The 99,531-nt window shown below is 66.7% G+C and carries 83 protein-coding genes, 1 tRNA gene, 6 pseudogenes and 1 riboswitch; of the genes and pseudogenes, 36 read left to right on the forward strand and 54 right to left on the reverse strand.

The genetic code is table 11. The features are described from left to right. The 9 genes and pseudogenes from NFW30_RS10755 to NFW30_RS10795 form a co-directional block, all read right to left on the reverse strand. Nucleotides 1–216: transposase (locus NFW30_RS10755; protein ID WP_295372065.1), on the reverse strand; the 216-nt coding region annotated here is incomplete at its 3' end. 229 nt (nucleotides 217–445) lie between these two features. Further along, nucleotides 446–670 carry a hypothetical protein gene (locus NFW30_RS10760; protein WP_295372068.1) on the reverse strand — a complete coding sequence of 75 codons (225 nt, stop codon included), beginning with the start codon at nucleotides 668–670 and terminating at the stop codon, nucleotides 446–448. Nucleotides 671–2,430: 1,760 nt separating this feature from the next. Beyond that, nucleotides 2,431–2,766, reverse strand: a complete 336-nt coding sequence (locus tag NFW30_RS10765) for a helix-turn-helix domain-containing protein (protein WP_295355798.1) — start codon at nucleotides 2,764–2,766, stop codon at nucleotides 2,431–2,433. Nucleotides 2,767–2,841: 75 nt separating this feature from the next. Next, complete coding sequence (locus tag NFW30_RS20060; protein WP_363322096.1) at nucleotides 2,842–3,174, reverse strand: BrnT family toxin; 333 nt, start codon at nucleotides 3,172–3,174, stop codon at nucleotides 2,842–2,844. Nucleotides 3,175–3,233: 59 nt separating this feature from the next. Continuing rightward, nucleotides 3,234–3,671 (reverse strand): DUF29 domain-containing protein, encoded by a 438-nt coding sequence (locus NFW30_RS10775; protein WP_295355799.1) that lies wholly within the window; start codon nucleotides 3,669–3,671, stop codon nucleotides 3,234–3,236. A gap of 969 nt (nucleotides 3,672–4,640) precedes the next feature. Continuing rightward, nucleotides 4,641–5,075, reverse strand: coding sequence for a type II toxin-antitoxin system VapC family toxin (locus NFW30_RS10780; RefSeq protein ID WP_295355800.1), 435 nt, complete (start codon nucleotides 5,073–5,075; stop codon nucleotides 4,641–4,643). Next, nucleotides 5,072–5,338: a DUF2191 domain-containing protein gene (locus NFW30_RS10785; RefSeq protein WP_295355801.1), complete on the reverse strand. Its 267-nt coding sequence runs from the start codon at nucleotides 5,336–5,338 to the stop codon at nucleotides 5,072–5,074. Before NFW30_RS10785 ends, NFW30_RS10780 begins: the two co-directional genes overlap by 4 nt. Before the next feature lie 51 nt (nucleotides 5,339–5,389). After that, nucleotides 5,390–5,611 (reverse strand): annotated as a pseudogene (locus NFW30_RS20065) (GDP-mannose 4,6-dehydratase); the annotation flags it as partial. A gap of 154 nt (nucleotides 5,612–5,765) precedes the next feature. Beyond that, nucleotides 5,766–5,993, reverse strand: a pseudogene (locus tag NFW30_RS10795) (GDP-mannose 4,6-dehydratase); the annotation flags it as partial. Nucleotides 5,994–6,014: 21 nt separating this feature from the next. Here NFW30_RS10795 and NFW30_RS10800 point away from each other — a divergent pair. Further along, a complete protein-coding gene (locus tag NFW30_RS10800) occupies nucleotides 6,015–6,236 on the forward strand; it encodes a hypothetical protein (RefSeq protein ID WP_295355803.1) in 222 nt (73 codons plus the stop codon). Here NFW30_RS10800 and NFW30_RS20070 read toward each other — a convergent pair. After that, nucleotides 6,225–6,344: pseudogene (locus NFW30_RS20070) on the reverse strand (DUF3368 domain-containing protein); the annotation flags it as partial. The gene NFW30_RS10800 and the pseudogene NFW30_RS20070 overlap by 12 nt on opposite strands. A 71-nt stretch (nucleotides 6,345–6,415) precedes the next feature. Between NFW30_RS20070 and NFW30_RS10805 the strand changes: the two are divergent. Then, a complete protein-coding gene (locus tag NFW30_RS10805) occupies nucleotides 6,416–6,970 on the forward strand; it encodes a hypothetical protein (RefSeq protein WP_295372071.1) in 555 nt (184 codons plus the stop codon). A gap of 80 nt (nucleotides 6,971–7,050) precedes the next feature. Here the strand turns inward: NFW30_RS10805 and NFW30_RS10810 are convergent, their stop codons facing one another. Beyond that, a complete protein-coding gene (locus NFW30_RS10810) occupies nucleotides 7,051–7,362 on the reverse strand; it encodes a type II toxin-antitoxin system VapC family toxin (RefSeq protein ID WP_363322098.1) in 312 nt (103 codons plus the stop codon). A 128-nt stretch (nucleotides 7,363–7,490) separates the two neighbouring features. Between NFW30_RS10810 and NFW30_RS10815 the strand changes: the two genes are divergently transcribed. Further along, entirely contained in the window at nucleotides 7,491–7,865 is a 375-nt protein-coding gene (locus tag NFW30_RS10815; RefSeq protein ID WP_295355872.1) for a hypothetical protein, read from the forward strand. A gap of 1,398 nt (nucleotides 7,866–9,263) precedes the next feature. Here NFW30_RS10815 and NFW30_RS10820 read toward each other — a convergent pair. The 14 genes and pseudogenes from NFW30_RS10820 to NFW30_RS10885 all read right to left on the reverse strand — a co-directional run bounded on the left by NFW30_RS10820 (nucleotide 9,264) and on the right by NFW30_RS10885 (nucleotide 21,568). Then, nucleotides 9,264–10,307 carry a DUF4351 domain-containing protein gene (locus NFW30_RS10820; protein ID WP_295372073.1) on the reverse strand — a complete coding sequence of 348 codons (1,044 nt, stop codon included), beginning with the start codon at nucleotides 10,305–10,307 and terminating at the stop codon, nucleotides 9,264–9,266. Continuing rightward, nucleotides 10,304–10,816 (reverse strand): hypothetical protein, encoded by a 513-nt coding sequence (locus tag NFW30_RS10825; protein WP_295355806.1) that lies wholly within the window; start codon nucleotides 10,814–10,816, stop codon nucleotides 10,304–10,306. The genes NFW30_RS10820 and NFW30_RS10825 overlap by 4 nt, the downstream gene beginning before the upstream one ends. A 1,237-nt stretch (nucleotides 10,817–12,053) precedes the next feature. Beyond that, the gene (locus NFW30_RS10830) at nucleotides 12,054–13,022 is read right to left on the reverse strand and encodes a DUF4351 domain-containing protein (RefSeq protein WP_295355807.1); all 969 of its coding nucleotides are present in this window, start codon (nucleotides 13,020–13,022) and stop codon (nucleotides 12,054–12,056) included. A 92-nt stretch (nucleotides 13,023–13,114) separates the two neighbouring features. Further along, a pseudogene (locus tag NFW30_RS10835) lies at nucleotides 13,115–13,321 on the reverse strand (DUF29 family protein); the annotation flags it as partial. Between the two features lie 85 nt (nucleotides 13,322–13,406). After that, the gene (locus NFW30_RS10840; protein WP_295355808.1) at nucleotides 13,407–14,390 is read right to left on the reverse strand and encodes a DUF4351 domain-containing protein; all 984 of its coding nucleotides are present in this window, start codon (nucleotides 14,388–14,390) and stop codon (nucleotides 13,407–13,409) included. A 239-nt stretch (nucleotides 14,391–14,629) separates the two neighbouring features. After that, nucleotides 14,630–15,045 (reverse strand): annotated as a pseudogene (locus tag NFW30_RS10845) (DUF86 domain-containing protein). Further along, on the reverse strand, nucleotides 15,030–15,419 hold the full coding sequence (locus NFW30_RS10850) for a nucleotidyltransferase domain-containing protein (RefSeq protein WP_295355869.1): 390 nt from the start codon (nucleotides 15,417–15,419) through the stop codon (nucleotides 15,030–15,032). The pseudogene NFW30_RS10845 and the gene NFW30_RS10850 overlap by 16 nt, the downstream one beginning before the upstream one ends. 498 nt (nucleotides 15,420–15,917) lie before the next feature. After that, nucleotides 15,918–16,256, reverse strand: coding sequence for a MarR family EPS-associated transcriptional regulator (locus tag NFW30_RS10855; protein ID WP_295355809.1), 339 nt, complete (start codon nucleotides 16,254–16,256; stop codon nucleotides 15,918–15,920). A gap of 275 nt (nucleotides 16,257–16,531) precedes the next feature. Then, entirely contained in the window at nucleotides 16,532–16,930 is a 399-nt protein-coding gene (locus NFW30_RS10860) for a type II toxin-antitoxin system VapC family toxin (RefSeq protein ID WP_295355810.1), read from the reverse strand. A gap of 3 nt (nucleotides 16,931–16,933) precedes the next feature. Beyond that, nucleotides 16,934–17,179, reverse strand: coding sequence for a hypothetical protein (locus NFW30_RS10865; protein ID WP_295355811.1), 246 nt, complete (start codon nucleotides 17,177–17,179; stop codon nucleotides 16,934–16,936). A 173-nt stretch (nucleotides 17,180–17,352) separates the two neighbouring features. Further along, nucleotides 17,353–18,804 carry an MBL fold metallo-hydrolase gene (locus NFW30_RS10870; RefSeq protein ID WP_295355812.1) on the reverse strand — a complete coding sequence of 484 codons (1,452 nt, stop codon included), beginning with the start codon at nucleotides 18,802–18,804 and terminating at the stop codon, nucleotides 17,353–17,355. Beyond that, nucleotides 18,782–19,828: a GDP-L-fucose synthase gene (locus NFW30_RS10875; protein WP_295355813.1), complete on the reverse strand. Its 1,047-nt coding sequence runs from the start codon at nucleotides 19,826–19,828 to the stop codon at nucleotides 18,782–18,784. The genes NFW30_RS10870 and NFW30_RS10875 overlap by 23 nt, the downstream gene beginning before the upstream one ends. Before the next feature lie 12 nt (nucleotides 19,829–19,840). Next, complete coding sequence (gene gmd, locus NFW30_RS10880; protein ID WP_295355814.1) at nucleotides 19,841–20,965, reverse strand: GDP-mannose 4,6-dehydratase; 1,125 nt, start codon at nucleotides 20,963–20,965, stop codon at nucleotides 19,841–19,843. A gap of 84 nt (nucleotides 20,966–21,049) precedes the next feature. Next, nucleotides 21,050–21,568, reverse strand: a complete 519-nt coding sequence (locus NFW30_RS10885) for a transcription termination/antitermination NusG family protein (RefSeq protein ID WP_295355815.1) — start codon at nucleotides 21,566–21,568, stop codon at nucleotides 21,050–21,052. A 213-nt stretch (nucleotides 21,569–21,781) separates the two neighbouring features. Here NFW30_RS10885 and NFW30_RS10890 point away from each other — a divergent pair, with 213 nt between their 5' ends. The 10 genes from NFW30_RS10890 to NFW30_RS10935 all read left to right on the forward strand — a co-directional run bounded on the left by NFW30_RS10890 (nucleotide 21,782) and on the right by NFW30_RS10935 (nucleotide 32,476). Further along, entirely contained in the window at nucleotides 21,782–23,230 is a 1,449-nt protein-coding gene (locus NFW30_RS10890) for a TolC family protein (protein WP_295355816.1), read from the forward strand. Continuing rightward, nucleotides 23,227–24,420 (forward strand): efflux RND transporter periplasmic adaptor subunit, encoded by a 1,194-nt coding sequence (locus NFW30_RS10895; protein WP_295355817.1) that lies wholly within the window; start codon nucleotides 23,227–23,229, stop codon nucleotides 24,418–24,420. The genes NFW30_RS10890 and NFW30_RS10895 overlap by 4 nt, the downstream gene beginning before the upstream one ends. Beyond that, on the forward strand, nucleotides 24,420–25,124 hold the full coding sequence (locus NFW30_RS10900; RefSeq protein WP_295355818.1) for an ABC transporter ATP-binding protein: 705 nt from the start codon (nucleotides 24,420–24,422) through the stop codon (nucleotides 25,122–25,124). The genes NFW30_RS10895 and NFW30_RS10900 overlap by 1 nt, the downstream gene beginning before the upstream one ends. Further along, nucleotides 25,118–26,338, forward strand: a complete 1,221-nt coding sequence (locus NFW30_RS10905) for an ABC transporter permease (RefSeq protein ID WP_295355819.1) — start codon at nucleotides 25,118–25,120, stop codon at nucleotides 26,336–26,338. The genes NFW30_RS10900 and NFW30_RS10905 overlap by 7 nt, the downstream gene beginning before the upstream one ends. A 60-nt stretch (nucleotides 26,339–26,398) precedes the next feature. Beyond that, nucleotides 26,399–26,920 carry a gamma carbonic anhydrase family protein gene (locus NFW30_RS10910; RefSeq protein WP_295355820.1) on the forward strand — a complete coding sequence of 174 codons (522 nt, stop codon included), beginning with the start codon at nucleotides 26,399–26,401 and terminating at the stop codon, nucleotides 26,918–26,920. Nucleotides 26,921–27,132: 212 nt separating this feature from the next. Continuing rightward, nucleotides 27,133–27,381 (forward strand): chaperone NapD, encoded by a 249-nt coding sequence (locus NFW30_RS10915; protein ID WP_295355821.1) that lies wholly within the window; start codon nucleotides 27,133–27,135, stop codon nucleotides 27,379–27,381. A gap of 7 nt (nucleotides 27,382–27,388) precedes the next feature. Then, a complete protein-coding gene (gene napA, locus NFW30_RS10920; RefSeq protein WP_295355870.1) occupies nucleotides 27,389–29,911 on the forward strand; it encodes a nitrate reductase catalytic subunit NapA in 2,523 nt (840 codons plus the stop codon). Between the two features lie 133 nt (nucleotides 29,912–30,044). Next, nucleotides 30,045–31,022, forward strand: coding sequence for a ferredoxin-type protein NapG (gene napG / locus NFW30_RS10925; RefSeq protein ID WP_295355822.1), 978 nt, complete (start codon nucleotides 30,045–30,047; stop codon nucleotides 31,020–31,022). Continuing rightward, the gene (gene napH / locus NFW30_RS10930) at nucleotides 31,019–31,921 is read left to right on the forward strand and encodes a quinol dehydrogenase ferredoxin subunit NapH (RefSeq protein ID WP_295355823.1); all 903 of its coding nucleotides are present in this window, start codon (nucleotides 31,019–31,021) and stop codon (nucleotides 31,919–31,921) included. The genes napG and napH overlap by 4 nt, the downstream gene beginning before the upstream one ends. Nucleotides 31,922–32,008: 87 nt before the next feature. Then, nucleotides 32,009–32,476, forward strand: coding sequence for a nitrate reductase cytochrome c-type subunit (locus tag NFW30_RS10935; protein ID WP_295355824.1), 468 nt, complete (start codon nucleotides 32,009–32,011; stop codon nucleotides 32,474–32,476). Between the two features lie 91 nt (nucleotides 32,477–32,567). On the opposite strand, the gene NFW30_RS10940 is transcribed toward NFW30_RS10935, so the two are convergent. Genes NFW30_RS10940 through rnr form a run of 3 tightly spaced genes read right to left on the reverse strand, consistent with a single transcriptional unit; the run spans nucleotide 32,568 to nucleotide 38,155 of the window. Continuing rightward, the gene (locus NFW30_RS10940; protein ID WP_295355825.1) at nucleotides 32,568–35,414 is read right to left on the reverse strand and encodes an AMP-binding protein; all 2,847 of its coding nucleotides are present in this window, start codon (nucleotides 35,412–35,414) and stop codon (nucleotides 32,568–32,570) included. 9 nt (nucleotides 35,415–35,423) lie between these two features. After that, complete coding sequence (gene napF, locus NFW30_RS10945) at nucleotides 35,424–35,924, reverse strand: ferredoxin-type protein NapF (protein ID WP_295355826.1); 501 nt, start codon at nucleotides 35,922–35,924, stop codon at nucleotides 35,424–35,426. 2 nt (nucleotides 35,925–35,926) lie between these two features. Next, nucleotides 35,927–38,155 (reverse strand): ribonuclease R, encoded by a 2,229-nt coding sequence (gene rnr / locus NFW30_RS10950; protein ID WP_295355827.1) that lies wholly within the window; start codon nucleotides 38,153–38,155, stop codon nucleotides 35,927–35,929. Between the two features lie 39 nt (nucleotides 38,156–38,194). Between rnr and NFW30_RS10955 the strand changes: the two genes are divergently transcribed. The 5 genes from NFW30_RS10955 to NFW30_RS10975 all read left to right on the forward strand — a co-directional run bounded on the left by NFW30_RS10955 (nucleotide 38,195) and on the right by NFW30_RS10975 (nucleotide 42,283). Next, nucleotides 38,195–38,281, forward strand: a tRNA-Leu gene (locus tag NFW30_RS10955). A 370-nt stretch (nucleotides 38,282–38,651) separates the two neighbouring features. Continuing rightward, nucleotides 38,652–40,205, forward strand: a complete 1,554-nt coding sequence (locus tag NFW30_RS10960) for an acyl-CoA carboxylase subunit beta (RefSeq protein WP_295355828.1) — start codon at nucleotides 38,652–38,654, stop codon at nucleotides 40,203–40,205. Nucleotides 40,206–40,229: 24 nt separating this feature from the next. Beyond that, complete coding sequence (locus NFW30_RS10965; RefSeq protein WP_295355829.1) at nucleotides 40,230–40,562, forward strand: hypothetical protein; 333 nt, start codon at nucleotides 40,230–40,232, stop codon at nucleotides 40,560–40,562. A 13-nt stretch (nucleotides 40,563–40,575) separates the two neighbouring features. Then, complete coding sequence (locus NFW30_RS10970) at nucleotides 40,576–40,977, forward strand: acetyl-CoA carboxylase biotin carboxyl carrier protein subunit (protein WP_295355830.1); 402 nt, start codon at nucleotides 40,576–40,578, stop codon at nucleotides 40,975–40,977. A gap of 97 nt (nucleotides 40,978–41,074) precedes the next feature. Continuing rightward, nucleotides 41,075–42,283 (forward strand): sodium ion-translocating decarboxylase subunit beta, encoded by a 1,209-nt coding sequence (locus NFW30_RS10975; RefSeq protein WP_295355831.1) that lies wholly within the window; start codon nucleotides 41,075–41,077, stop codon nucleotides 42,281–42,283. 126 nt (nucleotides 42,284–42,409) lie between these two features. On the opposite strand, the gene phaR is transcribed toward NFW30_RS10975, so the two are convergent. Both phaR and phbB read right to left on the reverse strand, forming a co-directional pair. Beyond that, complete coding sequence (gene phaR, locus NFW30_RS10980; RefSeq protein ID WP_295355832.1) at nucleotides 42,410–42,988, reverse strand: polyhydroxyalkanoate synthesis repressor PhaR; 579 nt, start codon at nucleotides 42,986–42,988, stop codon at nucleotides 42,410–42,412. Nucleotides 42,989–43,254: 266 nt separating this feature from the next. Further along, nucleotides 43,255–43,998, reverse strand: a complete 744-nt coding sequence (gene phbB / locus NFW30_RS10985; protein ID WP_295355833.1) for an acetoacetyl-CoA reductase — start codon at nucleotides 43,996–43,998, stop codon at nucleotides 43,255–43,257. Nucleotides 43,999–44,184: 186 nt separating this feature from the next. On the opposite strand from phbB, the gene NFW30_RS10990 reads away from it, so the two are divergent. Next, nucleotides 44,185–44,397 carry a hypothetical protein gene (locus NFW30_RS10990; protein WP_295355834.1) on the forward strand — a complete coding sequence of 71 codons (213 nt, stop codon included), beginning with the start codon at nucleotides 44,185–44,187 and terminating at the stop codon, nucleotides 44,395–44,397. A 108-nt stretch (nucleotides 44,398–44,505) separates the two neighbouring features. On the opposite strand, the gene pgeF is transcribed toward NFW30_RS10990, so the two are convergent. Both pgeF and rluD read right to left on the reverse strand, forming a co-directional pair. Beyond that, complete coding sequence (gene pgeF / locus NFW30_RS10995; RefSeq protein ID WP_295355835.1) at nucleotides 44,506–45,357, reverse strand: peptidoglycan editing factor PgeF; 852 nt, start codon at nucleotides 45,355–45,357, stop codon at nucleotides 44,506–44,508. Between the two features lie 54 nt (nucleotides 45,358–45,411). Next, on the reverse strand, nucleotides 45,412–46,545 hold the full coding sequence (gene rluD, locus NFW30_RS11000; protein WP_363322097.1) for a 23S rRNA pseudouridine(1911/1915/1917) synthase RluD: 1,134 nt from the start codon (nucleotides 46,543–46,545) through the stop codon (nucleotides 45,412–45,414). Between rluD and NFW30_RS11005 the strand changes: the two genes are divergently transcribed. After that, entirely contained in the window at nucleotides 46,544–47,338 is a 795-nt protein-coding gene (locus NFW30_RS11005) for an outer membrane protein assembly factor BamD (RefSeq protein ID WP_295355836.1), read from the forward strand. The two genes, rluD and NFW30_RS11005, sit on opposite strands and share 2 nt — an antisense overlap. Nucleotides 47,339–47,363: 25 nt before the next feature. On the opposite strand, the gene NFW30_RS11010 is transcribed toward NFW30_RS11005, so the two are convergent. Genes NFW30_RS11010 through NFW30_RS11020 form a run of 3 tightly spaced genes read right to left on the reverse strand, consistent with a single transcriptional unit; the run spans nucleotide 47,364 to nucleotide 54,529 of the window. Further along, nucleotides 47,364–49,781, reverse strand: a complete 2,418-nt coding sequence (locus tag NFW30_RS11010; RefSeq protein ID WP_295355837.1) for a serine/threonine protein kinase — start codon at nucleotides 49,779–49,781, stop codon at nucleotides 47,364–47,366. After that, nucleotides 49,778–51,121 (reverse strand): DNA recombination protein RmuC, encoded by a 1,344-nt coding sequence (gene rmuC / locus NFW30_RS11015; RefSeq protein ID WP_295355838.1) that lies wholly within the window; start codon nucleotides 51,119–51,121, stop codon nucleotides 49,778–49,780. The genes NFW30_RS11010 and rmuC overlap by 4 nt, the downstream gene beginning before the upstream one ends. Before the next feature lie 27 nt (nucleotides 51,122–51,148). Next, nucleotides 51,149–54,529, reverse strand: coding sequence for a DUF748 domain-containing protein (locus tag NFW30_RS11020; protein ID WP_295355839.1), 3,381 nt, complete (start codon nucleotides 54,527–54,529; stop codon nucleotides 51,149–51,151). Between the two features lie 105 nt (nucleotides 54,530–54,634). Here NFW30_RS11020 and NFW30_RS11025 point away from each other — a divergent pair, with 105 nt between their 5' ends. Continuing rightward, entirely contained in the window at nucleotides 54,635–55,036 is a 402-nt protein-coding gene (locus NFW30_RS11025) for a response regulator (RefSeq protein WP_295355840.1), read from the forward strand. Between the two features lie 162 nt (nucleotides 55,037–55,198). Here NFW30_RS11025 and gloB read toward each other — a convergent pair whose 3' ends face one another. After that, on the reverse strand, nucleotides 55,199–55,960 hold the full coding sequence (gloB, locus tag NFW30_RS11030; RefSeq protein WP_295355841.1) for a hydroxyacylglutathione hydrolase: 762 nt from the start codon (nucleotides 55,958–55,960) through the stop codon (nucleotides 55,199–55,201). A gap of 27 nt (nucleotides 55,961–55,987) precedes the next feature. Between gloB and NFW30_RS11035 the strand changes: the two genes are divergently transcribed. From NFW30_RS11035 to nosD, 4 genes are read left to right on the forward strand one after another with little or no spacing between them, the layout of a single operon-like run. Continuing rightward, on the forward strand, nucleotides 55,988–56,710 hold the full coding sequence (locus NFW30_RS11035; protein ID WP_295355842.1) for a class I SAM-dependent methyltransferase: 723 nt from the start codon (nucleotides 55,988–55,990) through the stop codon (nucleotides 56,708–56,710). Further along, complete coding sequence (rnhA, locus tag NFW30_RS11040) at nucleotides 56,703–57,164, forward strand: ribonuclease HI (RefSeq protein ID WP_295355843.1); 462 nt, start codon at nucleotides 56,703–56,705, stop codon at nucleotides 57,162–57,164. Before NFW30_RS11035 ends, rnhA begins: the two co-directional genes overlap by 8 nt. A gap of 23 nt (nucleotides 57,165–57,187) precedes the next feature. Further along, on the forward strand, nucleotides 57,188–57,907 hold the full coding sequence (gene dnaQ / locus NFW30_RS11045) for a DNA polymerase III subunit epsilon (protein ID WP_295355844.1): 720 nt from the start codon (nucleotides 57,188–57,190) through the stop codon (nucleotides 57,905–57,907). A gap of 14 nt (nucleotides 57,908–57,921) precedes the next feature. Next, complete coding sequence (gene nosD / locus NFW30_RS11050) at nucleotides 57,922–59,181, forward strand: nitrous oxide reductase family maturation protein NosD (protein ID WP_295355845.1); 1,260 nt, start codon at nucleotides 57,922–57,924, stop codon at nucleotides 59,179–59,181. 37 nt (nucleotides 59,182–59,218) lie between these two features. Here nosD and NFW30_RS11055 read toward each other — a convergent pair whose 3' ends face one another. Then, nucleotides 59,219–59,608, reverse strand: a complete 390-nt coding sequence (locus tag NFW30_RS11055; RefSeq protein ID WP_295355846.1) for a hypothetical protein — start codon at nucleotides 59,606–59,608, stop codon at nucleotides 59,219–59,221. A 162-nt stretch (nucleotides 59,609–59,770) separates the two neighbouring features. After that, nucleotides 59,771–60,055 carry a hypothetical protein gene (locus NFW30_RS11060; RefSeq protein ID WP_295355847.1) on the reverse strand — a complete coding sequence of 95 codons (285 nt, stop codon included), beginning with the start codon at nucleotides 60,053–60,055 and terminating at the stop codon, nucleotides 59,771–59,773. Nucleotides 60,056–60,284: 229 nt separating this feature from the next. Between NFW30_RS11060 and NFW30_RS11065 the strand changes: the two genes are divergently transcribed. From NFW30_RS11065 to NFW30_RS11100, 8 genes are all read left to right on the forward strand, one after another. After that, a complete protein-coding gene (locus NFW30_RS11065) occupies nucleotides 60,285–62,177 on the forward strand; it encodes a U32 family peptidase (RefSeq protein ID WP_295355848.1) in 1,893 nt (630 codons plus the stop codon). Between the two features lie 18 nt (nucleotides 62,178–62,195). Further along, the gene (locus tag NFW30_RS11070; RefSeq protein ID WP_295355849.1) at nucleotides 62,196–64,043 is read left to right on the forward strand and encodes an NAD(P)H-dependent oxidoreductase subunit E; all 1,848 of its coding nucleotides are present in this window, start codon (nucleotides 62,196–62,198) and stop codon (nucleotides 64,041–64,043) included. Continuing rightward, nucleotides 64,040–66,901: a formate dehydrogenase subunit alpha gene (gene fdhF, locus NFW30_RS11075; RefSeq protein WP_295355850.1), complete on the forward strand. Its 2,862-nt coding sequence runs from the start codon at nucleotides 64,040–64,042 to the stop codon at nucleotides 66,899–66,901. Before NFW30_RS11070 ends, fdhF begins: the two co-directional genes overlap by 4 nt. Next, nucleotides 66,891–67,766, forward strand: a complete 876-nt coding sequence (locus tag NFW30_RS11080) for a formate dehydrogenase accessory sulfurtransferase FdhD (RefSeq protein WP_295372078.1) — start codon at nucleotides 66,891–66,893, stop codon at nucleotides 67,764–67,766. Before fdhF ends, NFW30_RS11080 begins: the two co-directional genes overlap by 11 nt. A gap of 120 nt (nucleotides 67,767–67,886) precedes the next feature. After that, nucleotides 67,887–68,441 (forward strand): PEP-CTERM sorting domain-containing protein, encoded by a 555-nt coding sequence (locus NFW30_RS11085; protein WP_295355852.1) that lies wholly within the window; start codon nucleotides 67,887–67,889, stop codon nucleotides 68,439–68,441. A gap of 345 nt (nucleotides 68,442–68,786) precedes the next feature. Then, a riboswitch (cobalamin riboswitch) is annotated at nucleotides 68,787–68,995 on the forward strand. 9 nt (nucleotides 68,996–69,004) lie between these two features. Further along, a complete protein-coding gene (locus NFW30_RS11090) occupies nucleotides 69,005–69,328 on the forward strand; it encodes a TonB-dependent receptor plug domain-containing protein (RefSeq protein ID WP_295355853.1) in 324 nt (107 codons plus the stop codon). A 20-nt stretch (nucleotides 69,329–69,348) separates the two neighbouring features. Next, complete coding sequence (locus NFW30_RS11095) at nucleotides 69,349–69,804, forward strand: TonB-dependent receptor plug domain-containing protein (protein ID WP_295355854.1); 456 nt, start codon at nucleotides 69,349–69,351, stop codon at nucleotides 69,802–69,804. A gap of 254 nt (nucleotides 69,805–70,058) precedes the next feature. After that, nucleotides 70,059–70,646, forward strand: a complete 588-nt coding sequence (locus tag NFW30_RS11100) for an ABC transporter substrate-binding protein (protein WP_295355855.1) — start codon at nucleotides 70,059–70,061, stop codon at nucleotides 70,644–70,646. A 155-nt stretch (nucleotides 70,647–70,801) separates the two neighbouring features. Here NFW30_RS11100 and NFW30_RS11105 read toward each other — a convergent pair whose 3' ends face one another. The 3 genes from NFW30_RS11105 to NFW30_RS11115 all read right to left on the reverse strand — a co-directional run bounded on the left by NFW30_RS11105 (nucleotide 70,802) and on the right by NFW30_RS11115 (nucleotide 72,209). Continuing rightward, entirely contained in the window at nucleotides 70,802–71,239 is a 438-nt protein-coding gene (locus tag NFW30_RS11105) for a type II toxin-antitoxin system VapC family toxin (protein ID WP_295355856.1), read from the reverse strand. Then, nucleotides 71,239–71,490, reverse strand: coding sequence for an AbrB/MazE/SpoVT family DNA-binding domain-containing protein (locus NFW30_RS11110; RefSeq protein WP_295355857.1), 252 nt, complete (start codon nucleotides 71,488–71,490; stop codon nucleotides 71,239–71,241). Before NFW30_RS11110 ends, NFW30_RS11105 begins: the two co-directional genes overlap by 1 nt. Nucleotides 71,491–71,690: 200 nt before the next feature. Continuing rightward, the gene (locus tag NFW30_RS11115) at nucleotides 71,691–72,209 is read right to left on the reverse strand and encodes a PEP-CTERM sorting domain-containing protein (protein ID WP_295355858.1); all 519 of its coding nucleotides are present in this window, start codon (nucleotides 72,207–72,209) and stop codon (nucleotides 71,691–71,693) included. Between the two features lie 242 nt (nucleotides 72,210–72,451). On the opposite strand from NFW30_RS11115, the gene NFW30_RS11120 reads away from it, so the two are divergent. Then, nucleotides 72,452–72,646, forward strand: a complete 195-nt coding sequence (locus tag NFW30_RS11120; RefSeq protein ID WP_295355859.1) for a hypothetical protein — start codon at nucleotides 72,452–72,454, stop codon at nucleotides 72,644–72,646. A 172-nt stretch (nucleotides 72,647–72,818) separates the two neighbouring features. Here the strand turns inward: NFW30_RS11120 and NFW30_RS11125 are convergent, their stop codons facing one another. From NFW30_RS11125 to NFW30_RS11185, 13 genes are all read right to left on the reverse strand, one after another. Next, entirely contained in the window at nucleotides 72,819–73,514 is a 696-nt protein-coding gene (locus NFW30_RS11125) for an RNA ligase family protein (RefSeq protein ID WP_295355860.1), read from the reverse strand. Then, the gene (locus NFW30_RS11130) at nucleotides 73,511–74,050 is read right to left on the reverse strand and encodes a hypothetical protein (protein ID WP_295355861.1); all 540 of its coding nucleotides are present in this window, start codon (nucleotides 74,048–74,050) and stop codon (nucleotides 73,511–73,513) included. The genes NFW30_RS11125 and NFW30_RS11130 overlap by 4 nt, the downstream gene beginning before the upstream one ends. After that, a complete protein-coding gene (locus NFW30_RS11135; protein WP_295355862.1) occupies nucleotides 74,047–75,426 on the reverse strand; it encodes a DUF3696 domain-containing protein in 1,380 nt (459 codons plus the stop codon). Before NFW30_RS11135 ends, NFW30_RS11130 begins: the two co-directional genes overlap by 4 nt. A gap of 167 nt (nucleotides 75,427–75,593) precedes the next feature. Further along, nucleotides 75,594–76,742, reverse strand: coding sequence for an HNH endonuclease (locus NFW30_RS11140; RefSeq protein ID WP_295355863.1), 1,149 nt, complete (start codon nucleotides 76,740–76,742; stop codon nucleotides 75,594–75,596). Between the two features lie 6 nt (nucleotides 76,743–76,748). Then, a complete protein-coding gene (locus NFW30_RS11145) occupies nucleotides 76,749–77,345 on the reverse strand; it encodes a DUF4276 family protein (protein ID WP_295355864.1) in 597 nt (198 codons plus the stop codon). Further along, entirely contained in the window at nucleotides 77,342–78,544 is a 1,203-nt protein-coding gene (locus NFW30_RS11150; RefSeq protein WP_363322099.1) for an AAA family ATPase, read from the reverse strand. Before NFW30_RS11150 ends, NFW30_RS11145 begins: the two co-directional genes overlap by 4 nt. Nucleotides 78,545–78,582: 38 nt before the next feature. Further along, complete coding sequence (locus NFW30_RS11155; RefSeq protein WP_295355866.1) at nucleotides 78,583–82,443, reverse strand: N-6 DNA methylase; 3,861 nt, start codon at nucleotides 82,441–82,443, stop codon at nucleotides 78,583–78,585. A gap of 7 nt (nucleotides 82,444–82,450) precedes the next feature. Further along, entirely contained in the window at nucleotides 82,451–83,902 is a 1,452-nt protein-coding gene (locus tag NFW30_RS11160) for an ATP-binding protein (protein WP_295355867.1), read from the reverse strand. Nucleotides 83,903–84,099: 197 nt separating this feature from the next. Beyond that, nucleotides 84,100–86,928, reverse strand: a complete 2,829-nt coding sequence (locus NFW30_RS11165; protein ID WP_295372081.1) for a helicase-related protein — start codon at nucleotides 86,926–86,928, stop codon at nucleotides 84,100–84,102. Between the two features lie 3 nt (nucleotides 86,929–86,931). Continuing rightward, entirely contained in the window at nucleotides 86,932–92,244 is a 5,313-nt protein-coding gene (locus NFW30_RS11170; RefSeq protein ID WP_295349803.1) for a DEAD/DEAH box helicase, read from the reverse strand. Nucleotides 92,245–92,344: 100 nt separating this feature from the next. Next, nucleotides 92,345–94,633, reverse strand: a complete 2,289-nt coding sequence (locus tag NFW30_RS11175) for a VWA domain-containing protein (protein WP_295349804.1) — start codon at nucleotides 94,631–94,633, stop codon at nucleotides 92,345–92,347. 16 nt (nucleotides 94,634–94,649) lie between these two features. Further along, complete coding sequence (locus tag NFW30_RS11180; protein WP_295349805.1) at nucleotides 94,650–95,459, reverse strand: CbbQ/NirQ/NorQ/GpvN family protein; 810 nt, start codon at nucleotides 95,457–95,459, stop codon at nucleotides 94,650–94,652. 87 nt (nucleotides 95,460–95,546) lie between these two features. Next, nucleotides 95,547–96,926 carry a ribulose-bisphosphate carboxylase gene (locus tag NFW30_RS11185; RefSeq protein WP_295349806.1) on the reverse strand — a complete coding sequence of 460 codons (1,380 nt, stop codon included), beginning with the start codon at nucleotides 96,924–96,926 and terminating at the stop codon, nucleotides 95,547–95,549. 301 nt (nucleotides 96,927–97,227) lie between these two features. Between NFW30_RS11185 and NFW30_RS11190 the strand changes: the two genes are divergently transcribed. Together NFW30_RS11190 and NFW30_RS11195 are read left to right on the forward strand one after the other, a co-directional pair. After that, a complete protein-coding gene (locus NFW30_RS11190; protein ID WP_295349808.1) occupies nucleotides 97,228–98,574 on the forward strand; it encodes an ATP-binding protein in 1,347 nt (448 codons plus the stop codon). An 8-nt stretch (nucleotides 98,575–98,582) separates the two neighbouring features. Continuing rightward, a pseudogene (locus NFW30_RS11195) lies at nucleotides 98,583–99,531 on the forward strand (hypothetical protein); the annotation flags it as partial.

Here is a 99,531-nt window from a genome sequence, read left to right on the forward strand (position 1 = left end):
CCCACCCCGCCGTTCGCCCAGATGGCCCTCGTTCCACACAAAACGGAGTAAACCCTCTTCGATCCGACTCTCCCTCTGTTCCGCCAGTTTGCGGAACACTTCCCCGAGGTGGCGACGCAGCTGCTCATACAGCGTACGCCGTCGGCACTTCGGGATGAACACTACGTGATATTTGCACTCCCACTTCGAGTGGCTTAGGCTTTCAGACTCGTCCATCGGGATTCTCCATAGTCGTGTGCTTGGCGGCTCACGGCTTGAAGTTTCCTGATGGACTCCCTGAAATGTCAAACTTCTCCAGTCCCCCGGCAGAGCCGGGGGATTACCCGTTTTTGGTTCAGGTTTTATGCCGTCCGAGTGCGGAGGCCCTGGGCGGCGCCGGAGGATCTCAAAGCAGCACTGGCGCTTGTCGGAGTCTTCGTCCAACGAGTAAACGACAATATTGGTATCAGCGAAGAACCTTGCGGTCATAGCACTCGTCCCGATGGTATTGTCCCGACCAAGCGCACGCGTGCTTCACAAATTCCGCCCAATCTGCCGCCTCGTCGCCCTCGGCGGACTCAGCCGTCCGGTGTTTGGACTTCAGGTAACCCACAAAGTCGAGCACTTCACGCAACTCAGCTTCGGGAAGGCTACGCACTTGCTCGAAAACCAGTTCTGCCACGCTGTTCATGTGACCTACCTCGCCATGCACTTTTCTTGAGTTTAACCACTTCCGTCGGGTTCTTCAGCCCACCAGCCTGGAGCATGCCGAGTTTTTGGCGGCGGAGTTGACGAAATCTCTGACGGAACATTGTACGCCGGTGGCGATGACGAAGCCTTTGCGCTGGATTGCCGCCAGCAGAGGCGGCATCCTGCAAAGCCCGGATTTCTCCAACGAAGGTCTCCAAGTGATCGACGCTGGAACATACGGGCCCGTATATGAAATACCTTCCAGCACAGAGCCCACTCACCAACCTCAGCTGGCCTCGGTCATGGCGCGAGGCTGCGCGGTCAGCAATTGGGGCGGCGCCAGAAAGCCCTCATTCCCGCGCAAGCGCGAACGCACTGTGGATAACCCGTTTCCATACCGTCATGCCTCAGTGTCACCCTCGTCAGCCAGGAATGCACACACTCGCGGTCGTTACCGGCAGACTACACCGGCGCGCCCCGCTTCTACGGCGGCGAACTTGACGAAAACTGGACGACGAACTGCCGACTGCTGTGTAATAAAGGTGACAGTATTTGGAATTCATTCCAGAGACCAGCCCGCTCACCAAGCGCTTCGAGCGGAGTCTGCGAATGGATCACCCGGGTCTGGCACGCCTCGTCGCCGAAGACGCGCCTGACCGCTTCCATGGCTACCGGCGCCTGCGCGGTCGCCGTCGCCCCGTGGCGAGAGGGTTGGTAAACAGGGTCCGGCCCAGCGCTTTGCCGAGGTCGTCGGTGTTGGGCTTGAATGCCAGTCCCCGGACGGGAACATGGCGTCCGTTGAGTCGCCGAAGCAGGCTCTCCGGGCAACAACAGCATACTCTCACCGCTTATCGAGGTGTTCGGGCGCCCAAGCATCCAGTTGCTCCACCGTCGCCGCCACAAGCCGTCGGTGCGCCCACTCCGGCAGCGGCCCGAGACGGTGCTCGAACTGGCGTCTACTACGGCCCTGCTCCGGTCCGTGCCTTGCAGGCCGGCAATTGCCCGCCGTCCTCCCGGCGTCTGCCAGCGCGCGCTCGCGGGCACGCTACCGCCATGCCCGAATGCGCTGGCATCCAGCAGACTGGTCGTCCTTCGTTCCGTGCACAGCGACCGTGACGGGTCGCGGTTCGCTTCGAAAGGGCTCGCAGCGCGCGGCCCTTGCGGGGAACCGCCGTTCGCGCCCGAATGGCCGGTCGCGCCTGGTCAACGCCAAGCCACACGGCGAGCGCACCGACGTGCGACTGCCCCGGGATGATCCCAGTGCCCGGTCCGGTGGCGTGTGAATTGCTTCACGGTTGCCGCAGCCCTGCACTGCCAAAAAAGGGGACGGTATATGAATTCATTTCAGAGACCAGCACTCTCCGGTCGGTTCGAGCGCAGTCTGCGGGTGCCTCACGCGGATCGCCACTGCCTTCATGGCGACCGATTCGTACGCGGTCGACCCGCAGTGCGAAGGGGTCGGCGAGCAGCCTCCGGCTCAGCACTTCAGGCCGGTCGCCGGTGTTCGGCTTGAACGCCAACGTCCAGGCGGCAACATGGCGTCTCTCGAGGTTGCCAAAGCATCGTCCGTTCCACGGACGAAAAGCATACAGTCACCGTTGCCACGCAGCACTTGCGGATCCTGGCCGTGCGGCTCGATGATCAGTCGCACTTGATGGCCATGGCACCGTCCTCGTTGTGAGGACAGAGCACGGGACTACCCTCGCCGGGCCCGCTGGATGCACCCATGTCACGATCATCGCCAATCTGGAAACCATGGTTCTACTCGAGTGCGGCCAGCGCCAGCTCGGGTGCCTTGTCCAACACTTTGAACAATGCCTTTGCCGCACCTGCCGGGGAGCGTTTGCCTTGTTCCCAATTGCGGATGGTCTCGACAGAGACATCAATACGTCGCGCAAACTCGACCTGGCTGAGACCAAGGCGCGTTCTGACCCTGCGTGCGTACCGGGCCGCATCCAGCCGGGCTTCGGATTCATCCGCCGCGCGCTGTGCAGCGATGCTCTCTTCAGTCGTGGCGTCCACACGTGCCGGGTCGATACGCCCAAGTGTCGGCCCATCCGCAGCGGCGGCATCAATCGTCACTCGAACCATTTCCATAGTACCGAACCTCACGCTGGTTGGCCTCGCGCGCCGAAATGATGCGCATGGCGTCATGACGAGGGGTGTAAACCACTACAAAAATCGCTGCTCGATCGCACCGATCACCCGATGGCGTTTCTCGCCATGGCTGTATCTGGTATCGGCCTGCACCATTCGATCGGGATCAAAGAACACCTGCGCCGCGTAGGCAAAATCAAGACCGCGCTCTCTGAAGCACAAGTCGCTCGTTGCTTCATCCCACTCAGCGACAAGGGGGACAGTATGGGAAATACCTCCCGAAGAGGAGTCAGCCTGAAAAGAACCAGCAGATCTATGGTGGATAAGAGTCGTTACCGAAGCATCGTACCGTCCAGGGAACAAAAGCCTAGCGCAACCGTTTCTCGGTCCACCGCTGGTACTGCGCAAGCCTCTGTCCGCCTGCTGACGTGACTGCGCCAGGGATCGGCTGGTCGCAAAGAATGTCTTCAGGCGTCCGGTAACCAGCCCTCATTGAGGACTTCTTCTTCCATCGCCCACGGACAGGCCTCGGGAAAGCAATCAAGGCCGCTTTCCCCAACCGCTTGCGCAACAGCCTTCGCCCACACCATCTCAAGCCATCGAGTTTCCTGGAGCTTGGGGGTGAGGCTTGGGGCGTCACTCAGTCCATAGGCAATCTCCTTGCGCTGCGCGAGGATGGTCTTTTCCCAACTGGCTCCCCGCCGCTCCGGCTGATACCGCCACTTGAGCAGATGAGCCATGAGAACCGACATCCGGCTCGCCAGTTCGCGCTGTTCGCTCTTGCCCACGTCTTCGATTTCCTCCGCGAGGTGGTCGCGGTCGAGCAGCTCCAACCGCCCAGCACGAAGAAGGCTGGCCTGCTCGTTTGCCCATGCCACGATATCGGTTTCGTACCTGGTGGTCATATCGACCTCCCAATGAAGTGCCAATGAAGGTGACAGTATATGAATTCATTCCAGAGACCAACCCGTTCACCAGGCGCTTCGATCGGAGTCTGCGGATGGCCAACCTGGACTAGGCACGCCTCGTCGCCGAACACGCGTTGGGCCGCTTTCCTGGCGACGAGCACGTGCGGAAAAACGGGGACAGTATAGGAAATGCCCTCGCTGGATTCGTCTCAAGGGTGCGAGTGATTTGGCCCTGTTGACAGCGGTTGGAAAATCGACACAGCAGCAGCGGACAGCGGCCTGCATGTAGTGCGCCAACAAAAAGGGCGCACCGGGTCATTCACTTCGATCCCGGGCCCTCGCCCAAGTGCAGGGCAACCCGACTGATCGTAACCAATCACCCCCCTACCGAGACGGCGGGCAAAGGCGGCATCGGTAGTCCCTGGCGGCCGGCCTGAAGGGCGGCGGTGAGGTAATCCCAAGCGGACGCCTTCCTTGCGCGACAAGTGTCGATGATGCTGGCGAGCAGCGCAAACGCTCGAGTTCCTTGCTCGCTGCGGGTACCGAAGCTCAGGCGACGAGCGATGCAAGAATAGTTTACTGTCACCGTTTCTCCAGACCTCGGTCATGGCGCGAGGTGTCGGGGGTTGTGAAGGATTGGGGCGGCGCCAGGAAGCCCTCATTCCCGCGCAAGCGCCAACGCACTTCGTGACCCGTTTCCGTACCGCCGTGTCTGCAGACGCGCCAAGCCGTTTCCCTGGCGACGGGGTCGAACGCGGTCGCCCCTCGTGGCGCCCAGGAGGGTTTCCACTTCGGTGGGGCGCAAGTAGCGGGGGTGTCGACCTGGACGATGCATGACTGGCCCTCTCCCCCGGCCCCTCTCCCAGAGGGCGAGGGGGAATTCTGGAGGCGTCGCATCAGCGCGGAACCGACCAGACCCCGATGGCCGGCGACGTAGATCTTGGCGTGTGTATCCATGGATGTAGGTCAGCGACCTGCAAGCGGGTTGACGTGTTTCAATCCCGGGAAACGTCGGAAATCGTTGTCCGCGGAATAGATGCTGTAACCCTGCTCCAGGGCCAATGCGGCGATATGTGCATCGGTGGTCAAGTTGCCCGACATGCCGGTCTGGACCAGCAAATTTCGCAGGACTGCCCAATGCCCGGCACCCGGCCCTACCAACCTGACGGCAGGCTGATCAAGCCATTCGTCGATATAGGCAATGGCGGATTCCGGCGACATGGGTTTTGCGAACACCCTGGGGTTCGTGCAAATGCGCAGGAATGCCAGCAGCACGACCAGCGGAATACCGACCACCGCCGCGCCCGAGAGGGTCTCTTCCCACCAGGCCCTCGCCTGCTTGTGCTGGGGCAGGTCGCTGTTGACCGCATAGATCAACAGGTTGGCGTCCACCAGTATCACTTGCGCTGCTCCAGCTTGGCACGGATCGCGTCATCCTCAAGGCCATCTGCCAGTTGCAGCGCCTTGACCAGATCGATAGCCGCCGAAGGGGCCCCGAGGGAAACCGGCTTGAGGCGATAGGGCTTGAGACGCGGGGTGATTGGGCCCTGCAAACCCGCCAGCAAGGCTTCGTTAACCACTTGCTTGAAGGGCTTGCCCGCTTCTATGGCACGCCGCTTGAGTTCGTTGGCCAGACCATCTTCAATCGTCAAGGTTGTGCGCATCACTATGCCTCATCAATAGCATCAAGACATCATATCACAAGGGGGCGCCGCCTACTCGTCGTAATCCATGGCCTTGTAGCCGTGCTTCTTGACGAGTTCGTCCCGTTCGGCGGACTTGAGGTCTTCCCGCACCATCTCGGCCACCAACTCGTCGAAGGTGGTCTTCGGCACCCAGCCCAGCTTGGCCTTGGCCTTGGCGGGGTCGCCCAGCAGGGTTTCCACTTCGGCGGGGCGGAAGCATCTCGGGTCGACGGCGACGATGGGTAGGGGCTGGGTTGCCGGCGGTTGCCGGCTCCGCTTTGCCTTCTCGCAATGACGGCTTGCGGGGTTTCTGGGGTGGCCGCGCTTTTCGCAATGACGGCTTGCTGGGTTGCTGCGGTGGCTTCGCCGCCTCGCAATGACGAATTGACCCAATAGCCTTTTTCCCCTCAACGCCCTGGCCTTCCCAGCGGATTTGCATGCCCAGTTCCTGGGCGGCGGCGTTGACGAAGTCCCGCACGCTGTATTGCACGCCGGTGGCGATGACGAAGTCTTCCGGCCGGTCCTGTTGCAGCATGAGCCACTGCATCTCCACGTAGTCCTTGGCGTGGCCCCAGTCCCGCTTGGCGTCCATATTGCCGAAGTAGAGGCAGTCTTGCAGGCCGAGTTTGATGCGACAGAATAAAGGGGACAGTATATGAAATACCCTCGCTGGATTCGTCTCAAGGGGGCGAGTGATTCTGCCCTGTTGAAAGCGGTTGGGAAATCGATACAGCAGCAGCGGACAGCGGCCTGCGTGCAGTGCGCCAACAAAAGGGGCTCCGGGGTCCTCGCCCAAGTGCAGGGCAACCCGACTGATCAGCCCGGCATTGTAGTGGATGCCTTGTTGTCGCAGCGCTTGCGCGGCTTCATGGAATGACTGGATCAGGCCAGCCGACTTGGCTTTGGCAAGCACACCGAGCGTGCCTGTCACGTTAAGCCCAAGATACTCGGCGATGCGGCGGCCCTGGCGCTCGTCGATGGTCACTCTGAATAGAGGGAATAGAGGTGACAGTATATGAAATTCATTCCAGAGACCGGGAATAGAGGTGACAGTATATGAAATTCCTTCCAGAGACCGACCCGCTCAGCAAGCGCTTCGAGCGGAGTCTGCGGATGGATTACCTGGCTCAGGCGCGCCTCGTCGTCAAAGACGCGCCGGGCCACTTCCATGGCGACCAGCCCGCGCGAGGTCGCCGTCGCTTCGTGGCGAAGAGGTTGGTAAGCAGCGTCCGGCCCGGCGTTTTGCCGAGGTCGTCGGTATTCGGCTTGCATGCCAGCCCACGGACGGCAACATGGCGTCCGTTGAGTCGCCGAAGCATGCCCTCCGTGCAAGAACGGCATACCGTCACCGCTTCCCCGAAGCCGCGCGACAGCTCGACGGACTTCGGCAGGCGCAACACGCTTCTCTATCCGGATGATGCGGCCGACCGTGTTGGACTCTGCAGCCAGTTCACGGTCGCTGCTGGCGAACTGACGCGGCGTTCGAGCGGGTCAGGCCTGGAGGACAGGTCGGGCTTGTCCCGGTACGAGGCGCGTCAGGACACCGGTGCCAAGTGGCTCTTTGACAACCTCGGCTGCAGTCGTTGCCGATGCGTGCGTCGCAACTTCTGATTCTCGTACCGAGTCCATGGAGCGTGCGGCAGGCAGGCCATCCTGCCTGGTCAGCCGCAGTCAGGGTGCGATCAGCGGCCTCAACGGAGCAGATGCCCGGCGAGTTCGGCATCCAGGGGAAACCTGTCATCCATGGAAATGAGTGTCGCTTCGTGCGTCAGTGCCGTCGCGACAATCAGTCGATCCTGCGGGTCGCGATGATGTTCGGCAAGCTGAACGGCAAGGCGGGCAACGCGTGGGGTGATCGGCAGCAGCCGGATGCCCGAACCATCGAGCGCTTTCTCGAACCACTCCTCTTCTGCACAGGGCAGGCCGATTCGGCCATGGTGTGCCGACCAGGCGACTTCGAAGCAGGAAATGGCCGAAACACCGACCGGCTCAGCACTTTCGATACGCTCGGTCTACGCCGATTGGAGGCGCATTTGATCCTCATCGATCCACCAAAGCCAGATGTGCGTGTCGAGAACGATCATCCAGGCAGCTCCCAGTCGCTTTCGGGAACGCTACCGAGAATATCGCCATGGATTTGAACTCGGCCGGCAATGTGCGGGTGGGGACTCCGACCGACCGCAACCGCTTCATCGGCGGCGAGGACAATGATTTCGACGCGGCGGTTATTGAAGGCATCGGGCAGTTCAATCAGCACATGCCGATCCTTGACCTGCTCAAACAGTCGTTCCACTTGCATGTGATGCTCTCCAAACTCCACCGACATAGAGGTGACAGTACATGGAATTCATTCCAGAGACCAACCCGCTCACCAAGCGCTTCGAGCGGAGTCTGCGAATGGATCACCTGGGTCTGGCACGCCTCGTCGCCGAAGACGCGCCGGGCCGCTTCCAGGGCGACCGGCGCCTGCGCGGTCGCCGTCGCCCCGTGGCGAGAAGGTTGGTAAACAGTGTCCGGCCCGGCGCTTTGCCGAGGTCGTCGGTGTTCGGCTTGAATGCCAGCCCCCGGACGGCAACATGGCGTCCGTTGAGTCGTCGCAGCAGGCCCTCCAGGCAACAACAGCATACCCTTACCGCTTATCGAGGTTTTCGGGCGCCCAAGCATCCAGTTGCTCCACCGTCGCCGCCACAAGCCGTCGGTGTGCCTACTCCGGCAGCGGCCCGAGACGGTGCTCGAACTGGCGTCTACTGCGGCCCTGCTCCGGTCCGTGCCTTGCAGGCCGGCGATTGCCCGCCGTCCTTCCGGCGTCTGCCAGCGCGCGCTCGCGGGCACGCTACCGCCATGCCCGAATGCGCTGGCATCCAGCAGACTGGTCGTCCTTCGTTCCGTGCACAGCGACCGTGACGGGTCGCGGTTCGCTTCGAAAGGGCTCGCAGCGCGCGGCCCTTGCGGGGAACCGCCGTTCGCGCCCGAATGGCCGGTCGCGCCTGGTCAACGCCAAGCCACACGGCGAGCGCACCGACGTGCGACTGCCCCGGGATGATCCCAGTGCCCGGTCCGGTGGCGTGTGAATTGCTTCACGGTTGCCGCAGCCCTGCACTGCCAAAAAAGGGGACGGTATATGTATTCATTTCAGAGACCAGCACTCTCCGGTCGGTTCGAGCGCAGTCTGCGGACGCCTCACGCGGATCGCCACTGCCTCCATGGCGACCGATTCGCACGCGGTCGCCCCGCAGTGCGGAGGGGTCGGCGAGCAGCCTCCGGCTCGGCACTTCAGGCCGGTCGCCGGTGTTCGGCTCGAACGCCAACGTCCAGGCGGCAACATGGCGTCCCTCGAGGTTGCCAAAGCATCGTCCGTTCCACGGACGAAAAGCATACAGTCACCGTTGCCACGCAGCACTTGCGGATCCTGGCCGTGCGGCTCGATGATCAGTCGCACTTGATGGCCATGGCACCGTCCTCGTTGTGAGGACAGAGCACGGGATTACCCTCGCCGGGCCCGCTGTGTAATAAAGGTGACAGTATATGAATTCATTCGACAGACCAACCCGTTCACCAAGCGCTTCGAGCGGAGTCCGCGGATGGCCAACCTGGATCAGAAACGCCTCGTCGCCGAAGACGCGTTGGGCCGCTTCCGTGGCGAAAAGGTTGGTAAGCAGCGTCCGGCCCGGCGCCTTGCACAGGTCGTCCGTGTTCGGCTTGAACGCGTGTCCCCAGACGGCAACATGGCGCCCGTTGAGTCGCCGAAGCATGCCTGCCACGCAAGAATAGTATACTGTCACCGTTTCTCGCAGTCAGCCAGGTGCGCTTCGTCGATGCTCCCTTCTTCGCGTACAGCCACCCGTCGCGCCGCCGCATGCGCCAGACCACGCCGGCTTCGCTTTCGCGAAGGTCGTCCGTGACGTCAGTGATCCTTGAAGACCTCTTCCAGCGTCGTGGCGTCCAGGATGTTCTCGGCCCATTGCTCCAGTTCTTCGACGGTGGCGGCGTTCAGCCGAGCCAGTGTCTCCGCGCTGGGCGGGCCGAAGCGGCGCGTGAGTTGGCGTTCGAGGAGCGCAGACTCCCCTTGCCGAATGCCTTGCTGCATTCCTTGCCGAATGCCTTGCTGCATTCCTTGCCGCATGCCTTGCTGCATGCCTTGCTGCATTCCTTGCTGCATGCCTTGCTGCATGCCTTTCTCAATGCCGATACGTTCTACCGAGGTGATGTAGGGCATGGCTCGGTTCCTCTCCAGTTGTTCGATGTCTTGCCAGAGTTGATTCTGCAGCTCTTTGGGCACTTGCATCATCCAGTCGATGACGCTGAACAGGTCAATGATGCGTTGCTTGTCCCAGTTGCGTTCGTAGAGCAGTTTGGCCAGCCGCCATTTTGCAGCAAGCCTTTGCCCGTCGTCGCCCTTGGTTTGCTGGGTTAGCAGGTGAGCGGCAGTAACCAGGGCGAAAGGGTTGGGGTCGACCAGCAGCGCCTGGGCTTGCGGCTGGTAGTCGAGCAGCTTTGCCGCGGGAAAATCGAGGTAGTGCCGGCAACCGAAGAGTTCATATCCATAGCTTTGCGGCTTCCAGCGTGGACGGTCGTCGGCAAGAACGGCGAGGCTGGCGATGGGGCGTCGGTATTTGTCGTAGAGACGGTAGTTGTACGTAAAGAGACGCTCGGCGAAGTCGCCGGCTGGGTCGCCCTGCACTTCGACGTGGACGTACACCCAGTGTTCGCCGCCGTCGTGGGTGGCGACCTGGACGAGTTTGTCGAGGAGCCGCTTGCCGAGTTCGGCATCTCTGACGATCTGGGCGAGTTCCTGATCAAGGAAGGTGTAGCCGCGGTTCCAGTCGATCTGCCGATGCGCGTCTGGAAAGTAGAACGCGATGAACTCGGGAAAGTAGCGCGTGACGGCGTCTTTCCAGGGAGTGTCGTAGTCGTCGTTGGCGACGGCGGGCTCGAGGGGCGGGTTCATCGTGCGGAAAGGGGGGAGAGGATATGCATTTCCTCTGAGAATAGAGGTGACAGTATATGCAATTCATTCCAGAGACCAACCCGCTCACCAAGCGCTTCGAGCGGAGTCTGCGGATGGATCACCTGGATCAGGCGCACCTCGTCGCCGAAGACGCGCCGGGCCGCTGCCGTGGCGACCAGCGCGTGCGCGGCCGCCGTCGCCCCATGGCGAAAAGGTTGGTAAGCAGCGTCCGGCCCGGCGCTTTGAACAGGTCGTCGGTGTTCGGGTTGAACGCTAGTCCCCGGACGACAACATGGCGTATGTTGAGTCGCCGAAGCATGCCCTCCACGCAAGAATAGTTTGCTGTCACCGTTTCTCGGCGTGGTGGGGAGTGAACGGTTACCGGTGATGACCTGGACGCTGATCACCGGCCGGCGCCGGAGGATCTCAAAGCAGCACTGGCGCTTGTCGGAGTCTTCGTCCAACGAGTAAACGACAATATTGGTATCAGCGAAGAACCTTGCGGTCATAGCACTCGTCCCGATGGTATTGTCCCGACCAAGCGCACGCGTGCTTCACAAATTCCGCCCAATCTGCCGCCTCGTCGCCCTCGGCGGACTCAGCCGTCCGGTGTTTGGACTTCAGGTAACCCACAAAGTCGAGCACTTCACGAATAGAGGTGACAGTATATGAAATTCATTCCAGAGACCAACGCGCTCACCAAGCGCTTCGAGCGGAGTCTGCGGATGGATCACCGGGATCAGGCGCACCTCGTCGCCGAAGACGCGCCGGGCCGCTGCCGTGGCGACCAGCGCGTGCGCGGCCGCCGTCGCCCCATGGCGAAAAGGTTGGTAAGCAGCGTCCGGCCCGGCGCTTTGAACAGGTCGTCGGTGTTCGGGTTGAACGCTAGTCCCCGGACGACAACATGGCGTATGTTGAGTCGCCGAAGCATGCCCTCCACGCAAGAATAGTTTGCTGTCACCGTTTCTCGGCGTGGTGGGGAGTGAACGGTTACCCGGCAGCGGCCCGAGACGGTGCTCGAACTGGCGTCTACTACGGCTCTGCTCCGGTCCGTGCCTTGCAGGCCGGCGATTGCCTGCCGTCCTCCCGGCGTCTGCCAGCGCGCGCTCGCGGGCACGCTACCGCCATGCCCGAATGCGCTGGCATCCAGCAGACTGGTCGTCCTTCGTTCCGTGCACAGCGACCGTGACGGGTCGCGGTTCGCTTCGAAAGGGCTCGCAGCGCGCGGCCCTTGCGGGGAACCGCCGTTCGCGCCCGAATGGCCGGTCGCGCCTGGTCAACGCCAAGCCACACGGCGAGCGCACCGACGTGCGACTGCCCCGGGATGATCCCAGTGCCCGGTCCGGTGGCGTGTGAATTGCTTCACGGTTGCCGCAGCCCTGCACTGCCAAAAAAGGGGACGGTATATGAATTCATTTCAGAGACCCGCACTCTCCGATCGGTTCGAGCGCAGTCTGCGGGTGCCTCACGCGAATCGCCACTGCCTCCAAGGCGACCGATTGGCACGCGGTCGCCCCGCAGTGCGAAGGGGTCGGCGAGCAGCCTCCAGCTCGGCACTTCAGGCCGGTCGCCGGTGTTGGGCTTGAACGCCAACGTCCAGGCGGCAACATGGCGTCTATCGAGGTTGCCAAAGCATCGTCCGTTCCCCGGACGAAAGGTATACCGTCACCGTTTCTCGAAGTCTTGACGTGGCCCTGCGACGTCGCAGCACGATGGGGTGTGCTGGATGGGGTGTGCTGCTTCTTGCTACTGCGGGCGCTGATCGAAGACTTCGTCCAGGGACTCGGCATCGAGCACCTTGATCGCCCATTCTTCCAGTTGATCGACATCGGCGGTGCTCAGCCGAACCTGGACCGCATCGGGGAGCGCGCCAAAGCGACGCGCGAGCAGGCGTTTAAGGAGGGCAGCCTCACCTTCCTGCCGGCCTTCCTGCCGGCCTTCCTGGCGGCCTCTCTCGACTCCGAAGCGTTCTGCAGAAGTGACGTAAGGCATGATGACCCTCCTTTCCAGTGTGTAGACTTCCTGCAGCAGTCGTTGCTCCAGATCTGTCGGCAGCCGCATCAGCCAGTCGATGACCGCGAACAGATCGATGATGCGCTGCCTGTCCCAATTGCGCTCGTAGAGCAGCTTGGCCAGCCGCCATTTTGCCGCATAGCGCTGTTCCGGGTCACCCTTGGTGCGCCGGGTAAGAAGGTGAGCAGCGGTGACCAGTGCGAAGGGGTTGGAGTCTTCAAGCAGGGGCTCGCTCTGGTTGGCGTAGTCGAGGAGCTTGACCACGGGAAAGCGGATGCCGACCTCGCAGCCGAACAGTTGATAGCCAAACCCGTCCGGCTTCCAGTTTTCGCGTTCGTCGGCCAGCACGGCCAGACTGGCAACCGGACGACGGTAGCGGTCGTAGAGGCGGTAGTTGTAGGTGAACAGGCGCTCTGGAAAGTCGGCATCCTGCTGGCCCTGGACTTCGACGTGGATGTAGACCCATTGCTCACCTCCGGCGCGCGTCGCGACCTGCACCAGACAGTCAACCAGACGCTTGCCCAGTTGGGCGTCCTGCACCACCTGGGCGAGTTCCTGTTCGAGGAAAGTGTGCGGCAGTTGCCAGTCGATCTCGGCGTGGGCACGGGGGAAGTAGAAGGCCATGAACTCCGGGAAGTAGCGTGTCAGGGCTTCTTTCCACGGGGTGTCGTAGTCATCGCTGGGGAGAGTCGGCTCTTCCATGGGTCAGAGACAGGCGTGGCGAAGGTGATCGAGGTCGGTTCGCCAGCCGGCTGACTCACTCATGCGCCTCGTTCGCCCGAGGAATCCGGCTCCTACGGGAGGCTGGCGTGGCTCGGTGGCCCTTGGACCATCTCCTGGCGCGGCGCGAGGAGGGTCTTTTCCCGACTGGCTTCCCGCCGTTCCGGCAGGGGTCGCCACTTGAGCAAATGGACCAGAAGAACCGACATCCGGCTGGCAGGTGCGCGCTGTTCGCTCTTGCCCACGTCTTCGATTTCCTCCGTGAGGTGGTCGCTGTCGAGCGGTTCGAACCGTCAGGCACGAAGAAGGCTGGCCTACTCGTTTGCCCATGCCACGACATCGGTTTCGTACTTGGTGGTCAAATGCTCACTGATCCTTGAAGACCTCTTCCAGCGTCGTGGCGCCCAGGATGTTCTCGGCCCATTGCTCCAGTTCTTCGACGGTGGCGGCCTGCAGCCGGGCCCGTGTCTCCGCGCTCGGCGGGCCGAAGCGGCGGCTGAGTTGGCGTTCGAGGAGCGCAGACTCCCCTTGCCGAATGCCTTGCTGCATGCCTTGCTCCATGCCTTGCTGCATGCCTTTCTCAATGCCGATACGTTCTACCGAGGTGATGTAGGGCATGGCTCGGTTCCTCTCCAGTTGTTCGATGTCTTGCCAGAGTTGATTCTGCAGCTCTTTGGGCACTTGCATCATCCAGTCGATGACGCTGAACAGGTCAATGATGCGTTGCTTGTCCCAGTTGCGTTCGTAGAGCAGTTTGGCCAGCCGCCATTTTGCAGCAAGCCTTTGCCCGTCGTCGCCCTTGGTTTGCTGGGTTAGCAGGTGAGCGGCAGTAACCAGGGCGAAAGGGTTGGGGTCGACCAGCAGGGCTTCGGCTTGCGGCTGGTAGTCGAGCAGCTTTACCGTGGGAAATTCGAGGTAGTGCCGGCAACCGAAGAGTTCATATCCATAGGTTTGCGGCTTCCAGTGTGGACGGTCGTCAGCAAGAACGGCGAGGCTGGCGATGGGGCGCCGGTATCTGTCGTAGAGACGGTAGTTGTAGGTGAAGAGGCGTTCGGCGAAGTCACCCTCCTGGCCACCTTGCACTTCGATGTGCACGTACACCCAGTGTTCGCCGCCGTCGTGGGTGGCGACCTGGACGAGTTTGTCGAGGAGCCGCTTGCCGAGTTCGGCATCTCTGACGATCTGGGCGAGTTCCTGATCAAGGAAGGTGTAGCCGCGGTTCCAGTCGATCTGCCGATGCGCGTCTGGAAAGTAGAACGCGATGAACTCGGGAAAGTAGCGCGTGACGGCGCCTTTCCAGGGAGTGTCGTAGTCGTCGTTGCCGACGGCGGTCTCGAGGGGCGGGTTCATCGTGCGGAAAGGGGGGACAGGATATGAACTTCCTCAAGAGAAGAGCACCTTGACGGCGCCCGCCGCCTGCTTGCCGTCCTTGTGCGTCATCGTGGGGCACCCGGAGGGCGAGAGCTTCAAATAAAGGTGACAGTATATGAAATACCTTTGGTGAGTTGCCGGTGCCGGAACGTGTCCCGCTGCTGCCTGACGATCTCACTGTCGCGCGCGGTGACGCAGGCATGGCCGCGCGCCACGGATCAGAGTCGTTCCAGATTCACGATGCAGGCGGCGAAATCCCGGAAGTCATTCAGGTTCCGCTGACAAATGCTGTGCACGATGTGCCAGTCAATGGCGTCGTAATTGTGGAGGCGATGCTGCGGAATCCGACCGCCTTCTTCATGCGGATGGCCAGGAGCGGGCTGATTAGGCCAAGGCTTGCGAGAGCTTCAAAGCTTTGCCCCATGGTGCTTGGCGCGGGGACGTCGCGGCTGGCGATCAAGTGGGCCGCCAGATCGACGAAGACTTGCACGGCGCGGGTCAGATTCAGCGTGATGATGTCCTGGGCGTCAACATCACGCTCCAGGCTTGCCGCATCAAGCGGGCATTTCTCCTTCACCCTGAGCAGAAAGCGGCGGAGGGACTCGAGCTTCTGCTCGACTACCTGCCGATCCATGCCCGCCTCCGTTCGGCCAATATGCGGCTACGATAGGGCCCGAAATCCGCCTCATCGAACAGGTGCCGGCGCAACAGGTCGGCGTAGCGTTCATCGCTTCCCAGGATGCGGCGCCCATGCGCAAGGATTTGGCCGAGCAGCGGCTCGCCGGTGCGAGTCAGGTCAATCAGATCGACCGGCCGGCCGACATGCTCCGCAAGATCGGCGATCAACGCCATCCTGGCATCGGCGCTCAACGGCCTGTCATCCGCCACCGCCAGGTCGAGGTCGCTGTCCGGTCGAGCCGCACCCCCTGCCAGTGAGCCAAACAGTACCGCCAGCTTGACATGAGGGTGGCGGCGCAGCACCGAGCCAATCAATTCGGTCGTGGTCATCTGCGACAAGGGGACTGCATGCTCGATTCTCCTGAGAACACCATCAAACACGGCACTTCGAAAGTCGATCAGGGGGCACGGCATGGGAACTGTGTCCCTCAACAGGGGCAACGGGCGAAGCTGGATCGATTGCGGCAACCTTGCCTGCATGCCCCGGCAATACCGTGACAGGATACCGAATGGGCCACGTGACGAGCCGGGTCGTTACCTTCTCGGGCCGGTCGACATGGCGTCAAACCTGTCCATGTCCAGCCGGCGCGCGCCACCACGGCGACCAGCGCGTGTCCGGAGTCGTCAAACGGGGAACCGAAGAACCGGGTGCGCGCCTGGATGTGCTGGGGGCCAGGCGACGACAGCTTCCTGCGCCGTAGCCCGCAGGCACGCTACCGCCATGCCCGGATGCTCGAGAGCATTCAGCACGCTTTGCCTTTCATCCGGCCGGGAGCGGTCGCCTGCGACTCCTGTCCCGACGTCGCGGAACGGCAACCGGCCACCAGGTCAGCGGCACTCCTCGTGAACGCCCAGTTCGGCACGCATGGCGTCGATCTCGGCCTTCACGGCCAGGTACTCCTGCTCCTTGCGCGCCAGGTAGTTGCGCGTGAGCTGCAGCTTGGCACTGATGCCTTCCGGCGTCAGCAGGTAGGCATACTTCGACTTGTCCTCGGCGCGCAGGAAATTGCCGGCCTTGATGTGGCCCTTGTCCAGCAGCGCCCTGAGCAGATAGTTGACCTTGCCGAGGCTGACCCCGAGTCGTTCGGCAAGCTGTCGCTGGCTGATCGCCGGCTCGGCGTCGACGATCTTGAGGATGCGCAGCTGAGCCTGTTCCGCCGGAGTCATGTTCGCCGTTCAATGGGTGAACGCGAATGATAAGGCCATCACGAGGGCTGGACAAGATCCACCGTGCCCGCGGAGAACTCGCTGTGGCGGTTTCAGTGCCACTGCGGGTCGGCGCCCGCCCCGCACGCGCCACCACGGGGGCCACCCGTCTTCGAGCTTCCGGGTTCGTGGATCGGGATGCCATCCGCTGTTGAAGACGCGGTACGGGGCGCTGCTGGTTGTCGGGTCGGACTGTCCGCGATCGAAGTCCTGCTCGCCGGTTGGCAGCCGATCTTCTAGGGAAGCATGCTTTCATCAATCTGACCGGCAAGGGTGATGAGCCGCTTGTCGACGGTCAGCAGTCGGCAGCCGTGCCGACGCGCCAGAATGACGTAGAGCAGGTCGTAGACCGGGTGGCTGTAGCGGATGGCGGCCGACAAGGCCTCGGTGGCGAGCGCGTCGTCCGCTTCGAAAGCGTCCACCAGGCCGACGGCCTCGCTATAGCGAGCCAAGGCCGTGTCTTTCCCCAAATCGCCGCAACGGACGTATTTCCAGAGCGTATTCGCAACTTCAGCATGAAACAGAGAGGGCGCGATGACCAGTCGGCCTTGTCCAAGTTTTTCGATCAGGGCCGGCGCAAGATCAGTCCGCAAGATGATGTGGGCAGCGGCGGAAGCATCCAGGACGATGCGCATCGACTAACGGTCGCGGTCTTCGCGAAGCATTCGTTCAGGCGGGACGGAAAGCGCCCGGATACCGGCGGTCGCGATGTCGAGGCTGATTTCTTCCAGAATCTGTTGCCGGCGCCCACTGACGGTGCTCTCCGTTGCCCTGCGAAGCGCGATCAGCGCCTCCTGCGCCAAACTCCGGTGCGACTGTTCAGCGCGAAAAGCCAGCGCTTCGTACAGGTCTTCTGGCAGATTGCGAATTTGCAGGGAGGGCATGATCAGGGTCCGCGAATGAACGACGTTTCATTATAATGCATGCATCGTCATGAAGACTTCTTTCTTCAGGCTGCTCCAACGGTCAAGAGGGAGCAGTATCTGTATCGTCTGAAAAGTATCCTGTCACCGTTTCCCCGGGCCACCGGCCCGGCTGGCGACGCCGGCGCGGGCGATCACGGCACCAGCACCTCGATGCCGGGATGTCGCTCGCGGATCGCCGCCGCCAGCGTCCGCTTGGCGAGATCTTCGCCATGCACCAGGCGCACCTGCCGCGGCGGCCGGCGCATGCGACCGATGAAGTTGAGGAGATCCTTCTGGTCGGCGTGCGCGGAGTAGCCACCAAGCGTGTGCACCGCGGCCCGGATCGGGTAGCGCTGGCCATCGAGATCGACATGGCCGCCCTTCGGGCCGTAGCGCTGGATGTCGCGGCCCGGCGTCCCCGCCGCCTGGTAGCCGGTGAAGAGGATGTCGTGGCGCGGATCACCGAGCATCGCCTTGAGGTAGTTGACGATGCGCCCGCCGCTGCACATGCCGCTGGCGGCGATGACGACCACCGGCCGGGCGGTCCGGGCCAGGTACTCGACCGCACGCAGGTGGGTGGCATGGTCGTCGATGGTGGTCAGTTGCTCGAAGTCGAGCGGATGGCGGCCGGCGGCGAGCTTGCGCCGGGCTTCGGCGTCCCAGTGCTGGCGCAGTTGCATGTAGCCATTGGTGAAGTCGGCGGCGAGCGGCGAATCGACGATGATGTCGAGGTCCTCCCAGCGGACGCCGGGCGCGGCGGCGCGCTGGCGATTGCGGTGGATGATCTCCTCGAGTTCGTAGAGCAGTTCCTGCGTGCGACCGATGCTGAAGGCCGGGATGAGCAGTGCCCCCCTGTTGCCGAAGGCGTGTTCGCAGACCGCCTGCAGCCGCTGCCGGCGGTCGCGGCGGCTGTCGTGGCAGCGATCGCCGTAGGTGCTCTCGAGGACGACGACGTCGGCCGCGTAGGGCGACTGCGGCGCCGGCAGCAGGGGCGTGTGCGGCGCGCCGAGGTCGCCGGAGAAGACGATCCGCTGCCGCTCTCTGCCCTGTCGCAGATCGCATTCGACGTACGCCGAGCCGAGGATGTGGCCGGCCGGCGAGAGCTTGATGCGCAGTTCGACCTCGCCGTCGATGACGGTCTGCCACTCCTTGTACGGCAAGGCGACGATCTGCCTGCGGATCTGCTCGAGAAAGCGATCGGCGAGCGCGCGCTCGCGCGTGAAGCCGACCTTGACGGCATCCTCGAGAACCAGCGGCAACAGCTTCGCCGACGCTTCGCTGCAGATGATCGGCCCGCGATAGCCGGCGGCGAGGAGGTGCGGCAGGCGCCCGACATGGTCGATGTGGACGTGCGTGACGACGAGGGCGCGCACCCGGCCGACCGGGAAGTTGACCGCGAGGCGCTCGGCACTGGCGCCCTCGCGCGAGGTCTCGGCACCCTGGAAGAGACCGCAGTCGATCAGCAGCGACTGCCCGTCGGCGAGACTGAGCTGGTGGCACGAGCCGGTGACGCCATCGACCGCGCCGTGGTGGCTGATGCGCCAGGCGGGCTTCGACTCCTGCCCGGCGGCCAGCAGCGGTTCAGCGTTGCAGGAAGTCGGCATAGGCCTGTCGCAGGCCCTCTTCGAGCCCGATCCCGGCACGGCAGCCGAGCGCGTGCAGCCGCGAGACGTCGAGCAGCTTGCGCGGGGTGCCGTCGGGCTTGCTCGGGTCGAATTCGATGCGGCCGCCGTAACCGACGACCTGCGCCACCGTTTGCGCGAGTTCCCGGATGCTGAGATCCTCACCGGTACCGACGTTGATGTGCGACAGCATCGGCTGCGTGTGGGCGTCGTAGATCGCCTTGTCGAGGTTCATCACATGCACGCTGGCGGCCGCCATGTCATCCACGTGCAGGAACTCGCGCTTCGGCGTACCGGTTCCCCAGAGCGTCAGGCACGGCGCGAGGCCGGCATTGCTGGTGCCGTTCAGCTGCTGCCGCAGCTCCTCGGGGATCGGCCCGTTGCGCGCCTCGTCGCGCGCGATTCCCGGCCAGTCGTGTGCCGCCGCGAGCTTGGCGAGGTGCAGCTTGCGGATCATCGCCGGGATGACGTGACTGTTCTGCAGGTCATAGTGGTCGCCGGGACCGTACAGGTTGGTCGGCATGACGCTGCGGTAGTCGGTCCCGTACTGCCGGTTGTAGCTCTCGCAGAGCTTGATGCCGGCGATCTTGGCGACGGCGTAGGCTTCGTTGGTCGGCTCGAGGGTGCCGGTGAGCAGCGCGTCCTCGGCCATCGGCTGCGCCGCGAGCTTCGGATAGATGCAGCTGCTGCCGAGGAAGAGCAGCCGGCGGACACCGGCACGCCACGCCTGGTGGATGATGTTGGCCTCGATCATCAGGTTCTGGTAGATGAACTCGGCCGGGTAGGTATTGTTGGCGTGGATGCCGCCGACCCTGGCGGCAGCGAGATACACCTGCTCCGGCTTCTCGCTGGCGAAGAACTGGCGCACCGCGGCCTGGTCGGTGAGGTCGAGTTCGGCGTGGCTGCGGGTGATCAGGTGCGGCTGCCCCTGGCCCTGCAGGATGCGGACGATCGCCGAGCCGACCATGCCGCGGTGGCCGGCGACGTAGATGCGGGGTTCAGTCATCGTCGTCGCCCGTCATTCGTGGTGGTCGAAGGTCTGGAATCCGGCGAGCTTGACCATCGCATCGCGCCGCGCCGAGCTGTAGTCGGCGAGGACCATTTCCCGCACCAGTTGCTGCACGCTGGTGGTCGGCGTCCAGCCGAGTTTCTCGCGCGCCCGCGTCGGATCGCCGAGCAGCGTTTCGACTTCGGTCGGCCGGAAATAGCGCGGGTCCACACGGACGATCACGTCGCCCGGCTTGACCTTGGCCCGCGTCCCCTCGACCCGGCTGACGATGCCCACCTCGTCGACGCCCTCGCCTTCGAAGCGGACGCCGATGCCGAGTTCGGCGGCGGCGAACTCGACGAACTGGCGGACGCTGTACTGCACGCCGGTGGCGATGACGAAGTCCTCGGGATGATCCTGCTGCAGCATCAGCCACTGCATCTCGACATAGTCGCGGGCGTGGCCCCAGTCACGCAGGGCACTCAGGTTGCCGAGGTACAGGCAGTCCTGCAGGGCGAGCGCGATGCGCGCGACGGCACGGGTGATCTTGCGCGTGACGAAGGTTTCGCCGCGCACCGGGCTTTCATGATTGAACAGGATGCCGTTGCAGGCATAGATGCCATAGGCTTCGCGGTAGTTGACGGTGATCCAGTAGGCGTAGAGCTTGGCGACCGCGTACGGACTGCGCGGATAGAATGGCGTCGTCTCCTTCTGCGGTATTTCCTGGACGAGGCCGTAGAGTTCCGAGGTGCTCGCCTGGTAGAAGCGGGTCTTCTTCTCGAGGCCGAGGATGCGGATCGCCTCGAGCAGGCGCAGGGCGCCGATGCCGTCGGCGTTGGCCGTGTACTCGGGTTCCTCGAAGCTGACGGCGACATGGCTTTGCGCCGCCAGGTTGTAGATCTCGTCCGGCTGCACCTGCTGGATGATGCGGATCAGGCTCGTCGAGTCGGTCAGGTCGCCGTGATGGAGGATGAAGCGGCGGTCCTGCTCGTGCGGATCCTGGTACAGGTGGTCGATGCGGTCGGTGTTGAACAGCGAGCTGCGGCGCTTGATGCCGTGAACCTCGTAGCCCTTGGCGAGCAACAGCTCGGCGAGGTAGGCGCCATCCTGGCCGGTGACGCCGGTGATCAGGGCAATCTTCTTCTGCACGGTCATGCCGGTTCTTCTCCTCAAGTTCGGGTTGGAGTCTGTCAGGGCGCCCATTCTGCCGTCGCCCGATGATTGCGGCGCGGGACTATATCACGCCAGGGTGAGGTGGGCTGCCGGCACCGCCACCGGCTTCTCGCGCCCGAGCAGGCTGAGCATGACGGTGACGCGCTCGGCGGCCACCGTCGACACGATGCCCGACATGCCCTTCAGTGGCCCGTCGGCGATGTCGACCGTGTCGCCGGCACGAAACGGCGTGTGCCCGGCCGCGACGGCGCCCGCCTGCTTCTCGACGAGCGAACGAAGCGCCTCGACGATGGCTTCGTCGAGGGTCGCCGGCTGGTTGCCGAAGGTGACCAGCCCGCTCACCCCGGGCGTGCTGCGTATCGGCGCGATGCTCTGGCCGGTGCGGCCACAGCGCAGGAAGCAGTAGCGCGGGAACATCACCTGCTGCTGCGGCTTCCAGCCGTCCTTCGCCTTCTCCCAGCGCGTCAGCAACGGCAGGAAGACGTCGTAGCCCTGCTCCTCGAGCTTGCGCAGCGCGAAGGCCTCGCGCCTCGGCTTGCAGAAGCAGACGTACCAGGGATTGTCGGAAGGTGCAGTGAGTGACAAGCGTCGTGGGCCGGCAGGGCCGTCTGCCGCCGGACGGGGCAGAACAGCGTGGAAAAGGAGTCGGACGGGAGGACGAAGTATCCCCGCAAGTGGCGCCGCCGGTCAATTCGGCTGCCGCTGCAGCGGCCTGAAACATTTGCTAACGGCAGGCGAGCGCAACGAGCGGACGGCAATGCGGCGGAATCGGCCGCGGGCTGGCTATACTAGCGGCCGATGAGCCCCCTGCCCTGCCACCAGCCGGCGAGCGTCGCCCGCTCTGCCGCCGCCGCCCGGCACCGCCTCCTCGTCGCCGGCCTGCTCGCGCTCCTCAGCGCCGAGTTGTCGGCGTTCGATCTCGGCGATCCCTTCGCCACCCGCGAGATCACGCCGGAGCGGCCGGCACTGCGCATCGACGGCCGCGTCCTGCCGTGCCAGCTGCCGGCGGCGGATGCGCCGTACGGCATCGTCGAGGCGGTCGACCTGGCGCTGTGCCGCAACCCGGCGACGCGTGAGGTGTGGTCCGCGGCGCGCGTGCAGGCGGCCGACGTCGGCTTGGCGCAGGCCGAGTTCCTGCCGACGCTCGACGGCCGCGCCACCGCCAGCCGCATCCGGGTCGACTCGCGCAGCAGCAGCCAGCGCAACGCCTCACTGACCCTGTCGTGGCTGCTCTTCGACTTCGGCGCCCGCTCGGCCAATCTCGAGGTGGCGCGGCAACTGATGCGCGCCGCCACCTCGACGCTCGACGCCAGCGTGCAGACGGTCTTCCTCAACGCCATGCAGGCCTACTACAACGCACAGGCGGCGCGGGCGGCGGTCAGCGCGGCGATCGAGTCGGAAAAGGCCAGCCGCGAGAGCCTGAACGCAGCCGAGGTCCGCTATCGCGTCGGCACCGGCACGCCGGCCGACCGGCTGCAGGCACAAACGGCGTGGTCGCAGGCGACGCTGACCCGCATCCGCGCCGAAGGCGTGCGCGAGAACAGCCTCGGGCGTCTGGCCAACGTCATGGGACTCGACGCCAACCAGCCGCTGCGCCTCGACGATCCGCCGTCGGCGAGACCGGACGAGCGTTTCAGCGACGACGTCGCGGCGCTGATCGGCGAAGCGCGCCTGCGGCGGCCTGACCTGCAGGCGGCGGAAGCGGAATACCGTGCCAGCGTGGCCGGCATCGACTACGCGCGGGCGAGCGGCCTGCCGACTCTGTCGCTCGCCGCCGGCCCGGCCTGGGAGAGCGTCGGCGGCGTCTCGGCGAATGCCGGCTCGATCGGCCTGACGCTCAACCTGCCGCTGTTCTCGGGCTTCACCACGACCTACAACGTGCGCGCCGCGCAGGCGCGCAGCGACGTCGCCGCCGCGCGCCGCGACAACGTCCGCCAGCAGGTGGCGCTGGAGGTATGGGAGTCCTGGCAGAGCCTGAATACGGCGACGCAGACGCTGCGCACGACCGCCGACCTGCTGGCCAGCGCCGAACATTCGGAGCGCGTCGCCCTCGGCCGCTACAAGGCCGGCGTCGGCAACATCCTCGATGTGCTCAACGCGCAGAGCGCGCTCGCCAACGCCCGCCTGCAGCGGGTGCAGGCGGCACTCGACTGGCATGTCTCGCGCGCGACGCTGGCCCGCGCCCTCGGCATCCTCGACGGCCAGTTGCTGTCATCGAAACCCGGCCGGCAGGAAGAAACACGATGAAGATGTCCGCCCGCAAACCCCTGCTGCTGCTCGTCATCGCCGCCGCGCTGGCCGCCGGCGCTTTCTGGTGGTACCGCCTGAGCGGCAGCGAGTCGCTCGAACAGCGCTACAAGCTGCAGGCCATCGAACGTGGTGACATCACGCAGACGGTCTCGGCCAACGGCACGCTGAATCCGATCGTGCTGGTCAATGTCGGCACACAGGTCTCCGGCACCGTCACCAGGCTCTACGTCGACTTCAACGACCAAGTCGAGAAGGGCCAGCCGCTGCTCGAACTCGACGACCGCCTGCTCGCCGCGCAGGCCCGCCAGTCGGCGGCGAACGTGCTCAATGTCGCTGCCGCGGTGGACCTGGCGCGGGCCAACGAGGCCCGCATGCAGGAACTCTTCAAGCAGGAGTACGTTTCGCGGCAGGAACTCGAGCAGGCGATCCAGGCGCGCCGCTCGAGCGAGGCACAACTGGCGCAGGCGAGGGCGGCGGCCGACAAGGACGAGGTCAACCTGCGCTATACGACGATCCGCTCGCCGGTTTCGGGCGTCGTCGTCGATCGCGTCGTCGACCTCGGGCAGACGGTCGCCGCCAGCCTGCAGACGCCGACGCTGATCAAGATCGCGCAGGACCTTTCGGAGATGCGCATCGACTCGAGCTTCGCCGAGGCCGACATCGGCAAGATTCGCGAGGGACAGAAGGTGCGCTTCACCGTCGACGCGTTTCCCAATCGCAGCTTCCAGGGCGAAGTACAGCAGATCCGGCTCAACCCGACGACGCAGCAGAATGTCGTCACCTACAACGTGCGCGTCTCGCTGTCGAACCCGGACCACATCCTGCTGCCAGGGATGACCGCCTACGTCAGCATCGGCGTCGCCAGCCGGCACGACGTCCTGCTGGTGCCGAACGCGGCGCTGCGCTTCCGGCCGGCCGACGGCAGCGGCGCCCGCCCGGCGGCGGCGGCCAGTGGCCAGCGGCCGGCCGGCGATGGCCCCGGGCGCAAGCGCGATGCCGCCAGCGGCACCGTCTACCGCATCGAGCAGGGCGAACTGAAGCCGGTCAGCGTGCAGCTCGGGATCACCGACAACCGCAACACCGAGGTCGTCGGCGGCGAGCTGAAGGCCGGCGACAGCGTGGTCGTCGGCGAGAACGTCGCGACCCCGGGTGGCAAGCCGAGCAGCGTCGGGATGCGGCTGTTCTGATGTCCGCGGCGGTCATCCGGACGCTCGGCCTGGGCAAGACCTACCAGACCGCGGCCGGTTCGTTCCCGGCTTTGCAGGGGGTCGACCTGAGCATCGGCAACGGCGAGTTCGTCGCCATCATGGGGCCTTCCGGATCGGGCAAGTCGACCTTCATGAACCTGCTCGGCTGCCTCGACACACCGAGCAGTGGCGACTACTTCCTCGTCGGGCGCAACGTCGCGCACCTCGGCAGGGATGAACTCGCCGCCCTGCGCAACCGCTGCATCGGCTTCGTCTTCCAGGGCTTCAACCTGTTGCCGCGCATGAGCCTCGAGGACAACGTCGCGCTGCCGCTGGTCTACGCCGGCTGCCGGCGCGACGAACGGCGGCAGCGGGCGCGGCGCGAACTGGCGCGGGTCGGCCTCGCCGGCTACGAGGGCGCGCGGCCGAACCAGATTTCCGGCGGCCAGCAGCAGCGGGTGGCGATCGCCCGCGCGCTGGTGAATGCGCCGCAACTGATCCTCGCCGACGAGCCGACGGGCAACCTCGACAGCCACACCAGCGCCGAGATCATGGGCCTCTTCACCGACCTCAACCGACAGGGGATCAGCATCGTCCTCGTCACCCACGAAGCCGACATCGCCGCCTGCGCCGCGCGCCAGGTGCGTTTTCGCGACGGTCTGCTGGTCAGCGACGAGCCGACCAGCCGGGAGACGCCATGCTGAAGGCGATGCTCGGCGAAGCCTGGCAGGCGATGGGCGCCAACCGCCTGCGCAGCGGCCTGACGATGCTCGGCATGGTGATCGGCGTCGGCTCGGTGGTGCTGATGCTGGCCATCGGCCAGGGCGCACAGTACTCGGTGGCGCAGACGATCAGCACGATGGGCAGCAACCTGTACATCGTCATCTCCGGCTCGACGAGCGCTGGCGGACTGCGCAGCGGCAGCGGCGGCGGCCCGACGCTGACCATCGCCGACGCCGAGGCGATCGCCGAGCTCGACGGCGTCGCCAACGTGGCGCCGGTGCAGCAGGGAACGCAGCAACTGGTGCACGGCCCGAACAACTGGAGCGCGACGGTCGTCGGGACGACCCCGCCGTACCTCGAGGCGCGCGCGTGGACCTTGCAGAGCGGCTATCCCTTCGGCGATTCCGACGTCCGCGCGGCGACGCGCGTGGCGCTGATCGGCCAGACCGCAGCCGACAACCTGTTCCCGAACGAGGACCCGCTCGGGCAGACGGTGCGCATCCGCCAGAACCCGTTCGTGATCATCGGCGTCCTCGCCAGGAAGGGCCAGAATCTCGACGGCCGCGACCAGGACGATACGCTGATCATCCCGCTGACGACCGCGCAGCGCAAGGTCTTCGGCAACCCGTTCCCCGGCTCGGTGCGGATGATCATGGTGCAGGCGACGTCCGCCGAAGCGATGCCGGCGGTCGAGGCGAGCATGGTCGCGCTGTTGCGCCAGCGGCACCGGCTGCGCGAGGGGCAGGACAATGACTTCTTCCTGCGCAACCTGGCGGCCGCGGCCGACTCGGCGGCCGAGACGACGCGCGTGATGTCGCTGCTGCTGGGAGCGATCGCTTCCGTGTCGCTGCTCGTCGGCGGCATCGGCATCATGAACATCATGCTCGTCTCGGTCACCGAGCGGACGCGCGAGATCGGCATCCGCATGGCGATCGGCGCCCGCCAGCGCGACATCCTGGCGCAGTTCCTGTTCGAGGCGCTGATGATCTCGGTCGCCGGCTGCCTGATCGGTCTCTTCGTCGGCGTCGGCGGCGCTCTGCTGACGAACGCGCTGACCGACATGGTGATCGTCATCTCCGGCACCTCGGTGCTCGTCAGCTTCGCCGTCGCGGCCGGTGTCGGTGTCTTCTTCGGCTACTATCCGGCCCGCCGCGCCGCCGCGCTCGATCCGATCGAGGCGCTGCGCCATCAGTAACCGCAGCGGGCGCGACGCAGGCTACAATCCGTCCGTCCCCATCACCGCGAGTCCGATCCGATGCCCATCTACCTCCTCGGCAGCCGCCGCCCGCAGCTCGACCCGCAAAGCTGGGTCGCCCCCAACGCGATCGTCATCGGCGACGTCCGGCTGGCGCGGAACGCATCGATCTGGTGGAACGCGACGGTGCGCGGCGACAACGATCCGATCCGCATCGGCGAGGACAGCAACATCCAGGACCAGTGCGTGCTGCACACCGACGAAGGCGTGCCGCTGACGATCGGCCGCGAGGTCACCGTCGGCCACCTGGTGATGCTGCATGGCTGCACGATCGGCGATGGGTCGCTGATCGGCATCGGCTCGGTGCTGCTCAACCGGGCGGTGATCGGCCAGGGCTGCATCGTCGGCGCCAACACGCTGATTCCCGAAGGCAAGGCCTTTCCCGACCATTCGCTGATCGTCGGTTCGCCGGGCAAGGTGGTACGCCAGCTCGACGCCGACCAGGTCGCCCGCATCCGCCTCAGCGCGGCGCATTACGTGGACAACTGGCAGCGCTACCAGCGCGAGCTGCAGGCCATCTGAGCCGCCCGGCAACGGCGCCGCCCGGAGGCGGCGAGCAGCGGGCGGAGGTCCTTTTGCTGCACTGCAAAAACTTTTTTTCGATTCTGATCTGAATCAAAAAAAAGCCTTCGCGGCCGATTTAGAGTGTGCGCCTGAAGCACGATCGGGCGGCCGGCTGCGGCAGCTTTTCGCATGCCGCCCGGACTGCTGCCAACCCGGAGCGACCCGCCCAGATGAACATCTCCAGCGTGCTGGTGCACGCTCTCCCGCACGCGCTGCCCGAGGTGCAGGCGGCACTGTCGGCACTCGCCGGCGTCGAGGTGCACGCCGTGACCGACGAGGGTCGCCTCATCGTCACCATCGAAAGCGATTCGCTGCAGGGCAGCAGCGAACTCTTCACCCAGATCAACCAGCAGCCGGGAGTGCTCTCGGCGTCCATGGTCTATCACCAGTTCGAACCCGACACCGATAAGGAAGCCTGAAATGAAACTGACCCTGACCCGTCGTGACTTCATCAAGAGCCAGGCGGTTGCCGCCGCCGCCAGCGTCGCCGGCATCAGTGTTCCCGGCCTGGCACAGGCGGCCGCGGCGAAGAAGGATGACGGCGTGCGCTGGGACAAGGGCGCCTGCCGCTACTGCGGCACCGGCTGCGGCGTTCTCGTCGGCACCCGGGACGGCCGCATCGTCGCCACGCAGGGCGACCCGGATGCGCCGGTCAACAAGGGGCTGAACTGCATCAAGGGTTACTTCCTGTCGAAGGTCCAGTATGGCAGGGACCGCCTGACGACACCGCTGCTGCGCATGAAGGACGGCAGGTTCGACAAGAACGGCGAGTTCACGCCGATCTCCTGGGAGCAGGCCTTCGACATCATGGCCGAGAAGTGCAAGGCGGCAATGAAGAAGGGCGGCCCGCGCAACATCGCCATGTTCGGCTCCGGCCAATGGACGATCTGGGAGGGCTACGCGGCCGCCAAGCTGATGAAGGCCGGCCTGCTGAGCAACAACATCGATCCCAACGCGCGCCACTGCATGGCTTCGGCGGTCGCCGGCTTCATGCGCACCTTCGGCATCGACGAACCGATGGGCTGCTACGACGACATCGAGCATGCCGACGCGTTCGTCCTCTGGGGTTCGAACATGGCCGAGATGCACCCGATCCTCTGGTCGCGCGTCACCGACCGGCGGCTGACCGGCAAGGATGTCAAGATCCACGTTCTCTCGACCTTCGGCCATCGCTCGACCGAACTCGCCGACAACGAGCTGATCTTCAAGCCGCAGAGCGACCTCGCGATCCTCAACTACATCTGCAACCACATCATCCAGACCAACGCGGTCAACCAGGACTTCGTCGCCCGCAACGTCAACTTCAAGAAGGGCGTCACCGACATCGGCTACGGCCTGCGGCCGAACCACCCGCTCGAGAAGGTGGCGATGAACAACGGCTATCCCGGCGACGACGGCAAGCCGAAGGGCAACCCGAACAATGCCAGCCCGATGAGCTTCGACGAGTTCAAGGCCTTCGTCGCCGAGTACACGCTCGACCGGGCGCACGAGATCTCCGGTGTGCCGAAGGACAAGCTGGAGGCGCTGGCCAGGGCCTACGCCGATCCGAAGGTCAAGGTCACCTCGTTCTGGACCATGGGCTTCAACCAGCACACGCGCGGCACCTGGGTCAACAATATGGTCTACAACGTGCACCTGCTGGTCGGCAAGATTTCCGAACCCGGCAACAGCCCGTTCTCGCTCACCGGCCAGCCGTCGGCCTGCGGCACCGCGCGCGAGGTCGGCACCTTCGCACATCGCCTGCCGGCCGACATGGTGGTGACCAATCCGAAGCACCGTGAAGCATCCGAGAAGGTCTGGAAGCTGCCGGCGGGAACGCTCCCCGACTGGATCGGCGCCCACGCCGTCGCGCAGAGCCGCCTGCTGAAGGATGGCAAGATCAACTTCTACTGGACGACGACGACCAACAACATGCAGGCCGGGCCGAACGTCAACGACGAGATCTTCCCCGGCTGGCGCAATCCCGACAACTTCATCGTCGTCTCCGACGCCTACCCGACGGTGTCGGCGATGTCGGCCGACCTGATCCTGCCGTCGGCGATGTGGATGGAGAAGGAAGGCGCCTATGGCAACGCCGAGCGCCGCACGCAGTTCTGGCGGCAGCAGGTCAAGGCTCCCGGACAGGCACGCTCGGACCTCTGGCAGTACATCGAGTTCGCGAAGCGTTTCACGACCGACGAGGTGTGGCCGGCTGCCCTGCTCGAGAAGAATCCGGAATACAAGGGCAAGACGCTGTACCAGGTGCTGTTCGCCAATGGCCAGGCCGACAGGTTCCCGCTCAGCCAGACCTACAAGGGCTTCGACAACGACGAGTCGAAGGCGCTCGGCTTCTATGTGCAGAAGGGACTGTTCGAGGAGTACGCCGCCTTTGGTCGCGGTCATGCGCACGACCTTGCCGCCTTCGACGTCTACCACCAGGCGCGCGGCCTGCGCTGGCCGGTGGTCGACAACAAGGAGACGCTGTGGCGCTTCCGCGAGGGCTACGATCCCTATGTCAAGAAGGGTGAAGGCGTCAGGTTCTACGGCCATCCCGACGGCAAGGCGGTGATCTTCGCCCTGCCCTACCAGCCGGCGGCCGAGATGCCCGACAAGGATTACGACCTCTGGCTGTGCACCGGCCGCGTCCTCGAACACTGGCACACCGGTTCGATGACCCGCCGCATCCCCGAGCTGTACAAGGCGATGCCGGACGCCTGGCTGTACATGCATCCCGATGATGCGAAGAAGCGCAACCTGCAGCGCGGCGACATCGTCAAGCTGAGCACGCGGCGCGGCGAGATCCAGGTGCGCGTCGAGACACGCGGGCGCAACAAGCCGCCGGTCGGCCTGGTCTTCGTGCCGTTCTTCGACGAGCACCGGCTGGTCAACAAGCTGACGCTCGATGCCACCTGCCCGATCTCCAAGGAAACCGACTTCAAGAAGTGTGCGTGCAAGGTGGTCAAGGCCTGAGCGGCTGCAGGCCACGGCGGCGCGAGCGGAACGATCAGGGAGTGCCGGGGCGGGCGGAGCAGTGCCCGCCCAGCGGCTGCCCGGGTTCCGTGCAGCGCCCGCGGCGGCCGTCATGCACAGGTACCGCATAGCCATGTCCAGGACCTCCGATCAGTCCCGCCAGCGCGGGGCAGGCACATCCGGCAGCAGCGGCACGCGGTCGCCGGCCCGCCGCCAGTTCGTCTTCGATACGGCGCGGCTGCTCTGCGGCGTCGGCATCCTCGGTCTCGGCCTCGCCGGCTATCAGCGAAACGCCCTGGCGCGACCGCCGCTGGCGATCCGTCCGCCGGGCGCCGGCGACGAAGAGGACTTCCTTGGTGCCTGCATCCGCTGCGGCATGTGCGTGCGCGACTGTCCCTACGGCATTCTCGCGCTGGCGAAACCGGAGTCGCCCGTCGCCACCGGTACGCCCCATTTCACCGCGCGCAGCGGGCCGTGCGAGATGTGCGAGGACATTCCGTGCGTCAGGGCGTGTCCGACCGGTGCCCTCGACCATTCGCTGACCGACATCAACCAGTCGCGCATGGGGCTCGCGATCCTCTCCGACCAGGAGACCTGCCTCAATTTCCTCGGCCTGCGCTGCGACGTCTGCTACCGCGTCTGCCCGGTCATCGACAAGGCAATCACGCTCGAGCTGCGGCCGAACACGCGCACCGGGCGGCACACGATGTTCATCCCGACGGTGCATTCCGAGCACTGCACGGGCTGCGGCAAGTGCGAGAACGCCTGCGTCACCGAGGAGGCATCGATCAGGGTGCTGCCGGCGCCACTGATCAAGGGATCGCTCGGCGAACACTACCGCCTCGGCTGGGAGGAGAAAAGGAAGGCAGGTGGCCACTCGCTGGTCGAGGAGCGCGGCATCGTCGACCTGCCCGACCGCCTGCCGGAAGGAATGAGGCTCGAGGGACACTTCGATCCGGGCAGCGAACGACTGCCCGCGGGGATGCCGGGAAGCGGCGATGCGCAGCGCGTTCCCAGCCTGCCGCCAGGCCTCGGTGCTGCGAACGGCGGCGCCACTGCGGCAGCCGGCGGTGCCGGTGGCAAGGCGCTGCCGGCGGAGGCCGGGCGATGAACAGCCGTCGCGCCGGTGCCGAAGCGGTGTCCGAAAAGGGATGGCTGGCAGCGCACCGATGGCTGCTGGCGCGGCGTTTCTGCCAGCTCGCGATCCTCGCCCTCTTCCTGCTCGGTCCACTGGCCGGAATCTGGATCGTCAAGGGCAATCTCGCCTACAGCCTGAGCCTCGACACGCTGCCGCTGACCGACCCCTACGTCCTGCTGCAGTCGCTGCTCACCGGCCACCGGCCGGAAAGACTCGGGCTGATCGGCGCGGCGATCGTCCTCGTCTTCTACCTTGTCGTCGGTGGCCGCGTGTACTGCTCGTGGGTCTGCCCGCTGAACCCCGTCACCGACCTCGCCGGCTGGCTGCGCGACCGCCTCGGCATCCGCGGCAGCGCGCACGTCGCGCGCGCTACCCGCTACTGGATCCTGGCGATGACGCTGCTGCTCGCGGCGCTTGGCGGCGGCATCGCCTGGGAGCTGGTCAATCCGGTGTCGATGCTGCAGCGCGGCCTGATCTTCGGTCTCGGTGCCGCCTGGATGCTGACGCTGGCGGTCTTCGTCTTCGACCTCTTCGTCATGAGCCGCGGCTGGTGCGGCCACCTCTGCCCGGTCGGCGCCTTCTACAGCCTACTCGGCCGGTGGAGTCCACTGCGCGTGACGGCAGCGAAGCGCGCCGCGTGCAATGACTGCATGGACTGTTTCGAGGTCTGCCCGGAACCGCAGGTCATCCGCCCGGCGCTGAAGGGCGCCGGCCAGGGAATCGGACCGGTGATCCTTGCCGCCAACTGCACCAATTGCGGGCGCTGCATCGATGTCTGCTCGAAGGACGTCTTCGCTTTCGGGCTGCGCTTCAACAATCACCCCGACGACGGCGCGCAGCCGGCAGCGCCGTCGCCGACCGCCACAACCTGAAAGCCGGGGAATCACCGCCAACAGAGCGCGCATGCCAATCCGTCGCAATGCCTGCAACCATCCCTTGAAGTGGAGGAAACGCCAACCATGAACCAGTCACTGAAACTCATCCTGGCGATCGCCGCGAGCTCCCTGGCAGCGCTGGCGTTTGCTGCCGACGGCGCGAGTTCGATGCGCGGCGCCGATGTGGCCGCCCCGGACCAGGCGCCGGAGGTGAAGACCTACGTCGGCAAGCGGCCCGGCACCGAAGCACCGGTGGCACGGACCTTCAGCACGCAGCCGCCGGTCATTCCGCATGCCGTCGAGAACTTCGACGAGATCAACCTCGAGGGCAACCAGTGCATGGACTGCCACTCGGCCGCGACCTACCGGAAGAAGAACGCGCCGAAGATCGGCGACAGCCACTTCGTCGACCGTGACGGCCGGAAGCACGCCGAAGCCACCGGTGGTCGCTACAACTGCGTGCAGTGCCACGTGCCGCAGGTCGACGCACCGCCGCTGGTCGACAACACCTTCAAGGGTGACGCCGTCAAGAAGGTGGTCAAGAAGAACTGATGTCGTCTGACCGGCGGGGCTGGCTTGCAGCGCTTCCGAAATTGCGGTCGCCGCCGGTGACGGCCCCGCCCAGGGGGCGATTGGCCGCGTGTCAGGCTTCGAGGTCGTGCTCGCCGCAAAGCGGCAGCATGGCCCGGCGGCAGGCGTCGCGCAGCCGCACCGCCGCCGCCCAGTCGTCACCTTGCGGCAGCAGAAGCGGCCCGAGCTCGAAGGCGATCGGGCCACGCCTCGGCATCCACGTGCGGTCGCGCAGGCTGCTGCGCGTCCCGCGCAGGCCACCGACCAGCGCCGGTACGCCGGCGCGCACGGCGGCGATGAAGGCACCCATGCGAAAGGGCTTGAGTCCGGACTCGCGCGAGAAGGTGCCTTCGGGAAAGACGAGCACCTTCTGGCCGCGCGCCAGCGCGGCGATGATCCCGTCGACATCCTCGACGCTCCGCACCGCATCGAAGCGCTCGACGAAGAGCGTTCCAAGCGCGCGCAGGAAGGCGTGGACCAGTGGCTGGCCGACGAACTCGCGCTTGGCGACGAAGCCGTAGGCGGCGGCCGGCGGCAGCGCGGCAAAGAGGACGAGCGAGTCGAGATAGCTGCAGTGGTTGACCAGCAGCAGGTGCGGCCCGGCCGGCAGCGAATCGGCGGCGACCGCCGACACCGGCATGCCGGCGAGGCGCAGGAAGATGCGCGCGGCATGATGGACGATGCGCCGGCCGGCTGACGGCGAGCGCAGTGCGATCACCATTGCCATCACCGGCAGCCCGAGCAGCAGGAAGACCGTCCAGCACCAGGCACCGTAGGCTCGCCTGGCGAATCGCCGCCCGCCGTCGGCCGCGCGTGCCTGCCCGGCGGCGAGGGCCAGGCGCAGGAGCTGCCGCCGGGAACTGGCGCCGGCGACGCCGAGCAGGCCACGTTCGAAGGCTTCGCGCGAGGCGTTGCGGCGGATCTTGCCACTCGACGTCTTGAGCACCGAGTTCGGCGGCGCCAGCACGACTTCGTCGGCCGGCAGGCCGATCGCGGTCACCGCCGCCTCGTTGATCATCTGCCGCAGTTCCTCGCGTCGCTGCGGATCCTCCTCGCGCGTCTCGGCGACGACGACCAGGCGTTCGCTGGCGTTGACGGGGTCGTTGCTGGCGAACACCGCGACGCAGCCGCGGCGCACTCCGGGCAGGTTGCCGACCGCCTGCTCGAGTTCGTAGGGATAGAGGTTGCGACCGCCACGGATGATCAGGTCCTTGACCCGCCCGGTGAGGTAGATCTCGCCCTCGACGGTGTACGCGAAGTCGCCGGAGTCGAGCCAGCCGTCACGGAAGAGCGCCTGCGTCGCTGCCGGATTGCGGTGGTAGCCGGCGGTCGCCGACGGGCCGCGGAACTGCAGCCCACCGACCTGCCGGTCGGGCAGTTCGCCGCCGTCGTCGCCGACGATGCGAATCTCGTGCCGCGGCAAAGGGCGACCGCAGGCGGGCACGCGCAGGACGTCGCTGGCATCGGCAGCCGCCGGCACGGCGAGCTTGCGCTGCAAGAGCGCGGCGCGCTCGATGAGGTCGATGCGCGGCCCGCGCCCGAGCGGCGGGAAGGCGAGACCGACCGAACACTCGGCGAGGCCATAGACCGGCGTGATCGCCGTTCGCCGCAGTCCGCAGGGGGCGAAACGATCGGCAAAGGCCTGCAGCGTCGCCGGGCTCACCGGCTCGGCGCCGTTCAGCGCCAGCCGCCACGAGCCGAGATCGAGTCCGGCGAGGTCGGCGTCGGCGAGCTTGCGCGCACACAGGTCGTAGGCGAAGTTGGGCGCCGGCGACAGCGTGCCGCGATGCTGCGAGATCATCTGCAGCCAGCGCACCGGTCGCGAGAGGAAGGCGAGCGGCGACATCAGGGCGAGCAGCATGCCGAAGTAGAGCGAGCCGAACCAGGCGCCGATGAGGCCCATATCGTGATAGAGCGGCAGCCACGAGACGAAGACGTCGTCACTGGTCACGGCGACGGCCTCGCCCATCGCCCGCAGGTTGGCGAGCAGGTTGGCGTGGCTGAGAACGACACCCTTCGGGTCGCCGGTACTGCCCGAGGTGTACTGCAGGAAGGCGGTGTCGCTCGCCGCCGGCCGATGGAGCAGCGGCATCGCCACCGCCGACAGTTCGTCGGGCGTCAGCACTTCGCTCAGCGTCGGTGCCTGGGCGCGCAGCAGGGCGGCGACGCCCTTCGCCTGCGGCACGGTGATGATGAACACGGCTTCGGCATTCGCCAGGATGCGCGCATGCCGCTGCAGGTGGTCCTCGATCTGCGCCAGGCGCGCCGGCGGGTAGATCGGCACCGGGATGCCGCCGGCGAGCATGACGCCGAAGAAGCAGGACAGGTAGTCGCGGCCGGTCGGCAGCATCAGCGCCACCGCCTGGCGCGGCTGCAGACCGCGAGACACCAGCGCGGTGGCGACGCGGCGCGCCTCGGCGAGCAGTTCGCCATAGGAGAGCGGCTGGCAGTGTGGCTCGCCGGTGGCGGCATCGATGTCGCCGTACAGCAGCACGTGGCACCGCCCGGGCTGCCGCTCGGCGTGCCACTCGAGGACCTCGACCAGCGTCGCGGCCCGCTCGGGAAGACTGATCGGTCCGCCGGCGGCAACCCGGTCCACGCCGGCCGCCGGCAGCGTCGCGGCGCCGGCGCGGTCCAGCAAGCGCAGCAGATCGGCGGTCGTTTCGGCTTCGCTGAGGGCGGTCTCGGGCAGCGAGCGGCCGAATTCGCTGCCGACGCGCAGGAGGAGTTCGACGCGCGCCAGGCTGTCGAGCCCGAGATCGCGTTCGAGGTGGCTGTGCAGGCCGACGCGGCCGGCGCGGCCGGGGCGCGTCTCTTCGACCAGCAGGCTGACGACGCGCAGCAGGCGCGCCGCCGTGTCGGCTGCCACCCCGTCGACCGGCCCGGTCGCCGCGGCCTCGTCGTGCCGGTGCGTGCTCATCGCAGCGGCTCAGCCGACATCGCCACCCTCGGCAACGGCGATCGCCCGCGCCGGACAGGGGGCGACGCAGGCGCCGCAGCCGGTGCAGCGCGCGGCGTCGAGCAGCGGCTGCGCAGCGCCGCCCCTGTGCGGCAGGAAGCGGATCGCCGCCGCCTGGCAGAGATCGCCGCAGATGCGGCATTCGACCCGCTGTCGCGCGAGGCACGCATCGCCGATCGCCGCCCGCAGCGACCACGGCGACTGGCCGTCCTGCCGCCGCAATGCGCCGCTCCGGCAGGCGGCCACGCAGGCGCCGCAGAAGCCGCACTCGCCGCGCGCGAAGTCGAGTGTCGGGTAACCGGCGTCGCCGGCAACGATGACGCGCGTCGGACAGGCGGCGGCACAGTCGCCGCAACGGCTGCACAGCTGCGCGAAGTCCGCCTCGACAAGCGCCCACGGCGGACGCAGCGGCCGCACGCGGGCGGCGAAACGGCCGCGCAGGAAGCTGCGGCGGCTGAGCGCGTCGCCCATCTTCAGGCCGTGCCGCCCGGGCGGCCTTCGCGTTTCGCGGCGGCAGCCGGCGCAGCGGCCGGCGATGGGTCGGCGAGGACGAAGTCGATGCGCCCGGTTTCGAGATCGGCACGCACCAGCCGCACGACCAGGCGGTCGCCCAGGCGATGGCGCCTGCCACTGCGTTCGCCCAGCATCTGGTGACGCGTCGCATCGAACTGGAAGTACTCGTCACCCAGTTCCGAAACATGCACCAGGCCCTCGACGTAGACCTCGTCGAGGGCGACGAAGATGCCAAAGGGAACGACGGCGGCGATCGTTCCGGCGAAGGTCTCGCCGATCCGCTCCCGCATGTAGTAACACTTCAGCCAGTTGCCGACGTCGCGGGTCGCCTCGTCGGCCCGGCGCTCGGTCAGCGAGCAGTGCACGCCGATCTCCTGCCATTTCCCCGGCGTGTATGTTCCGCCGGCGAGCGCCGCCTTGATCGAGCGATGCACCAACAGATCGGGGTAGCGACGGATCGGCGAGGTGAAATGGGTGTAGTGCTCGTAGGCGAGGCCGAAATGGCCGACGTTGTCCGGGCTGTAGACTGCCTGGCGCAGCGAGCGCAGCATCACCGTCTGCAGCAGCTGCACGTCGGGCCGGCCCTGGATGCCCGCCAGCAGGTCGGCGTAATCGCGTGCCGACGGTTCGTCGCCGCCGCCGAGCGCAAGGCCGAACTCGGCGAGGAAGCGGCGCAGGGCGTCCAGCTTCTCGGCGGTCGGGCCTTCGTGAATCCGGTACAGGCAGGCCTGCTTGCGCACCTGCAGGAAGTTCGAGGCGCAGACGTTGGCGGCGAGCATGCACTCCTCGATCAGCCGATGCGCATCGTTGCGGAAGACCGGGACGATGCTCTCGATCTTGCCCTGGTCGTTGAACAGCATCATCGTCTCGATGGTCTCGAAATCGATCGCACCACGTTTGCCGCGCGCCTCGACGAGCACCCGATAGAGCCCGTAGAGCGCCTGCAGATGGGGCAGCAGGCAGCGATGCCGTTCATCCGCGGGTTCGCTCGCCCGCGACAGCCAGCTCCACACTTGGTCGTAGGTGAGTCGCGCGTGCGAACGGAAGACGGCTTCGACGAAACGGTAGCCGCTGATCCCGCCGGCGTCATCGATCGTCATGTCACACACCATCGCCAGGCGGTCGACCTCGGGATTCAGCGAGCACAGGCCGTTCGACAGCTTCTCCGGCAACATCGGAATCACCCGCCGCGGGAAGTAAACCGAGTTGCCGCGCTCGCGGGCGTCGCGATCGAGCGCCGACGCAGGCTGCACGTAGTGGCTGACGTCGGCGATCGCCACCACCAGTCGCCAGCCATGCTCCTGCCGCTCGGCGAACACGGCGTCATCGAAATCCTTCGCCGTCTCGCCGTCGATCGTCACCAGCGGTACCGCGCGCAGGTCGACGCGCCCCTGCCAGGAATGCGGCGCCACCATTTCGGGCAGGCTGGCCGCCTCGGCCAGCACCGCCGGCGAGAACTCGAAAGGCAGCGCGTGCTTGCGCAGCGCGATCTCGATCTCCATCCCCGGATCGGCGTAGTTGCCGAGCACTTCGACGATCCGCCCCAGCGGCTTGGTATGGCGATCGGGCTGCTCGATGATCTCGACCGTCACCACGGCTCCGGCACGCACGTCGTGCACATCTTCCGGCGCAACCAGGATGTCCTGGTTGATCCGCCGGTCCTCGGGCACCACCAGCGTGATGCCATGCTCGACGAGGACGCGACCGACGACGCGGCTGTTGGCGCGCTCGAGCACCTCGACGATGACCGCCTCGCGGCGCCCGCGGCGGTCGAGGCCGACGACACGCGCCAGCGCCCGGTCGCGATGCAGCACCTTCGACATCTGCCGCGCTTCGAGCGACAGATGCTCGCTGCCATCATCGGGAACGAGGAAGCCGTAACCGTCGGGATGCCCCTCGACCCGGCCGGCAATCAGACTGGCGCGCTGCGGCAGCAGGTAGCATTCCCGGCGGTTGCGCAGCAGCTGTCCTTCCCGCTCCATCGCCCGCAGGCGACGCTGGAAGGCTGCGGACTCTTCGTCCCGGATGTCGAGCAGTTCCTGCAGCGCCTCGCAGGCGACCGGCCTGCCCTGTTCGGCCAGCACCTGCAGAATGTACTCACGCGACGGCAGTGGTTGCTCGTAGCGCTTCTGCTCACGCTCGAGCTGCGGATCGCGGCGGCGTATCGCCGACAGGCTGGTCATTGACATCTGCTGATGTTCCTATAGAATTCGGCCTTCGCTGGAAATGCCCAGGTGGCGAAATTGGTAGACGCGCTAGGTTCAGGTCCTAGTGGTGGCAACACCGTGGAGGTTCGATTCCTCTCTTGGGCACCAGCCGCAACAACGCAAGCCCGGCGATTCGAAAGCCCCGTGAAAGCCCACTTTCTTCGGGGCTTTTCCGTTTCTGTCGCGGGGCTTTTCCGTTTCTCTTGCGGTACGTTCCCGTTTCTGTCGTCGGCCCATCGACCGGCATACCCGCCGCCATCGGCTCCCCGCATCAGCCTCCCATTCTACGCCAGGACGGCCCGTGTGCCGCGGCAATCCGTTCGCCGGGACGCGCCCGATCGCGCAACAGGAAAGAATTTTTTTCGAACCACTAGCCAACACAAGGCAAAGTATGGATACTACGCTGCCGGCAGCTCGCCAGCAGGTCACTGCTGAAAAATGAGAATCAGTTCAGGCTCAGATACCGATAGGAATCCACATGACCATAAAACCGGAGTTGATAGACAAGCTGCGCGCCAGGCGCGACAAGCTCATTGACCATGTCAGCCCCGAGAAGCTGGAAGCCCTGCACGCGAAAGGACTGCTGTCAGCCCGCGAACGGCTTCTGACCCTCTTCGACGAGGGCACCTTCCAGGAACTCGGGCTCTATGCATCACACGCCGCGACCTCCTTCGGCCTTGCCGGGCGCACGCTGCCGGCCGATGGCGTCATCGCCGGCAACGGCTACTTCGGAACGTTGCAGATCGCGGCGTTCAGCCAGGACTTCAATGTCGTCGCCGGCACGCTGGGCAAGATGCAGGCACGCAAGATCACGCGCATCATGCGCCACGCGCTGAAGACCGGGGTGCCGCTGGTCGCCTTCAAGGACTCCGGTGGCGCCCGCATCCAGGAAGGCGTCGATGCCCTCTCGGGCTACGGCGACGTCTTCTACACCAATGTCCTGCTCTCCGGCGTCGTGCCGCAGATCGCGGTGATCTGCGGCCCATGCGCCGGCGGCGCGGCGTACTCGCCGGCGCTGATGGACTTCGTCATCATGACGCGGCACAACGCGCACATGTTCCTCACCGGTCCGGAAGTCATCAAGGCGGTGACCGGCCGCGCGACGACGATGGCCGAGGTCGGTGGCGCCGAGATGCATTCGACGGTGAGCGGCAACGCGCACTTCGTCGCCGAGGACGACCGGCACGCGATCACGCTGGTGAAGCAGATCCTCTCCTACCTGCCAGCGAACAACACCGAGGATCCGCCGCACAACCTCTCGATGCCGATCGAGGAACTCGAGGATCCCGGCATCAACGACTGCATCCCGGACAGCCCCTCCGAGCCGCTCGACATGTATTCGATCATTCGCCGCCTGGTGGATGGCGGCGAGCTCCTGGAGGTACACGCGGGCTTCGCGCGCAACGTGATCGTCGGCTTCGCACGCATCAGCGGCGTCGTCATCGGCCTCGTCGCCAACCAGCCGATGGTGATGGCCGGCGCCCTCGATCTCAACGCCGCCGACAAGGTGGCGCGCTTCGTCCGCACCTGCAACATCTTCAACGTGCCGGTGGTCACCCTCGTCGACGTACCGGGCTTCCTGCCCGGAGTCGAGCAGGAACGCGGCGGCATCATCCGCCACGGCGCCAAGATGCTCTCGGCCTACGGCTCCTGCACCTCGCCGAAGATCACCGTCATCCTGCGCAAGGCCTACGGCGGCTCGTACCTGGCGATGTGCGCCCAGGAGATGGGCGCCGACATGGTCTATGCCTGGCCGACGGCCGAGATCGCCGTCATGGGCGCCGAAGCGGCGGTCAAGATCCTCTATCGCAAGGAGCTCGAGCAGGCCGAAGACCGCCAGGCGAGGGCCGCCGAACTGGCGCAGGAGTACCGCGACGAGTTCGCCTCACCCTACGTCTCGGCGAGCAACTTCTACATCACCGACGTCATCGAGCCGCAGGACACGCGCTGGATGGTTGCCCTCGCGCTGCGCAAGACGCTGGACAAGCGCGAGATGCGGCCGGCCAAGAAGCACGGCAACATTCCCATGTAACCGGCGAGCAAAGGAACCCGCATCATGCTGACTGCCGCAATCCTCAAGTCCCTGCAGGTCTACGGCATCGCCATCGTCATCTCGATGATCGTCGCCGTGATCATCAAGCTGATGGTGGTGCTGACGGCGCGCGCCGAGAAATCGAGACCGGTCGAGATGCCTGTCGGTACGGTCTGCCCGATCGGCCCCGGCGTCCCCGACGAGGATGTCGCCGCCCTCTCGGCAGCGATCTTTGCTGCCATGGGCCCGCACCGCATCCTGCACATCGCCCCCGCGAGCCATGGCTGGTCGAGCGAAGGACGCGCCGCCCAACATCATTCACACCTGCCGGGGCCTGCGGGCCGCGGCGGCAGATAACAGGAGCAAGAACATGCCCAGGAAATTCAAGGTCACGGTCAACGGACGCGAGTACGACGTGACCGTACTCGAACTCACGGCCGGATCGTCGGCGGCATCGGCTGCCGCGGCGCCGGCTGCCGCGGCGCCGGTGGCAGCGGCGGGTAGCGCCAGCATCGCGGCGCCGGCTGCGGCGGCAGCGCCGGCGGCAGCAGCAGCCGGTGCCGGCGACGAGGTCGCCGGCATGGGCGGCGTCGTCGTCGAGGTCAACGTCAAGGTCGGCCAGACGGTGGCCAGCGGGGATCAGTTGTTGGTGCTCGAAGCGATGAAGATGAAGACGCCGGTCATCGCCAGCCGCGGCGGCCAGGTGACGCGCGTCCTCGTCGCGCCCGGCGACGCGGTCGAGGGGGGGCAGCCGCTGCTGACGATCGGCTGAACCGGCTGCGCAACAGGCAGGAAGCGCTTTCCTGCCGCCTGCAATTCGCTGCGCCGGCCGGCTGTGACATCGGCGCCCGGCGTGAGGACTGACGCGTATGGAAGGCATCAACTTTCTCGATCTGTTCCAGGGGATCGCCACGCTGGCGGCCTCCGAACCGAAGATCATGTTCGGGCGCATCTTCCTGATGCTGCTCGGTTTCCTGCTCATCTACCTGGGCTCGAAGAATGTCCTCGAACCGCTGCTGATGATCCCGATGGGACTCGGCATGTCGTCGGTCAACGCTGGTGTCATGTTCCTCGACGCCAAGCGCATGGGCACGCTGTTCGTCGATCCGCTGATGTCGGACCCGATCGACCTGATGAACATCATGCAGATCGACTGGCTGCAGCCGATCTACACGCTGACCTTCAGCAACGGCCTGATCGCGTGTCTGGTGTTCATGGGAATCGGCGTCCTGCTCGACGTCGGCTACGTCATGGCGCGGCCGTTCCAGAGCATGATCATCGCCCTCTTCGCCGAACTGGGGACGATCGCTGTCTTCCCGATTGCCGTCGGCCTCGGCCTGAATGAGGGCCAGGCGGCAGCGGTGGCGACGATCGGCGGTGCCGACGGGCCGATGGTGCTGTTCACCTCGCTCGTGCTGGCCAAGGATCTGTTCGTCCCGATCACCGTCGTCGGCTACCTCTACCTCGGGCTCACCTATGGTGCCTATCCGTACCTGATCAAGTGGCTGGTGCCCGAGCACATCCGCGGCATCAACATGGTCGAGGATCGCGGACCAAAGATCAGCCGCGCGCAGAAGCTGACCTTTGCCGTCGTCGCCTGCACGCTGCTCTGCCTGCTGTTTCCGGTGGCGGCGCCGCTGTTCTTCTCGCTCTTCCTCGGCGTCGCGGTACGCGAGAGCGGCATCGACGCGTTTACCAAGCTGCTGAGCGAGGTGTTCCTCTATGCCGCGACCTTCTTCCTCGGCCTGACGCTCGGCGTCCTCTGCGAGGCGAACACGCTGCTCGAGCCGACCGTCCTCAAGCTGCTGCTGCTCGGCATGCTGGCGCTGACGATCTCGGCCCTCGGCGGCCTGCTCGGCGGCTACATCCTCTACTACTGGTCGGGCGGCAAGTTCAACCCGATCATCGGCATCGCCGGCGTCAGTTGCGTACCGACGACGGCGAAGATCGTGCAGAAGGTGGCCAGTGCGGCCAACGCCCGCGCGATCGTCATGCCGCAGGCGCTCGGCGCCAACATCAGCGGCGTCATCACGACGGCGATCATCGCCGCCACCTACGTCGCCCTGCTGCGGCAGTAGGACCTCCTCTCAGCGAAGCGGGCGGTTCCGACAACCGGCTGGCCGCCTGTAGTGCCCGCGGCAGCCGGTCGCCTGCCGCGGGCAGGCGTGACGCGCGCCCCGAGCGAGCGACCGTGAAGTCCGCGCCTAGGTGTCTACATCGCTTTCGCGGCGGCTTTCTGCCTCAGGCTGGAAACCGGGCAGCGGCAGCCCGGTGAACAGGGTGCGCGTCTGCGTCTTCAGCTGATCCTGCATCTGGTGCAGCATCTTGCGGCTCTGCTCCATATAGGTCGCCATCATGGTCTGCATCGCCGGACCCTGGAAGTTCATGAACTGCGACCACATGTCGGCGTGCACCTGGCTGTTGCTTTCGCCGTAGAGCTGCTGCGACTGCTCCTGCAGCTTCTTCTGGAAGTCGACGAAGGACTTGATGTTCGTTTCCAGGTACTTGCCGAGGACGCCCTGCATCGCGTGCCCATAGAAACGGATCATCTGCGCCAGCAGGTCGGTGGTGAAAAGCGGGATGCCGGCAGCCTCCTCCTCGAGAATGATCTGCAGCAGGATGCTGCGCGTGATGTCCTCGCTGGTCTTGGCATCCAGGACATTGAAGCTCTCGCGCGCGAGGACAAGGTCCTTGACATCACTGAGGGTGATGTAGGCGCTCGTCCGGGTGTCGTAGAGACGACGGTTCGGGTATTTCTTGATCAGTCGCGGCTGCTCGGGCATGGCGACCCTTCCTCCTTCTCGAGATGACTCGGCGGACGCTCGCCGGCGCCCAGGCCGTGATGGTCGCCCAAACAGGCCGGACCTGTGCTGTCATCCGCCTCGGACACGCTCGGTGATCGACGAGCCAGGCTCGCGATCTCCTGCCATCCGGGCCAACGAGCGAGCATCACGGCTGTTTGGTGCGGTGCAGCACCATTATACGCCAGCAAAAAAAAACAGGCCCCTTCTGGAGCCTGTCTGGACCGAACGGCAGAAAAAAGTTTCTCTTACTGGTAGTAGAGACCGCCGCAGATGTTCATCGTCGAACCGGTCATGAAGCCGGCGATGTCGGACGCGAGGTAGACACAGGCGCCACCGATCTCCTCCGGCTTCGCCAGGCGCTTCATCGGCACCGTGTCGATGATGCCCTGCAGGATCTCCGGCTTGATCGCCATGACCATCTGCGTCGCGACGTAGCCCGGAGTGATCGCGTTCACAGTCACGCCCTTCGCCGCCACCTCGGCGGCCAGCGCCTTGGTGAAACCAATGACGCCGGCCTTGGCCGCCGAGTAGTTGGTCTGGCCAGCCTGGCCGCGCAGACCGTTCACCGAGGAGATGTTGATGATGCGGCCCCAGCCCCGCTCCGCCATCTTGCCCGAGACCTGCTTGGTCATGTTGAACAGGCTGCCAAGGTTGGTCGAAATCACCGCATTCCACTGCGCAGGCTCCATGCGGGCGAACATCTTGTCACGCGTGATGCCGGCGTTGTTGACCAGGATGTCGATCGGCCCGGCCTTGGCTTCAGCCTCGGCGACGAGCGCGACGCAGGAATCGTAATCGGAAACATCACCGGCGACACAGATGAAATCGCTGAAACCGGCTTCGGCCATCGCCTTGGTCCACTCTTCCGGCTTGTCGAACTCCGGATGATAGGCGGCAACCACCTTGTGGCCGGCCTTCGCCAGTTCCTGACAGATGGCGGTACCGATCCCCCCCATGGCACCCGTAACCAATGCAACACGTTGCGTCATCGATGTTTCCTTTCCTGTTGAAGGTTGAACGCTCTTATCTTGACCAAGTAAGGCCGTCGGCGATTCTGCATTGCAGCATCGGTGCTGTCAACGCCGGCAGGCAAAGTTTTCGCCTCTGCGTCGCCGCGCTGCGCGGTCACGTCGCGGCCGCATGTCGAGCGAAGGTTCGGCGCCTATAATCCCGGCATGCACATCGTCGCCCTCGCCTGGCTTTACGTGACCGTGCTGATGGCCCTGACCGAAAGCAATGTCGTCGCCGGCATCCTCACACTGCTGTTCTACGGCATCCTGCCGCTCGCCCTCCTGCTCTGGCTTTTCGGCGGGCCGGGGCGCCGGCGCCGGGCAGCCCGCAAGGCGGCGCAGGCGACGGCTGGCGATCAGCCGGACCCGTCACCCTGACCGCCCCTGCGCCCCCCAGGCCGATGCATGGAGCCGTGCCTTCGCCCGCCGGTCGCCGTCGGCAGTTGGTGCCCCGGGAGGTTGCCAGGGAATCGCTGCGATGAGGAATCAAACACCGCTGCCCTCCGGCGACGCGACCGACGGGCGCTCGCAGGCAAGCCAGATCAGCGACGCCATGCGGCCGGTCACGCCGTCACGCCGATAGGAGAAGAAGAGGTCCTGCTGCCGCAGTGTGCAGTGCTCGCCGCCGTGAACCGATCCGACGCCGAGCCGCGACAACCGCTGCTGCGCCAGCAGGTAGAGATCGGCCAGCCAGCCGCCGCTACGCCCGCTGCCCGACTGCCGCGGGCGACACGCGCCTGGCGCACCGTCGGCTGCCGTACCGTCACCGTTCGCCAGCCTACTGAAGGCACGCACCGCGTCCGCATCGGTGGCGATGAAGGCCTGCCGCACCTCGTCGCCGACCTCGAAAGCCTGCGCACCGATCGCCGGCCCGAGGTAGGCCATGAGACTGGTGGCGGGAACCCCCATCGCCGCCACCGTCCGCTCCAGGATGCCGGCCTGCAGACCCCGCCAGCCCGCATGCGCGGCAGCGACGACGCTGCCGGCACGATCACAGAGCAGGACCGGCAGGCAGTCGGCGGTCAACACGACGCAGACGACGCCGGGCTCGCGGGCAAACGACGCATCGGCGACTGCGGGCGCGGCGGCGCCAATCGCCAGCGCGGCGTCGACCACCGTCGTTCCGTGCACCTGCTGCAACCAGCAAGGCGGGGCCGGCAGCCGCTGCGCGAGCCGCCGCCGATTGGCGACCACCGCCAGTGGATCGTCGCCGACGTGATCGGCGAGATTGAGGCTGCCGTAGGGCGGCAGGCTGACACCGTCGTGGCGCGTCGTCAGCAGGCTGCGTACCGGCGCCGGCGACGGCCAGTCGGGAAGGATCCAGCCGGCGCGGCTCATCGCCGGCCGCCACCGGCAGCGGGCAGCGGCAAGCGGTCGCCGGCAATGGCAACCCTATGGCGCGAGCAGATCCTCATCCTCGACCTCGTCGTCATCGTCCGCAAGGATCGCGGCGGCGGCTTCCTGCCAGGTCTCTTCATCGCCGTCATCGACATGCGGTTCGCCGACGTCAGCCTCATCAGCGGCCAGCGCCGCCTGCCGCCGCAGATCCTCGAGCAACTCCGCCATGTCCGCCGGCAGGTCCGATCGCCAGTGCATCGCTCCGCCGCTCAACGGATGCCGCAGCGCCAGACGACAGGCATGCAGCGCCTGCCGGGAAAATGGCGGGCCTTTGGGCAGCCGGCTGACACCGCTGCCATAGGTCGGGTCACCGACCAGCGGATGCCCGGCGGCCGTCATGTGCACGCGGATCTGATGCGTGCGTCCGCTCTCCAGCGCACATTCGATCAGCGAGCAGTCGACGAAGCGCTCGAGCACCCGGTAGTGCGTACGCGCCGCCTTGCCCGTGCTGACGACCGCCATCCGTGTGCGCTGCGTGGGATGACGACCGATGGGTGCATCAACCGTACCGGACGACTCGACGCGCCCGCGTGCCAGCGCCTGATAGTGCCGCCGCACGCTGCGCGCCTGCAACTGCCGAACGAGATCGGTCTGCGCTTCGAGCGTCCTGGCGACGACCATCAAGCCGCTGGTGTCCTTGTCGAGGCGATGGACGATGCCCGCCCGCGGCAGACGGCCGAGTTCTGGCCAGCGATGCAGCAGCGCATTGAGCAGGGTTCCGCTCCAGTTGCCGCTACCCGGATGCACCACCAGGCCTGCCTGCTTGTCGATCACCAACAGGCTCTCGTCCTCGTGGACCACCTGCAGGGGGATGTCCTCGGGCGTGGACGATTCGGCGCGTTCGTCCGCTGCCTCTGCCAGTTCGATCGTTTCGCCAGCCCAGAGCCGCTGCCGTGGTTCGAGAACGGTCGTGCCACCGATCGCCACCCTCCCGGCGCGTATCCACCCCTGCAAGCGACTGCGCGAATGCTGCGCCAGCAGCCGCGCCAGAATCTGATCGAGCCGCTGGCCGCCGAACTCGGCCGGGACGTTCAGGGCTGTCCGGGGGTTTGCGCTATAATCGCCCGGCCCCTCGCGCGGCTCCGGCGCTCCGGCAGCGGCCTTCTTCTTCTCTGGGTTCTTCATCATGCGTAGTTTAGCGATTATCGCATCCCTCTTTCTCGCTTCGTTGCTTGCCGGCTGCGGACTCTTTCCGGAAAGCAAGGACGAAACGATCGGCTGGTCAGCCAACAAGCTCTACGCCGAAGCCAAGGAGGCACTCAACGAGGGCGCCTATGCACGGGCGGTCAAGTACTTCGAGAAACTTGAATCACGCTATCCCTATGGCCGCTACGCACAGCAGGCGCAGATCGACATCGCCTATGCCTACTGGAAGGACCAGGAACCGGCATCGGCGATCGCCGCCTGTGACCGTTTCATCAAGCTGCATCCAAACCATCCGAACGTCGACTACGTCTACTACCTGAAGGGTCTGATCAACTTCAACGAAGACCTCGGCATCCTCGGCATCGTCAGCAACCAGGACATGACCGAACGCGACCCGAAGGGCGCACGCGAGTCCTTCGACGCGTTCCGCGAGTTGGTGACCCGCTTCCCGGACAGCAAGTACACGCCCGACGCGATCCTGCGCATGAAGTACCTGGTCAATGCCCTTGCCTCGCTCGAGCTGCATGTCGCGCGCTACTACATGAAGCGCGCCGCCTATCTCGCCGCCGCCAACCGCGCCCAGTATGCGGTACTCAACTACCCCAACGCACCCGCCACCGAAGAGGCGCTGTTCATCATGGTCAAGGCCTACGATGCCCTTGGCCTGACCGATCTGCGTGACGACGCCGAGCGCATCATGCGCCGCAACTTCCCGAACAGCGTCTACTACGTGCGCGGCCTCGAGCGCAAGGAGCCGTGGTGGAAACTCTGGTAGCAGGCAAACGGACGCCGGAGATCGTTCAGCCCGACTGCTTGATCGCCAGCACCGCCTGATTGCGCAGGGTTCGCAGCAGCGAGAGTTCCTGTCCGGAAATGAGAATCTCCCCCGCCAGCGCCCGATCGGCGTAGATCATCGCCACCGGGCTGCGCTTGATGCACAGAGGCAGGACGACGAAGGTCTCGGCCGCCACCGCCTTGCGAAACCAGTCCGGGATGCGCGCCGCGATCTTCGGGTGGTTGGTGTCGCTGATCAGGATGTCGACGCCATTGACCAGCGCGGCATGGAAGATGTCGGGCGAGAAGACGAGGGAGAAGCGAAAGCGCTTTGCCACCTCCAGCGCATCGGGACCGAAACCAAAGCGACCGAGCATCGAATTGCTGCGCTGGTCCCGCACGCAAAGGATCACCCGCCGGAAACCCATGGCGCGGTACATCGTCTCGAGGGTGATGCGCAGGACGTCGTTGAGCCGGAAATCGCTGACCAACGCGTTGCTCACGTCCTGGATGCCGGCAAGCAGGGTCGCTGTCCTCGCACCGCCGTCGTTGCTGCCGGCGATGCCGGCAACCACCGCCTCCGCCGCATCGAGAGCCCGGTCGGCCACTGGCGGCACGGCGGCAAGCTCGGGCAGGGCGCTGTCGCCCAGTCCGTCGTCAGCCGGCGGCGGAGCGACCAGGCTGGCCTGCGACGCGCCCCAGGCCTTGAGTTGGCGACCGACGCGCGTCTGTTGCAGGTTCAGGCGAATGCTGCGCGCGAACTCCGCCACCTGTTCGAGCGACCGGTCGACGGCCTGCCGCAGGTCCTGCTCGTCGACCGCCATGGCTTCGGCGAAGCGGCCGGCGATGCGCCGCAGTTCCTTCGGCTGCTGCTCGCTGGTGTTCTCTGCAATCACCCCGCACAACTCGTTCGACAGCGCTGCCAGGACACGGAAGCGGTCTTCGGTGCCGAGAGGACGACGGACCGTGCCTGCCGGGAGGCGCCGCATGCTGTTGACGATCTGGCGCGGGAAACCCCAGGTCTGGGCGATGGCCATTCCGAGATCGGCGAAGGAGATGCCGAGCACCTGCTGCGCCGCAGCGTCTTCGGCGCAGTTCCGCTGCAGCAGGACACGCCGGATCTCGGCGCTCTCTTCCGGAAAGTAATACTGGCTCAGCAGGCGCCCGAGATTGTGGAACATCGCGCAGATGAAAGCCTCCTCGCTCTCGGAGCGGCCGGCAACCTTGCTGCCGATGTCACGCGCCAGAACACCGGCGAGGTTGGCGCGCAGGAACTCGTCCTTGAGCTGGTCGGCATTCTCCTTGTTCTGCAGGTGATCGAGAAGCAGCACGGTGATCGCCATGCTGCGTACGGCATCGAGTCCAAGAACGACGACGGCGCGCGAGACGGTGCTGATGTTGCCGCCACCCGCCTGCTGGTAGTACGCGGAGTTGACCATGCGCAGGATCTTGTTGGTCAGCGAGAAGTCTTTCAGGATCGTGTTGGCAAGCTGCGACACGCTCTGGTTCTCGGCGGCGGTGATCCTGTTGATCGCACTCACCGATTCCGAGAGCGCAGGAAAGTCGCTCTTGTGCCGCATCCGCCGCAACAGGAAGTCGATCGTGCTCTGGCGCGCGTCGTTTGCTTCGCCAATGGGCGATGGATGCAGATGCTCGTCGAGCGCCTCGCGCATCTGCGCGGCGGACTCGTAGCGATTGGCCGGATCGCGTTCGAGAGCGCGGTGCACCAGATGCACGAGGCGCTCGTCGAGCAGGCCGGCGGTCTCCGTGGGCAAGCGGATGTCCTCGCTGACGAGCCGCCGCATCACCTGCTGCACGTCACTGCCGGCCAGTGCGCGGCGGCCGACGAGCAACTCGTAGAGGACCAGGCCAGCGGCGAAGATGTCCGAGCGCTCGCTGCTTCGGCGCTCGGCGATGTACTCCGGCGCCATGTACGCCGGCGTCCCCGTCAGTTGGCCGCCGTCGGTCGACCGCGCCTCGGCGCGCGCCGCAATGCCGAAATCCATCACCCGCGCCACAGCATCGTCGTCGATCAGGATGTTGCTCGGCTTCAGGTCGCGATGAATGATGCCGGCCGCGTGGGCGTGCGCCACCGCATCGAGGATCGCCAGCATGATCGGCAGCGCGCGCGCCGGCGGCAAGGCACCGGTGATCTGCAGGTGCTCGGCGAGGTTCCTGCCCGGGACGAGCTGGAAGACCAGATACAGATCGCCCTGCTCTTCCGCCGCCTCGAAGATCGGCACGATGTTCGGATGGCGCAACTGGCTGACCATCCGCGCCTCGGCCAGCAACTGGCTGTTCTGCTGCGCATCCGGACGGGCAAAATGCAGCGTCTTGATCGCCACCTGCCGCTGCAGGTGGGGGTCGCGCGCCAGATAGACGACGCTCTGCGCACCGCGGCCGAGTTCGCGAATGATCTCGAAACGCCCGACTTTCCTGCTCAAGCGCCTCCCTCCGGTGGATCGTCATCCGTCACCTGCGCGAGATCACCGAGCCGCTGCTGCGCCTCGCCGGCTGGCAGCGCCTCGACATCCTTCAGCTTGCGCTCGATCTGCCGTGTCCGCACGCCGGCCGACTCGATGCTCCTGCTCGCCTGCTCGAGCTTGCGGCGGGTCGCCTCGAGAACCTCGCCAAATCGGCCGAACTCGGTCTTCACCGCACCAAGGACCGCCCACACCTCCGACGAACGACGTTCGATCGCCAACGTGCGGAAGCCCATCTGCAGGCTGTTGAGCAGCGCCGCCAGCGTGGTCGGTCCGGCGACGCAGACGCGCAGTTCCCGCTGCAGTGCGTCGGCCAGACCGGGACGCCGCAGGACCTCGGCGTAGAGACCTTCGGTCGGCAGGTAGAGAATGGCGAAGTCGGTGGTATGCGGTGGCTCGACGTATTTCTCGCGAATCTTGCGCGCTTCGTCCCGCAAGCGGCCCTCGATCGCCCGCATCGCCAGCTCGAGCGCCGCCGCGTCGCTCCGCTCCTGCGCATCGACCAGGCGCTGGTAGTCCTCGAGCGGAAACTTGGCATCGATCGGCAGCCATACCGGCCGCTGCTCGTCGGCTCCCGGCAGACGGATGGCGAATTCGACGCGATCGTTGCAGTTGGGTCGCGTAGCCACGTTGCGTGCATACTGGTCGGCGGTCAGCAGCTGGTCGAGGAGCGCATCGAGCTGCACCTCGCCCCAGGTGCCACGCGCCTTGACGTTGCTCAGGACGCGCTTCAGATCACCGACGCCGGTAGCCAGTGCCTGCATCTCGCCGAGCCCGCGGTGCACCTGCTCGAGTCGGTCGCTGACCAGCCGGAACGAGTCTCCCAGTCGCTGCTCGAGCGTGGCGTGCAGCTTTTCGTCCACCGTCTGGCGGATTTCCTCCAGCTTGCGCGCGTTGTCGCCCTGTAGCAGCGACAGGCGTGCCTCGAGTGCCAGGCGCAGGCTTTCGAAGCGCAGTTCGTTGCTGTTGGTCAACCGCGACAGCTGCTGCGCGAAGGATTCGAGCTGCTGCGCCTGCAGTTCGCCGAGCCGCCCGAGTTCGCCGGCAAGCGCCTGCGACAGTCGGCCGAGCGCCAGCGCCTGCTCCTCGCGATCGCCACGCGCAGCCGCCACGGCCTCCTGCCGTCCGCGCGCGAGTTCATCGCGCAGTTCACGCTCGAGCTGCGCGATCGAGCGCTGCATGTCATGCAGGCCGGCATCGAGTGTCTGCCGGGCGTGCGCGGCACGGGCGAGGACGACGATCTGCAGTACGAGAAGCGCTATGCCGATGGCCAGGAGGATCTGCGGGATGCCGTCGATCATCTGCGGGTCGGACGCGGAGCGCCGCGCCTACTTGAGCGACAACGCGACCCGGCTCTCGCGCGCCTGGGCAGCGGCATCGGCCTTGCCGTCCGATGCGACGAGCTTCACCGGCAACAGGAACAGCCGCTCGGCCGGCACCTCGCGCGCCAGCAGGCCATCGAATACGGCCTTCGCGCGGCGGTCGGCGAGATCACGCAGTTCCTCTTCGTCGGCCACGGTATTGGCCAGGATCAGCTTCTCCATCTCGTCGACCGGCAATCCCTTGACCATGCCGACGAGGTTGCGTGGCTTGGGAAACTTCTCGGCTCGATAGACGCGTTCAAGGAGCGCCGGATACTCCCTGGCGTCGACCTCGACGCTGTCCAGCGAACCGCTTTCAATGCCCTTCTTCGTCAGTTCCTCGCGCTTGAGCGCACGCACCTTGCTCTGCAGGCGATGACGCTTCAGTCCCTCGGGGTCGCTCTGCAGATCGGCGCGACCCTCGATCTCGAGCCTCAGGGCTGGCCGGTCGATCAGGGCCTTGGCGAGCGTGTCGAGGCGCTTCTCCGCCTCGGCCGTCAACCTTGCCTCGCCGACTGCGAAGTCGATCGTCGATAGCTCCTCGCCACCGCCAAAAACCGATCCAAGCAGTGCGAAGGGCGACGTGACCGCCTTCAGCAGGACGTTGACGATCACCCGCACGATGAGGCCGCCGATGCTGAACTCGGGATCGTCGAGCGAGCCCGAGATCGGCAGGTTGATGTCGATCTCGCCGTTGCGGTTCTTCAGCAGTGCGACCGCGAGCGTCACCGGCAGCTTGGTCGCATCCGGACTGGCGACCGGCTCGCCGAAGGTGAGCTGATCGAGAAATATCCTGTTCTCGGCCGTGAGCTGCCGGTTCTCGATCCTGTACTTGACGAACAGCGACATCTTGCCCTTCTCGATCGCGTAGCCGGCATACTTGCCCGAGTAGGGGGAGAGCGAGGTCATCTCGATCCCCTTGACTTCCGCCTGCAGATCGAGGCGAGGGGTTGGCGACAACGGGTTGAGCTGACCGCTGACGGTCAACGGCGCGATGTTGTCGTAACTGCCGCGGAGGTCGACCTTCGCCGCAGTGTCAGGCGCCGACGACAGGCCGCTGATCGTGCCACCGATCTTCCTCAGATGAGCCGAGTAACTGGGCTTGATGAAGTTGTCGCTGAAGCGGACATCCCCGCCCTGCAGCGTGATCCTGGCGATGCTGATCGGCATTCGCGGGCCCGCTGCCCCACCGACCGGCGCCACCGCCTTGCCCTCGCTGGCGACCACCGGCGGCGCTGCTGGCAGCGCCGCCGGCTGCGCTTTCCCGTCCTGGCGAACGATCTGCAGCAGGTTCAGCTTGCCCTCGCGGCTGACGATCACGCGGGCAAAGAAATCACTCAGCGCCACTTCGCCGACCGCCAGCGAAGCGGGCTGCAGGCGCAGGTCGATCCTGCCGAGGTGGAGCGACTTCCACTTCATGAAGTCGGCCGAGTTGATCTTGTCGACGGCCTGGAAGTCACCGATCGTCACCTCGCCGCTGAAGCCACCGCCGAGCGCCGCCGGGTCGAGTCCGCCGCTGCCGCTCTGGCGAAGCTGCAGCACGCCGTCGGCGCTCACCAGGCCGCGCGTGAGCTCGGCGTTGAGGTGCTCGGTGACGTACGGTTGCAGCGGCAGGAGTTCAAGCGTCCTCACGGCAAGCTTGAGGTCGGCGTCGAGCGGCAGCGCGCGGACGCTGCCGGTCAGTTCGACCTCACCCTTGCGATTGAGCCGGAAACTGGTCTTCAGCCTGGCGGTGCTGCCGGCCACCGTGGACAGATTCTCGCCGTCGAAACGCAGGCCCTCGATCGCGTGCGTGACCGGCGGCGACACGGCGGCGTCCTCGAAACGCAGGCCGATCTCCTCGGCGTGGTTCCTGGCGACGGTGATCTCCCAGGCACCGCCCGGATCCTTGCGGGCAGCCGTGACCGTGCGCAGGAGGGGCGGCTGCACGAAATCGATGCTGCCGTTGGCGGCGCGACGCAGCAGCAACTGCGTGCCACGCGACGTCAGCTGATCGATGAGGACCCGCCGTTTGGCGAGATCGAGCTGCCCGCCGGTCACCGACAGGGCGCCGCCCTTGATCCAGGGTTCTCCCTGAAAACGCATCGCGAGCTCGAACTTCGCCGGCGAAGCACCCTTGCCGTCGAGATTTCTGATGGCGACATCAAGGCCTTCGATTCTGGCATTGAAGGGCTTGCCGTGCGATTCGTCGAGCCAGTGCAACGCGCCGCCGCTGACCCTGCCTTCACCAAGCGACCAGCTCACCGGCACCGCCGGCTGCTCCACCGCGGTCACGCCTGCCGCTGCCGGCGGCGAACGCGCGGCAAGTTCCTGGCTGAAGAAGTCGATCCAGTTGATCGTCCCTTGCGGGCTGACGCGCGCATGGATCTCGGGTGCGTCCAGCGACACCCGTTCGATGGCGAAGACGCGCTGCAGCGGATCGATCCTGGCCAGCGCCACGTGCAGTTGCTGCAACGACAGCAGGGGAGCGCCGGCGGTGTCCTTGACGACGAGATCCCTCAGCGTGGCACTTCCCGACAGGCTTAGCGACGGATGATCATCCTCGCCGCGCCGAAAAACGAGCTTCAGCTCGCCGTCGACGAAGCCTGAAACGAGCTGGATCGGCAGACGCAACGGCAGATAGTCGAGATAGGGAGCGATGTGCACCGCGCGCAGATCGACCGCCAACTCGCTCTCCTGCGCCGCCGAGAAGGGCTTGCTGCGGCCCTGGATCGCCACCGGCGCACCGTTGAGTGAAGCCGAGAATGCCGGCTCGACGAAAATCTCGACCGAATTCGGCAGACTGGAAACGAAGGGCAAGGTCAAGTTGACTTCGCTGAGCTGCTGCTTCTCGCCGACCATCCGGTCGTCGAAGTCCACCTTGCCGCCAGTGATCTGGATGTTGTTCACGGAAAAGCGCGGCGTTGGCTCGGTCGACGGCGGCCGGGCCATGAACTCGTCGATCAGGTCGGAGACGTTGAACCGCCCATCGGGCAGCCGCACGAGCGACAACTCGGGGCCAACCAGCTTCAGTTCGCTGATCACCGGCCCAAGACGAAAGAGCGAACTCCCCTCGAGATTGACGAACAACTGCTCGAAACCGGCCACCTTGTCGCCGCCCCCCTTTTCCTGGATCGCCAGCCCGTCGACTTGCAGGGACAAGGTGTACGGGTTTATCCTCAGACCCTCGATGCTCACCGGCCGGTGCAGTGCCGCGGCGAGTTGATCCACCAGCAGCCACTTGACCAGCGGCGGCATGACGAGGAAACCCAGGACACCGATGAGCAGCAGGGCAAGCGCAATCCGCAGCCCGTATTTCTTCATTCGCAGGGAGGCGGTCGCGGTGCTGGGAGAGGTGTCTTCGGTCATCACGGCAGCCCCTGGGCTGGCTGGGGAAAGCGCCAATTTAGCACGAAGCGGCCACTGCCGCGCCGCCATGGCGTCCTCGCCGGGCGGGCGGCCGGGATGAGCACCATGTCACGTCCCAGCGTCCTCATCGTCGACGACAACGATCTGATGCGCAGCCTCTTGCGCAGCATGCTGCGCAACAGCGAGTACGAGGTCATCGGCGAGGCACGCAACGGCGTCGCGGCACTTGAACTCACCGAGCGCCTGCGGCCGAAGATCGTCTGCATGGACGTGGTGATGCCGGAGATGAATGGCCTCGAAGCGCTGCAGGCAATCAAGACGCGACACCCCGAAACCATCGTCATCATGCTCGCCGGCAGTCCGAGCGTCGACCATGTCCGCTCATCGATCGAGAACGGAGCCAGCGGCTTCGTCGTCAAGCCCTTCAATGCCGGCAAGGTGCTCGACACCGTCGATCGCGCGTGGCGCGCGGCGCGGCAGGCCACCAGCAGCGAGCCCGCCGCCTGAGAGGTGGCGAACGGGTCGCGTCCGCTCGCGGGTGGAAGCGAGTGGGCGACCCGCAGCACGGGACGGCCGCGCGACCGATCGATTCACACCCGGCGCATCAAGCCCGACAGGGACGTCGCGGAAAGGCTCGTCCGATGCGGACGTTCGGCAGGCTGCGAATCCTCAGAAAACGTTCTTCCACTCGCGCAGCGCGGCGAAGACCGCCACTGCGTCGGCCGCAGCAGCTCCGTGACGCTGCGCCGCAGCCACGACCTCCGGCTCGGAGCAGCGCAGGAAGGGGTTGCTGGCCTTCTCGCAGGCGATCGTCGATGGCACCGTCGCCTGCCCACTGGCACGCGCCGCGGCGACCTCCGCCGCGCGAACCTGCAGGCAGCGATTGCCCGGCTCGACCGCGAGCGCAAAGCGAAGGTTGGCCTGAGTGTACTCGTGCGCGCAGTAGACGACGGTCTCGTCCGGCAATGCCGCGAGGCACGCCAGCGATGCCGCCATCTGTACCGCCGTTCCCTCGAAAAGCCGACCACAGCCACCGGCGAACAGTGTGTCGCCACAGAACAGGCAGCCTGCGCCATAATAGGCGAGGTGACCCAGCGTATGCCCGGGCACCGCGAGGACGACGAAGCTGCTGTCACAGCCGGCTGGGTGGATCGTCTCACCACCGCGCAACGGCCGGCTGATGCCGCCGATCGCTTCTGCTGCCGGCCCGAATACCTCGGCACGATGATGTGCCAGCAGCTCGGCAACCCCACCCTGGTGGTCGGCATGGTGGTGCGTGACGAGGATGCTGGCGAGAGTCAGCCGCTCGCGCTCGAGGACCTCGAGCACCGGGCGTGCATCGCCCGGATCGACCACCGTTGCCGCAGCGCCTTTGCGCAGCAACCAGATGTAGTTATCCTTGAAAGCCGGGATGCGGATGACGTCAAACATCGCTGAATTTTGGAAGAACTGCAGAAAATGTCAATTCCTGTTTTCGGCGACTGGCTGCAAAGCCCGCAAGGGCGCTACGTCATGGCCTGGGAACGGGCCAGCATCGATGCCGCGGTGGCCGATCTCTTCGGCTACAACGCCATCCAGATCGGCTTGCCGGAGGTCCGGTTGCTGGCGCAGAACCGTATCCCGTTGCGCCAGGTAGCCGGCGAATCGGGCCTGGTGGACGTCCTTTGCGACCTGCGGCATCTGCCATTCGCGGCGCACAGCATCGACCTGGTGGTCATGGCGCATGTCCTCGAGTTCCATGACGACCCACACCAGATCCTGCGGGAGGTCGAGCGGATCCTGATTCCGGAGGGCGAGGCGATCATCACCGGCTTCAACCCATTCTCGACCTGGGGCCTGCGGCGCAAGCTGCCGAACTGTCCGGCCGGGTTTCCCTGGAATGGCGACTACCTCTCACCCGGGCGCCTGCGCGACTGGCTGCAGCTGCTGGGATTCGAGGTCGAGCGCGGCAGCTTCGGCTGTTACGCACCGCCCTGCTCGAGCGAGCGCTGGCTGCGCCGCTGGCAGTTCATCGAAGCTGCCGGCAATCGCTGGTGGGGCTTTGCCGGTGGCGTCTATCTGCTGCGTGCGGTCAAGCGCGTGCATGGCATGCGGCTGATCCTGCCCAGCTGGAAGCGGCAGCGAGCAGCGCCGAAGGCACTGTCGGCAGTGAGCAAGAAGGAGGCGAACGGGCATGAGTGAGGAGGCCATCGTGACGATCTACGCCGACGGCGGCTGCCGCGGCAACCCTGGACCGGGCGGCTGGGGCGTCGTGCTGCAAAGCGGCGAGCACGCGAAGGAACTTTGGGGCGGCGAAGCGGCAACGACCAACAACCGCATGGAGCTGACGGCTGCGATTCGTGCACTCGAGGCTCTGCGCCGACCGGCGACCGTGCATCTGCACAGCGATTCACAGTACCTGCAGAAAGGCATCACCGAGTGGATCCGCAACTGGCAGCGCAACGGCTGGCGCACCGCTGACCGGCAGCCAGTAAAGAATGCCGACCTTTGGCAGCGGCTCGCGGAGCTGGCGGGGCAGCACCAGGTCAAGTGGTGCTGGGTCCGCGGACATGCGGGAAACGCCGGCAATGAACGTGCCGACGCGCTGGCGAATCGCGGCATGGATGAGTTGCGGCAGAGCCGCGCTCTCCGCTAGGACGCGGAGCGGGACGAGCAGCGATGCGAACGATCTTCCTGGATACCGAAACGACCGGCCTCGAGCACAAGCTGGGGCATCGCATCATCGAAATCGGCGGCGTCGAGATGCGCAACCGCCGCCTGACGCAAAAGCACTTCCACGTCTACGTGAACCCCGACCGCGAAATCGACGCCGGCGCGTTGTCGGTACACGGCATCAGTCGCGATTTCCTTCTCGACAAGCCCCGCTTCGCCGACATCGCCGGCGATTTCCTCGACTTCATTCGCGGTGCCGAACTGGTCATCCACAACGCCGCTTTCGACCTCGGCTTCCTCAACGCGGAACTCGCCCTGATCGACATGGCGCCGGTCGAGACCGTCTGCCATGGTGTCTGCGACACCTTGCGCATGGCGAAGGATCTGCACCCGGGCAAGAAGAACAACCTGAACGCCCTCTGCGAACGCTATGCGGTGGACAACTCACGGCGAACACTGCACGGAGCCCTGCTCGACGCAGAGATCCTCGCCGAGGTCTATCTGGCGATGACTCGTGGGCAGGAGAGCCTGATCATCGATCTGGCCGACGAGCCGCCGCAGCGGGGCGAGACCGGTCACTGTCCGGCCGCCGTCGCTGCAGCGCGCGCGCAACTGATCCGGCGCGCCAGCCCGGAAGAACTCGCCGAACACGAGAAGCTGCTGGCAGCGATCGAGCAGGCGAGCAAGGGCAAGTGCCTGTGGCTGCATCGCGAGTCGGCCGCCTGAGGCGACCCGCCCGGTTGCTGGCGGCATTCGCCGCCAGCCTCGGGATTCTGGTTGGCCTCGTCCTCGCCGCCGCCGAACGGACGGGCAGCGACGCCCCGGCGCCATCGCTGCAGCCCTGGATCGACGCCACACCGAGCGGCGGCATCCTGCAGCTGCCGGCCGGGACCTACTCCGGACCGGTCCTGATCAGCCGCCCGCTCCTCATCGACGGTCGCGGAGAAATCACCATCGACGGCGGCGGCAAGGGAACGGTGGTGACGGTGCGCGCCAGCGGCGTCGTCCTCCGCCGGCTGCATCTCAGGAACTCCGGCGACTCGCATGACCGCATCGACTCCGCCGTGCTGATCGAGGGCGGGCAGCACAACGTGATCGAGGACAACCGGATCGATGAAGTGCTGTTCGGCATCACCCTGCAACGGGCCAACGACAACCGCATCGCCGGCAACCACATCCGCTCGCTGCCTCTGGCGCCGGCGGATCGCGGCGACGGTATCCGGCTCTGGTACAGCATGGGCAACCGCATCGAGCGCAACGAGCTGCACGGCGTTCGCGACATCACGGTCAGCAACTCGCTGCGCAACCGCTTCGTCGGCAACAGCGTCCGCGACAGCCGCCGTGCAATGAACCTGCTCTTCGCCCACCGGACACTGATCGAGGCCAACCATCTGCGCGACAACTCCTCCGGCATCACGGCGCTCAACTCGGATGGGCTCATCATCCGCCGCAACCACATCCTGCACGCCATCGACGCCAGCGGCGCCGGCGTCGCGCTCAAGGAAAGCGGCACGACACTGCTGCACGACAACGAGATCATCCATTGCGCGGTCGGCATCCTGTCGGACTCGCCGCGGCACGCGATCAATCGCATGGCGGTGATCGACAATCGCATCGCGCACAACATCACCGGCATCAGCTTCCATGGCGAACGCGGCGGTCACCTCGTCCTGCGCAACCGCTTCGAGCACAACCTCTGGTCGGCTCTCGTCGGCGCCGGCGATGGCGACGACGCAAATGTGTGGTGGGGGAACTACTGGGACGGCTACCAGGGCTTCGACCTCGACGACGATGGCATCGGCGATACGCCGCACGAGCTGTGGGCACACGCCGACCGGATCTGGATGGAGACGCCGATGGCGACCTTCTTCCGCAACTCGCCGGTGCTGGAAATGCTCGATTTTCTCGAGCGTCTCGCGCCCTTCGCACCGCCGACCCTGCTGCTGCGCGACTCCGAGCCACTTGTCCGGCAACCGGTCGGGGGCAGTGGGCGATCATGACGGCGCAGCCGGACCTGGCCGATTTCCTCACCACCCCTCAGCTCTCGCCGGGCGTCTCCGATGGGCGCCGGGGCCGCCGCATGTGCCGCCGGGGTGGCCGCGAATCGGGCGCGCGCGGCTCGCCGGGCACGTCGCCCGCAGCTTCCGGCCGCGGCCCCGGCTGCCTTGCTTCCTGCCTTGGTACCGGCGGTTTCGCTGCCGGCTTGCGTTGCTCGGGCCGACGACCGGGACCGTGCGCCCCCTGCCGCTTGTCGGGCTGCCGCTCGCCGGGCCGGTCGGAGTTGCGATCGGACTCACGGTTTCCCGGCGCAAGCGTGATCTCGATCTCGATGATCTCGTCCCACTGCTCGTCGGTGCGGTCGCGTTCGGCTATGGCGAGCAACTCGCGCAGCCGCCGCCGCGGATCCTGGGGGGGGGAATCGTTCATGCCGACATTATGACTCACACTGCAGTCGTCGTTCAACAGGCATGAACGATCCAGCCGCGCGCAGCAGGCCGCTCGCGGCCCGGGTTCTCCGGCGTGGCGAGGCTTCAGGGGAGAGAGGGTGCGACGAGTCCGCTGCCGGACGAGTCCAGCGGCGGTCGATGATCAGTGGTCAGCGCGCAGGCTGGCGGCAAAGGTGCTGTGGAGGACTTCGGGAAACTGGAAGCGGGCGAGGGTACGCTGGATGTCGTCCTGGTTGACGCCGCTGCTGCTGTCCTGGAAGCGGATTCCGAGCGGACGGCCGTTGGCGGCCAGGGTGGCAAAGGCGAAACGCCAGCGTTGAGCCTCCGCCAGCCGCTCGCGCAACTCGTCCTCGTTGCTGATCTGCACGCCAGCCTGCTTGAGTGAATCGAGAAACTGGTCGAAGGACTCGTTGCTCAGGCTACCCATGTCGTTCTCCTCTCCGAGTGTTGGCGGTCACTGTGCCGCGCATGCGCCGACTAACGCCCGCCGCGGATAGCGGTTGACAGGAAGATTCAAGCTTCCGGCAAGGAGGTGCGCAGCCGTCACAGCCCCGGCGACTGGCTGCCTCGCGGCGCGCTGCCCGATGCCCCTGACGAAGCCGAACGCCGCCGGCCGGAGCGTATAGAATGCCAGCGTTGCCCATTCAAGCCCGCACATGCAGAAGACCCGCCAGCATCTCGAACTCCTCGCGCCGGCGAAGAATGCCGATTTCGGCATCGAGGCCATCATCCACGGCGCCGATGCCGTCTACATTGGCGGCCCGACGTTCGGCGCCCGTGCCCGCGCCGGCAATTCGGTTGCCGACATCGGCCGCCTCGTCGAGCATGCGCACCGCTACAACGCACAGGTACTGGTTGCGCTCAACACGCTGCTGCGGGATGACGAGCTCGAAGCGGCGCGGCGGCTGGCGTGGCAGCTCCACGACGTCGGCGCCGACGCGCTGATCGTCCAGGACATGGGTCTGCTCGAGCTCGACCTGCCGCCGATCGAACTGCACGCCAGCACGCAGACCAACGTCCGCTCGCCCGACAAGGCCCGATTCCTCGCCGCCGTCGGCTTCTCGCAGATCGTCCTCGCGCGCGAACTGGCGCTCGACCAGATCAGCGCCATCGCCCGCGAGACCGACGCCATTCTCGAGTTCTTCGTGCACGGCGCCCTCTGCGTCAGCTACAGCGGCCAGTGCAACCTGAGCTACGCGCAGACCGGGCGCAGCGCCAACCGCGGCGATTGTTCGCAGTCCTGCCGCCTGCCCTATACGCTGACCGCCCCGGACGGGCAGGTGATCGCCGCCGACCGGCACCTGCTGTCGCTGAAGGACAACGACCAGAGCCGCAACCTGCGGGCGCTGGTGGACGCCGGCGTCAGCTCGTTCAAGATCGAGGGGCGCCTCAAGGATCTGGCCTACGTCAAGAACATCACCGCCCACTACCGCCAGTTGCTCGACGAGATCATCGCCGAGCGGCCGGGCTATCGGCGCTGTTCGTCGGGCGAGAGCAGCTTCCTCTTCGTTCCGCAACCGGAAAAGACCTTCAACCGGGGCGCCACCGATTACTTCGTCCGAGGCCGCCAGGCCGACATCGGCGCCTTCGCGACGCCGAAGTTCGTCGGTGACGAGATCGGCACGGTCACCCGCGTCGGCAGCGATCACTTCGACCTCGACTGCCCGCAGGCGGTGCACAACGGTGACGGGATCGCCTGGTTCGACGCCGCTGGTGATCTGCACGGCTTGCAGATCAACCGCGTCGAAAGGAACGGCAGCGGCTGCCGGCTGTTTCCACAGCTCGCTGCCGGCGAACTGGCGACCGTGCTGCAGACCGGCACCCGCATCCATCGCAACCGCGACCAGGAGTTCGCCCGCTGCCTGGCGAGGAAATCGGCAACCCGTCGCATCGCCGTCGATCTGGTGCTGAGAGAGGATGCGCATGGCCTGGTGCTGGCGATCAGCGACGAGCGCGGCGTGAGGGCGCAGGCGACGCTGGCGCAGCCGCGACAGCCCGCGCGCGACGGCGAGCGGGCGCGGGCAGCGATGCGCGACGGCCTCGGCCGCCTTGGCGGGACGATCTACAGCCCACGCAGCATCGACATCGCCCTGGCAACCGACTGGTTCCTGCCGACAGCCACCGTCAACCAGTTGCGTCGCGATGCGCTCGCCGCGCTCGACGCCGCCCGCCGCGCCGCCTACGAGCGGCCCGCGCGCAGAGCGGCGGCGGTTCCGCCGGCGCTCTTCCCCGAGCGCTCGCTCGACTACCTGGCGGGCGTCAGCAACCGCAGCGCGCGCGCCTTCTACGCCCGGCATGGCGTGGAGGTCATGGAAACGGCCTACGAGTGCGGCCAGCAGAGGGGCGAGGTGTCGCTGATGATCACCAAACACTGCCTGCGCTACAGCTTCAACCTCTGCCCCAGGCAGGTAAAGGGAATCCGCGCCGAGCCGATGCTCCTCATCAACGGCAGCGAACGTCTGACGCTGCGCTTCGACTGCAAGCCCTGCGAGATGCACGTCATTGGCCGGCTGGGCAGGCAGCGCGCGCTGCGACTGGCGACGCAGTAGCGGCTTTCGCCGACGGCGATGAGTGACCAGCTCCGCGAGGACGCTACGAGCGCGGCACCGCCGGTGGCCGACGCCGACGCGCCGGCCGGACGCAACCGCCGGCGCAACCTCGCCAAGGGCCGACAGGCCGATGCCGCGGCGTCCGCCGAGGTGCGCCGGTGCATTGGCGAGGCAGGCCCCGAGGGCTACCGGCGTGACCTGCTGATCGAGTTCCTGCACCGCTTGCAGGATGCCCACGGCGCGCTGCGCGCGCGTCACCTGGTGGCGCTCGCGCAGGCGATGCGGCTGCCGATGGCCGAGATCCATGAGGTCGCCAGCTTCTACCACCACTTCGACATCGTCGCCGACGACGCGCCGCTGCCCGGGTTGACGCTGCGCGTCTGCACCGGCCTCAGTTGCTCGCTTGCCGGTGCCGGCGACCTGCTGGCGGATATGCAGAGGCAACTCGCAGCGGCCGGCGCAAGGCTGCTCGCCGCCCCCTGCATCGGTCGCTGCGAGCAGGCGCCGGCGGTGCTGCTCGGCCAGCACGCCGTACCGCAGGCGACGCCGGCCGCCCTGCTGCAGGTGATTTCGCGGCCAGCGACGGAGGCGTCGTCGCCGGCCGCGAACCGCCCGCTGCCGCGAGCGGTCGCCGCCTTCGACCCGGCGGCGCTCGCCGGGCACGCGGTGACGCCGGTACCGGGACAGGATCCGACACGGGTGCCGCACGCCGACTACGCGACCTACCGCGCGACCGGCGGCTATGCGCTGGCGGCCGCGCTCGCCAGCGGCACCCTGCCGGCGGCGCGGGTGCTGCAGGCGATGAACGATTCCGGTCTGCGTGGCCTCGGCGGCGCCGGCTTCCCGGCCGGCCGCAAGTGGCAACTGGTGCGCGACCAGCCAGCGCCGCGCCTGCTGGCGGTCAACATCGACGAGGGCGAGCCGGGCACCTTCAAGGACCGTACCTGGCTCGAGCGCGATCCGCACCGCTTTCTCGAGGGAGTCCTGATCGCCGCGCAGGTCGTCGGCATCGCCGCCGTCTATGTCTACTTGCGCGACGAGTACCACGAGGCGCGCGCCCTGCTCGCCGCGGCGCTGGCGGACCTCGTCGCCGCAGCGCCCTGCCCCCTGCCGACGATCGAACTGCGCCGCGGCGCCGGCGCATACATCTGTGGCGAGGAGTCGGCGATGATCGAAAGCCTCGAGGGCCGCCGTGGCGAGCCACGTCTGCGCCCGCCGTACGTCGCGCAGCGCGGGCTGTTCGGTGCGCCGACGCTGGCGCACAACTTCGAGACGCTTTACTGGGTGCGCGACATCGTCGAACGTGGGCCATCCTGGTTTGCCGGCTTCGGCCGCCACGGCCGCCACGGCCTGCGCAGCTTCAGCGTCAGCGGCCGCGTCCGGCAACCCGGCGTCAAGCTGGCGCCGGCGGGAATCACGCTGCGTGAACTGGTGGACGAATACTGCGGCGGCATGGCCGACGGCCACACCCTCTACGCCTACCTGCCGGGCGGTGCCGCTGGCGGCATCCTGCCGGCACGGCTCGCCGACCTGCCGCTCGATTTCGATACCCTGCAGCCCTACGGCAGTTTCATCGGCTCGGCGGGTGTCATCGTGCTCGGCCAGCACGACCGCGCACGCGATGCCGCACTGGCGATGATGCGCTTCTTCGCCGCCGAGAGCTGCGGTCAGTGCACCCCCTGCCGCGTCGGCACGGCACGCGCGGCAACGCTGATGGCAGCCGCCGACTGGGAGCACGCGCTGCTCGACGACCTGGCGCAAGTGATGGCGGACGCGTCGATCTGCGGCCTCGGGCAGGCGGCGCCGAACGTCCTGCGCAGCGTGCAGACACATTTTCCCGGCGAAGTGGCGGCCGAGCGGAGATGAGCCACGCCGTCGATGAACAGCACGCGGCACCCGTCGCGTTCACCCTCGACGGCCACGAGCTGACGGCACGCGCCGGCGAGAGCATCCTCGACGCCGCGCTGCGGCACGGCTTCGAGATCCCGCATCTGTGCCACCAGCCGGGGCTGCGACCGGCCGGCAACTGTCGCGCGTGCGTCGTCGAGATCGACGGCGAGCGGGCTCTGGCCGCCAGTTGCTGCCGCGCGCCCGAGCCAGGGATGAGCGTGCATGCGGGCAGCGGGCGCGCACGCCGCAGCCGCGACATGGTGCTCGAACTGCTGCTCGCCGAGATGCCCGAGATCGGCCACAAGTGGCTCGACGCCGACGGCACGCAGGCGCATGGCGAGTTGTCTGCGGCGGCCGCCCGTGCCGGCGTGCGCGTCCGCCCGCAGTTGTCGTCCGGCCGCCGGCCGCCGCCGGCGGACGATTCACACCCGGCGATGGTCGTCAACCTGGATGCCTGCATCCAGTGCACGCGCTGCGTTCGCGCCTGCCGCGAGGAGCAGGTCAACGACGTCATCGGCCACGCATGGCGCGGCGAGTCGGCGAGGATCGTCTTCGACCTCGATGACCCGCTCGGCGAGAGCAGTTGCGTCGCCTGCGGCGAGTGCGTGCAGGCCTGCCCAACCGGCGCCCTCAGCGCCCGCTCGCGCGACGGCAGCCAGGTGGTCGACCGCCAGGTGGATACGGTATGCCCGTACTGCGGCGTCGGCTGCCTGATCCGCTGCAACGTGCGCGACGAACGGATCGTCAGCGTCGACGGACGCGACGGACCGGCCAACCGCGCGCGCCTGTGCGTCAAGGGCCGCTTCGGCCTCGACTACGTGCACCACCCGCAACGCCTGACGCGGCCACTGATCCGCCTCGCCGGCGCCGCCAAGGATGCCGCGCAGGCAACCCGCCCCGACGAGTGGCGGGCGCTGTTCCGCGAGGCGAGCTGGGAGGAAGCGCTGGCCCTGGCCAGCCGCCCCTTCCGGGAGCTGCGTCGGCAGCATGGCGGACGGACGCTGGCCGGCTTCGGCTCGGCCAAGGGCAGCAACGAGGAGGCCTATCTCTTCCAGAAGCTGGTGCGGACCGGCTTCGGCAGCAACAACGTCGACCATTGCACCCGCCTCTGCCACGCCTCCAGCGTCACCGCATTGCTCGAGGCGGTCGGCTCGGGTGCGGTCAGCAACCCGGTCAACGACGTCCGGCATGCCGAGTTGATCTTCCTCATCGGCTGCAATCCGACGGTCAACCACCCGGTCGCCGCGACCTGGATGAAGAACGCTGCCAGACGCGGCGCGCGGATCGTCGTCGCCGACCCGCGCGGCATCGACATCGGTCGCCACGCCTGGCGCGAGCTGCGCTTCCGTGCCGACAGCGACGTCGCCATGCTCAACGCGCTGATCCACACCGTCATCGACGAGGGGCTGGCCGACGAGGACTTCATCCGCCTGCGGGTCGAGAACTTCGAAGCGCTGCGCGAGCACGTGCGACGCTTCAGCCCCGAGGCGATGGCCCCGGTCTGCGGCGTCCCGGCGGCGACGCTGCGCGAGGTGGCGCGCGCCTTTGCCCGTGCCCGCAGCGCGATGATCCTGTGGGGCATGGGCGTCAGCCAGCACGTGCATGGCACCGACAACGCCCGCTGCCTGATCGCCCTGTGCGCGGTGACCGGCCAGATCGGCAGACCGGGAAGCGGCCTGCACCCGCTGCGCGGGCAGAACAACGTGCAGGGAGCCAGCGATGCCGGCCTGATCCCGATGATGCTCCCCGGCTACCAGCGGGTCGACGACCCCGCCGCGCGCCGCCGCTTCGAGGACTTCTGGCGGCTGCCGCTGGACGACCGGCCGGGCTACACCGTGGTCGAGATCCTGAACCTGGCACTGGCCGCCGAGAGCGATCCGCACAAGGTGCGCGGCATGTACATCATGGGCGAGAACCCGGCGATGAGCGACCCCGACCTGAACCACGCGCGGCAGGCTCTGGCCGCCCTGCAGCACCTCGTGGTCCAGGACATCTTCATGACCGAGACCGCCTGGCTGGCCGACGTCGTCCTGCCGGCGTCGGCCTGGCTCGAGAAGACCGGCACCGTCACCAACACCGACCGCATGCTGCAACTCGGCCGGCGGGTGCTGCAGCCACCCGGCGACGCCCGCGCGGACCTCTGGATCGTGCAACGGATGGCCCGCGGACTCGGCCTCGACTGGCGCTACCCGGGCGAGGAATGCGGCGTCGCGGCAGTCTTCGAAGAGATGCGCCAGGCCATGCCGTCGCTGATCGGCGGCATCTCGTGGCAGCGGCTGCAGCAGCACGGCAGCGTCACCTACCCCTGCCTGGACGCCGACGACCCCGGCCAGCCGATCGTCTTCATCGACCGCTTCCCGACCGCCAGCGGGCGCCTGCGGCTGCTGCCGGCAGGCCTGGTCAGCGCCGACGAGACGCCCGACGCCGATTACCCCTTCGTCCTCATCACCGGCCGCCAGCTCGAGCACTGGCACACCGGCAGCATGACGCGGCGGACACGGGTGCTCGACGCCATCGAGCCGCTGGCGACGGTGTCGATGAACCGCAGCGACATGGACACGCTGTCGCTTCGCCCGGGCGACCTCGTCACCGTGCAGTCGCGGCGGGGCGAGGTCGTCATGCATGCGCGCGCCGATGCGGGAACTCCCGCCGGCACGGTCTTCATGCCCTTTGCCTACCACGAAGCGGCCGCCAACCTGCTCACCAATGCCGCTCTCGACCCGGCTGCCCGCATCCCGGAGCTGAAGTACTGTGCCGTGCGACTGCGCCGCGGCGGCCGCATCGAGGCGGTTGCGGGCTACGCCCGGCCAGCGCCGGCAGCCGATGCCGACTGAAGGCGATCGCGCTCTGCCGCGGCTGACACGGGCGACGGCGAGCCTGACGCAGGAAATACGCGTCCTCGACGCGGCCGGCGAGGAGCGGACGATCCGCATCCCGGACGAGCGGCCGCTGACGGTCTACGTCGATCGGCACGAACTGGTGACGCTGATGACGCTCGGCCAATATCCGGAGTGGCTGGTCCTCGGCTACCTGCTCAACCAGAGGCTGCTCGACGATCCACGGCAGGTGGACTCGGTGACGGTCGACTGGTCGGTCGACGCGGCTGCAGTGCGGACGCGCAACGGCCGTGGCGGCAGCAAGACGCTGCGGACAGGCGCCGTACGCCCGGTCGTCAACACCGGCTGTGCTCAGGGAACGATGTTCGCCGAACAGATGGACGACCTCGGGATGCTGCGGCTGCCAGCCGTCGACGTCACCCGCATCGATCGGTCGACCCTGCTGGCGGCGCTCGAACGGATGCGGGAGCAGCCCAGCATCCACCGCGAAGCCGGCTCGGTGCACGGCACGGCGCTCTTCCACAGAAGTGAACTGCTGTTCTTCGTCGAGGACGTCGGCCGCCACAATGCCGTTGACACCGTCGCCGGCTGGATGGCGATGCACACCGTCGCCGGCGGCGACAAGCTGCTGCTCACCACCGGCCGCCTGACGAGCGAGATGGTGCTCAAGGCGGCGCGCATGGGCGTGCCGATCGTCGTCTCGCGCAATGGCATCACCGCCATGGGTCATTCGCTCGCCGAGCGGCTCGGAATGACCCTGGTTGGACGCGCCGCCGGCCGGCGCTTTCTCTGCTATACCGGCGCCAGCCGCTTCGACCCCGCGCCGGTAACCGCTGCGCCGACCCTGTCACCGCGTCGCTGACGACGCCGACACCCGGCCGCAGGCGCGCGACGGGCAGACGAGTCGGTCCCGGCGGTCGTTCGGGCGTCGCCGATCGCCGCGCTGCCCGACGTCCTGCGCACCCCGCCAGCGCCGAACCCGTTGCCTCGCCGGACTGTCGGAATTCTTTACAGCCGTCCCGAGGCGACACGTCTGGGCAGCACTGCGGCCCTGTTCGGCTTCCCGAACGACTTCCAGGCCTGCAGCCCGCAACGGCTGTTCACCGCCGTCGACAGCAACATCACCGACGTCAGCTTCTTCGTCGCCGGGACGACGACCGCTGCCACGACGAGCGCTTTCGCTGCCATCTTCGTCGATGTCGAGGTGGCCGGTCTGACGACAATGGAATTCCTCGACGAAAGCGGTGCTTCGATTTACTCCCGCGACGTCCTCGTCGGCGGCAAACAGGGGTTGAGCTTCCTCGGTGCGGTTGCCGGTGCAGGCGAGCGGATCAGCCGCGTCCGGCTGACTTCCGGACGCAATACCATCGTCTCGAACGGTGTGCTCGGCAACCCCAACGATGATGTCGTCGTGATGGACGACTTCCTCTATGCCGAGCCCAGCCGCGCCGTGCCGGAGCCATCCGGTCTCGCACTCGCTGGCCTCGGCCTGCTTGGCGGCCTGCGCTGGCGGCGCCGCCGCCGGCAGGAAGGCTGACGCACCGCAGCGGCAGATCCACTTGCCCGTTCCGTGACCGTGGCCGGCTGATCGCCGCCACGGAAGTGGCAACACGCCCTGCGCTTCCGCCGCCGGCGTGCCGCTGCTCTTGCCGCAAGGCTGACCCGTGGTCGTTGCTGCACGCGATCACAGCGTCCCCTGCCACTCGTCACGGCACACCTCTTCAGCGAGACGGCACTCGAGCCCACCCTTCGTCAAACGCAGGGAATCCACCCGGCGGAAACACCGCCATTCCCTTCATGCCACCCCCTCCACGGACATCCTGCGGCGGCGACCCCTCGCTGCGGCAACGCATGGACGCAGCGCCAGCGCGCGCCGGCGTGTACAATGCCCCTCGTTGCAGGTGCTGCGGAAGCATTCTCCGACCGCGGTCAAACGGGAAAGCGGTGCGTCGTCGATAGCGACCAGTCCGCTGCTGCCCCCGCAACGGTAAGCGAGTGCGGGCGCGCCATCACGCCACTGGACCCTGGTCCGGGAAGGCGGCGCGTCAAGACTTGCGAGCCCGGATACCGGCCTGTGACAAGCAGCGGAGGTGCCGCGGGGTGTGGCGCCGGTTCCCGGCTTGTCTCCATTCTCCCGTCGCTTCCTTTTCGCACATTCCGGCCTGCGGGGACGCCTGCCGGAAGCAGCAGAAACAGCATGGATCCACGCCTGCTGCCACTAGCTTCGCCGAGCCCGAATCCCGTCTGCCGGCCAACGTCAGCGTCATCAGCCGCGAGGACATCGGCAACAGTCCGGCGCGTGACCTGCCGGGAATCCTCAAGTCGAACGCCGGTGTCGTCGTGCGGGCGCTGTCGGGCAGCCCCGGCATCGACTCGACGATCGACATCCGCGGTTTCGGCGAAGCGCCGGCAGCAACACGCTGATCCTGCTCAACGGCCAGCGGATGAACCCGATCGACCTCGGCAGCGTGAACTGGTCGGCGATCCCGCTCGACAGCGTCGAGCGCATCGAGATCCTGCGCGGCGCCGGCAGCGTCCAGTATGGCGACAAGGCAACCGGCGGCGTCGTGAACATCATCACCGACAAATCCGGTCGCCCGCGTTTCGGCGCGACGCTCGGTGTCGGCACCCGTGGCACGCAGACCGGCGACCTCAACGCGGCAGCCGGCACCGGCGAGCTACGCTTTCCACTGATGCCGAACCGTCGCCGCGCCATCCTGATCCTCCTGCTGCTGGTACTGCTGTCGCTGGCGAGCCTGTGGACGGCGCTGACGACGGGCAGCATCCGCTTCGGCACGGCAGAGGTGCTCGCCGCACTCGTCGGCAACGAGCCACCCGGCGCCGACGTCATCCTGCAGCTGCGGCTGCCGCGCGGCCGGCGTCGTCAGGGTTCTGCATGACCCGGCCCTCGCCCACCGCTTCTGCGACCGCGCGCTGCTTCTGTTCGACGACGGGCGCAGCGAAAGCGGCCGGGTCGACGACATCCTGACGGCGGCGATCCTGTCCGGACTGTACGGCCACCCCCTACGCCAGTTCGACGACGACGGCCACCGCATCTTCGTGCCACAATGAACACGCCACGCGCTTCCTGAGATCCTGCCTCGTCTGCATCGCCGGCATCGTCCTGCTGCCGCAGGCGCGCGGCGAGACCGTCGTGCACGACGATGCCGGCACGACGGTCCGGCTCAAGGCACCGGCGACACGCATCGTCGCCCTCGCGCCGCACATCGTCGAGATGCTCTACGCCGCCGGCGCCGGCGGCAATCTGGTGGGCGAACTGGCAGGCACGCAGGCAACTGCCCGCGCCGCTGCCGCGGCCTTCCGCCAGGGTCTTGCGGCGCTGCGGACGGCGCACGCCGGCAAGCCCGTAGTGCGGGTCTTCTACCAGATCGGGAAGGCGCCGTTGACCACCGTCGGCGGTCCGCAGATCATCAGCGACGCCATCCGGCTATGCGGCGGCGACAACGTCTTCGGCCACCTGCGCCGGATGTCGCCGACGGTCAGCGTCGAAGCCGTGCTGGCGGCCAACCCCGAGGCCATCGTCGCCACCGGCATGGGCGACGCGCGCCCCGACTGGCTGCACGACTGGGACCGGTGGACCGGCATGACGGCGGTGCGGCGCGGCAACCTCTTCCACATCAACCCGGATCTGATGCAGCGGCAGACGCCGCGCATCCTCGACGGCACCGAGAAGCTCTGTGCCGCGCTCGACGTCGCCCGCAGCAGGCGGCCGCAGCCCTGAAGCGGCGGCGCCGGCGCAGGGCCGGCAACCGCCCGCGGGTCACCGCATCATGGCGCAGTGGGCGGCCTGCGCAGTCGCCAGCCGAGGTCCTCGTCCTGCACACTGTGGACATCGCATCGTTCACGACGCGCTGCAGGCGATTTCCTGTCGACCGGTCACACGTCTTGAGCCAAGCCGAGTTCCAGAGTCAGGCCGAGACGCTGTGCACTGGCGCCCTGCCTGCGATCCAGGGTAGCAAATCGCCGAACGCCCAGGTCCTGCGCGACGGCAATGTGCAGGGCGTCTGCGCCGCGCAGCCCCTGCTCAAAATCATTTACAAGTACCGCCGCTGAGCGGTAAGCAACCCGCGAGACGGGTACCAGCGTCAGGCCACCGGCAGCGAGGCGTTCGAACAAAGCCAGCACGTCACTGGCCTGCCGACGGAGCAGTTGACCGGCCCGGGTCTTGAGGGCGATGGCGCTGTGGAACTCGGTCAATGTCCAGTCAGCACTGACCGGTGTCCCGGCGAGATCCTCGAACCACCGTTCCACCCGGTCCGTTCCTGTCTCCGGTGTCAGCAAGGCCACCCAGACGCTGGTGTCAGCGTAGATCATCAGAAACGATCGGACTCCCGCATGGCCTCGACAACCGGTTCGCCCATCGACAGATGGGCGCGCAGTGCCTGCACCTGCTTCAGGAATGACGTCCTGTCAAACAGCTCCGCCATGGGTCGCAGGCGCAGATCGCCCGTCGCCGTGACCTCGATTTCCAAAGCGTCGCCAGCCTTGACATGTGCCTGGCGGGCGCACTCGCCAGGAATGCGTACCGCCAAGCTGTTTCCCCATTTCGCCAGACGTACTTTCATGCGCCAGCCCTCCACGATGTATAGCCGCGTATCTACAATACCATGCCGGGCCGTTCCTGAACATGATCCGGCGCGAGAACGTTTCCGGTCGCTTGCTCTGGCTGCCACCGACGGTCGAACCCGCCGTGTCCGGCGATGCGATGACGCATCAAAAAAAATGCCCCGCCGCGGCGGGGCCCGATGGAGCGGCAGAGCTTCGCCTACTGCTTGCGGCGCGAAGCCACCATGCCGAGGAGGCCAAGACCGAGGGCCGCCAGCGTGCCCGGCTTGGGAATGTCGAACTCCTGCTTCAGCTTGGCTTCGAGGGCACCCTGGAAGGCGACGAAATCCGCGGCGTTGCCGAAATTGGTTCCGGATGTGCCAACCCAGCTGCAGTTGGCAGCGCCACCGATACCGAGGCAGTTGACCGAGTCGATGGGAGGTGTGACGGCGTCGGCGACACACGCGGGGTCGCTGCCCAGGTTGTTCGCGCTGTCGGTGGTGACGTCGATCAACAGCTTGATGTCGGCCCCGGGGGCCGTCTCATAGGCGGTCCGCGCGTTTGCGGACAGGGTGATCGCATCGCCGATCGCCGTCGCACCGGTGTTGATGCCGCCGCGACCGGGATCGAGGGCGCGCAGGGCTCTCGTCAGATTCCCGATAATCGTCGCATCGGTGATCTCCTGCGTCGCGAAGAACTGCGAGAAGTTGGCGCCGAAGATGCCGCCGCCAATCGCCACTTTGCCGAAGAGCGCCGGGGTCGCGGTGAAGACGTTGTTGAGGACCGTGACGTACGAGGTGATCTACTGGGTGAACTGGGCGCCCGAGATGCTCCCGGAGCCGTCCATCGTCAGGTAGAGGGCGGTGGTCGGGGCCGCCTGCGCGCTGCTGGCGCCAACGGCGAGTACGGTAGTACGGCCGTGGCCAGGATGGACTTGACCGCATGTTTGATGGGTTGCATGTTCTTTCTCTGCAATGGCGAATGTCGGTCTGGATTGAAGTGGGCTGGGAAAGACTCCTTTGCCTGCGAGCACCAAAGCATGATCCGCGGCACAAGACGCCAGAAAGGGATCGCCACGTCGGCCAGCGATCGCTGCCGTTCGCCTGGCGCGTCAGCGCCATGAACAGCTCCGGCAGCCGCTGCGGCAGCCGTTCGTTGCGGTCGATCACCGAGTAGCGGTGACCGAAATCGTGCACCTCGCCGTCAGCGCAGCCGTGTTCGCCATCGAGCGGCGCGCGCGACCGCTCGGCCGGGCGATCGCGCAGCTGCGGGTCGCAGGCGCCGGCGACGGTCCGGGAGTGCCGGATACGTTGGCGAATCACCTGTCTTGGGAGCCGGATGGTCCCCGTCAGCCACGCATCGCGACATGATCCAACCGGTTCCATTGCAGCGCCCGCTGTCGCCAGTGCCCGGCAATTTGCTGCGTGAAATCCGCCCGCACCAGCTTGGCCCTCGACTGCAGCGAGGAATCGTCCTCGCGCCGGACGATGACGCCCTCCAGCGGTCCGTCGCGAAAGGCGCTCCGGCCATCCATCACCAGTTGCTGCAACGCCTGCAGGCAGCATTGGCCACGCAGCAGCGAGGGAACGGTACACAGGCCCAGGCTCCCGGCCCATCGGTCACGCCGCTCGGTGCTCCAGAAGCGGCCGGCTTGCACGTCGTAAACATCGAACAGCAACCACCAGTCGGGCAGGGCCGTGTAAGCAAGTGAGTGACGCGCTGCGCACCACTCCCCGAAGGCGACAAGATGTTCGCCCAGCGCGTCGAACAATGCCCCCTCGCGCGGTGCCAGCCACTGACCGAGACGCACGAACTGCCCGGCATGGGGTGCATCAAGGTAATGCCCACGGTTCTGAGCGCGGAGGACGCCATCCGGAGAAACCGAGAATCCGAGATTGGCGCCATCGAGCTTTTCTTCCACCACCACCGGCTCGGCGAGCAGAGCATCTGCCTCGACAGCAGACAACACCTTGTCGTCGCGCGGGATGCCGCTTCCCATCCAGGCGATGTGCGGCGTGTGCGGAAAGCGGAAAAAGGCGCTCATGGCCTGGGTGGCAAAGCCGGCAGATCACGTCCCGGAAACTTCTTCGCGTGGAACCGCTCGACATCCGCCGGACAGAGAAAATGAACCGAAATGCCTTGGGCTGCCAGTTGCGGCCACCAGTCCAGCCACTTGCTGTCGGCACCCTGCCAGATCGGCGGCTTGTCCGGATGCGCGTTCGCCACGGCCGCGAATTTCCTGTCGGGAGGGTCGAAACGCTCCTCGAGCAATGGATCCGGAAACTCGACGAAGCGGTCCGTCCGGGTTTCCGTGATCGGCACACGGCACACTCGACTGGCATTGGACTGGTTCTGCAGCAGCCACTTGAGGAAGGCGTCACCCGCCCCCTTTGGCTGATTCGGATACGTCCTGTTTCCGTACTCGCGGAGAATGCGGTAACCATCGTCGATCACCACCATGCCGGACCGCTGCCTGGCCAGCAGCGCGCTGACGCAAGCTTCACGGCACTTGCAGGAGACGTCCTGATGGCTGCCGTTGGCTACCAGCAACACGTTGGTGTCGATCACCACCGGCGTCATGCCGTCTCCCCAGCGGCCTGACGCCTGATCGCCTCAAGAGTGCGCGCCGCGATGTCGCCCATTTCGTCGCCAAAGAAGTTCACTGGCCAGTTTTCGATCTCACCGAAGAGATTGAGGCGCAATGCCTCCAGTTCCGCGCTCGCACCCTCGCGCTTGACGAAATAGACCGCGACGTCGGTCGCCTCGATCCTGCGCTCCGCGACCCGGCGCTGCAGACGCGTGAGGAAATGCTCGGAGTGGGTCTCGATGATCAACTGGGTACCGCGGGCGCTGCCGCTCTCGTTGGATTGCACCGCGCTGATGAAGGCATCCGCTAGGTTGGCCTGGGCCGACGGATGCAGATGGATTTCCGGTTGCTCCATCCAGACCACCGAATTGGGCGGTGAGTAGAAAGCCTGGACCAGCGCGGGCAGCACCTGCGAGACGCCCACCCCGACGTCCGTCAGCTTGACCACTGGCGACCTGGCATGGGTCCGTACCAGAACCTCGTAGTCCTTTCGCCCCTCGGCCACCGGGTGGACCTCGAAACTGTCGATGACCCCCAGGTCGCGCAACCAGCCAGCGATGAACACATCAAACGGCTGCAGCTTCTGCTTCGGGCCGCGGTTCAGTCTGCGCCCCTGTCCGGTCGCCGCCAGCAGCGCGGCGATCGTATGCTCACCAAGCGCCCCGACATGCGGCGGCGTCTCGCCAGACCACTGGTAGAGACGGCGTGCCGGCTCGCGCAGCGGTCCGAGGTAGTACAGCCGCTCCAGCATTTCTTCGGCCTGCAGCGCAAAGTCGGCCAGGAAGTCGGCGTTCTGATAGCGAAGGAGCGTGCGGTCGGCAAAGCGGTAAAACTTCTCCGGTGGTTCCAGCGGCCACTTGCGGCCCATTGCCATCACCAGCTTCAGCGGTTCGCAGTCGAGCGACGTCCTGTCTCCGCGCCGGTGCGATACCTCCAGTGACCTGGCGTCGCCCTGCAACAGCCGATAGGTAAACGACTCGGTCTCCGGCTGGCCGTTCTTGTCCGCCTGCAGCGTCGATGACAGCTCGAGTTCGCTGCCCTTGAACACTTCCGACGAATTCAACGGGTTCCTGACGGTCAATACCTGCCGCAGCCGCCAGCGGAGGGAAAACATGATCTTCTGGCGCAGATCATGTCCATGGACGCAATCGGCGAAGGTGCCGAGGTCGATCAGGGAATTCTTGTCCCCCAGGTGCAAGGCGCGCTTGCGGTCCGCCAGTTGTACCGTCTGTTTCAGGGCCAGCAGAAGGTGGCCGAGGCTGGACTTGCCGGAACTGTTGGTGCCGAAAATCACGGTCAACGGCGCGAGCGGAACCATGGCGGTGTCCTTCCACGCCTTGAAGTTCTGAATCTGCATCCGGGTCAGCATGACGGCTCCTTTCGTTCAGCGGGCATTATGCAGCGCATCCCACACCGCCCGCATTGGGCAGCGGTTGCGGTAGTCGCCGAGTTCGCGGGTTTCATTCCTGTCGGGGACGCACGGCAGCTTCGGCGCTTGCCGACCGCAAGAACGCTGGCTGCGGGCAGAAGCTTCGTTCATCCACGGAAGAGCTGCCGACGATGCCAGGCAAGGTAGCCGATGTGTGGCGCGGCCAACTCCGCCAGCCGCCAGCCCGGCTGCACCCCAAGCCGCACCTGCTGCTCGCCCGACAGTTCAGGGCTCACCAGCAGCCCGCCATCGTCGTCGAAGCTGATCCAGCCGCCATCGAACAGCGCATCCAGCTGCGGCGCCAGCAACAGGCCATTGAACACGTCGAGCCGCTCGGCGTCGCTGTCGCACTGCGCCCAGGGCTTGATGTGCGAGGCGCGCAGCAGCGGCAGAACGTCGAGCCCAGTGACGGCGCAGCGCCCTTGCCAATAATCGATCAGCGACTGGCGGAAAACGTCCTGCCCGAGACGCTGGATGATCAGGCGATCGGCTTCGGTCGTCGCCGGCAGCGCCTGCGTCTCTCGCCGGAAGGCCGCGGCGGCGCCCTCGCCGGCCAGCAGTCGCGCCACCGCGCCGGCTCTCTGCAGCAGCGCGTGCAGGGCCTCGTAACCAGGCACCGAGTCGAAAATAGCCGGCCAGTCGCCGGTAGACCGCAGCAGCGGCAGCCCGCGGTCGGCCGCCACCTTCTGCGCCCACGTGCGGGACGACAGGCCAACCCGAAACGTCTCCGCTGCCAGGACATGAACGGCCAGCGTGTCGGCGAAGGCGGTCGAGCGAAACACCAGCCAGCCGCAGTGCCGCTCCGGCGTGCGGTCGAAACCCCCGTCCTGCGCTGCCTTCTCGATGCGGGCCGCGACCAGCGCGCCGGGCGCGGCTGCAACGGCGCTGGCCGTCTCCCTGTCACCCCGCCGAAACATCTGCCAGGCGCCGAGGAAGGCTGCCAGGTCGCGGTGCGACCCGAAGGCGAGCCCGACCGGGTAGCTGCCGCGCTTGCCGGAAACGGTGCGCTCGCGGCGGGTGGCAGCATGGCCGCCCAGCCATTGGGACAGCTCACGTTCCGTCCGGCCGAGCAGCGGCGCCAGCGCCTTCGGCGCCAGGCCGATTTCCACCGCGTTGCCCGCCGCGTTGCCGGAAAAATACACGGCGCAGGTCTGGTTAGCGCCGGCGACCAGCCGGAAGTTGCCGTTGGCCAGCGGGCGACGGCTGCCGAGCCCTGCGAAGGCATCAAGGATGAGGTTCTCCAGTTCGCGGCTCATTGCGTGTCAGCCCGTCGTTCCGATCACCGCCAAGGCACGCTCGCACTCCTCGACAAACTTGCGGAACGAGCGGCTGCCGGCAACTGCCGCTTCGATATCCAGCACCGCGGTCAACGCCGGCTGGTCGCTGACCTCGTGGTAACGCCCGTTCCGGATACGCTGACTGAGCCAGCCTTTGGCGTCCCTGACCGCTTCGGCATCGCCCGGTGCCTGGAGATCATCCGGCAACCCGCGCCTGCCTGCCAGCGAATCCGCTCCAGCCAGCAGCCAGGCCTCGTACTCATGATTGGCGATCACCACCGAAGAATGGACATGCGGAACAATCGCGGCGACGCGCGCAGCCAGGTCTTGAGCGAGCTGAACCGGACAATCGTCATCGGCGTCGAGCAACACGAGGATAACGCCGTTGCCAGACTTCGCAGCGGCGAGCAGAATTTGGCGTCGAAACTCCTCGTCCCGCCGAATGAATTTGTCACGATGAACCCGAATCGGGACCCCGACCTTCAGGTCGAAAACCCCTCTCGCCAGGGCGATGCGCCGCAACAGGAGCGGCAGCGCCTGCACTTCCCCATCGCCCTCGACGATGCAGACGACCGTCCTCACGGCTCGGCTCCGAACAGGCGCAACTGCCGTCCTTCCGGATCGCCGAAGCGCGTCGGATCGGGCTCCAGTTGATTCAGCGTCAGCAGCTCGCCGGCGGTGAACAACCCATCCCGGATGGCCTGCCGCGAGGCCTCGTCGGCCGGCGCGATCCGGGTCACGCCGGCATTCGCCGAAACCGCCAGCAGGGTCTCCACGGCAATCGAGGCGTCGTCCAGCAGTTCCGGGCTGTGGCTGGTCACCAGAATCTGGCTGCGCGTCGAGGCGCGAGCCAGCGCGTCGCGCACGACGGCCGCTGCAGCGGGATGCAATGCCACCTCGGGCTCCTCGATACCGACCAGGCTTGGCCGCCCGGTCTCACCGCCCTGATACAGTGCCACCAGAATGCCCAGTGCCCGCAGCGTACCGTCCGACATGCTGTTGGCCGGGAAGCGCCATGGGTGCTTGGCGCCCGCGATTTCCTGACGGAACTCCAGCGTTTCCATGTGGCCGACGCCGGTACGTTCGACACCATGCACCGACGGCACCACCAGCCTGAGGTATTCCTCGACCAGTGCCTTGTCCTGCGGAGCGTAGCGCTCCATGAAGGACAGCACGCTGGCGATGTTTTCGCCCAAGGATTTCAATTCGGAACCGTCCTGGGGCTTCTGCAGGTCGCGGATCACGCGCGGACTGAGATTGTAGAAGCTCATCCGGCTCAGCGCATCGAAGACTGGCCGGAATACCGGCAAGCCGCCGGCGTTCACCAGCGCCAGCCGGTCGGGCGTGCTGACCGGGAACACCTCTTCGCTGGTCTTTTCCGGCTTGCCCTGCAGCACCAGATAGCTCGGCCCGCCGCCCGCGCCGCCGATGACGCACTCCTCGCGCTGAACCTCGAAGCCACCGGCCGGCCGGGCACCAATGTTGAAAGCGTAATGGCCCTCTCGCCCATCGCACAACCGAAAATCCAGCCGCACGCCGAAATGGGTTGGATGCCCGCCCGAGCGACGGCGCACTTCCGACAGGCCGCCGCGCAACTGCAGGGCATTTTCGAGCGAACCCTGCAGCGCGTCCTTGACGAAGTGGAGAACATCGAGGAAGTTGCTCTTGCCCGACCCGTTCGGACCGACCAGATAGGTCAGCGGCCCCAGTTCGACGTCGCAGGCGGCGATGCTCTTGAAGTTCTTGGCCCTGACCCGGCGGATGAAAACGGTCGTGTCCATCGGAAAACCCTTTGCGTCATTCATCGGTGTGCACCCTATCAGCCGCTGCCGGCCAACACATCCCACGCCTCCAGCACCAGGCGACGGGTGCGGTATTCGCCGAACTGGCGAGTCTCGTTGTTCTTGAGGACGCGGAAGGTCTCGGACGGGTAGTCGGCGCCCATGACGTCGGCGGGATCGAGGATGTAGCGCAGTTCGTCGCGGGTCAGGCCGTAGAGACGGGCGTAGGTCGCGTCCAGTTCGGCGCGCAGGCGGGCGCGGCGCTCCGGGTTCCAGGCGAAGGGCGGGCCGTTGTGGCCAAGGTCGGCTGCCCAGGGCTGGAGGTCGTGGGCGGTGTAGCTCAGTTCGAGGACGCGCGGGACGATGAAGGCGAGGTCGGCCTCGGTGTAGCGGTCCGGCGGCAGGTTCGGCAATTGCTTCTTTACATGATACTTGAGGTGCGTGCCTCCTACCTTCTGCCGCGCGACGTAGTCGTGCACCAGCGAGCATTGATCGGCGAGCAGGCCGGCGACCCTTGCGCCATGCCTCGGGTCTGGGAACATCAGCAGCAAAGTGTCGCCAGCTGCTACCTTCGGCACCACCGACGCAATCACCGTGCGCTCGTCGGTTGCGCGGCAGATGTCCCGCCAGCCCATCAGCCAGCCGCGCGACCAGCCCTTAACGGCCAGGCGGGATTCGACTTCGGTGGCATCGACCCAGTAGCGCGGCGTGACGCGAAAATTCGGGTCCTGCTTGGCGTCGACGGCAACATCGCCGCTCGATCCGTCGGCGGCATAGGTCGCCCAGCGATGGTCGAACTGATGGATCATCTTGGCCTCGTAGAGCGGCAGTCGGCCGGGCGCGGGAACGTCCTCAAAGCGATGGCTATCAGTATTCATCATGAACATCAGCATGAACCGGATATTCCAAGGGTTCTTCTCGGGTTGACCTTCCTCGAATAGTACCGGCGCGGCGCGGTAGAGTTTCTTGGTCAGTTCGGCGTCGCGCTCGCTGCGGAACACCGGGCAGGTCAGCGTGTTGGGGTTGATCAGACGAAATTCGTCGGGCGTCAGCCGGAAGCGCCGGCGCGGGTCAGACAGTTGCGCCACCTGCGCAGCGAAGCAGACGAACTCGGCGGCCGCGGCACGGCCGAGGGTCAGCAGGCAGAACTTCATGCGGCTATCGACCGCCGGAAACAGGCGTTCCCGGTTCTCGATGTCGTAGAGGCTCACCAGGTTGCCTTTGGACATCTTGTTGAACAGATGCTGCGAGAACGAATCGGTTGCAATGCCGGAGGGAACGATGAATCCTGCACGACCCGCCCGGCTCTTGGCATCGAGGAACAACTCGGCAAAAAGGTAGGCAAGATTTAACCGACCGAATCCCGATGCGGGAAACCGCATGCTCTCGTGAATGAAACTCTGTAGCGCCTCAGTCTGGCGAACGGCCTCCCAATACCCGTTAAACAGGTACGAGTTTTCGGTTGCCAAGGTGGCAATGAGTCTATCCCGGGCGGCCATGTGCTGAGCATTGGCAATCGAGGGAGCACGTGTCGCAAAGTATTCCTGCGGATCCAGTTGCAGCATTTCCCACGGCGGGTTGCCGAGCAACACATCGAAGCCACCCCTCGCCTTGACCTGCGGGAACGCCTGCCACCAGTGGAAGGCTTGCGCCGTCTGCGCGGCACGGGCAGCCGCTGCCGCGACGCCTGGGCGCGGGACGCTGCCGTTGAGCACCAGCCAGAGATCCTGGGTGGTCGGCACGCTCGCCATCGTCTGCGCCGTCTTCGGCAGGACGAAGGCGGCGACGAAAAGATCGGCGGCCAGCCGGGCGCGCGAGGCGGCGCTCTTCGCTTCGGCCTCGACAAAGGCGGCGCGCTTGGCTTCGAGCGCGGCCAGCGTGTCGTCGGGCAGCGCGTCGAGGGCAGCAGCCTCGGGCGCAGCGTCGAGGTCGAAGGCAAGGTTGAAGGCGGCGCGCGTCCTGGCCTTCTCGATGGCCTTCAGTGCGTCGCGGTTGGCTATCTTCAGCGCCGTTACGACGGCCTTGTCGTCGCCGGAGAGCGCGTTGAAAGCCTTGTCCGGGATGCCGGCTTCCAGGATCGCCGGGTCGAGGATGCCGAGCAGCGCGTCGCCGCAACGCAGGTGGTGGTCGAGAAAGGTCAGCGGCCGGTCGGGCGTGTAGGCCTCGAGCCAGAGCGCGGTGCGCGCGAGTTCGACGGCGAGCGGATTCTTGTCCACACCGTAGATGCAATGGGCGACGACCTCGCGCAGCGCGTGGCGGTAGTCGGCTGGCAGCGGGTTGCCGTCGGCGGCCGACAGTCGGGCGACTTCCTCGGCGATGCGGCGGGCGGCGGCGAGCAGAAAGTGGCCCGAACCGCAGGCCGGGTCGCAGACGCTGAGTTCGAGCAAGGCCTGCACCGGCTGCCGCGGGTGGGCGGCCAGCGTCTGCGCGATCACCGGGTCGAGCGCGCTGCGGATCAGCTCCTGCACCAGGCTGTCGGGCGTGTAGTACGAGCCGCTGAGCTTGCGCGCGTTGCCCTTGGTGCTGCCCACTGCCTGCTCTGCTGCGTCGCCGATGAAGCCGAAGCGGCGGACGCTGGGGCTCAGGGTCAGTTCGGGCACCAGTTCGAGCAGGCTTTCGTAGACGCTGCCGAGTTCCTCGGAATCCATGTCGCGATAATTGACGCGCGAGAGCGCGGCGCCGTCGCGGAAGAAGCAGAGGCCGAAGAGCGCGCTGAGCAGCGACTGGTTGTCGAGCTGGGCGGCGTCGAGGTCCGGGCATTGCGCGGCGTCGAAGAGGCCACCGAGCGCCGGCAGGCCAAGGGCCGGCTGGCCGCCACCGAGGCCGGCGAAGGTGATCGAGAGCGCCTGCCAGAGGTCGGCATGGCGATCGTAGCTGCGCCGCCGGGCGGCCAGCCGGCGCAGGCGGGCGAGGCTGTAGCCGGCGAGGTAGCGCGCCCTGGCCTCGGCGCTGGCCTCGGGCGAGAAGACGAGTTCGCGATCCTCGATGGTGGCGAGAAAGATCAGGCGGTAGACGAGGCGCAGGAGTTGCTCGAAGTAGATCTGGGTGCCCAGCTCGCCGCTCTCGATGCAGCGGCGCAACTCGCCGTTGGCCGGGTGCGCGAGAAAGCCGGTACCAAGCACACGCAGGGCAGCGGCGACGCTTTCGCGCAGCCGGTCGCGGACGCGGATGCCGTCTTCCTGGGCGGTGTTGCGCCAGTTTTCGAGCGGGCAGTCGGCCGGCTCGGCGCCGGCCTGACCGAAACGCGTGGCGTGGGCGAGCAGCCAGAGAGCGGCGAAATCGGGGTAGAGGCCTTCGCTGAAGACGGCTTCGAGATCGGCCTCGACGTAGGCGGGCCGGGTCAGGCTGGCGTTGTCGCGCAGGAGACGTAGCTTGAGGCCGTTGCTGACGATGGCCCAGAGCGAGGCGTGGCTGGCATTGAGAACCTCCTGGGCGAGCAGGAAGGGCGAACGGCGGCGCGTGCCGTCGCCGTGCCGGCTGCCCGGCTTGTCGAGCGGCTGGTCGTGACCGGCGAAAACGAGCGGCACGCGGCCGTCGACCGCGGCATGACCGATGGGGAAGCTGCGCTCGCCGATCATTACCGGGCCGACCCGCCTGATGTCCGCGAAGCCAAGCACGTGGCGGCAGAAGGGTTCGAGGAAGTCGTGGGCGCTCACCTTGCAGGCGTCGAGATCGGCGCGTTCGCGGCGGGCGGCGAAGTCCTGCCAGAGGTTCTGCGCGATCTTCCAGTAGCGGCCGATCTCGTCGCGCAGCTTGAGGCCGCGCGGGATGTCGTAGTCGCTCTCGGACTGCCGCTCGGCTTCGAGGTGGGCGATCCGGTTGAGGAAGTCGGGCGCCAGCAGCCCGCCCTCGATGGTCAGGGCGGTGAAGGCGAGTTCGGTGCTCGAGCGGCGGGCCATGGGCGAGTCAGGTGCCGAAACGGAGCAGGTTGCGGGCGATGGTGTAGCAGTGCAGGGCAACCGGCGCGAACTCGACCGGCACGCCGTCGAGGTCGGCCGTGCCGGTCCAGGTGCGGGTGGTCACCAGGGGGCGGCGGGCGAGCGGATGCCGGCTGGCCAGGGCCTTGATGCCGCGCAGTTCCTGCAACTGGTGGGGAATGCGGTCGGACCACTTGATTTCGACGGCGAAGCGGGGCTTCTGGGTACGCGGGTCGAGCGAGACGATATCCACTTCCAGGTCCTGCCGACCGGCCTTCCAGCGGGCGTAGTGGAGCGAGTGGCTGGCCGAGGTGTCGTGCAGCCACTGGCTCCAGACGGCGGTTTCGGCGAGATTGCCCATGGCGCGGTCTTCCGCCCCGACAAACCCGAAAAGGGCGGCGCGCACCGACGGGTTGGTGAGGTAGACCTTGAAGCTGCGGGCGCGCTGGAGCCGCAAGGCGCTCTCGTCGATGCGATGGACGCGGCGGATTAGGAAGGTCGCTTCGAGGTATTCGAGGTATTCGGACAGGCGCTGCTTGCCGATATTGGCATGTTGGGAGAGCGCCTCCAGACCGACCTCGTCGCCCGTGTTGAATGCCAGCACGTTGAAGAAGCGGTTGAGTTCCTGGGTATCCGAAATGCCGTAGAGGCTGGGCAGGTCCTTGAGCAGCACCTTGTCGATGATGTCCTGCCGCAGGAAACGCGCCGGGTTGGCACGCACGGCCGGGCTGGTGACCGCTTCGGGAAAACCGCCGAAGTTCAGGTAATTGAGGAATTCGTCGTTGAGGCTGTGGATGTCGGTGGCGAGGTAACGGGAGGGGCCGCCAGCTTCGTCTTCCCGCTCGCTGATCAGGCTTTCTTCCCGACCGGCAAAGCGCAGGTACTCGGCGAAGGTGAGGGGCGGCAGGACGAATTCGGTGAAGCGCCCGGCACCGGATTCCCGGCTCTTCATGCGCAGGGTGGCCGCGGCCGAGCCGCTGGCGATGAAGCGGATATGGGTGTAGGTGTCGACCAGGGACTTGAGATGCACTTCCCAGTCCTTGAGGTACTGCACCTCGTCGAACAACACCCAGTATTGGCCGGCCGCCGGGTGCTGGTGCTGCTCCATGAACAGGCGGACCAGGCTTTCCAGGCTGCGCCCGGAGTACAAGGGAGTATCCAGTGAAACGTAGAGGATTGCCACGCCGGGAACGCCGCCATCGAGCAGCCGCTGGACCAGGTGCTTGAGCATGACGGTCTTGCCCACCCGCCGCGGCCCGATGAGCACGACCGCCCGCCGCACCCCGGTTTCCTGTACCAGGTGAGCGAAATGGGGAAAGTAGTCGCGCCGGGGCCAGCCCGCCTCGTCGGCATCAATGCCGGCGCCCCCCTTCCACCACGGGTTATCGACGCTCAGACGGCGCTGGACTTCCTGCAGGGGGATTTCGAGTGCTGACGACATAAGCAATCAAGTGCAACCCTAAGATGTCACATTAAGCACGATGGTAGCTTCTTAATGTGACAACGACCAGCAATTTCAACAAATACAGAGCGTTGGGTGGTAACGATTGCATTCGTGGCTGTTGTGCGACTTTTCTTGCGCTATCGCGTGTGGCAATCGAATTGTTCTATAAACCAGATGGTTGGACGACAACTGCGCTACGCAGGCACGAGCACATAGACCCCCATCACATCGACCGGCAGACTCGGGGTGACGCGGTATTCGCCACTGCCGCGCGCGGCTTCGCGGACGCGGCGGTGGTCGTCGAGGAGCGTCTGGGCGCGCTCGCGGGCCAGCCTTTCGAGGGCAGGCTGCAGGTCGGGCAGGCGCTCGAGCTGCTGCTGCAGGTGATGGTCGCGCAAGGGCGGCGGCATGTTGCGCGCCGGTTCGGCGTCAAGCAACGAGCGCACGGCATCGCCGGCCAGCAGCCCGTCACCCTGCCCTGCGGCGACTGCGACCGTGACGGTTTCCTCGCACAGCAGCAGGCGCGAGTGCCCGCGGTGGGTGACGGTGAGCTGGTGGCGCAGGCGCAGGAGCAGAACGGCGGTGCGCGTGCTCACGGCCACGGTGAAGATGGCCCCGGCACGGGCGATGGCGGCAGCGGCATCGGCGACGGCCTCGTCATCGAGCGCGTTCTCGAGCAGGTGGTCGGCGAGGCAGGCGACGAGCGGATGGGTGCGGTGGATGAAGAGCGTGCCGGGCGCCGGCGGCTGATGGAAATCGATGCGCAGCGTGCCTTCCAGTCCTTCGCCGGCCAATCGTTCGCGCAGGGCGCCGGAGCTCAGGCTGCCGGCGTGCAGTTTCCAGTGGCCGGCGGCGGCGCCGGTCGTGACCTCCAGCGGGGCGCCAAGACGGGCGGCGGCGCGGCGGACGAAGCGGGCAACGTCGTCTTCGCCACCGAGCACGGCGAGCGTCTTCTGCCATTCGGGCAGGACGTCCTCGGGCTTGAGGCGGCGCTGGGCGAACAGGGTGCGGTTGCGCGCCGCCCGCTCGCGGGCCGACTGCCAGGCGGTCTCGATCTCGACCGCCGGCTGGCCGAAGTCGAGGGACTGCTGTCGGGAGGCCGTGGCGACGCTGCCCTTCCGGAGCAGCACGGCGCCGACCAACGCCTGGGTGAGCTTGCCCTCGTCGTCGGGCATCGGCACCAGAACCCCGAGTTCCTTGCGGATGCTTTCGGCCTTGCGCAGGATGACGTGCAGCACGGCGCCGTCGACCGGGTTGTCGCGGCCGAAGAGCATTGTCGTGCGGACTTCGCGCGCCTTCTGGCCGAAGCGGTCGACGCGGCCTTCGCGCTGCTCGTGACGGGTCGGGTTCCACGACAGGTCGTAATGGACGACGGCGGTGAACAGGTGCTGCAGGTTGATGCCTTCGGAGAGGCAGTCGGTGGCGACGAGGATGCGCTTCGCCGCCTCGCCCATGGCGTCGACCGCCGCTTCGCGCTCGGACGGGGCCGATTCGCCGGTGACGGCCTGCACCCGATGCTCCCTGAAGGCCTTGCGCAGCGCGTCGGCGACGTAGTGCGCGGTGGCGATGTAACGGCAGAAGACGACCGGCTGCAAGCCGGCGGTGGTGAGTTCGTCGAGGTGTTCGAGCAGACGCTTGAGCTTGGGGTCCTGCGCCGGTCCGGCGAGCGCCTCGGCCCTGGCAATCAGCTCGCCAAGCAGCTGGCTGTCCTCGGTGCAGGCGGCGGGTTCGATGTCCTGCGTCGTCAGGTCGTCCTCGGCGCCATCGAGGACGCGCTCGCGACCCTGCGCCTCGGCCTCGTCGAGGCTCTGCGCTTCGTCGGCTCCCTCGCCGGCCAGCCGGGTACGCAGCGCGTTGACCGCCGCCGCGGGCGACGAGGAGATGCAGCGCAGCAGGGCGAGCGCCGCCCACCAGCTCATCCGCTGGCGCAATGCTCCCTGGCCCTCGGCGCGTTCGACCAGCGCGCGGGCATAGGTGAGCACTTCATCGAACAGGCGACCCCAGGCGCCGGTGAGCTGGTAGGTGATTTCGGCGGTGAGGCGCTCCGGGAAGACCTGGCGGTCCTGCCATTCCTCGATGTCCGGCCGGCGGCGCTGGACGAAGTGGCGGGCCAGCCGCTCGCGCAGCGGCTGGCGGGCGTCGGCGGCGGCGTCCTTGAGTTCGCGGAACTGCGGGTCGAGCAGGCCGAGCAGGTTGAAGAAGGCTTCCTCGTCGCCCGAGTGCGGCGTCGCGGTGAGCAGGATCAGGTGGCGCTCGGGGTTTTCGGCGAGACCGCGGAGCAGGGTGTAGCGCTGCTGGCGCCCCTGGCCGCTGACCGTGCAGGTGTGCGCCTCGTCGACGATGACGCACTCGGGGCAGGCGCGCTGGAATTCGTCGCGCCGGCGGTCGGACTTGATGTAGTCGAGGCTGACCACCGTGTACGGGTAGGCCTCGAAGACCGACTGGTTCGCCGGCAGGCCGCGCTCGAGGCGGGCGGCAGTGGTGCTGCGCACGACGACGGCGTCGATGTGGAAGCGATCCCTGAGTTCGCGCTGCCACTGTTCGCACAGGTGCGGCGGGCAGAGGACGGACAGGCGGGCGATCTCGCCGCGGTCGATCAGCTCGCGGACGATCAGCGCCGCCTCGATGGTCTTGCCGATGCCGACGTCGTCGGCGACCAGCAGCCGCACGACCGCCTGCTTGAGCGCCATGAGCAGCGGCACAAGCTGGTAGGCGCGCGGCTCGACGGCGATGTTGCCGAAGCTGCGGAACGGGCCGGCACCGCTACGCAGCTTGAGTTGCAGTGCGTCGCGCAGCAGTTGTCCCGCGGCGTGGTTGGACGCCTGGCCGACGGTCGGCCACGGAAAGCTCGCCGGTGTGACTGGCTGGCGCTCGACCGGCAGGTAGATCAGCGTGGCATCGTCTGCGGCGGCGCCAAGCGGGCGCAGGTGCAGGGTGTCGCCGTCCGACTGCGGCAGGACGATCCACTCGCGACCGCGGGCGGAGACGAGGCTGCCGGGTTGAAAGCGGACTTGGACTTTCATCGATTACTCCCGGTGATCGGTTCCGGGGCCAAAAAGCCCCGCATGCGCAGCAAAGATTTCCCGCCAGCACCCCTGGTCCTTCGGAAAGCGCACGACATAGTGGCCGGCGGCCTCGAGGGCGCGGGCGATGGCCTCGTCCCGTTCGCGTTGTGCCGGCTCGTCGTGGTGCGGACCATCGACATAGATCGCTGCCTTCCAGTCGGCGTAGAAGAAATCGGCACAGGTGTTGCACGCGGGGATGCGCTCCTGCCCACGATCCGGGCGCCGGTAGCCATGGGCATCGACGTGGTCCAGCCAGGCCCGTTCGAGGCTGCTCCCGGAAATGCGCGACAGTTCCCCAGCCTGCTGCGCCGGGGTACGGCCGAAACTGCCGGTGGTGCCGCGGGCGCGGCTCAGTCGGCACAGGATGTCGAGCGCCCTGCCCTCGTTGCCGGCGTCCTGGCGGTCGATGACCGTGTGGTCGGGCTGGTTGTAGTAGGAGAGCAGACACCTGTAGCAGCCGGCCTCGCAGAGGGGGTTGCCGGATTCGTCGACCTCCTGCGCCAGAGTCGCGGGGTCCCAGATTCCGTTGGCCGGGCGACGGAAATGCATGATGCGCAGCGCTTCGTCGGCAACGCGGGCGAGCGCCTCCGGCTCGGTGGCAAGGCGGGTCAGTACGCCGGCCCCGCCTTCGGCCGACTCATAGAACAGGATCGCCTGGCGGTTGTCGCGGCCGGGCAGTGGTTCGGCCATCAGCTCACTTTCCTCGAGCTGGTAGACCGCCTCGATGCCGCGCTTCAGGGCATACTGCAGTGTGGCCATGGTCGATTCTTCGAGGGTTTCCGGCGGGCGCGCGATCAGCACGTTGCGGCGGTCTTCGACATAGGGAACGATGCGCTGCGGCGGCGTGCGGTCGGGCGGTGCGTCTGCATCCGGCTCGCCGCTCTCGTCCGTCCCGCCGACCCAGTGGCCGGTAACCGGGTTGATCATGAAGCCGAGGATGGTCTTTTCCTTGCGCCGGCGCCAGCCGAAGTTCATCCGCCAGACGGTGGCCGCCGGGCCGTATTGCAGCGTCAGCACCGTGCCTTGGGCATCGGCGAAGGCCCTGTCGCTGCGCTGCAACTGGCCGTCCGCCTCGGCGAACTGGATCGTGGTCTGCATTTCGTAGCCCTGGCGGGTGCGCTCCTCCTCGTTGGCGGTGATGCGCTCGGCACGGCGGGTGGACACGTTCTCGATGCGGTAGAGGTTCTGCACCGCCCTGGCGTCGGCCAGCGGCGCGTCGCAGGAAACACAGCGGTCGGCTTCGCGCTGGGTGCGGAAATGACCATAGCCGCAAGCCGGGCAGAGCCGCGCAACCTCGGTCGGCAGGACGGCACCCTGCTTCACCTGGTCGTCACCCGACACCGCCAGCATGGCGCGGACGACACGGTACTGGCTGCCCTCGTGGTAGATCAGGCTGTACGGTCCGAACTCGCTCAGGGCGAGGAAGCGCGGGCGGCTGAGGAAGTTTTCGCGGCCGATCTTGCCCTTGCGCGCCGGAATGTAGGCCATCAGCGGCAGGCGCGGGAAGTTGTAGCCCGGCAGGAAGCCCTGGCTGGCGAGGTAGCGGTAGGTGTAGAAGTCCGAGTTGGCGCTGCCTGATTCCTGCAGCAGCAGCGACTGCTGGCGGAAGGCCTCGTCGTGGCGCTGCTTGGCATCGCGCCGGTCGCGCTCGCTGGCAGCCGGGTTGTTCATGACCCGCTGGTTGATTTCCATCTGCCGCCTGGTCGCTGAAAAAAGGCCGCGCCAGCGGTTCAATGCCCTGTCGAAGGAGGCAAAGGCGGTTGCGAAGACGCGCCCGGGGAACTGCCCGTCGTACCAGGGTGCGCTTTGCGGCGTGAGTTCGCCGGCGAGCATGCCGAGGATGCGCAGGCCACGCTCCTGCGCCCGGCGCTGCGGCGCGTCGGCGTCGAGCCCGTCGCGCAGGTGCTGCGCCAGCGGGGCGTCCTCGCTGTTCATGTCGAGCAGGCCGCGGATGCTGCTGTCGAGCTTGACGCCGGTCTCGGCGAGCCAGACGGCGTGCAGGTGGCTCTGGATCAGTTCGCGGTTGGCGAGATCGAGGGTCGGCGGATTGACTTGGCCATGGACCATGCGCACCGGATCGCGGAAGAAATACTGGTCGTGCGGCGATTGGGCGGCGCAATAGGTGATGACCAGCGCCGGTTGACCCGCCCGCCCGGCCCGGCCGCTGCGCTGCGCGTAATTGGCCGGCGTCGGCGGCACGTTGCGCAGGTAGACGGTGTTCAGCGACGAGATGTCGACGCCGAGTTCCATGGTCGGCGAGCAGAACAGCACGGGCAGCCACTCGAGTGGCTTGCCGGTCTGCTCGAGCCAGTCGTCGCGATCCTTGCGCGTGAAGCGGAAGCGCGCCTCGCGTTCGAGCCGGTCGTCCTGCTCGACCTGCGCCGTATGCTCGCGCGCCTCGAAGTCGAACAGTCGGTGCGCCGGGTTGGCGAGCAACGCGGCGACATTGCCGTAGAGGCCGCGGAAGAACGGGTTGTCGTCGGCGCCCCGGTTGCTCTGGCCATCGGCCGCCCGCCAGACGATGCCGGTGCCGTTGAGCTGGTAGCCGGTCATGCCGAACTCGGTCTCTTCGGCAACCACCAGGCCGTAGGCCCTGGCCGCCCTGAGCAGCGCCGTGATGATTTCCTGGTAGTCCTCGTCCCTGATCCGGGCGGCATGGGGATTGTCGGTGCCGTTGTCTTCGCTCCAGGTGCCCGGTTGCTTGAGCAGGCGGCCAAGCTTCGAGCGGGCGCTGCCGGACACCAGGTACTCGACGTTGCGGCGATCCTCGTCGCGCGGTTTGCCGACGGTAATGAACCAGTTGGCCGCGACTGGCACCTCGTCCTCGCTGAAACCCCAGGGTTCGCGCAGGTTGGCGTAGCTGGCGGTCTTCAGGCGGTCGAGCTCGGCGCGGTCGAGGTAGCGGGTGGCGAGGCAGAGCCCCTGGCGCATGGCTTCGAAGACCTTCTCGAGAACCCGCTGGCGCACTGGCGGCGAAGCCGCCTGCAGGATCAGCGGGGCTTCCTGCCACATGTCCGGCGCGGCGGCGAGTTCCTCGATGTCGCGGTACGCGATGCGCACCAGTCCCAACTGTTCGAGGTTCGGATTGTTGAAACGCCAGCCGCGGCGCAGGTCGTAATGGATCCGGTAGCCGAGGATGCTGCGCAGCGTGTCGTGCACGTGGCGCCGCGCATTGCCGCGCACCTCGGGGTCCTGCATGTACTCGGCGCGCACGCCGGGGTCGTCGCGGCCAAAGCCGAGTGCCGAGAACAGCGCGCCGGCAATGGCGCTCTCGTCGATTTCGCCAGCCGGGCTGTCGTGCACCGCGGCCAGCAGTGCGGCGCGCTGCAGCAGGATCTGCAGGAAGTCGTTGAAGTGGCCGACCTGGAGCGCCGCGTCCTGCCGGTTGTCGGAGAAGCCGAGAACCTTCCTCGCTGCCGGGCTCAGCTTCGCGTCCTGCTCGTAGAGGTAGCGCAGCGAGGCGAGCGTGAGCATGGTCGTCGCCGAGCTGCGCCCCTCACCGGAGAGACCAGCGAGGCGCAGGTAATCGCGACCCGCGGTGTTGTGCACGACGCCGCAGTGCAGGCAGAAAGCGAAGCTGCCCGGGATGTACCAACCGGGAACGCCCGCGTCATCTGGCGCACCCTCGCGGCCAAGCCGGACGTGGACCGGCTGCCGGCGGCGATGGGTCGATTTCAGCCGATGGCTGTCACCGGAACGCTCCAGCCACGATTCCGGATAGCGCTCGAGCGCATCCTCCCAGATCCCGGAAGTGTCGGGCATGAAGAAGCCGTTGTGGACCTCCTCGTCTTCGTGTGCGCGGTCTTCGATGTTGCGCGGGGTGAACTGGCGGCCGGCGGCGGTGTTTTCGTCCCAGACCGGAAGGTATTCCTGGCCGCAATCCCGGCAGAAATGGACCGAATACAGCCTGCGCGCCCGGTCGCCGGGGACATACTGGCTGCCGTCGAGCGTCAGGAACCGCTTGCCGGGCGATTCCAGCGTCGTGAACACCTTGCCTCCACCGGAAATGAACTGGTGCAGCTTGAAGGCAAACAGGCTGCGTCCACCGTCCTCAGGCGGCTTGTCGGTGGTGTGGTAGGCGAGCAGCAGGAAATCGGCCAGGATTCCCTTCGCCGCCTCCTCCGCCATCCCGGCATCGACTGCGAGGCGGGCGCCTGCGGCCTCGAGGGTCATCGGCCGCGCCCGGCGCCACTTGCCCTCTTCCCGCGTCAGGCCGAGGGTGAGTTCGGTCCAGACGGCAAGCGGATGCTTCGCCAACTCGGCGAAAGCAGGATTCTCGGGCAGACCCGCCCGGATGACCACAGCCAGGGGTTCGCGGATATGCTCGACGAGGATCTCTTCGGGGGTGATGCGCTGCAGCGTTTCGGTGATCACATGCGCGGGCGAGATCGTGGTGCCGAACAGCCGCGTGGCGACGTCCGCAACGACTGCACTGCGGTCGGCTTCCAACCCTTCCGTCGCCATCGTTGCCGAGGTGCCGATGCACTGCAGCCGATCAGCCAGCGCCTCGCGAACGCGTCGTACCAGTAGCGCCACGTCGGCACCCTGACGTCCGCGGTAGGTGTGCAACTCGTCGAGCACCAGGAAGCGCAGGCCTTTGGCGTTGCGGATGACGGCCTTGTCCTTGTCGTCCTGACGCGTCATCAGGAGTTCGAGCATCATGAAGTTGGTGAGCAGAATGTCCGGCGGATGCGTCGCCAGCCGCTGCCGCTCCGCGTCGTCCTCCTGGCCGGTGTAGCGGCCGAAGGTCACCGGTGGCTGATCGCCGTAGTCGCCCAGGAACTTCCCGAGTTCCTCGAGCTGGCTGTTGGCCAGCGCGTTCATCGGATAGATGACAATGGCGCGAGTCCGCGGAGCGGGTTCCGCGGCCCTTTCCTTGAGGACGGCATCGACGATCGGGATGAAGTAGGCGAGCGATTTGCCCGACCCGGTACCCGTGGTCAGGACGTAGCTGGCTCCCGTCTGGGCGAAGCTGATCGCCTCTTGCTGGTGCTTGAAGAGTCGCAGCGAGACGCCGGCTGCAGTGAGGCTCTTGCCGCCTCGGAAAATCCGCGCACATTCCGGGTGCAGGCTGCCGGCCGCGACCAGTTCCTCGACAGAGAGCCCTGTCTTGAAGTTGGGATTGACCTGGACGAGCGGTGCGGGCCAGTAGCGCTGCGACTCGTAGGCGGTGGTGACGAAGCGCGCGATGTCCTCTGACCTGATGCGCGTGAAGCTGCGGGTGAACTGGCCGTACTCGCCGACCAGCCTCTCCCGGAACTCGAAAACGTCCATGCGTACCCTGCTCCCGGCGATTGTTGCGGCGCTGCGGCAGCGACCACGGCGCGAGCACGTAATCTACTTGAGATTGGGCGCGTGTGCGCGGCCGCGGGCCCTAGCGCGTCAGCGCCATGAACAATTCCGGCAGCCGCTGCGGCAGCCGTTCGATGCGGTCGATGACCGAGTAGTGGTGACCGAAGATGTGACCGACGTATTCGTCCGCCTTGGCGTCGAGGCTGATGCAGTAGCTGAAGATCCCCTGCCGGTCGAGTTCGCCGACCGCCTTGCGCGCATCCTCGATCAGCAGCCGGCCGTCGGACACGTCGACGTCCGACGGCCGGCCGTCGGTAAGGACCAGCAGCAGCTTCTTCTCCGCCCTGCTCGCCGCGAGGTAATGCGCCGCGTGCCGCAGAGCGGCACCGATGCGCGTCGAATAGCCAGCCTGCATCGCCGCCAGGCGGCGCTTGACGGCGTCGCCCCAGGGCTCGCTGCTGCCCTTGAGATGCAGGTAGCGGACGTCGTGCCGGGTATCCGAATGGAAGCCGGCGATGGCGAAGGGGTCGCCGAGCTGATCGATCGACCAGGCGAGCAGCGACACGGCCTCCTGACTCAGTTCGAGCACCGTCTGCTCGCCATCGCCGCTGCCGAACTTGTCGGCCAGCGACGCGGAGAGGTCGAGGAGCAGCAGGACGGCGAGGTTGCGGCCGTTGCTGCGATGGCTCATGTTGATCCGCGGATCGGGCGTGACGCCGCAGCGGCAGTCGATCAGCGAACGGACGGCGACGTCGACGTCGAGTTCGCTGCCATCCTCCTGAAAGCGCAGGCGAACCCGTTCCTGCGGCTTGAGGATGTCGAGCAGGCGCTTGAGCCGTCGGGCGAGGGTGGCGTGCCGGTCGAGCAGCCGGTCGATCAGCGCCGCGTCACCCGACGGGTGCAGCGATTCGTAGAGGCTCACCCAGTCGGGGCGGTAGCTCTGGCTGTGATGGTCCCACTCCGGGTAATGGCGCGGCGGCAGGCAGTCGATTTCGGCGCTGGCGCTCGCCGGACGGTGTTCGGCGAACATCTCCTCGTCGTCGGAGAGTTCGTGGAAGCGCCAGAGATGGCGGTTGTCGTCGCGGTAGTCGACCAGCGTATCGCTGAAGTACACCTCGGGCAACTGGTCGCTTTGCCGCCGGGTGCGAGCCACGTAGGCGAGCGCCAGACCGGCCATCGCCTGGCTGCTCGCCTCGCCATCCGCCAGCGCCTGCCGGAAGCGGGCAACGAACTCACGCAGGTCACCATCGGCGTCGCCGTCTTCGCCATCGAGCAGGGCGCGCGACAGCACGGCCAGGCGATGGCGCAGGCAGGAGAAGCGTTGCGGGTCGCAGGCACCGGCGACCGGACGCGGATGCAGCGCGCGGAAGATGCGGCGCATGCCCGGGTAGCGGCGGACGATCAGCGTGTCGATGCGGCTGTCCTCGAAGGTCTCGACCGCCAGGCGCTGCATCGGGCTGAGGTTGTCGGCGACGAGTGGCGTGCTCCAGCGCCGGTGGCCGGCGATGTGTGCCAGTGCGGCGCGATAGCGGTCGATGCCGCTGACGCCGCAGGCGTCGTCGAGGACGTCGGGCAGGCGGATGCCGCCCGCGTCGTCGTAGGGCTGCGCGGGCGGCATCGGCGACGCCGGGTTGGCGGCTTCGCTGGCCACGGCGTAGGGGACGAGCAGCGCCTGCTCACCCCAGAGGCCGCGCAGATAGAGATCGAGCAGGCGCTCGTGGTCGACCAGCAGGGTGCCGTGCCGCTCGCGCTGGAAAACGGCGCGGCTGTCGGCCGACTGCAGGCGGAAGTAGTCGCGCTGGCGTTCGGGGTGGGCAGCGTAGTTGCGCACCCCGTAGTCGACCCAGTTCGTCAGGCCGGCAATGCTCAGACTGGCGAGCAGCGTCGGTGCATGGACGAGGAAGTCCGGCAGGCAGGGGCTGGCGAACGTCTTGTGGATGCCGTGGATCGATCCCGAGGTCTGCTCCATCAGGCGCAGCGTCAGGTCGAGGTAGCGCTGCAACTGCCCGCCGGCGGCAAGCCGCCGCGACACCGCCGCCAGGCTCTGCAGGAACGGGGCGATGGCCTTGCCGTTCGGCGACCGGTGCAAGCGCTGCAGCGTCGCGACCACCACCGGCAGCGTCCCTTCGCCGACGCTGCCGGCGACTGCCGGCCATTCCTCGAGGAAGGCCAGCAGCGGTTCGGCGCCACGGCCGATGCGGCCGAGGAAGCGGGCGCAGTCGAGGTAGGCGTCGACGCCCGCAGGCGTGAGGACGGCGATGGCTTCGCGCAGGCAGTCGGCGAAGACGCCGTCGACCTGCGGCAGGCGGCAGTCGAGCCGCGCACGACAGGCGGCCAGGTGCTCCGCCGAGAGTGCCTCGCTGCGGGTCATGCCGGCCATCCGGCCATCAGCCACAGGCGAAGATGGCGTCGATCGCGTGCTCGAGCGTATCGCGGATGTCGCGGTCGTCGGTGATCGGACGCACGAGCGCCATGCGGCAGGCGTCGCCGGCAGCGACCCCGTTCCGGATCAGCGTCGCCGCATAGACGAGCAGGCGCGTCGACACGCCTTCGTCGAGACCATGCCCCTTGAGGCGGCGCGCGGCAGCGGCGACGGCGACGAGCTGCGTCGCCAACGCGTGATCGATGCCGCTTTCGCTGGCGAGGATCGTCGCTTCGAGCTCGGCCTCCGGGTAGTCGAAGTCGAAAGCGGTGAAACGCTGCTTGGTGGACTCCTTGAGATCCTTCATCAGGCTCTGGTAGCCCGGGTTGTACGAGATGACGAGCTGGAAGTCCGCATGCGCGCGCAGCAGTTCGCCCTTCTTGTCGAGCGGCAGCGTCCGTCGGTGGTCGGTCAGCGGATGGATGACGACGGTCGTATCCTGCCGCGCCTCGACGATCTCGTCGAGGTAGCAGATGGCGCCGATGCGCGCGGCGGTGGTCAGCGGACCGTCGAGCCAGCGCGTACCGCCGGCTTCGAGGAGGTAGCGGCCGACCAGATCCGAGGCGGTCATGTCCTCGTTGCAGGCGACCGTGATCAGCGGCCGGTCGAGCTTCCAGGCCATGTATTCGATGAAGCGCGACTTGCCGCAGCCCGTCGGCCCCTTCACCATCACCGGCAGGCGGGCAGCGTAGGCTGCAGCATAGAGCGCGACCTCGTTGCCCTGCTGGCGGTAGAAGGGCTCCTGGCGAACCTGGTACTGCTCACTGTCGGTCATAGCCTGCCCCTGCCGCGCGGGCCGGCGAACGCCGCCGCGCAGCTGCCCGTCATCGGTCCGTCTCCGTGCCGCTGCACGCCGCCCGACTCAACGATGCACACCGAGCCGGTCGCGCCAGCCCGGATGCAGCATGTCGGCGTCGCCGGGGAACGATTCGAAGGCGCGGGCGAACTCCCGGTGCTGGCGCGCCCATTCGATCGGGTCGGCGCCGGCCTTCCAGCACTCGTACGCCTGGCGCAGCGAGATCGCGCCCGCGGCAGGGCTGTCGATGTGGCCGTAGGAGCCGCCACCGGCAGTGTTGATGACGTTGCCGTGACCGAGGTTGGCGAAGAAACCCGGCAGGCGCAGGGCGTTCATGCCGCCCGAGATGATCGGCGTCGTCGGCTTCATGCCGTACCATTTCTGGTAGTAGGCGGGCCCCTGGTACTCGTCGCGTTCGATGATGTAGGCGATCGCCCGGTCGTCGGCGTCGCCTTCCATCTTGCCGAAGCCCATGGTGCCGACGTGTATCCCCGAGGCCCCCTGCAGCCGCGCCATCTTCGCCAGGACATAGGCGGTATAGCCGCGCTTCGAGCTTGGCGAGGTGACGGCACCGTGGCCGGCACGGTGGTAATGCAGATACTGGTTGGGGTATTGCCGACGGGCGGTGGTGACCATGCCGGGGCCGCCGACATAGCCGTCGACGAGGAAGGCCACCTTGTCGGCATCCGGGCCGAAGGTCTCGAGGATGTAATCGGCACGCGCACACATCTCGTAATGGTCGTCGGCGGTGATGTTGGCGGAGAAGATCTTGGCCTGACCGGTTTCATCCTGTGCCCGCTTCATGGCGTCGTAGACGAGCGGCATGACCTTCTTCATCGGCGCGAACACCTGGTTGCCCTGCGGCTCGTCGTTCTTGATGAAGTCGCCACCGAGCCAGAACTGGTAGGCGGCGGCGGCGAAGGGTTCCGGGCGCAGGCCAAGCTTCGGCTTGATGATCGTGCCGGCGATGTAGCCGCCGTCGCGGATCGGCCGTCCGAGGATGCGCCAGAGATCGGAGATGTCCTTGGCCGGCCCGTCGAAGAGTTGCAGCGCGCGCTGCGGGACGTAGAAATCGTAGATCTTGGCGTGCTCGATGTCGCCCATTCCCTGGTTGTTGCCGATGCACAGCGTCAGGAAGGAGACGATCATCATGCGGCCGTCGGTGACATTGCGGTCGAAGAGTTCGAGCGGATAGGCGATGCGCATCTCCTCGCTGGCCTCGTCGATGTGGTAGACCAGCGCGTCGACGCCGCGCGTGAAGTCGTCGGTCGTGCTCACCTCGACGTTGGTGCCGGTCGACGATTCGGCAGCGAAGTGGGCGGCTGCCGGCAGGTAATCGTAGCCGGCCTTCGGCTTCATCTTGTAGGCGACGAGGATGTGCCGGCCACCCTCGATCAGATCCTCCTCGCGAAGGCTGAGGTCGGCGTAACGGTTCGATTGGTCCATGCTTTGGCTCCCTGCGTGGATTTGGAAAAGAGCGATCGGTGCGGGCCGTGGATCGGAGTGCGGTCAGTTTAGGTGGCAACATTCATTATTGGAAGTTAAACTTTTTGCGAATTACAGTAAGCTATAGCTTTCCAACAGAGACCCGCCGCAGCTCATCGCTCCGAGCGTCGTCGCCACACGCGCCTGGCTGCCACGCGGCGGGCGTCGATGGCGGCGGCCTGGCAGGGCGAGGAGTGTGGCTGAAGTGCCCATCCTCGGGTCTGAGCGTACAATGTGGCCAACCAACACACACGCCACGACCATGTCCACCATGCCCTACCAGCCGCCCCGACATGTCCTCGAAGTCCTGCAGAGAATCGAATACGAGGCGCCGCTGACGGCGGACGACCCGCGCTACGTCGACACGCGCGAGGCCCGCGGCAGCCAGAGAACGCTCGATCGGCTGGCGCGCAAGTTCGGCCTGCTGCTGTCCACCGGCGACTTCCTGCCGCCGACGAAGAAACACGTGCTGTTCTTCGGCCACACCGGCAGCGGCAAGACGACCGAACTCCGCCGCTATGCCAGGGACCTGAACGGAGCGCAGCGTTTCCTGGTGGTCGAGGTCGACATCGGCGCCACCCTCGATCACAACAACCTGCAGTACGCGGACACGCTGATGGCGATGGCGCGCTCGCTGCTCGGCGCGCTGGACGCGGCAGGCGTGCACCCGCGGAGCAGTGCCCTGGCGGAGCTGGAGAACTGGTTCAACGAACGGGTGCTGAGCTCCGAGGAAGGCCGCGAATTCCGGGCGGAAGTCGAGACGGGCGTTCAGGCCAAAACCGGGCTGCCTTTCCTTGCGGAACTGTTCGCCCGGTTCACCGCTGCCTTCCGGACCAACGTCGCCTACAAGGACTCGCTGCGGCGGGTGATCCGCAACTCCTTTTCCCAGTTTGCCGAGGCCTTCAACACCCTGCTCCGGGATGGCGAAGAGGCGCTGGTTGCGGCGGGCAAGGGCAGGCGGGTTCTGTTCATGATCGATGGCACCGACAAGCTGCGCAGCGAGGACCGGCTGCGCTTCTTCGTTCATGACGCCGAGCAACTGCTCGCCATCGACGCCCATGTCGTCTACACCGCACCGCTGAGCCTGAAGTACGAAGGCAACCTGACGAACCGGCTGGATGCCGATCTCGTGCTGCCGATGATCAAGCTCGGCGAGCGCGACGGCAGCCGCTGCGCGGCTGGCGCGCGAGCGGTGAAGGACATTCTCCTCAAGCGCGCCGACCGCTCGCTGTTCGCGAGCGAGCGCGAGATCGAGCGCCTCGTCGAGCATTGCGGCGGCCATCCGCGCGAGCTGCTCAAGCTGCTCAAGCTGTGCTGCGAGTTCGCCGAGGAGGACAGCATCGATGCGCGGACGGTGGAGCAGGCGATCGCCCAGCTCGCGTCGGAGTATCGGCGTTTCCTCGAACCCGACGACTACCGCCTGCTGGCGCAACTCGATCGCGATGCGATCCATGCCGGCAATGACGAACGGACGCGCAGGCTGCTCTACCATCTGGCGCTGCTCGAATACAACGACGGCGCCTGGCGCCGCAGCCACCCGGTGGTGCGCACCCTCGAAGGCTACCGGCTCGCCGCTGCCGAACAGCCTCCGCAGCGGGGGGCGCTGTAGGGCGCGCGGTGGACCCGACTCGCGACCCTCGCTTCGAACGTGCGCGCCACCTGGCCGGTGCCGAACTGCGGCCCGAGCACTACACCGACTTTCAGCGGCTGCTCAAGACGCTGCGCTTCGGCAGCCGCTTCCAGTTGCTGATCTGCGAGTTCAACGACGTCCCGTACCGCGAGGCACTGATCGCCCGGCTGGACGACGTCCTGGCAGTGGCCAAGCTGGCGAGTGCCAGGCTCGCTCTGGCCGGCGCGCCGCACCCGGACTTCGCAGCCGTGGAAGCCGCACTGCGCGGTCTCGCCGCAGGATGCGATGCGGTTCACGTCTGCGGTGGCGAGAGCTGGTTTTCGCCGCCCGGGGACATGGCGGCGGGACGCTGGGAAGCTTTCAATCTGCGCCGCGAGGCCATCGCCCGCGACGTGCCGCTGCGCATCCTGCTGTGGCTGACGACGGCGCCGATCAGGCAGCTTGCCCTGCGCGCGCCCGACCTGTGGGCCTGGCGGAGCGGAATCTTCTCCTTCACGCTGGCGGACCAGCCTGCCATCCCCGCGCTGCACCCGTTCGACGAAGCGATCGACCGGCGTTCGCTGGTTGAGCGGACGCGGCGCATCGGCGAACTGCGCTCGGCGCTCGGCAGCGCAGCCGCCCTTCCCGAGGATCTTCGCCTCGGTCTGCTCGACGAACTCGCGGAGCTGCTGCGCAGCGTCGGAGAACTCGACGAGGCGCTGCGCATCCGGCTCGAAGAAGAGCTGCCGGTCCATGAAAAGCTCGGCAATGTGCGCTCGAAGGCGCTGACGCAGGGCCAGATTGCCGACATCCTGCAGGCGCGCGGGCAGCTCGACGAGGCGCTGCGCATCCGGCTGGAAGAACAGCTGCCGGTCTTTGAAAAGCTCGGCGATGTTCGCTCAAAGGCGGTGACGCAGGGCCAGATTGCCGACATCCTGCAGGCGCGCGGGCAGCTCG

Origin of the sequence: Accumulibacter sp. (genome assembly GCF_023806635.1) — a bacterium.
In the GTDB taxonomy this organism is placed as follows: domain Bacteria; phylum Pseudomonadota; class Gammaproteobacteria; order Burkholderiales; family Rhodocyclaceae; genus Accumulibacter.

Bases quoted from the DNA above. Each gene is read 5' to 3' on its own strand.
- fdhF (WP_295355850.1), top strand. From the start codon at position 64,040: ATGAGCCACGCCGTCGATGAACAGCACGCGGCACCCGTCGCGTTCACC.
- rnr (WP_295355827.1), bottom strand. From the start codon at position 38,155: ATGTCAATGACCAGCCTGTCGGCGATACGCCGCCGCGATCCGCAGCTC.
- NFW30_RS10960 (WP_295355828.1), top strand. From the start codon at position 38,652: ATGACCATAAAACCGGAGTTGATAGACAAGCTGCGCGCCAGGCGCGAC.
- NFW30_RS11185 (WP_295349806.1), bottom strand. From the start codon at position 96,926: ATGGACCAATCGAACCGTTACGCCGACCTCAGCCTTCGCGAGGAGGAT.
- NFW30_RS11155 (WP_295355866.1), bottom strand. From the start codon at position 82,443: ATGGCCCGCCGCTCGAGCACCGAACTCGCCTTCACCGCCCTGACCATC.
- NFW30_RS10785 (WP_295355801.1), bottom strand. From the start codon at position 5,338: ATGCGCACAACCTTGACGATTGAAGATGGTCTGGCCAACGAACTCAAG.
- NFW30_RS11005 (WP_295355836.1), top strand. From the start codon at position 46,544: ATGCGTAGTTTAGCGATTATCGCATCCCTCTTTCTCGCTTCGTTGCTT.
- rmuC (WP_295355838.1), bottom strand. From the start codon at position 51,121: ATGATCGACGGCATCCCGCAGATCCTCCTGGCCATCGGCATAGCGCTT.
- NFW30_RS11060 (WP_295355847.1), bottom strand. From the start codon at position 60,055: ATGGGTAGCCTGAGCAACGAGTCCTTCGACCAGTTTCTCGATTCACTC.
- NFW30_RS10825 (WP_295355806.1), bottom strand. From the start codon at position 10,816: ATGACCGCAAGGTTCTTCGCTGATACCAATATTGTCGTTTACTCGTTG.
- NFW30_RS10905 (WP_295355819.1), top strand. From the start codon at position 25,118: ATGCTGAAGGCGATGCTCGGCGAAGCCTGGCAGGCGATGGGCGCCAAC.
- NFW30_RS10875 (WP_295355813.1), bottom strand. From the start codon at position 19,828: ATGACTGAACCCCGCATCTACGTCGCCGGCCACCGCGGCATGGTCGGC.
- NFW30_RS11095 (WP_295355854.1), top strand. From the start codon at position 69,349: ATGAACCCGATCGACCTCGGCAGCGTGAACTGGTCGGCGATCCCGCTC.
- napG (WP_295355822.1), top strand. From the start codon at position 30,045: ATGTCCAGGACCTCCGATCAGTCCCGCCAGCGCGGGGCAGGCACATCC.
- NFW30_RS11105 (WP_295355856.1), bottom strand. From the start codon at position 71,239: ATGATCTACGCTGACACCAGCGTCTGGGTGGCCTTGCTGACACCGGAG.
- NFW30_RS11180 (WP_295349805.1), bottom strand. From the start codon at position 95,459: ATGACCGACAGTGAGCAGTACCAGGTTCGCCAGGAGCCCTTCTACCGC.
- NFW30_RS10830 (WP_295355807.1), bottom strand. From the start codon at position 13,022: ATGGAAGAGCCGACTCTCCCCAGCGATGACTACGACACCCCGTGGAAA.
- NFW30_RS11035 (WP_295355842.1), top strand. From the start codon at position 55,988: ATGTCAATTCCTGTTTTCGGCGACTGGCTGCAAAGCCCGCAAGGGCGC.
- NFW30_RS10890 (WP_295355816.1), top strand. From the start codon at position 21,782: ATGAGCCCCCTGCCCTGCCACCAGCCGGCGAGCGTCGCCCGCTCTGCC.
- NFW30_RS11125 (WP_295355860.1), bottom strand. From the start codon at position 73,514: ATGAGCGCCTTTTTCCGCTTTCCGCACACGCCGCACATCGCCTGGATG.
- NFW30_RS11135 (WP_295355862.1), bottom strand. From the start codon at position 75,426: ATGCTGACCCGGATGCAGATTCAGAACTTCAAGGCGTGGAAGGACACC.
- NFW30_RS10965 (WP_295355829.1), top strand. From the start codon at position 40,230: ATGCTGACTGCCGCAATCCTCAAGTCCCTGCAGGTCTACGGCATCGCC.
- NFW30_RS10990 (WP_295355834.1), top strand. From the start codon at position 44,185: ATGCACATCGTCGCCCTCGCCTGGCTTTACGTGACCGTGCTGATGGCC.
- NFW30_RS10900 (WP_295355818.1), top strand. From the start codon at position 24,420: ATGTCCGCGGCGGTCATCCGGACGCTCGGCCTGGGCAAGACCTACCAG.
- NFW30_RS10940 (WP_295355825.1), bottom strand. From the start codon at position 35,414: ATGAGCACGCACCGGCACGACGAGGCCGCGGCGACCGGGCCGGTCGAC.
- NFW30_RS10935 (WP_295355824.1), top strand. From the start codon at position 32,009: ATGAACCAGTCACTGAAACTCATCCTGGCGATCGCCGCGAGCTCCCTG.
- NFW30_RS11150 (WP_363322099.1), bottom strand. From the start codon at position 78,544: ATGGACACGACCGTTTTCATCCGCCGGGTCAGGGCCAAGAACTTCAAG.
- NFW30_RS10915 (WP_295355821.1), top strand. From the start codon at position 27,133: ATGAACATCTCCAGCGTGCTGGTGCACGCTCTCCCGCACGCGCTGCCC.
- NFW30_RS10975 (WP_295355831.1), top strand. From the start codon at position 41,075: ATGGAAGGCATCAACTTTCTCGATCTGTTCCAGGGGATCGCCACGCTG.
- NFW30_RS10765 (WP_295355798.1), bottom strand. From the start codon at position 2,766: ATGGAAATGGTTCGAGTGACGATTGATGCCGCCGCTGCGGATGGGCCG.
- phaR (WP_295355832.1), bottom strand. From the start codon at position 42,988: ATGCCCGAGCAGCCGCGACTGATCAAGAAATACCCGAACCGTCGTCTC.
- NFW30_RS11175 (WP_295349804.1), bottom strand. From the start codon at position 94,633: ATGACCCGCAGCGAGGCACTCTCGGCGGAGCACCTGGCCGCCTGTCGT.
- NFW30_RS10820 (WP_295372073.1), bottom strand. From the start codon at position 10,307: ATGAACCCGCCCCTCGAGCCCGCCGTCGCCAACGACGACTACGACACT.
- NFW30_RS10870 (WP_295355812.1), bottom strand. From the start codon at position 18,804: ATGCCGACTTCCTGCAACGCTGAACCGCTGCTGGCCGCCGGGCAGGAG.
- NFW30_RS10855 (WP_295355809.1), bottom strand. From the start codon at position 16,256: ATGACTCCGGCGGAACAGGCTCAGCTGCGCATCCTCAAGATCGTCGAC.
- NFW30_RS10800 (WP_295355803.1), top strand. From the start codon at position 6,015: ATGAAATACCCTCGCTGGATTCGTCTCAAGGGGGCGAGTGATTCTGCC.
- NFW30_RS10840 (WP_295355808.1), bottom strand. From the start codon at position 14,390: ATGAACCCGCCCCTCGAGACCGCCGTCGGCAACGACGACTACGACACT.
- NFW30_RS11130 (WP_295355861.1), bottom strand. From the start codon at position 74,050: ATGACGCCGGTGGTGATCGACACCAACGTGTTGCTGGTAGCCAACGGC.
- NFW30_RS11070 (WP_295355849.1), top strand. From the start codon at position 62,196: ATGAGTGACCAGCTCCGCGAGGACGCTACGAGCGCGGCACCGCCGGTG.
- NFW30_RS11160 (WP_295355867.1), bottom strand. From the start codon at position 83,902: ATGTCGTCAGCACTCGAAATCCCCCTGCAGGAAGTCCAGCGCCGTCTG.
- phbB (WP_295355833.1), bottom strand. From the start codon at position 43,998: ATGACGCAACGTGTTGCATTGGTTACGGGTGCCATGGGGGGGATCGGT.
- rnhA (WP_295355843.1), top strand. From the start codon at position 56,703: ATGAGTGAGGAGGCCATCGTGACGATCTACGCCGACGGCGGCTGCCGC.
- NFW30_RS10760 (WP_295372068.1), bottom strand. From the start codon at position 670: ATGAACAGCGTGGCAGAACTGGTTTTCGAGCAAGTGCGTAGCCTTCCC.
- NFW30_RS11055 (WP_295355846.1), bottom strand. From the start codon at position 59,608: ATGAACGATTCCCCCCCCCAGGATCCGCGGCGGCGGCTGCGCGAGTTG.
- dnaQ (WP_295355844.1), top strand. From the start codon at position 57,188: ATGCGAACGATCTTCCTGGATACCGAAACGACCGGCCTCGAGCACAAG.
- NFW30_RS10970 (WP_295355830.1), top strand. From the start codon at position 40,576: ATGCCCAGGAAATTCAAGGTCACGGTCAACGGACGCGAGTACGACGTG.
- NFW30_RS10865 (WP_295355811.1), bottom strand. From the start codon at position 17,179: ATGCCCTCCCTGCAAATTCGCAATCTGCCAGAAGACCTGTACGAAGCG.
- NFW30_RS11110 (WP_295355857.1), bottom strand. From the start codon at position 71,490: ATGAAAGTACGTCTGGCGAAATGGGGAAACAGCTTGGCGGTACGCATT.
- napH (WP_295355823.1), top strand. From the start codon at position 31,019: ATGAACAGCCGTCGCGCCGGTGCCGAAGCGGTGTCCGAAAAGGGATGG.
- gloB (WP_295355841.1), bottom strand. From the start codon at position 55,960: ATGTTTGACGTCATCCGCATCCCGGCTTTCAAGGATAACTACATCTGG.
- NFW30_RS11080 (WP_295372078.1), top strand. From the start codon at position 66,891: ATGCCGACTGAAGGCGATCGCGCTCTGCCGCGGCTGACACGGGCGACG.
- NFW30_RS10850 (WP_295355869.1), bottom strand. From the start codon at position 15,419: ATGACCACGACCGAATTGATTGGCTCGGTGCTGCGCCGCCACCCTCAT.
- NFW30_RS11065 (WP_295355848.1), top strand. From the start codon at position 60,285: ATGCAGAAGACCCGCCAGCATCTCGAACTCCTCGCGCCGGCGAAGAAT.
- NFW30_RS11020 (WP_295355839.1), bottom strand. From the start codon at position 54,529: ATGACCGAAGACACCTCTCCCAGCACCGCGACCGCCTCCCTGCGAATG.
- NFW30_RS11165 (WP_295372081.1), bottom strand. From the start codon at position 86,928: ATGAAAGTCCAAGTCCGCTTTCAACCCGGCAGCCTCGTCTCCGCCCGC.
- NFW30_RS10775 (WP_295355799.1), bottom strand. From the start codon at position 3,671: ATGACCACCAGGTACGAAACCGATATCGTGGCATGGGCAAACGAGCAG.
- NFW30_RS10805 (WP_295372071.1), top strand. From the start codon at position 6,416: ATGAAATTCCTTCCAGAGACCGACCCGCTCAGCAAGCGCTTCGAGCGG.
- NFW30_RS11025 (WP_295355840.1), top strand. From the start codon at position 54,635: ATGTCACGTCCCAGCGTCCTCATCGTCGACGACAACGATCTGATGCGC.
- NFW30_RS11190 (WP_295349808.1), top strand. From the start codon at position 97,228: ATGTCCACCATGCCCTACCAGCCGCCCCGACATGTCCTCGAAGTCCTG.
- NFW30_RS10910 (WP_295355820.1), top strand. From the start codon at position 26,399: ATGCCCATCTACCTCCTCGGCAGCCGCCGCCCGCAGCTCGACCCGCAA.
- NFW30_RS11120 (WP_295355859.1), top strand. From the start codon at position 72,452: ATGTCGGTCTGGATTGAAGTGGGCTGGGAAAGACTCCTTTGCCTGCGA.
- pgeF (WP_295355835.1), bottom strand. From the start codon at position 45,357: ATGAGCCGCGCCGGCTGGATCCTTCCCGACTGGCCGTCGCCGGCGCCG.
- napF (WP_295355826.1), bottom strand. From the start codon at position 35,924: ATGGGCGACGCGCTCAGCCGCCGCAGCTTCCTGCGCGGCCGTTTCGCC.
- rluD (WP_363322097.1), bottom strand. From the start codon at position 46,545: ATGATGAAGAACCCAGAGAAGAAGAAGGCCGCTGCCGGAGCGCCGGAG.
- NFW30_RS10860 (WP_295355810.1), bottom strand. From the start codon at position 16,930: ATGCGCATCGTCCTGGATGCTTCCGCCGCTGCCCACATCATCTTGCGG.
- NFW30_RS11170 (WP_295349803.1), bottom strand. From the start codon at position 92,244: ATGGACGTTTTCGAGTTCCGGGAGAGGCTGGTCGGCGAGTACGGCCAG.
- gmd (WP_295355814.1), bottom strand. From the start codon at position 20,965: ATGACCGTGCAGAAGAAGATTGCCCTGATCACCGGCGTCACCGGCCAG.
- NFW30_RS10895 (WP_295355817.1), top strand. From the start codon at position 23,227: ATGAAGATGTCCGCCCGCAAACCCCTGCTGCTGCTCGTCATCGCCGCC.
- NFW30_RS11140 (WP_295355863.1), bottom strand. From the start codon at position 76,742: ATGAGCCGCGAACTGGAGAACCTCATCCTTGATGCCTTCGCAGGGCTC.
- NFW30_RS10815 (WP_295355872.1), top strand. From the start codon at position 7,491: ATGGATTTGAACTCGGCCGGCAATGTGCGGGTGGGGACTCCGACCGAC.